The sequence below is a fragment of the Kitasatospora herbaricolor genome (genome assembly GCF_030813695.1).
In the GTDB taxonomy this organism is placed as follows: domain Bacteria; phylum Actinomycetota; class Actinomycetes; order Streptomycetales; family Streptomycetaceae; genus Kitasatospora; species Kitasatospora herbaricolor.
In genome coordinates this window covers 3,251,684-3,367,026 of the sequence record NZ_JAUSVA010000002.1, presented here as the reverse complement: position 1 = coordinate 3,367,026, position 115,343 = coordinate 3,251,684, and the positions used below count along the sequence as shown (strand labels likewise).

85 protein-coding genes, 2 tRNA genes, 3 rRNA genes and 1 pseudogene (2 of these 91 running past the window's edge) are annotated in these 115,343 nt (G+C 73.8%); 58 read left to right on the top strand and 33 right to left on the bottom strand.

Going from position 1 to position 115,343, the window contains the following annotated elements; genetic code table 11:
- Window positions 1-617 carry the 5' portion of an NADP-dependent oxidoreductase gene (locus J2S46_RS15040; RefSeq protein ID WP_191290008.1) on the bottom strand. Its footprint begins 292 nt before the window's first position, so the window shows 617 of its 909 coding nt (coding positions 1-617); the start codon lies at window positions 615-617; the stop codon falls past the left edge of the window.
- A 186-nt stretch (window positions 618-803) separates the two neighbouring features.
- Between J2S46_RS15040 and J2S46_RS15035 the strand changes: the two genes are divergently transcribed.
- From J2S46_RS15035 to J2S46_RS15025, 3 genes are all read left to right on the top strand, one after another.
- Window positions 804-2,387 (top strand): Na+/H+ antiporter, encoded by a 1,584-nt coding sequence (locus J2S46_RS15035; protein WP_191290007.1) that lies wholly within the window; start codon window positions 804-806, stop codon window positions 2,385-2,387.
- Window positions 2,388-2,643: 256 nt separating this feature from the next.
- Window positions 2,644-4,317, top strand: a complete 1,674-nt coding sequence (gene pgi, locus J2S46_RS15030; protein WP_191290006.1) for a glucose-6-phosphate isomerase — start codon at window positions 2,644-2,646, stop codon at window positions 4,315-4,317.
- 332 nt (window positions 4,318-4,649) lie between these two features.
- Window positions 4,650-5,039, top strand: coding sequence for a DUF3291 domain-containing protein (locus tag J2S46_RS15025; RefSeq protein ID WP_191290146.1), 390 nt, complete (start codon window positions 4,650-4,652; stop codon window positions 5,037-5,039).
- A gap of 80 nt (window positions 5,040-5,119) precedes the next feature.
- On the opposite strand, the gene J2S46_RS15020 is transcribed toward J2S46_RS15025, so the two are convergent.
- From J2S46_RS15020 to J2S46_RS14995, 6 genes are all read right to left on the bottom strand, one after another.
- A tRNA-Lys gene (locus tag J2S46_RS15020) sits at window positions 5,120-5,193 on the bottom strand.
- 129 nt (window positions 5,194-5,322) lie between these two features.
- Window positions 5,323-5,964: a bifunctional DNA primase/polymerase gene (locus J2S46_RS15015; protein WP_191290005.1), complete on the bottom strand. Its 642-nt coding sequence runs from the start codon at window positions 5,962-5,964 to the stop codon at window positions 5,323-5,325.
- Window positions 5,965-6,181: 217 nt separating this feature from the next.
- Window positions 6,182-6,592, bottom strand: a complete 411-nt coding sequence (locus J2S46_RS15010) for a DUF8844 domain-containing protein (RefSeq protein ID WP_229912706.1) — start codon at window positions 6,590-6,592, stop codon at window positions 6,182-6,184.
- Between the two features lie 300 nt (window positions 6,593-6,892).
- Entirely contained in the window at window positions 6,893-8,260 is a 1,368-nt protein-coding gene (locus J2S46_RS15005; protein WP_370882311.1) for an AAA family ATPase, read from the bottom strand.
- A gap of 8 nt (window positions 8,261-8,268) precedes the next feature.
- Window positions 8,269-9,957, bottom strand: coding sequence for an amino acid adenylation domain-containing protein (locus J2S46_RS15000; RefSeq protein WP_229912705.1), 1,689 nt, complete (start codon window positions 9,955-9,957; stop codon window positions 8,269-8,271).
- Complete coding sequence (locus J2S46_RS14995; protein WP_191290003.1) at window positions 9,954-11,147, bottom strand: hypothetical protein; 1,194 nt, start codon at window positions 11,145-11,147, stop codon at window positions 9,954-9,956. Before J2S46_RS14995 ends, J2S46_RS15000 begins: the two co-directional genes overlap by 4 nt.
- A gap of 243 nt (window positions 11,148-11,390) precedes the next feature.
- On the opposite strand from J2S46_RS14995, the gene J2S46_RS14990 reads away from it, so the two are divergent.
- Window positions 11,391-12,041 (top strand): histidine phosphatase family protein, encoded by a 651-nt coding sequence (locus J2S46_RS14990; RefSeq protein ID WP_191290002.1) that lies wholly within the window; start codon window positions 11,391-11,393, stop codon window positions 12,039-12,041.
- 81 nt (window positions 12,042-12,122) lie between these two features.
- On the opposite strand, the gene J2S46_RS14985 is transcribed toward J2S46_RS14990, so the two are convergent.
- Window positions 12,123-13,568, bottom strand: a complete 1,446-nt coding sequence (locus J2S46_RS14985; RefSeq protein WP_191290001.1) for an NsdA family TPR-like regulatory protein — start codon at window positions 13,566-13,568, stop codon at window positions 12,123-12,125.
- A 572-nt stretch (window positions 13,569-14,140) separates the two neighbouring features.
- Between J2S46_RS14985 and J2S46_RS14980 the strand changes: the two genes are divergently transcribed.
- Together J2S46_RS14980 and J2S46_RS14975 are read left to right on the top strand one after the other, a co-directional pair.
- Complete coding sequence (locus J2S46_RS14980; RefSeq protein WP_229912704.1) at window positions 14,141-14,632, top strand: hypothetical protein; 492 nt, start codon at window positions 14,141-14,143, stop codon at window positions 14,630-14,632.
- A gap of 197 nt (window positions 14,633-14,829) precedes the next feature.
- Complete coding sequence (locus J2S46_RS14975) at window positions 14,830-15,756, top strand: spermidine synthase (RefSeq protein ID WP_370882191.1); 927 nt, start codon at window positions 14,830-14,832, stop codon at window positions 15,754-15,756.
- Between the two features lie 71 nt (window positions 15,757-15,827).
- Here J2S46_RS14975 and J2S46_RS14970 read toward each other — a convergent pair whose 3' ends face one another.
- Together J2S46_RS14970 and J2S46_RS14965 are read right to left on the bottom strand one after the other, a co-directional pair.
- On the bottom strand, window positions 15,828-16,781 hold the full coding sequence (locus J2S46_RS14970; RefSeq protein ID WP_191289999.1) for a hypothetical protein: 954 nt from the start codon (window positions 16,779-16,781) through the stop codon (window positions 15,828-15,830).
- Between the two features lie 112 nt (window positions 16,782-16,893).
- Entirely contained in the window at window positions 16,894-18,354 is a 1,461-nt protein-coding gene (locus J2S46_RS14965; RefSeq protein WP_191289998.1) for a GH1 family beta-glucosidase, read from the bottom strand.
- Window positions 18,355-18,895: 541 nt separating this feature from the next.
- Here J2S46_RS14965 and J2S46_RS14960 point away from each other — a divergent pair.
- Entirely contained in the window at window positions 18,896-19,963 is a 1,068-nt protein-coding gene (locus J2S46_RS14960) for a LacI family DNA-binding transcriptional regulator (RefSeq protein ID WP_191289997.1), read from the top strand.
- 314 nt (window positions 19,964-20,277) lie between these two features.
- Here the strand turns inward: J2S46_RS14960 and J2S46_RS14955 are convergent, their stop codons facing one another.
- The 4 genes and pseudogenes from J2S46_RS14955 to J2S46_RS41045 all read right to left on the bottom strand — a co-directional run.
- Window positions 20,278-20,724: a DUF4442 domain-containing protein gene (locus J2S46_RS14955; protein WP_191289996.1), complete on the bottom strand. Its 447-nt coding sequence runs from the start codon at window positions 20,722-20,724 to the stop codon at window positions 20,278-20,280.
- A 288-nt stretch (window positions 20,725-21,012) separates the two neighbouring features.
- Window positions 21,013-21,088 (bottom strand) — tRNA-His (locus J2S46_RS14950).
- A gap of 194 nt (window positions 21,089-21,282) precedes the next feature.
- A complete protein-coding gene (gene orn, locus J2S46_RS14945) occupies window positions 21,283-21,885 on the bottom strand; it encodes an oligoribonuclease (protein WP_191289995.1) in 603 nt (200 codons plus the stop codon).
- Between the two features lie 756 nt (window positions 21,886-22,641).
- Window positions 22,642-23,737 (bottom strand): annotated as a pseudogene (locus J2S46_RS41045) (helix-turn-helix domain-containing protein); the annotation flags it as partial.
- 809 nt (window positions 23,738-24,546) lie between these two features.
- On the opposite strand from J2S46_RS41045, the gene J2S46_RS14935 reads away from it, so the two are divergent.
- A complete protein-coding gene (locus J2S46_RS14935) occupies window positions 24,547-25,410 on the top strand; it encodes a GNAT family N-acetyltransferase (RefSeq protein ID WP_191289994.1) in 864 nt (287 codons plus the stop codon).
- Here J2S46_RS14935 and J2S46_RS14930 read toward each other — a convergent pair.
- On the bottom strand, window positions 25,386-26,648 hold the full coding sequence (locus J2S46_RS14930; protein ID WP_191289993.1) for an HAD family hydrolase: 1,263 nt from the start codon (window positions 26,646-26,648) through the stop codon (window positions 25,386-25,388). The two genes, J2S46_RS14935 and J2S46_RS14930, sit on opposite strands and share 25 nt — an antisense overlap.
- A gap of 1,017 nt (window positions 26,649-27,665) precedes the next feature.
- On the opposite strand from J2S46_RS14930, the gene J2S46_RS14925 reads away from it, so the two are divergent.
- On the top strand, window positions 27,666-28,154 hold the full coding sequence (locus J2S46_RS14925; protein ID WP_191290143.1) for a universal stress protein: 489 nt from the start codon (window positions 27,666-27,668) through the stop codon (window positions 28,152-28,154).
- 157 nt (window positions 28,155-28,311) lie between these two features.
- On the opposite strand, the gene J2S46_RS14920 is transcribed toward J2S46_RS14925, so the two are convergent.
- The 4 genes from J2S46_RS14920 to J2S46_RS14905 all read right to left on the bottom strand — a co-directional run bounded on the left by J2S46_RS14920 (window position 28,312) and on the right by J2S46_RS14905 (window position 34,885).
- Window positions 28,312-29,502, bottom strand: a complete 1,191-nt coding sequence (locus tag J2S46_RS14920) for an acyl-CoA dehydrogenase family protein (RefSeq protein ID WP_191289992.1) — start codon at window positions 29,500-29,502, stop codon at window positions 28,312-28,314.
- A 152-nt stretch (window positions 29,503-29,654) separates the two neighbouring features.
- Complete coding sequence (locus tag J2S46_RS14915; protein WP_191290142.1) at window positions 29,655-30,608, bottom strand: hydroxymethylglutaryl-CoA lyase; 954 nt, start codon at window positions 30,606-30,608, stop codon at window positions 29,655-29,657.
- 26 nt (window positions 30,609-30,634) lie between these two features.
- Window positions 30,635-32,986 carry an acetyl/propionyl/methylcrotonyl-CoA carboxylase subunit alpha gene (locus tag J2S46_RS14910; protein WP_191289991.1) on the bottom strand — a complete coding sequence of 784 codons (2,352 nt, stop codon included), beginning with the start codon at window positions 32,984-32,986 and terminating at the stop codon, window positions 30,635-30,637.
- Window positions 32,987-33,103: 117 nt separating this feature from the next.
- Entirely contained in the window at window positions 33,104-34,885 is a 1,782-nt protein-coding gene (locus J2S46_RS14905; RefSeq protein ID WP_229912703.1) for a carboxyl transferase domain-containing protein, read from the bottom strand.
- Between the two features lie 131 nt (window positions 34,886-35,016).
- On the opposite strand from J2S46_RS14905, the gene J2S46_RS14900 reads away from it, so the two are divergent.
- Together J2S46_RS14900 and J2S46_RS14895 are read left to right on the top strand one after the other, a co-directional pair.
- The gene (locus J2S46_RS14900; RefSeq protein ID WP_191289990.1) at window positions 35,017-35,688 is read left to right on the top strand and encodes a TetR/AcrR family transcriptional regulator; all 672 of its coding nucleotides are present in this window, start codon (window positions 35,017-35,019) and stop codon (window positions 35,686-35,688) included.
- Between the two features lie 825 nt (window positions 35,689-36,513).
- Window positions 36,514-40,554, top strand: coding sequence for an ABC transporter ATP-binding protein (locus J2S46_RS14895; RefSeq protein WP_191289989.1), 4,041 nt, complete (start codon window positions 36,514-36,516; stop codon window positions 40,552-40,554).
- A 115-nt stretch (window positions 40,555-40,669) separates the two neighbouring features.
- Here the strand turns inward: J2S46_RS14895 and J2S46_RS14890 are convergent, their stop codons facing one another.
- Window positions 40,670-41,560 carry an ATP-grasp domain-containing protein gene (locus tag J2S46_RS14890; RefSeq protein ID WP_191289988.1) on the bottom strand — a complete coding sequence of 297 codons (891 nt, stop codon included), beginning with the start codon at window positions 41,558-41,560 and terminating at the stop codon, window positions 40,670-40,672.
- A gap of 150 nt (window positions 41,561-41,710) precedes the next feature.
- On the opposite strand from J2S46_RS14890, the gene J2S46_RS14885 reads away from it, so the two are divergent.
- Window positions 41,711-42,340 carry an NUDIX hydrolase gene (locus J2S46_RS14885; protein WP_191289987.1) on the top strand — a complete coding sequence of 210 codons (630 nt, stop codon included), beginning with the start codon at window positions 41,711-41,713 and terminating at the stop codon, window positions 42,338-42,340.
- An 89-nt stretch (window positions 42,341-42,429) separates the two neighbouring features.
- Here the strand turns inward: J2S46_RS14885 and J2S46_RS14880 are convergent, their stop codons facing one another.
- Both J2S46_RS14880 and J2S46_RS14875 read right to left on the bottom strand, forming a co-directional pair.
- Window positions 42,430-43,500, bottom strand: coding sequence for a hypothetical protein (locus J2S46_RS14880; protein ID WP_191289986.1), 1,071 nt, complete (start codon window positions 43,498-43,500; stop codon window positions 42,430-42,432).
- A 203-nt stretch (window positions 43,501-43,703) separates the two neighbouring features.
- A complete protein-coding gene (locus tag J2S46_RS14875) occupies window positions 43,704-44,795 on the bottom strand; it encodes an ABC transporter substrate-binding protein (RefSeq protein WP_229912702.1) in 1,092 nt (363 codons plus the stop codon).
- Between the two features lie 401 nt (window positions 44,796-45,196).
- On the opposite strand from J2S46_RS14875, the gene J2S46_RS14870 reads away from it, so the two are divergent.
- From J2S46_RS14870 to J2S46_RS14790, 17 genes are all read left to right on the top strand, one after another.
- The gene (locus J2S46_RS14870; RefSeq protein ID WP_191290140.1) at window positions 45,197-46,738 is read left to right on the top strand and encodes an APC family permease; all 1,542 of its coding nucleotides are present in this window, start codon (window positions 45,197-45,199) and stop codon (window positions 46,736-46,738) included.
- A 197-nt stretch (window positions 46,739-46,935) separates the two neighbouring features.
- Window positions 46,936-47,988, top strand: coding sequence for a tryptophan--tRNA ligase (gene trpS, locus J2S46_RS14865; protein ID WP_191289985.1), 1,053 nt, complete (start codon window positions 46,936-46,938; stop codon window positions 47,986-47,988).
- Window positions 47,989-48,043: 55 nt separating this feature from the next.
- Window positions 48,044-49,066, top strand: a complete 1,023-nt coding sequence (locus tag J2S46_RS14860) for a S66 peptidase family protein (RefSeq protein WP_191289984.1) — start codon at window positions 48,044-48,046, stop codon at window positions 49,064-49,066.
- A gap of 124 nt (window positions 49,067-49,190) precedes the next feature.
- The gene (locus tag J2S46_RS14855; protein WP_191289983.1) at window positions 49,191-49,943 is read left to right on the top strand and encodes a nucleoside/nucleotide kinase family protein; all 753 of its coding nucleotides are present in this window, start codon (window positions 49,191-49,193) and stop codon (window positions 49,941-49,943) included.
- Window positions 49,944-50,537: 594 nt separating this feature from the next.
- A 16S ribosomal RNA gene (locus J2S46_RS14850) occupies window positions 50,538-52,061 on the top strand.
- Between the two features lie 283 nt (window positions 52,062-52,344).
- Window positions 52,345-55,466, top strand: a 23S ribosomal RNA gene (locus J2S46_RS14845).
- An 82-nt stretch (window positions 55,467-55,548) separates the two neighbouring features.
- Window positions 55,549-55,665: ribosomal RNA gene (gene rrf / locus J2S46_RS14840) — 5S ribosomal RNA — on the top strand.
- The 16S, 23S and 5S rRNA genes sit together here, the layout of an rRNA operon.
- 220 nt (window positions 55,666-55,885) lie before the next feature.
- Complete coding sequence (locus J2S46_RS14835; RefSeq protein WP_229913214.1) at window positions 55,886-57,310, top strand: sensor histidine kinase; 1,425 nt, start codon at window positions 55,886-55,888, stop codon at window positions 57,308-57,310.
- On the top strand, window positions 57,262-57,924 hold the full coding sequence (locus J2S46_RS14830) for a response regulator transcription factor (RefSeq protein WP_191293195.1): 663 nt from the start codon (window positions 57,262-57,264) through the stop codon (window positions 57,922-57,924). The genes J2S46_RS14835 and J2S46_RS14830 overlap by 49 nt, the downstream gene beginning before the upstream one ends.
- 155 nt (window positions 57,925-58,079) lie before the next feature.
- Window positions 58,080-59,690, top strand: coding sequence for a DUF2637 domain-containing protein (locus J2S46_RS14825; RefSeq protein WP_191293194.1), 1,611 nt, complete (start codon window positions 58,080-58,082; stop codon window positions 59,688-59,690).
- A gap of 105 nt (window positions 59,691-59,795) precedes the next feature.
- Window positions 59,796-61,085, top strand: a complete 1,290-nt coding sequence (locus J2S46_RS14820; protein WP_191293193.1) for a DUF6986 family protein — start codon at window positions 59,796-59,798, stop codon at window positions 61,083-61,085.
- 135 nt (window positions 61,086-61,220) lie between these two features.
- Complete coding sequence (locus J2S46_RS14815) at window positions 61,221-61,868, top strand: YigZ family protein (protein WP_191293192.1); 648 nt, start codon at window positions 61,221-61,223, stop codon at window positions 61,866-61,868.
- A gap of 226 nt (window positions 61,869-62,094) precedes the next feature.
- Entirely contained in the window at window positions 62,095-62,385 is a 291-nt protein-coding gene (locus J2S46_RS14810; protein ID WP_191293191.1) for a cupin domain-containing protein, read from the top strand.
- Window positions 62,386-62,661: 276 nt separating this feature from the next.
- Window positions 62,662-64,437 (top strand): hypothetical protein, encoded by a 1,776-nt coding sequence (locus J2S46_RS14805; protein ID WP_191293190.1) that lies wholly within the window; start codon window positions 62,662-62,664, stop codon window positions 64,435-64,437.
- 114 nt (window positions 64,438-64,551) lie between these two features.
- Complete coding sequence (locus tag J2S46_RS14800) at window positions 64,552-66,228, top strand: restriction endonuclease (protein ID WP_191293189.1); 1,677 nt, start codon at window positions 64,552-64,554, stop codon at window positions 66,226-66,228.
- A gap of 99 nt (window positions 66,229-66,327) precedes the next feature.
- Window positions 66,328-66,759 (top strand): DUF6278 family protein, encoded by a 432-nt coding sequence (locus J2S46_RS14795; RefSeq protein WP_191293188.1) that lies wholly within the window; start codon window positions 66,328-66,330, stop codon window positions 66,757-66,759.
- Between the two features lie 139 nt (window positions 66,760-66,898).
- Entirely contained in the window at window positions 66,899-67,660 is a 762-nt protein-coding gene (locus J2S46_RS14790) for a ZIP family metal transporter (RefSeq protein ID WP_190213660.1), read from the top strand.
- A gap of 84 nt (window positions 67,661-67,744) precedes the next feature.
- Here J2S46_RS14790 and J2S46_RS14785 read toward each other — a convergent pair whose 3' ends face one another.
- A complete protein-coding gene (locus tag J2S46_RS14785; RefSeq protein ID WP_191293187.1) occupies window positions 67,745-68,644 on the bottom strand; it encodes a LysR family transcriptional regulator in 900 nt (299 codons plus the stop codon).
- A 94-nt stretch (window positions 68,645-68,738) separates the two neighbouring features.
- Here J2S46_RS14785 and J2S46_RS14780 point away from each other — a divergent pair, with 94 nt between their 5' ends.
- Window positions 68,739-69,677 (top strand): EamA family transporter, encoded by a 939-nt coding sequence (locus J2S46_RS14780; RefSeq protein ID WP_191293201.1) that lies wholly within the window; start codon window positions 68,739-68,741, stop codon window positions 69,675-69,677.
- On the opposite strand, the gene J2S46_RS14775 is transcribed toward J2S46_RS14780, so the two are convergent.
- The gene (locus J2S46_RS14775) at window positions 69,571-70,068 is read right to left on the bottom strand and encodes a MarR family winged helix-turn-helix transcriptional regulator (RefSeq protein WP_229913213.1); all 498 of its coding nucleotides are present in this window, start codon (window positions 70,066-70,068) and stop codon (window positions 69,571-69,573) included. The genes J2S46_RS14780 and J2S46_RS14775 overlap by 107 nt on opposite strands.
- A 152-nt stretch (window positions 70,069-70,220) precedes the next feature.
- On the opposite strand from J2S46_RS14775, the gene J2S46_RS14770 reads away from it, so the two are divergent.
- Entirely contained in the window at window positions 70,221-70,568 is a 348-nt protein-coding gene (locus J2S46_RS14770; protein ID WP_191293186.1) for a DUF2218 domain-containing protein, read from the top strand.
- A 42-nt stretch (window positions 70,569-70,610) separates the two neighbouring features.
- Here the strand turns inward: J2S46_RS14770 and J2S46_RS14765 are convergent, their stop codons facing one another.
- Window positions 70,611-71,228 carry a phosphatase PAP2 family protein gene (locus J2S46_RS14765; RefSeq protein ID WP_229913212.1) on the bottom strand — a complete coding sequence of 206 codons (618 nt, stop codon included), beginning with the start codon at window positions 71,226-71,228 and terminating at the stop codon, window positions 70,611-70,613.
- Between the two features lie 488 nt (window positions 71,229-71,716).
- Window positions 71,717-73,072: a 4-aminobutyrate--2-oxoglutarate transaminase gene (gene gabT / locus J2S46_RS14760; protein ID WP_191293184.1), complete on the bottom strand. Its 1,356-nt coding sequence runs from the start codon at window positions 73,070-73,072 to the stop codon at window positions 71,717-71,719.
- A 296-nt stretch (window positions 73,073-73,368) separates the two neighbouring features.
- Here gabT and J2S46_RS14755 point away from each other — a divergent pair, with 296 nt between their 5' ends.
- From J2S46_RS14755 to J2S46_RS14745, 3 genes are all read left to right on the top strand, one after another.
- A complete protein-coding gene (locus J2S46_RS14755) occupies window positions 73,369-75,387 on the top strand; it encodes a type IV secretory system conjugative DNA transfer family protein (protein WP_229913216.1) in 2,019 nt (672 codons plus the stop codon).
- Window positions 75,388-75,698: 311 nt separating this feature from the next.
- Window positions 75,699-77,264, top strand: a complete 1,566-nt coding sequence (locus J2S46_RS14750; protein WP_073926572.1) for a PucR family transcriptional regulator — start codon at window positions 75,699-75,701, stop codon at window positions 77,262-77,264.
- Between the two features lie 214 nt (window positions 77,265-77,478).
- On the top strand, window positions 77,479-78,921 hold the full coding sequence (locus J2S46_RS14745) for an aldehyde dehydrogenase family protein (RefSeq protein ID WP_191293199.1): 1,443 nt from the start codon (window positions 77,479-77,481) through the stop codon (window positions 78,919-78,921).
- 96 nt (window positions 78,922-79,017) lie between these two features.
- Here the strand turns inward: J2S46_RS14745 and J2S46_RS14740 are convergent, their stop codons facing one another.
- Window positions 79,018-79,674, bottom strand: coding sequence for an NAD(P)H-binding protein (locus J2S46_RS14740; RefSeq protein WP_191293182.1), 657 nt, complete (start codon window positions 79,672-79,674; stop codon window positions 79,018-79,020).
- A gap of 43 nt (window positions 79,675-79,717) precedes the next feature.
- Complete coding sequence (locus J2S46_RS14735; protein ID WP_229913211.1) at window positions 79,718-80,173, bottom strand: MarR family winged helix-turn-helix transcriptional regulator; 456 nt, start codon at window positions 80,171-80,173, stop codon at window positions 79,718-79,720.
- A 117-nt stretch (window positions 80,174-80,290) separates the two neighbouring features.
- On the opposite strand from J2S46_RS14735, the gene J2S46_RS14730 reads away from it, so the two are divergent.
- The 8 genes from J2S46_RS14730 (at window position 80,291) to J2S46_RS14695 (ending at window position 88,810) form a co-directional block, all read left to right on the top strand.
- The gene (locus tag J2S46_RS14730; RefSeq protein ID WP_191293181.1) at window positions 80,291-81,217 is read left to right on the top strand and encodes an NADP-dependent oxidoreductase; all 927 of its coding nucleotides are present in this window, start codon (window positions 80,291-80,293) and stop codon (window positions 81,215-81,217) included.
- 235 nt (window positions 81,218-81,452) lie between these two features.
- Complete coding sequence (locus J2S46_RS14725) at window positions 81,453-81,740, top strand: putative quinol monooxygenase (protein ID WP_191293180.1); 288 nt, start codon at window positions 81,453-81,455, stop codon at window positions 81,738-81,740.
- Between the two features lie 25 nt (window positions 81,741-81,765).
- Entirely contained in the window at window positions 81,766-83,076 is a 1,311-nt protein-coding gene (locus J2S46_RS14720; protein WP_191293179.1) for an aldehyde dehydrogenase family protein, read from the top strand.
- 136 nt (window positions 83,077-83,212) lie between these two features.
- Window positions 83,213-84,442 (top strand): 1-deoxy-D-xylulose-5-phosphate reductoisomerase, encoded by a 1,230-nt coding sequence (gene dxr, locus J2S46_RS14715; RefSeq protein ID WP_191293178.1) that lies wholly within the window; start codon window positions 83,213-83,215, stop codon window positions 84,440-84,442.
- Window positions 84,443-84,512: 70 nt separating this feature from the next.
- Window positions 84,513-85,817, top strand: coding sequence for a M50 family metallopeptidase (locus J2S46_RS14710; protein WP_191293177.1), 1,305 nt, complete (start codon window positions 84,513-84,515; stop codon window positions 85,815-85,817).
- A gap of 139 nt (window positions 85,818-85,956) precedes the next feature.
- Window positions 85,957-87,117: a flavodoxin-dependent (E)-4-hydroxy-3-methylbut-2-enyl-diphosphate synthase gene (gene ispG, locus J2S46_RS14705; RefSeq protein WP_073926564.1), complete on the top strand. Its 1,161-nt coding sequence runs from the start codon at window positions 85,957-85,959 to the stop codon at window positions 87,115-87,117.
- Window positions 87,118-87,247: 130 nt separating this feature from the next.
- On the top strand, window positions 87,248-88,123 hold the full coding sequence (locus tag J2S46_RS14700) for a GNAT family N-acetyltransferase (RefSeq protein ID WP_191293197.1): 876 nt from the start codon (window positions 87,248-87,250) through the stop codon (window positions 88,121-88,123).
- A 111-nt stretch (window positions 88,124-88,234) separates the two neighbouring features.
- Entirely contained in the window at window positions 88,235-88,810 is a 576-nt protein-coding gene (locus J2S46_RS14695) for a GNAT family N-acetyltransferase (protein WP_191293176.1), read from the top strand.
- Here J2S46_RS14695 and J2S46_RS14690 read toward each other — a convergent pair.
- Together J2S46_RS14690 and J2S46_RS14685 are read right to left on the bottom strand one after the other, a co-directional pair.
- Window positions 88,783-89,706, bottom strand: coding sequence for an aminoglycoside phosphotransferase family protein (locus J2S46_RS14690; protein ID WP_191293175.1), 924 nt, complete (start codon window positions 89,704-89,706; stop codon window positions 88,783-88,785). The two genes, J2S46_RS14695 and J2S46_RS14690, sit on opposite strands and share 28 nt — an antisense overlap.
- Before the next feature lie 94 nt (window positions 89,707-89,800).
- Entirely contained in the window at window positions 89,801-90,982 is a 1,182-nt protein-coding gene (locus J2S46_RS14685) for a ferritin-like domain-containing protein (RefSeq protein ID WP_191293174.1), read from the bottom strand.
- A 284-nt stretch (window positions 90,983-91,266) separates the two neighbouring features.
- Between J2S46_RS14685 and rimP the strand changes: the two genes are divergently transcribed.
- The 10 genes from rimP (at window position 91,267) to J2S46_RS14635 (ending at window position 105,177) form a co-directional block, all read left to right on the top strand.
- Window positions 91,267-91,857, top strand: a complete 591-nt coding sequence (rimP, locus tag J2S46_RS14680; protein ID WP_191293173.1) for a ribosome maturation factor RimP — start codon at window positions 91,267-91,269, stop codon at window positions 91,855-91,857.
- Between the two features lie 86 nt (window positions 91,858-91,943).
- Entirely contained in the window at window positions 91,944-92,969 is a 1,026-nt protein-coding gene (nusA, locus tag J2S46_RS14675; protein ID WP_073926559.1) for a transcription termination factor NusA, read from the top strand.
- 129 nt (window positions 92,970-93,098) lie between these two features.
- A complete protein-coding gene (locus tag J2S46_RS14670; RefSeq protein WP_229913210.1) occupies window positions 93,099-93,347 on the top strand; it encodes a YlxR family protein in 249 nt (82 codons plus the stop codon).
- 253 nt (window positions 93,348-93,600) lie between these two features.
- The gene (gene infB / locus J2S46_RS14665) at window positions 93,601-96,804 is read left to right on the top strand and encodes a translation initiation factor IF-2 (protein WP_191293171.1); all 3,204 of its coding nucleotides are present in this window, start codon (window positions 93,601-93,603) and stop codon (window positions 96,802-96,804) included.
- A 136-nt stretch (window positions 96,805-96,940) separates the two neighbouring features.
- On the top strand, window positions 96,941-97,237 hold the full coding sequence (locus tag J2S46_RS14660) for a DUF503 domain-containing protein (protein ID WP_073926556.1): 297 nt from the start codon (window positions 96,941-96,943) through the stop codon (window positions 97,235-97,237).
- Window positions 97,238-97,391: 154 nt separating this feature from the next.
- Window positions 97,392-97,835: a 30S ribosome-binding factor RbfA gene (gene rbfA / locus J2S46_RS14655; RefSeq protein ID WP_073926555.1), complete on the top strand. Its 444-nt coding sequence runs from the start codon at window positions 97,392-97,394 to the stop codon at window positions 97,833-97,835.
- A gap of 2 nt (window positions 97,836-97,837) precedes the next feature.
- Window positions 97,838-98,974 (top strand): DHH family phosphoesterase, encoded by a 1,137-nt coding sequence (locus J2S46_RS14650; RefSeq protein ID WP_191293170.1) that lies wholly within the window; start codon window positions 97,838-97,840, stop codon window positions 98,972-98,974.
- A gap of 93 nt (window positions 98,975-99,067) precedes the next feature.
- The gene (gene truB / locus J2S46_RS14645; RefSeq protein WP_191293169.1) at window positions 99,068-99,997 is read left to right on the top strand and encodes a tRNA pseudouridine(55) synthase TruB; all 930 of its coding nucleotides are present in this window, start codon (window positions 99,068-99,070) and stop codon (window positions 99,995-99,997) included.
- A 330-nt stretch (window positions 99,998-100,327) separates the two neighbouring features.
- The gene (locus J2S46_RS14640; protein ID WP_191293168.1) at window positions 100,328-104,122 is read left to right on the top strand and encodes a serine protease; all 3,795 of its coding nucleotides are present in this window, start codon (window positions 100,328-100,330) and stop codon (window positions 104,120-104,122) included.
- A gap of 65 nt (window positions 104,123-104,187) precedes the next feature.
- On the top strand, window positions 104,188-105,177 hold the full coding sequence (locus J2S46_RS14635; protein ID WP_191293167.1) for a bifunctional riboflavin kinase/FAD synthetase: 990 nt from the start codon (window positions 104,188-104,190) through the stop codon (window positions 105,175-105,177).
- A 94-nt stretch (window positions 105,178-105,271) separates the two neighbouring features.
- On the opposite strand, the gene J2S46_RS14630 is transcribed toward J2S46_RS14635, so the two are convergent.
- The 3 genes from J2S46_RS14630 to eccE all read right to left on the bottom strand — a co-directional run bounded on the left by J2S46_RS14630 (window position 105,272) and on the right by eccE (window position 109,935).
- A complete protein-coding gene (locus J2S46_RS14630; protein WP_229913209.1) occupies window positions 105,272-107,623 on the bottom strand; it encodes a nucleotide-binding protein in 2,352 nt (783 codons plus the stop codon).
- 162 nt (window positions 107,624-107,785) lie between these two features.
- Window positions 107,786-108,556, bottom strand: a complete 771-nt coding sequence (locus J2S46_RS14625) for a hypothetical protein (protein ID WP_191293165.1) — start codon at window positions 108,554-108,556, stop codon at window positions 107,786-107,788.
- Window positions 108,556-109,935, bottom strand: a complete 1,380-nt coding sequence (gene eccE, locus J2S46_RS14620) for a type VII secretion protein EccE (protein WP_191293164.1) — start codon at window positions 109,933-109,935, stop codon at window positions 108,556-108,558. The genes J2S46_RS14625 and eccE overlap by 1 nt, the downstream gene beginning before the upstream one ends.
- A 217-nt stretch (window positions 109,936-110,152) precedes the next feature.
- On the opposite strand from eccE, the gene J2S46_RS14615 reads away from it, so the two are divergent.
- From J2S46_RS14615 to J2S46_RS14590, 6 genes are all read left to right on the top strand, one after another.
- Window positions 110,153-111,811: a type VII secretion protein EccB gene (locus J2S46_RS14615; protein WP_191293163.1), complete on the top strand. Its 1,659-nt coding sequence runs from the start codon at window positions 110,153-110,155 to the stop codon at window positions 111,809-111,811.
- 181 nt (window positions 111,812-111,992) lie between these two features.
- The gene (locus J2S46_RS14610) at window positions 111,993-112,301 is read left to right on the top strand and encodes a WXG100 family type VII secretion target (RefSeq protein ID WP_073926548.1); all 309 of its coding nucleotides are present in this window, start codon (window positions 111,993-111,995) and stop codon (window positions 112,299-112,301) included.
- Window positions 112,302-112,380: 79 nt separating this feature from the next.
- Complete coding sequence (locus J2S46_RS14605) at window positions 112,381-112,671, top strand: WXG100 family type VII secretion target (protein ID WP_073926547.1); 291 nt, start codon at window positions 112,381-112,383, stop codon at window positions 112,669-112,671.
- A 140-nt stretch (window positions 112,672-112,811) separates the two neighbouring features.
- On the top strand, window positions 112,812-114,080 hold the full coding sequence (gene mycP / locus J2S46_RS14600; protein WP_191293162.1) for a type VII secretion-associated serine protease mycosin: 1,269 nt from the start codon (window positions 112,812-112,814) through the stop codon (window positions 114,078-114,080).
- Window positions 114,081-114,191: 111 nt separating this feature from the next.
- On the top strand, window positions 114,192-114,737 hold the full coding sequence (locus J2S46_RS14595) for a SigE family RNA polymerase sigma factor (protein WP_191293161.1): 546 nt from the start codon (window positions 114,192-114,194) through the stop codon (window positions 114,735-114,737).
- An 87-nt stretch (window positions 114,738-114,824) separates the two neighbouring features.
- On the top strand, window positions 114,825-115,343 hold the 5' end (the start) of the coding sequence (locus tag J2S46_RS14590) for a hypothetical protein (RefSeq protein WP_191293160.1). It continues 816 nt past the right edge of the window; 519 of the gene's 1,335 nt are visible here — the first part of the coding sequence; its start codon is at window positions 114,825-114,827; the stop codon falls past the right edge of the window.

Sequence of the window (115,343 nt, the reverse complement as noted above, 5' to 3'; positions counted from 1 at the left end):
ACCCCCTGCGGGGCGAGCGCCCGGACCCGGTCGGCGAGCCCCGGGCCGTACGTCACCGGGACGGCCCCCAGCTCGCGCAGGTAGGCGTGGTTGCGCTCGCTGGCGGTGCCGATCACGGTGGCGCCCCAGGCGCGGGCGAGCTGGACGGCGACGGTGCCGACCCCGCCGGCCGCGCCGTGCACCAGGACGGTGTCGCCGGCGCCGACCTTCAGCCCGCCGAGGGCGACGTGGGCGGTCTGGCCGGAGGCCGAGAGCGAGCCGGCGTGCTCCCAGGGCATCCCGGCCGGCTTGGCGACCAGCTGGGAGCTGTCCACCGTGACGTACTCGGCGTGGCTGCCGAGCAGCCGGAAGCCGAGCACCTCGTCGCCGACCTCCCAGCCGGAGCTGCCCGCCCCGAGCCGGTCGACCACGCCGGCGAACTCGTTGCCGAGGACGACCGGCAGTTCGACCTGGGCGCCGGGCGGGGTCCAGCCGCCGCGCACGGCGAGGTCGGCCGGCTGCAGGCCGGCCGCGTAGACCTGGACCCGCACTTCGCCCGGTCCGGGCACCGGGTCCGGCACCTCGGCGACCCGCAGCACCTCGGGGCCGCCGAACTCGGGGACGGTCACTGCCTTCATGGGGTGCCTCTCCTGTCGTCAGGTCTCGGCACCATCATGGAAGTTGAAGCGCCCTTGAGGTCAAGTGCCCGGCGGCGTGTCGGGCAAGGATTGAACGCATTGTCGGATTTATCCTGACGCGGGGCCGGGGGTCACCCCGCCGGGGCGACGGCTCCCGGCGCCCGGACGCCGAGAGGACACCTCCCCGTGGGCCAGCTGCCCCTGTTCTTCCTGGTGCTGCTCGCCTCGGTGGTCACCATCCCGCTGGCCCGCCGCACCGGGGTCCCGCAGCCCGTCCTGATGACCCTGCTCGGGCTGGGCATGGCGCTGGTGCCGCAGATCCCCGACATCGCCATCGACCCCGAGCTGATCCTGCCGCTGGTCCTGCCGCCGCTGATCTTCGCGGTCGCCCGGCGCTCCTCGGTCCGCTACTTCCGGGCCAACGTCCGCTCGATCCTGCTGCTCGCGGTCGCCCTGGTGGTGGTCACCACCGTCGCCGTCGCCGGCACCGTCCACTGGCTGCTGCCCGCCCTGCCGATGGGCGCCGCCATCGCCGTCGGCGCGCTGGTCAGCCCGCCGGACCCGGTGGCCGCCGTCGCCGTGGCCGGCGCGGTGGGGCTCCCGCGCCGGCTGGTCTCCGTGCTGGAGAGCGAGGGCCTGTTCAACGACGTCACCGCCATCGTGATCTACTCGCTGGCCATCGAGGCGGTGGTCAGCGGCGACTTCTCGGCCGAGCACGCGGTGCTGCGCTTCGTGCTGTCCGCGGTGGTCGCCGTCGTCGTCGGCATCGGCCTCGGCTGGGTCAACAGCAAGCTCGCCGGGATCCTGGAGGACCCGACCCAACAGGTCGCCCTCAACCTGCTGGTGCCCTTCGCCGCGTACGCCCTGGCCGAGGAGATCCACGGCTCCGGCGTGCTCGCCGTCGTGATCTGCGCCCTCTACCTGGCCGAACGCGCCGCCGACGCCGACGAGGTCGCCTACCGGCTGGTCGGCAACGCCTTCTGGGAGATCGTCGAGATCCTGATCACCGGCTTCGCCTTCGGTCTGATCGGCCTGGAACTGGCCACCGTCATGAAGGAGGCCGGCACCGGCTGGACCAGCATGCTCGGCGACGCCGCCACCGTGATCGCCGTGGTCGTCCTGGTCCGGCTGCTCTGGCTGCTCCCGGCCGGCTGGCTCTCCAAGCGGCTGGGCGCAGACGACGGCGAGGACACCCCGATCAGCTGGCAGGAGAGCGTGGTGCTCTGGTGGTCCGGGATGCGGGGCGTGGCGACCGTCGCGCTGGCCCTGGCCGTCCCGCTCACCGTGCACTCCGGCGAGGCCTTCCCCCAGCGCGGCCGGCTGGTCTTCATCGCCTTCGGCGTGGTGCTCTTCACCCTGCTGGTCCAGGGCCTCTCGCTGCCGATGCTGGTCCGGCTGCTGCACCTGGACGCCGACCACGACGCCCACGAGCAGGCCGTCCGCGAACTCTGGTGGCGGGCCGCCAAGGCCGGCCTGGACCGGCTCGTCGAGCTGGAGGAGCAGGAGGACCTCTCGGTCGAACTGGTCGACCGGCTGCGCGACCGCCAGCACTCCCGGCTGGCCCGGCTCTGCCCCGAGAAGTACGCGGCCGAGGAGGCCGCCGAGGCCCGCCAGCGGGCCTCCCAGTGGCGCGAGGCGCACACCGTGGAACAGGAGATGATCGCCGCCTCCCGCCGGGAGATGATCGTCGCCCGCAGCGAGCCCGGCGCCGACCCCGAACTCGTCGACCAGGTGCTGCGCGGGCTGGACCTGCGCTCCGAACGCACCTGACCGCCGGCGGCGGGCCACTTCCCGGCGGCCCGGCGGCGGCCTGGCGGTGACGCGCCGGTGACGTCCCGGTGCGCGGCGGAGACTCGGCGTCCGGGAACGAGGCAATGTACGCGGCGCCCCGTGACGTTGCATAGGCTGTCGCCCGGGCAGCCCGTCAACGGAGTCGGCGCACCACTCGTACCGCCGGACCTCGCGCAACCACCCTCCCGCTGGGCTCTGCCGGTATCTGCACCCAGATCAATCGAGGAGCATTCCGATGTCGGAACTGGACGCCCGCCCGGGGGCCAACGGCCGCACCCCGCTGGACCGCACCCCCGAGTGGGCCGCGCTCGGCAAGCACCGGTCGGAGCTCGGCGAGCTGCACCTGCGCGAACTGTTCGCCGCCGACCCCGAGCGGGGCCGCCGCTACACCCTGCAGGTCGGCGACCTGCATGTCGACTACGCCAAGCACCTGGTGACGGACCGCACGCTCGACCTGCTGCGCGCCCTCGCCGAGGCCACCGACGTGGCCGGTCTGCGCGACGCGATGTTCCGCGGCGAGAAGATCAACACCACCGAGGACCGCGCCGTCCTGCACACCGCGCTGCGCGCCCCGCGCGACGCCGTGATCGAGGTGGACGGCGAGAACGTGGTGCCCGCCGTGCACGCCGTCCTGGACAAGATGGGCGTCTTCGCCGAGAAGGTCCGCTCCGGCGAGTGGACCGGCCACACCGGCAGGCGGATCCGCACCGTCGTCAACATCGGCATCGGCGGCTCCGACCTCGGCCCGGCGATGGCGTACGAGGTGCTGCGCTCCTACACCGCCCGCGACCTGGACGTCCGCTTCGTCTCCAACGTGGACGGCGCCGACCTGCACGAGGCGGTCCGCGACCTGGACGCCGCCGAGACGCTGTTCATCGTCGCCTCCAAGACCTTCACCACCATCGAGACCATCACCAACGCCACCTCCGCGCGGGACTGGCTGCTCACCGAGCTGCGGGCCGGCACCGACGCGGTGGCCAAGCACTTCGTCGCGCTCTCCACCAACGCCGAGGGCGTGGCGGACTTCGGCATCGACGTGGCCAACATGTTCGAGTTCTGGGACTGGGTCGGCGGCCGCTACTCCTACGACTCCGCGATCGGCCTCTCGCTGATGATCGCGATCGGGCCGGAGCAGTTCCGCGAGATGCTCGACGGCTTCCACCTGGTCGACGAGCACTTCCGCACCGCCCCGCCGGAGCAGAACGTCCCGCTGCTGCTCGGCCTGCTCGGTGTCTGGTACGGCGCCTTCTTCGACGCCCAGGCCCACGCGGTGCTGCCGTACTCGCACTACCTGTCGAAGTTCACCGCCTACCTGCAGCAGCTGGACATGGAGTCCAACGGCAAGTCGGTCGACCGGGACGGCAACCCCGTCGGCTGGCAGACCGGCCCGGTGGTCTGGGGCACCCCCGGCACCAACGGCCAGCACGCCTACTACCAGCTGCTGCACCAGGGCACCAAGGTGATCCCGGCCGACTTCATCGGCTTCGCCGAGCCGGTCGCCGACCTGCTGCCGGGCCTGGTCGCCCAGCACGACCTGCTGCTCGCCAACTTCTTCGCGCAGACCCAGGCGCTGGCCTTCGGCAAGACGCCGGAGGAGGTCGCGGCCGAGGGCGTGCCGGCCGAGCTGGTGCCGCACAAGACCTTCAAGGGCAATCACCCGACCACCACCGTCCTGGCCGGCTCGCTGACCCCGTCGGTGCTCGGCCAGCTGGTCGCGCTGTACGAGCACAAGGTGTTCGTCCAGGGCGCGATCTGGAACATCGACTCCTTCGACCAGTGGGGCGTCGAGCTGGGCAAGGTGCTCGCCAAGCGGATCGAGCCGGTGCTGCTCACCGGTGAGGGCACCGAGGCGCTGGACAGCTCCACCGCCGAGCTGGTCGCGCGCTACCGCGCGCTGCGCGGCCGCTGACCCGCAGGGTGGTGCCTCCCGCCGGCGGGCCGACGGGGGCGAGGACGTGAGGAGGGCTCCCGCTTCGGCGGGGGCCCTCCTCGCTGTCCGGGGCTGGGAGACGCTCGCTGTCCGGGGCCGGGAGACGCGGGGGCGCGCGGTGCGCCCGGTGCGCGGGCGGGGCTTTCGGGGGCGTGGCCGGACCCGTGCCGTCGAGGCCGGGGCCGTTGGGGCCGCCGGGGCGGAAAGCGGCGACTGGGGGAGCAGCGTCGAAAAACTATGGATACCGGATAGCATCAGTGTCTATTATTGAGGCAGGTTCCGGCCCCTGCCGGCGAAAGGCTGTGATGACCGTGCCCACCCTCCCCTGGATCACCCCGAACCCGCCCCGGCCCGGCGTGCGGGTGCTGGTGATGGCCTCCCGCCTGGAGGTCCGCACCCTGCGCGACGTGCCCCGGTTCTTCCTGAAGGCGATGTCCGCCTGGCGACAGGTCCGCCGGGCTCCCGGCGCCGTCGGGGCCTCGTTGGTCGCGGAGCCGCTCCGCAGGACCTTCTGGACCCTCTCGGCCTGGGAGGACCGTGACACCCTGAACGCCTACGTCCGGGCCGAACCGCACTACTCGATCATGACCTCGCTGCGGCCGGTCATGAAGGACTCGTCCTTCACCTTCTGGGAGGGGTCGGTCGAGGAGCTCCCGATCAGCTGGGCCGAGGCCAGGCGCCGTCTCGCGGAGCAGGCCTGACGCTCCGGCGGCGGCTCCTCGGAGGGGTCCGGAAGCGCCGAGAGGCCCTTCGCTCTCGCGAAGGGCCTCTCGGCTGTCTGTGCGCCGCCAGGGACTCGAACCCCGGACCCGCTGATTAAGAGTCAGCTGCTCTAACCAACTGAGCTAGCGGCGCCTGCTGACAGGGAAGACTCTAGCAGCGGGCCGGGGCCGCGCCAAAATCGATAAACCGGCCGCCGCGACCGGGCCGCGGGCGGCGTCGCACCGACGGGCTCGCGCCCACGGGAGCGAGCCGGGCCGGGGGTCAGGCGGACGGGATCGGCTGGAGGTGGGCGCCGGGCCGCCGGTCGCTCTGCCGGGGCTCGCGCCGCCGGGTCCGCGGGGATCCCCCGGCCGGGCCGGCCGCCCCGGGGTGGGGCGGCGGCCCGGCGCCGGGCCCCCGCGACACCCGGACGCAGGCCCAGAGCAGCACGGCGGCGCCCGGCAGCCACGGCTCCCGGGTGTCCGGGGCGACGATCCACCGGCCCGCCCCCAGCCCGGGGGAGTCGGGCGTGTTCACCATCCGCTGCACGGGCGGCACGGTCACCGCGTCGCCCTGCCCGTGGCAGAGCAGCGGCGGCACGTCCCTGGCCCACTCCTCCCAGGCCAGCAGGGTGCGCAGGCGCGGGGCGGCGCCCGGCTGCGCGAACAGGAGGATCCGTCCGCGGTGGCTCGCCACCGGGCCGCAGCCGGGGCCGGAGGTCCACAGTTCGTCCAGCACCTTGCGGCCGAACAGCGACGGCATGCTGATCACGTCGAAGGCCCGGCCGCAGGGCAGGACCGAGGGCGCCCAGGGGCGCGACTGCCACAGGGCGCGCATGCTGCGCGGGTACTCACTGGCGGAGGCCAGCCAGGCCTCCCCGGCCACGGTGACGTACTCCACCGATTCATACGTCCAGATGTCCACGGGGAGCAGCCTGCGGTGTCGCGAACGTGACGCGGGGGGAAAGCACGGTTTGCCGGACAGGGTGCGCCGGGTCGGCGTACCCTGCCCTGCGCATATGCCACAGGCGATCGAATTCCGTCCCGTTGTTCGGTCGGACGCAGGCGATCGGTGGGGGTGTGCGGGTGGACACCCCCGGGCGGTCGGGGGCGGGCCGTCAGGTGGGTGGCCGCCGGCGGCCTCAGTCGCCCTGGCGCTGGGGACGCAGCAGGCCGCGGCCGTACTCGACCATCTTCTCCGCGTAGTCCGGGGTCCAGTCCGCGCGGGCCGCTATCTCCACGAAGGAGAGCGCGTCGAACCGCCGGGTGTCGGCCAGCTGGGCGGCCGCCACGGCCTGGAAGTCGGTGGCCCGTTCGGCGGCGGCCCGGAACGCCAGGGCCAGCTCGGTGGAGCGGCGGAGCAGCTCGCCCGGGTCCTCGATCGACTCCAGGTCGAAGAAACGCTCCGGCTCCGGCTCGCCGGCCGGCGGTTCGAACAGCAGTTGGGCCGGGCGCAGCCGGCGGGCGGGCTGTTCGGGACTGCCGGGCCGGCCCGGACCGGCCGGCGCGGGGGAGCCGCTCTGGTCGGACGGCCTCGGGTGGGAGTCGGGCATGGGTGGACACCTCCGGGAGGGTGGGGCGGTGGGCGCCGGCGGCCGTGCCGGGGCCGGGGTGCCGGGCCCGGCCGTCGTCCATTGTCGCAAGGCGGCAGCCGGTAACGGAACGGTGCGATCACGGGCGCTATTCCCGTGCCGCGCGCCGGGGTGGTGCCTCGACCGCCCCGGCCGATCACACCGGCCCGCGCACCCTGACCTGCCCCGGCCCGCTCCGCGACCGTGTGCCGGCCGGGTGATGGCCGGCCGGCGCACGGCGGCGCGTGGGCAGGACGGGGCGCCGGGCGGTGCGGCGCACGGTCAGCGCAGCGCCACCCGGTGGCCGGCCAGGTGGGCGAGGACGGCGTGGTGCGCCTCCCAGCCGTCCGGGAACTTCACGGTGACCCCGAGCTGCACGGGCTCGGTCGCCGGATGCTCGTCCAGCAGTTCGGCGATCCCCGCCCGGGCGACCACGATGCAGGCGTGCCGGTGCCGGGAGGCCAGCACGCACAGCCGGCCGGTCTCCAGGTGGAAGGCGGTCGCGTCGGGGCGCCCGGAGAGCGGGTGCAGCACCACCGTGACGTCGTACTCGCGGCCCTGCAGCCGGTTGGCGGTGTCCACCGAGACGGCCGGCCCGGCCGTCGGGTCGACCGGCACCCCCAGGGCCACCAGCGCGGCCCGGACGGCGGCGGCCTGGTCCCGGTGGGCGGTGCCGACCGCGATCCGGTCGGCGGTCAGCGGCGTCGAGCCCTGCTCGGAGTGCGCTGTCAGACCGCGGTCCAGCAGCCGGCGCACGGTGGCCGCGACCACCGACACGGCCTGCGGGTCCGTCCGGACGGTGTGCCGCGCGGGCAGTTCCAGCAGGGCCCAGCCGTGCTCCGCCGCCTCGTCGACGGCCGCGTCCAGCGCGGAGCCGTCCGGGCGCACGGCGGCGGTCAGGGTGCGGTCGCCCGGCCCGGTGCCCGACCGGAACGGCGTGTACGGGTAGAAGGCGGCCGAGACCAGGGGCGCGGCGGTGGCCGGCAGCCGCCAGGAGACCGGCAGCCGGTGCGGCTCGATCTGCGGGTTGTGCGCGAGCAGGGTCACCACCGCGCTGTTGGACGGGTCGTAGGACAGCCCGGCCCACTGGTCGGTGCCGACCACCGTGAACGGGTCCAGCTGGCCCGGGTCACCCACGAACAGGGCGCGCTCGAACAGGCGGGCGACCGCCAGCAGTGCGTCCGAGCGCATCTGGTAGGCCTCGTCGACGATCGCGTGCCGCCACGGCGCCTCGGCCTTCACCCACTGCCACTTGGCGGAGGTCGAGATCACCACGTCGTGCTCGGCCAGCTCGGCCACCTTGGTGGCCGCGGTGACGTTCGGGTGCCGCAGCGCCTCCGCGGCGGGCCGCCCGTCGGAGGCGTGCAGGCGGCCGATGGTGATGTCCGGCGCCTTCGAGGCCAGCCGGTCGACCAGGTCGTCGACCTGGTTGTTGGTCTGCGCGACGATCATCAGCCGCTCGCCGGCACCGACCAGCTCCCGGGCGGCCCGCACCACCAGGGTGGACTTGCCGGCGCCCGGCGGGGAGTCCACCACCACCCCGCGCGGGGCGCCCACGGCCGGGCGGACGGTCGCGTCGAGGATCCGGTCCACCACCGCGTCGGCGGCGGCGCCCGGGGACTGCTCGGGCTCGGGGTGCGGCGCGGTCACGGGGCTGGTCACTCCCATTCCTCGGAGGCGTCGGACGTACGAGGCGCGGCGGGCGCCGGCGGCCCGCCGGACACCGGGGGCGCGCCGGCGACGGCCCGGGCGTGATCGCCCGAGCCGGGCGGCCCGCCGTGCGTCCACGGGGTGTCGTCCGGCTCCGGCAGCGGCGCGGACTGGCGGGCCGTCAACTCGAAGAGGGTGAACGTCACCCGCTCACCCGGTTCGGGGAGGCTGCCCGGCTCCGGCTCCTTCTTGCGCCCCATGCCCGACATCACCCGCAGGGTGATCGTCCCGGCCTCCTGGTCCACCGCGGCGATCACCGCCTTCTGCGGCGTGGCGGTATGGGTGCGGTGCGCCTCGCGGCCGAGGTCGGCGTGCGGGTGGTCGGCCGTCCGCACCGTCACCAGCGGTCGCGGTTTGGGCGTCCGGCCCGAGGTGTCGTGGTCCGGCACGACCTCGACCACCTCGCCGGTGAAGGCCTCACCGGCCAGCCTGCGCTCGGCCATCGCCAGCGGGTCGTCCAGCGCCTCCTGGACGTCCACCCGGACCTGCTCGCGCTCGCGCTGGGCCAGCTTTCGGGCCGCCGTCACGGCGTCGTCCTGGCGCGGCTGCGGCGGCTCGCCGGCCGCCAGCCTGTCCCGGTGGCCGGTGTACGACCAGCGGTCGCCCTCCCAGCGCTCCGCCAGGTGGGCGGCGGGCGGCAGGGTGCGCAGCAGGTCCAGTCCGTGCCAGACGTCCTGCCAGGTGGGCAGCAGGATGCCCGCCAGCGCGTCGGTCAGCACGTCGACGGCCCGGTCGACGTACCGCTGGGCCCGCTCGCGCTCCCGGGGCCCGGCGTCGCGCAGGGCGGTGACGGCGGCGTCGTAGCGGCCGATCGCCGGGGCGAGCACCAGTTCGTCGAAGCGCGGGTCGGTGGCCGGGCCGGCCGGCGGGTGCAGCAGCTGCCCCTGGCTGTCGCGGGCGCTCTCGGCCAGCTCGGCGGCGGCCGCGCCGGTCGGCCCGTCGCCCGCCTGCCCGGCGCCCGCCGCACCGGCCCGGAGCGCCCCCGGCCGGGGGTGCCAGGCGAGCAGGGCCGCCAGGTGCTGGTCCTCCAACTGGCTCTGGCCGGTCGCCCAGTGCCGGGTCAGCAGGCCGGTCATCGGCAGCAGCAGGCTGGAGCCTGGCACCTGGGCCCGGTCGGTGAGGTGCGTCAGCCAGCGGCCCAGCAGCGGGACCCGGGCCGGCGCGGGGTAGGGCCCCGGGTCGGCGTCCTCCGCCGTGCGGCGGAACCGGGTGGAGCGGCCCAGCAGCGCCAGGTGGTGCACCCCCGCGCCGTTCGGCACGATCACCTGCGGCGCGTCCGCGCAGAGCTCGCGCAGGACCTGGCTCTTCTCGCCGGTCTCCGGGTCCTTCTCGGACCCCTCGACCTGCTCCACCTCCGCGCCGAAGGACTCCAGGTAGGGCAGCAGGTCGGCGGCGAACCCGGCCAGGTGGTCGAAGCGCAGCGTGCGGTTCAGCGGCTGCGGGACGATGTGCAGCCGCGGCGCCAGCCGGTCGGTGCCGAGCATCACCGCCAGCGGCGCGCCCGACTCGCCGGCGGCCGTCAGCGGCACCACCACCATCGGCCGCTCCGAGAGGTGCCGGTGCCGCACCGTGGCCAGCGGCTCGGCCCGGCCGCTGCGGACTGCCTCCAGCCGGGCGAGCGTCCCGAGCAGGCTCATCCGGCGCACCCGCCCAGCGCCTCGGCGCGCAGCGCCGCCGCGTACGACAGCCGGGCGGCGGCCTCGTCCGACTCCGGGTCGCCGGCCGGTGCGGCCGGGCCGGCGGCCGCCAGGGCCCCGGCGACGGTGCGGATGCTGCCCAGCTCGCCCCGGACGCCCCGGCCGAGCTGCTCGACCCGGTCGTCGCAGCGGGCCTGCGCCCGGCAGTGGAAACCCAGCTCGCAGGAGGAGAGGCACTCCGGGCCGTAGGCGGCCGGGACACTCCCGACCGCGTCGGCCAGCTCGGCCGCCGGCCTGGTGGGCAGGCCCGCCTGATCGGGTGCCAGGTCGAAGCTGGTGCCCGGCGGGAGGGCGTCCAGGAGTTGGTCGACGGCGGTCATCCGGGCCAGCTGGCGGCGCGTGGTGGCCAGCTCGCGCCGGATGTCGACGGCGACGGCGGTCGGCCGGTTGCTGAAGTCCTTGGGGCAGACCAGCAGCACGCTCAGCTCCGGACTGCCCGGCAGCGACTGCACCGCGTACGGGCCCGGCGCCACCGCGGCGCCGGCCAGCGCGGCCGCGGTCTCCTGCAGCGCCAGCACGTACACCGCCGCCTGCCGGGCCGCCGCGCCGACCTTGGCCGGATCGGCGGTGCCGTCCAGCACCGGGAAGGACTTGATCTCCACCACCGTGCACCGCCCGCCGTGCACCACCACCGCGTCCGGCTCCAGGTAGGCCGGCGAGCCGGCCACCGTCAGCCGCAGCAGCGGGTGGTCCAGCAGCGTCCAGGCCGTGGGGTCGGCGGCGGCCTCGGCGAGCGCGGCCGCCGTGCGCTCGGCCCGCACCGCCGGACCGGAGCGGCGCAGCAGGTCCGGCACCGCGAGCGGGGCCGCGCCGTCGACGGGCAGCCCGAGGTGGCGCCGCAGCGGCTCCAGCAGCACCGCGTAGTCGTCGGCCTTCAGCCGGGACTCGAACATGGTGCCGCGCGCGATCGCGAACGGTGACTGGCCGAACGGCGCGGGGCGGCCCAACCGCTGGGCGACGGCGCCCTTGTCGACCCCGGCGGCGTCGAGCACGGCGCGGCGGCGGCACCCGGGGTTGGCGGCGAGCGCGGCGAGGGCACGGGCGTTCAGGCTGCGCTGCGGCGCCGGGCCGCGCAGCTCGGCGAGACGCTGCGCGAGCGGCTCGGGGGGCCCGATGTGCGAGACGTTCATGGTGCGGCCAAGTGTTGCATCCGGGTCCGACAACCGGGTGCGGACGGTGGTCGCGGCGCACGGCCTCCGCGCTGCCGGGGGCGGGCTGCGGGCGTGGCGCGCCCCCCGCCGGGCGGCCCCGCGGGCCCCGGCGCCGGTGCGACGGGCCAGGCCGAGAGAGCCGGAGCGGGATGGGGGATCATGGAGACCGGTGCTCGATGGTGAGACCGGCCGCTGTCACCGCCCGTCGCGAGGAGTTCCCCCATGCCCGCCCGAATCGTTCTCGTCCGGCACGGCGAGACCGCCTGGTCGGCCACCGGCCGCCACACCGGCCGCACCGACATCCCCCTCACGGACGAGGGCCGGGCGATGGCCCGCGCCCTCGGCGCGCGGCTCGCCGGGGCACCGTGGAACGGCCTGCCGGACGCCCTCGTCTACACCAGCCCGCTGAGCCGCGCCAAGGAGACCGGTGCGCTGGCCGGGTTCGGCGACCGCGCCGTCGACCGTCCCGAGCTGCTGGAATGGGACTACGGCAGCTACGAGGGCCGGACCGGCCCCGACATCCGCGAGAGCGACCACCCCGGCTGGCTGATCTGGCGGGACGGCGTGCCCGGCGGCGAGAAGCTCTCGGACGTCGCGGCCCGGGTGGACGCCTTCATCGCGGAACTCAACACCCGCCACGGGGTGCCGCACCCCGAGACCACCACCATGCACTGCGCCGACCGCGACGTGGTGCTGTTCGCGCACGGGCACCTGCTGCGCATCCTCACCGCGCGCTGGCTCGGCCTGCCCCCCGAGTACGCGCAGCGCTTCAAGCTGGGCACGGCCGCGCTCTCGGTGCTCTCCTGGGAGTACGGGCTGCCCGCCGTCGAGGTCTGGAACGACGTCAGCCACCTCGAAGGCCTCGGGCACTGACCCGCCGGGACCCGCCGCGCCCGGCGGGTCCCCGCTCCCCGGTCCGGGCCGCTCGGCGCTTCCGCTCCGCCCGGGGGCCGGTCAGGAGGCGCTGGCGCGGTCGTGCACCGCGAGGAACCCGCCGACCTCGGGCACCGCGGAGCACCCGCGCAGCCGGGCGGCCGTGTCCGCGAGCATCGCCGTGATCCGGGCCGAGCGGACCCCGCCGAGCAGCGTCACCGCTGCCGACCCGTGCCGGCCCGCCCCGGCCAGATCGCCCCGGCCCAGCCGGTCGTGGGCCAGCTCCGCGGTGTAGAGGGCCCGGTTGCGGACGAAGTGCGGCTCCTGGAGCGCCACCGCCCGGCCGGCCCGGTCACTGGCGCGGTCCCACTCGCCCAGGGCGGACCAGCACTGCGCCTCCAGGCCGGCGATCTCCGCCTCCCCGTAGAAGGACATCCACTCCGGATCGGCCTCCGACTCGCCCCGGTCGAAGAGGGTGTACGCACGGCCGAGGGCACGTTCGCAGGCCGCCCGGTCACGCATCAGGGCCCACCCGCCGGCCTCGCGCATCGCGAGCAGCGAGAGCAGCCGGTCCGAGTCCAGCTGCCGGGCGGCGCTCTGCCCGGCCTGGGCGGCCCGCAGGGCCTCGCGGGGCCGGCCGGCGTCCCGGGCCAGGAAGGCGCTGTTGCAGAAGACGTGGGCCTCCAGGGCGGCGTCGTCGGCCATCCGGGCGGTTGCCAGCGCCTCGGCGTAGAAGGACCGCGCCTCCGCGAGCCGGTTGGAGTCGTGGGCCAGCCAGCCGACCGAGATCGCCAGCTCGCCGGCCCCGGCCTGCAGCCGGCGCTCGGTGGCATTGCTGTACTCGCCGTCGTTGAGCAGCACGTACGCGGTGCGCAGGGACTGCCCGGCCCGCTCGAAGAGGGTCTCGGCGCCGTGCACGTCGTCCAGCAGCCGGATGTCGCGCACCGCCTGCTCGACCTGCTGCAGCTCGGCGGTGCCGACCCGGCGGGGCGGCGGGACGGCCCCGGCCTGCCGGGGCAGTTGCCAGGTGGGGGCCGCGGCCGGATCCGGCCGGTCAAGGCCGATCACGGTCGCCAGGGCGGTCGGGCCGCCGCTCAGGAACGTACGGCGACGCACGTCGTCGTTCTCCTCGTCCAGATGGTGCGAATCGTCGGGCCACCAGGGCACCTGCGGTGCCTGCGCCCGGTCGGCGAGGTCAGCGTAGCCGTCGTCAACTCTCGTGCTGCGCGCGGCCGTTCCGTTCGCCCGGCGGCGGACGGTGCGGCGCGGCGCGAAGCCGAGATCCTGCAGGCTGCGGTCCGGCCACATGTGGCGGAAGACGCGCTCGTAGGCGTAGTTGGGGCAGCGGATCTCGCCGGCCTCGACCCGTCCGACGTAGCGTGCGTCGCAGGACACGTGCTCGCCGATCTCCCGGGCGGCCCGGCGTACGGCGGTGGCGAACTCACCGGGGGAGAGCGCGCCGCGCAGCTCGCGCATCGCACGGTTGGGCGAGGGGAGGTCCGGCGCGGCCGGTGTGGTGGCTGCCATGCTGCACTCCGTGGTCGTGCGTGGCCGTGCTCGTCGGTGTCGGTGCCCGGCGGGGCTGCCCGGCGCTGGTGGTCCGTCTCGGGGGTGGTCCGTCTCGGGGGTGGGGGTTGGCTGTCGGGGGCCGGTGGGGGATTCGGTGACGGGGCCCGTGGGGCCGGGGGTTCGGGGTGTCGCGAGGTGCTGACCGGCGTCGGGGCCGACGCCGGGCGTGGGGCGGCCGGGGATGCGGATGACGGGGGGTGCCGCGTTGGCGGACGGGCCCCGGTGGGCCCGGCGGGCTGCCGTGGCGCTGCGAAGACAGTACCGGGAGTCACCGCCCGAACACGGCTGGTTCTGGGATGATGTGCTGTCAATTCGGCTCATTTCGGGCATTGTTGCCGAGTTCTGCCATGAAATGCCATGGCTTGCTGTAAGCCGCCCCGTGGCCTGGAGCGCCCTCGTCGCGTTGTCCTGATACGCGGAAGCCAGGCCGACCCCGACCCGCCGCCGACTCGTCCCCGAGCCGGCCGCGGCCCCCCACCCCGCCGGGCGTCGAGGCTTCCGATCTGGACGAGGTGACAGGAGGGCCCGAGATGGCCACCGGAGTACCGCAGTACCACCGCCTGGCCGCCCAAGGAGTCCTGCCGGGCGTGGCCCCGGCCCTGGTGCCCGAAACCACCGACGGCCGCTCCTCCTGGGCGGGCGGCGGCCCGTTGCCCACCCGCCGGCCGTCGGCCGAACAGCCCGCCGCCGCGGTCGGGTACGACACCGTCACCGTCGCGATCCGGCACGGCCTGGAGGCGGTGGACATCCTGCGGCTGCGGCGGGCCTGCGGCGCGGTGCTGCAGAGCGTCACGGGGACGACCGTCTCCTTCCTGGTGCCCGCCGGCACGGTGAGTGGCTGGCACCTGCCCGGCAGCTCGTGTTCGGCCGGCGCCGTGGTCCTGCCGGTGACCGACCCGCGCTGGGTGATGCCCCCGGCCGGGGCCGGGGCCACCGCCCGGCCCACCGACCCCTGGGTGCTGCGCTCCGCACTCTGCGAGGCCGCCTGCACACTCACCGCGGGCGGCCTCGGCCCGTTCTGAGCACATGGGGCCTCCCGAGCACGCCGGGCCTCCCGAGCACGCCGGGCCTCCCGAGCACGCCGGGCACCGCGGCTGACCGTGTCCCCCCTCCGGTCCCTCGCCCCCGCCTCGCTCGCGTTCCCCGGGCCCGCCTGTCCGCCCGCCCCCGGGACGCCTGACCTGCGGATGCTCCCCGAGCGGCGGCGATAATGGCCCGCATGGGACGAAGCAGCAGGGCCGGCAAGAGCTCCGACCGGGGCCGTGGCACGGCGGACGCCACCGCGGTGACCGACCAGGGCGGCCGGACCCACGCACAGGGTCCGCTGGCCCGCCCGGTCGACTCCGGGCTGGCCGAACTCGTCCCGGACCGGGACCGCCCGCAGGCCTGGTCCCTGCTGATCGACGGTGCGCCGCAGTCGATGGTCGACCTCGCCGACCCGGCCCACCTGGGCTTCGAGTACCAGCGCCGGCTGGGCCACCTGATCGACCTGGTGGCCCCCGCGGGCCGACCGCTCACCGTGCTGCACCTCGGCGGCGGCGCGCTCACCCTCGCCCGCTACGTCGCGGCGACCCGCCCCCGCTCCCGCCAGCAGGTGGCCGAGATCGACACCGCGCTCACCGAGCTCGTCCGGGCCGAACTGCCGCTGGAACGCGGCTGGCAGGTGAAGGTCCGGGGCGCCGACGCCCGCGCCGTCCTGGAGCGCACCCCCGAGGCCGCGGTGGACCTGGTCATCGCCGACGTCTTCTCCGGCGCCCGGGTGCCCGCGCACTGCGCCACCGTCGAGTTCGTCACGCTGGCCGCCCGGGCGCTGGCGCCGGGCGGCTGGTACGCGGCGAACATCGCCGACGGCTCGGCCCTGTCCTTCGCCCGTGCCCAGGTCGCCACCCTGCGCGCGGTCTTCCCGGAGACCTGTCTGGTCGCGGACCCGGCCGTGCTGCGCGGCAAGCGCTTCGGCAACCTGATCCTGGCCGGCGCCCACACTCCGCTGCCGATCGCCGACCTGACCCGCAAGGTGGCCGGCGACGCTGCCCTCGGTCGGGTCGAGCACGGCCGGGGCCTGAGCGACTTCACCGCCGGGGCCGTCCCGGCCACCGACGCCACCGGCGGTCCGTCACCGGAACCCCCGCCGGGCGTGTTCCACTAGGCCCGGTCCGGACCGGCCGGTCCGGACCGCGGCGTGCCACGACGGACGCCCGGCCCCGGCCGGCCCCGTTTTCAATGCCCCTTCGGCAGGCCTCGGTGCTTGTACATCGCGGCGCCGGTGAGCAGCAGTCCGGCCGTGATCGGGACCAGCACGGCGGCGCTGGTCCCGGCCGTGCCGACCCCGACCGGGCTGCCCGCGACCGAGTCAGCGCCGAGGTCCGGGCCGAGGTCCGGGCCGAGGTCAGGGTTCAGGCCCGCCACCGGGCGGGGCCGGGCCTGCGCCGGCCGGCCGATGCCGGGCTCCTCGGCCGCGGCCGGCACCCGTTCCGCTGCCGGGACGGCCTTGGCCGCAGCCGCCGGGGCGTCGGGGCGGGCGGGCGGTGCCTCCGGCCCGGCCGAGGCCGCGGGCTCGGCAGTCGGGGCGGCGCCGTCCTCCGCGGCCCCGGCCGGGGCGTCCCGGGAGGCGCGGGGCCCGTCCTGCGCGCGGGGCTCCGAGGGAGCGACCGGCAGCAGGACGGCGGCGATCGCGAAGGCGTCCGGGACGGCCTTGCCCTGACCGGGGAGCGGCAGGTCCCCGGCCCGGATCCGTTCCTGGAGCAACCGGTCGACCGGGGCGGCCTGGTCCTCCAGCGCCGGCACGGCGTCGGTCAGCCGTCCGACCGGATCACCGGAGCGCCCGTCCCCGGACCGGTCGCCCGCTCCGGCCCCCCGCTCCGGCGCGGGACCGGGCAGCGGGGAGGCGTCCTGGTCGGCCGGCCGGTCCGGGGCCTGCTGCGGACGGCGCTGCGACGGGACCTGCGCGGAGTCCGGTCCGGCTGCCCGATGGGCACCGGCGGGAGCGGGCCCCGGGGTGACGGTGGTGGCCTGGGCGCAGCCCGCGCCGAGGCCGACGCCCCAGAGCTGGACGAGCAGCGCCCCGCCCGCCGCGACGGCGCGGGGGCGGGGCAGCCACCCACGTCCGGGGCGGCCGCCGTCGCGACAGGCGGTGGCCGGGGCCTGGGGGTGGGTGGGGTGTTTGGCTCGCACGTGAGGGCCCAACGAGCGGGCGGGGTGTCAGGTCACGCGGGCCGTCACGGACAGTCATCGCCACCGGCGGGCCGCCGGGCACTCCCCGGACGCGGCGACCCCCGGCGGGGCGTCAGCCCAGGCCGCCGCGCCGGATCACCTCGGAGTACCAGGTGGCACTGGCCTTCGGCGTGCGGGCCAGTGTCGTGTAGTCGACGTGCACCGCACCGAACCGCTTGGCGTACCCGTAGGCCCATTCGAAGTTGTCCATCAGCGACCACAGGTAGTAGCCGCGGACGTCGGCGCCCGCCTCGATGGCGCGGGCCACCGCGACGAGGTGGTCGTGCAGATAGGCGATCCGGTCGGCGTCGTGCACGATGCCGTCCGGGCCGGGCACGTCGTCGAAGGCGGCGCCGTTCTCGGTGATCAGCATCGGCAGGCCGGGGTGCGCCCGGTGGACGTCGAGCAGCAGGTCGGTCAGGCCGGTGGCGTCGATCGGCCAGCCCATCGCGGTGACCTCGCCGGGTGCGAGGTGGAAGGCGACGTCGTCCGCCCCGGGCCACGGGGAGTGGGTGCTGGCGCCGTGGATCTCGCTGGCGGCGGCCGGCTCCGCGTTCTCGGCGGCGGAGACCAGGGTGGGGGTGTAGTAGTTGATGCCCAGCAGGTCGATGGGGCGGGAGATTTCCTCCAGGTCGCCGGGGCGGACCAGGGCGTCCCAGTCGACGATCCGGCCGGTGTCGGCCAGCAGGTCGGCCGGGTAGGCGCCGTGCAGCACGGGGCCGGTGAAGATGCGGTTGCCGACGGCGTCGATCCGGCGGGCGGCCTCGGTGTCGGCCGGGTGGTCGCTGAGCGGCCGCACCTGGTGGAGGTTGAGCGAGATCGCGATCTGCGCGCTCGCCGGGAGGGCGGCGCGCAGCGCGCCGACGGCCAGGCCGTGCCCGAGGTTCAGGTGGTGGGCGGCCTTGAGCGCCTCGGCGGGGGAGGTGCGCCCGGGGGCGTGCACGCCGGAGCCGTAGCCGAGGAAGGCGCTGCACCAGGGCTCGTTGAGGGTCGTCCAGGTGGTGACGCGGTCGCCGAGCGCCTCGGCGGCCAGTGCGGCGTAGTCGGCGAACCGGGCGGAGGTGTCACGGACGGTCCAGCCGCCGAGGTCCTCCAGGTGCTGCGGCAGGTCCCAGTGGTAGAGGGTGGCGACGGGCGTGATGCCGTACGAGAGCAGCTCGTCCGTCAGTGCGCGGTAGAAGTCCAGGCCCCGTTCGACGGCGGGGCCCCGGCCGGTGGGCTGGATCCGGGGCCAGGAGAGCGAGAAGCGGTAGGAGGTGAGCCCGAGGTCGGCCATCATCCGGACGTCCTCGCGGAACCGGTGGAAGTGGTCGACCGCGATGTCGCCGGTGTCGCCGTTGGCGGTCCGCCCCGGGGTGTGGCTGAAGACGTCCCAGATGGACGGGGTCCGTCCGCCTTCGGCGGCCGCGCCCTCGATCTGGTAGGCGGCGGTGGCGGCACCCCAGGCGAAGCCCGCCGGGAAGGTGCGGCCCGGCAGGGCGGCCCGGGGCGCCGGGGCGACGTCCTGGGTGGTCTGTTCCGATACGGCTGTCATGCGGGAGCGCTCCCATGAGAGATTCGAGAGGACGGTACGGAAGGTGCTGCGGGCGCCCGGGCGGGGGCACCTGGACCGCCGCCCGGCAGGTGCCCAGGAGGCATGCCGTTCACCGCGCCGGCCAGGACTGCGCAGTCGGCGCGCTTGGTGCTGTTCCTTGGCGGGATTGCCCACTAGAGTGTGGGAGCGCTCCCATCGTGCATGTCGAAAGGTTCCTTTGTCCCGGGGGCGAGTGTCAAGACACCGGATCGGATCCGCGGTGCCGAGCCCCGGGCCCCGCCCTGCCCCGCCCCGCCGGCCCGACCGGTGCCCCGCCCTGCCCCACGGGCCGCGGACGGCGACTGCCGCCCGGGTGGCTCTCCGGGCGCGGGAACCGGCCACAATGAACAGCACCACAATGAACAGCAGCGAATGAGGAGCAGCGCGACCCGCAGGGCGATCGACGGACCGATCGGCAGTGCGGACGAGCGTTGCCACCGACAGCACCGACCAGCAACCGGGCGACAGCCCGGCCGAGGATGATCTCTCCACGAGGTGAGCGATGAGCCAGACCGCACAGCGCCCCACCGGGCCGAGCGACTCCGGGGCGAATGCGCGGGGCTCGGCACGCCCGACCCTGGAGGAGGTGGCCGCGCTCGCCGGCGTCGGCCGCGGCACCGTCTCGCGCGTGATCAACGGCTCGCCCCGGGTCAGCGACCGGGCCCGCGAGGCCGTCCAGGCGGCCATCACCGAACTCGGCTACGTCCCCAACCGGGCCGCCCGCACCCTCGTCACGTCGAGGACCGACTCCGTCGCGCTGATCGTCCCCGAGGCCGAGACCCGGCTCTTCTCCGAGCCCTACTTCTCCGACATCATCAGCGGCGTCGCGGCGGAACTCTCCGAGACCGACATGCAGCTGCTGCTCATCCTGGTCCGCAACCGGCGCGAGCGGGATCGACTTTCGGCCTATCTGACGGCGGGCCGGGTCGACGGCGTCCTGCTCGTCGCCGTGCACCAGGACGACCCGCTGCCGGCCCTGCTGGAGAGCCTGGAGATCCCCTCCGTGCTGGCCGGGCGGCGAGGCGACCAGGAACCGCTCAGCTACGTCCACGCCGACAACGCCGGCGGGGCGCGGATGGCCGTCCGGCACCTGCTGCGCCGGGGCTGCGAGCAGGTCGCCACCATCACCGGACCGCTCGACATGGAGGTCGCCCGGGCCCGGCTCGGCGGCTACCGGACCGCCCTGGAGGAGGCCGGGCGCCCGTACGACGAGGAGCTGGTGATGCTCGCCGACTTCACCGAGGAGGGCGGCCGGCTGGCGATGCGTGGACTGCTCGAACGCCGGCCCGACCTGGACGCCGTGTTCTGCGCCTCCGACGTGATGGCGGCCGGCGCCATGCAGGAACTCCGGGCCGCCGGGCGGCGGGTGCCCGACCAGGTGGCGGTGATCGGCTTCGACGACTCGATCGTGGCCCGGCACACCGACCCGCCGATGACCAGCGTGCGCCAGCCGATCGAGGAGATGGGCCGGACCCTGGCCCGGGTGCTGCTGGACGAGATCACCGAACGCGGGCGGGCCCGCCGCCAGGTGGTGCTGGCCACCGAACTGGTGGTGCGGGACTCGGCCTGACGGGCGGGCGAGGGGCTGCTCGTCGCCCGGGTCGCCGAGGCTCGTTCAGGAGCGGTTCGGCGGGCCGGGCGACGGGGCCGGAGCCGGGCCGCCGGACGGCAGGCCGGCGGCTTCGGGCCCGGGCAGGTGGGGCTGCCGGGCCGTGCGAAGGCTGCCTGCCGGCAGCTGCCGGCCGGTTGGCCGGGCTCGTGGGTGGACACGTGGTCGACTCCGGCCGGACGGACCGAGCTGTGCGGAGGCCCGTCCGGGGGCCTCGTCCGGCGGGTGCCGGTGGGTGCGCCTGGTGCTGTGCGACCCCGGCCCCGGGCTGTCCGTCAGGAGTTCGGGCGCAGCGTCCAGATGACGGTCATGACGCCGGTGACGGCGCCGTCCGCGCGGGTGATCTCGATGGTGACCGGGAACTCCGGGCGCTCGCCCTTGTCCAGCTCGGCCACGATCTCCTCGGCCGGGCGGCCGAGCACGGCGGTGGCGGTGACCGCGCCCATCGCCAGCTTCTTGTACGAGATCTCGGCGCTCACGGCGAGCGGCACGGCGCGCGACAGCTGGTCGGCGAAGGCGCCCAGCACGATGCAGCCGCTGGCCGACTCGGCGAGGGTGAACATCGCGCCGGCGTGCGGGCCGCCGACGTGGTTGTGGTAGTCGGGCTGGTCGGGGAGCCGCAGGACGGCGCGTTCCGGGGTGGTCTCCAGGTATTCGAGCTTCAGGGTGCGCGCCATGGGCACGGTCGAGTCGAGCAGCTGGCCGATCGAGGCAGTGGTCATGGGGTCATGTTACTAGTCGGTAGCTTTGAGGGGCAGGGGCGGCCCGGCGAAATTTCCGACCTCGCCCCCGAGGTGTGGGGGAGGAGCTCGGACGGGCCGGCGGGAACGGTCGCGGGGTGCCGGGATCTCGGGGGCCGGCGTCCGTGTGATCCCCGCCGCACACCGGCCGTCGGCCCGGCGGGAGTGGATACCCGCCCGCGACCCGGCGGGAGTGGGTACCCGTCCGGTGCCGGAACGACAAAAACGCCTGAGGGCCTGATCTCCAGAAGAGATCAGGCCCTCAGGCTCTGGGGTGAGTGACGGGACTCGAACCCGCGGCCACCTGGACCACAACCAGGTGCTCTACCAACTGAGCTACACCCACCATCTGTCCGGGGCGTTCCCGCTCCGACAGGAAGAACTCTACAGGATCCGGAAGGGTGCTCGCGCCAGGGTTTCCGGCAGGCGAGGTCGCCCCCTCGGGCGGCCGCTCCGAACCGGCGCGCCCCGCCCGGGCCGGCCCGGGAGAGCCGCGCGAGCGCCCTCGGCCGGCCCGGGCCGGCCGAGGGCGCTCGCGGGTCAGTCGGAGGGCAGCTGGTACTTCGCCGCGATGGCGCGCGCGGTGTCGGTGTCGGGACCGGGCTGCTCGACGAACACCGCCTCGCGGTAGTACCGCAGTTCGGCGATGCTCTCGCGGATGTCGGCCAGCGCCCGGTGGTTGCCGCCCTTCTGCGGGCTGTTGTAGTACGCCCGGGGGAACCAGCGGCGGGACAGCTCCTTGATCGAGGAGACGTCCACGATCCGGTAGTGGAGGTGCCCCTCCAGCGCGGGCATGTCGCGGGCGAGGAAGCCACGGTCGGTGGCCACCGAGTTCCCGCAGAGCGGGGTCTTCCCGGCCTCCGGCACGTGCTCGCGGATGTACGCCAGCACGAGGGTCTCGGCCTCCGCCAGCGTCAGACCGTTCTCCAGTTCGTCGAGCAGGCCGGAGGAAGTGTGCATGGTGCGCACCACCTCGGGCATGTTCGCCACAGCCTCGGCGGGCGGGCGGATGATGACGTCCACACCGTCGCCGAGGATGTTCAGCTCGGAGTCGGTCACCAGTGCCGCGACCTCGACCAGTGCGTCCCGGTCGAGGTCGAGCCCCGTCATTTCACAGTCGATCCATACCAAACGGTCATTCACGCCACTCACCCTACGGCGCGATCCCGCGCCGCGGGCACCGCAAGGCCCTCACGGGACGTGGAGCCGCCCATACCGTCGTCCGCGGGCGCGGCCGGCGCGGGAACGCGGTCCGCCGCCGGGACGTGGTTCGCGGACCCGTTCGGGGCCCCGCGGTCCGTGGTCGTACGGCCCTCGGCCACGCCGTCGTCCGGCGAGTGCCCGGACGCCGTGTACCCGGACCCGGCGGGTCCGTGACCGTCCTGATCCGCGCTGGTGTGCTCGGCGCTGCCGCGGCCGGTCGCGGTCCGGTCCGCGGCGGGCCCGGAGGCGCGGTCCGCGGCGCCCCGGTCGGGCCCGGGCCGGTCCATGGCGGGTCGATCGTCGCGGCCCGCTCGGCGGACGCCCGCCCGGCCCGGTGGCCCTGGCCCTGACCGCGTGCTCCCGGCTGAGGCTGGCCGTCCTCGGCCGGGGCATGCTCCACGGTGCGTGGCGGCCGGGGCGAGCCGGGGCCCGCCTGGGCCGGGACGAGCGCCCGGCCACCGTTGCGGCCGCCCGCCGGCTGGCCGGCGTGGTTCTGGTACGGCTGACGGGCGTGCTGGCCCTGGTGCGGGACGCCGCCCGGGGCCCCCGGCCCGGACGGGAGCGCGGTGCCGTGCCCGGAGTGCCCCGGAGCACCCGCCCCAGGGGCATGGCCCGCCCCGGCCGCGGCGGCTCCCGCAGCCGGATGGGCATGACCGGGGTGACCGTACGGCCCGGACTGGCCGGCGCCCTGACCGGGGAGGCCGGAGTGCCCGGCCTGGCCCGACTGCGGGCCGCCCGACCCGCCGGCGAAGCGCTCGGACGTGCCGGGAGCCTGCCCCGGTCCCTGCGGACCGGGTCGGCGGGCCCGGTAACTCGTCCGGTACGCGGCCGGCGAGACACCCAGCTGACGGCGGAAGTGCCCGCGCAGCGCCACCGGCGAGCGGAACCCGCAGCGGCGCGCGACGTCGTCCACCGACAGTTCCGAGGTCTCCAGCAGGCGTTGGGCCTGCAGCACCCGCTGGGTGATCAGCCACTGCAGCGGCGCGCTCCCGGTGAGCGTGCGGAACCGGCGGTCGAAGGTGCGGCGGCTCATGTAGGCGCGGGCGGCCAGCACCTCGACGTCGAACTGCTGGTTGAGGTTCTCCAGCGCCCAGGTCACGACCTCGGCCAGCGGGTCGTTGCCGATCTCCTCAGGTAAAGACTGATCGATGTACTGGGCCTGTCCGCCGCCGCTGCGGCGGCTCGGCACCACCAGCCGGCGGGCCAGCGCGTTGGCCGCCTCCGCGCCGTGGTCGCTGCGGACCACGTGCAGGCAGAGGTCGATCCCGGCCGCGGTACCGGCCGAGGTGAGCACATCGCCGTCGTCGACGAAGAGTTCGCGCGGGTCGACGTGGACCCGGGGGTAGCGCTTGGCCAGCGTCGGCGCGTACATCCAGTGGGTGGTCGCGGGACGCCCGTCCAGCAGGCCTGCGGCGGCGAGGACGAACGCGCCGGTGCACAGGCCGATGATCCGCGCGCCCTCGTGGTGCGCCTTGCGCAGGGCCGCGATGGCCTCCACCGGCGGGGGCTGCGAGATGGAGCGCCAGGCGGGCACGACGATGGTGCCGGCGCGGGCCAGCGCCTCCAGGCCGTACGGGGCGGTGAGGGTCAGTCCGCCGGTGGTGGCCAGCGGGCCCTCCTCCCCGGCGCAGACCAGCAGACGGTAACGGGGCACGCCGGCGTCCTGGCGGTCGACGCCGAAGACGGAGAGCGGGATCGAGCTCTCGAAGATCGGGGCGCCACCGAAGATCAGTACGGCCACCGTCTCGCGGCGCCGCCGCCCGGAGAGCTTGCGGGGCGGCGAGGAGGTCAGCGGGCCGGCCGTGGCCGTCCCGGTGGCCGGCGGCCCGGCGGGGGTCACGCCCGACGGACCGCCGAGAACGGCGGAGCCGGACGCGGCGCTTGCCCCGTGGGCGGATACGGTGGCGTGCGCCAGGGTCTGGAAGGGCTGGCCCGAGGAGCCCATGGCGGACTGCCCTGCCGTCAGGGACGCTCCACCGAAGCCGGTCTGGCCCGGCAGGCCCTGGGAGGCGCCGAACGAGGGGCGGCCGAGCGGAGCCCGGGTGACGGTGCGTCCGACGGCGTCCGGGGTGGCGGAGGCGCCGGCCGAGGTGTCGGAATCTCTCGACACCTGGTCCGTGAGACCGGCCACGGCCTGGCCGTTGTCAGGACCCGCGTCGCTCCTGCTCACCCTGCTCAAGGCGCTCAAGCCCCCTCGGTGGTGTGGTGTGGTGGTGCGGTACTGCTAGCCAAGATCGAATCTACTGGGTGGACCGTTGCTGTTGTGACAAGTTCACCATCCGACGCTATGTCGACATGGCAATTTGGCGTGAAGCATTCGATCACGAAGCGTGGCACCCGTCGAGCCTTCTGGGAAGGGGGCGGGTGCAGCGGTGGCTTGTTGTCGCACGACCTTTCCAGGGGTGCCGGACCCTGCCGGACCCGGCCGGCCGCCGTGGGCTGCGACTTTGCCCAAGAGGGGTCGACCGGCCCGAGATTGACCGAAAATAGGCGGTGCACACGAGGGGCGCGCACAGTAGAAGTGTGCGCCCGTCCGGCCCTCTCGGGACAGTGCCGAAGGGGGTGAGGCGCCTGTTGCGGCCTCCCGGCTATGGTCCAGCGGTGGAGAAGGACAGCCGCCTCGAACAGGCCAACGACAACGCCGCCGACTTCTGGCTCGCCCAGGCCCGGGTGCACGGCTGGGAACACCTCGACCGAACCGGCTGGACCGCCGTCCGGTGTGCCCGGACCACCACCGATGCCCACCGCCTGGTGGTGACCCGGCCCTACGGCGAACCGGCCGCACTGGAGGAGGAGTTGGCGGGAGTGTTGCGAGCCTGGGGCACGACCCGGCTCTGCCTGGAGGATCCGTACGGGAGGCTGGACCTCTCCCGCTTCGGGTGCGTGCACGGCCTCGGCATGGCGGTGATGACCCGCGAGCCGGCCCCCGTCCCGAGTCGGGCCGGCGGTACGCCCGGGGCTGCTGGTGTCGCTGGTGCCGTTGGTATCGGTGGTGTGGAAGTCGGTGCGGCGCCGGGCTGGGGTGCCCGGCGACGGTACGGCAGCGAACTGACGGTCGATGAGGCGCGCGACGAGGACGCCCTGGCGGCGGTGGAGCGGACGGTGGTCGAGGGCTTCCCCGTCCCCGCGCACCAGCCCGTGACCCGGGGCGGGATGCTGCCCCGGGACCTGCTCGGCGAACCGGGCATCCGGGCCTGGCGGGCCCGGGTGCAGGGGCAGGACGCCGGCGCCTGCCTGACGTACGACAACGGCAGGACGGTGGGGGTGTACTGGGCGGCCACCCTCCCCGCCCATCGCTCCCAGGGCGTGGCTCGCACGCTCCTGGAGACGGCGCTGGCGGCGCACCCGGACCGGCCGGCCACCCTGGTCGCCACCCTGCTCGCCGAGCCCCTCTACCGGAAGCTCGGCTTCGTGGAGCACGGCGTCACCCGGTGGTGGGGCTACCCGGCGGCCTCCGAGGCGTAGTTCGCGGACGGCTCGAAGCGAAGCGGGCCCGGGTCGGCACGACCGGCCACCGGCCGGTCGGTCCTGGACGGCCGAGCCCCGGGGGACACGGGCTGGGCGGTGGCGGTGGCGGTGGCGGTGGCCGTGACAGGGGCGGGTGAGCCGGCCGCGTAACCCACGGAAGCAGCTGGTACGGGCGCCGCGCCGCCGGGTGGGGGCGCAGCAGTGGTCGGCACAGTCGTGGTCGGCACAGCGGCGGTCGCGCCGCCGCTGCCGAGGAGGGCCGCACCGTTGAGAACGGCCGCACTGCCGAGAACGGCCGCGCCGGCCGCCGGGACGGCGAATCGGGTCCGGGGCCTCGGCGCTGCCGCGGGTTCGGCGTTCGGAGTACGGCTGGTCCCGGCCGCGACACCGACCGCCGCAGCCGGCTGGTTTCGGACAGCGGCGGGCCCGGGGGCGCTCGGGGCGTCGGTTGCCTCCATTTCCTCGGTCAACGGAGCCAGCCGTCCGTCCACGGCAGCCCGGGCGGCCGCAGAGGCCTTCCGTCGGGTGTCGGGTCGGCCGACCGGGCGGCTGCCCACCCGGGGGCTCGGGGCGTTGGCGGCGCTCAGGACCAGCCCGACGGCCTCCGGGAGGCCCCGTGCGCTGAGGGTCGGCCGGTACCCGGGCTCCGACCAGGGCCGATCGTGGTGCAGCCACACACTGCGCAGACCGGCCAGCTCGGCTCCCGCGATGTCGGCGGGCGCATGGTCGCCGATCATCCAGGTCTCCGAGGCCCAGTTCCCGGTGGGCGCCACGCCGCAGCGGTGGGCGGCGATCTCGAAGATCAGCGGATCCGGCTTGAGGCACTGGGCCTCCTCGGAGATGACCCAGCCGTCCACCAGCGGGCCGAGTCCGGTGTTGCGGATCTTCTCCAGCTGGGGGCGGGTGCCGCCGTTGCTGACGATCCCGAGTGTCCAGCCCGCGGCGCGGGCCGCGCGCAGGGCATCCATGTGCCGGGTGGGGCAGTGGATGTGGGAGTTGATGCCGCGTCGGTAGTGGGCGAGCAGGAAGTCGATGGAGTGGTCCAGCCCGTAGCGACGCCGGGCCGCTGACAGTACGGTGCTCCGCGGCACGTACCCGCCACCGTCGATGGTCGCGAGCCAGTCGAGTTCGGCGGGGGGCAGCCCCAGTTCGGTCAGGAAGTCGTGGGCCCAGGCCCGGAAGGCCGCGTCCCGCGGCAGCAGGGTGTTGTCGAGGTCGAACAGGAGCAGCGGCATGTCCTGCATGCTGCCAGTGCAGCTGGGTATGCACGTGGCAATTGCCAACTGCCGTCGCGAACTGGTGTGAATTGGCCGAAACAGGAACATTCGCCCCTGTGGCGTGTGGGACTCGGGCGGCCAGGAGCATCCGGCCTGGAGTGGACGCCCATGCGGGCCTCGGGCGGTTGCGGGCCTCGGGCGGGGTCGCGGGCCGGTGGGGCTGGTGGGGTTCGGGCAGGTTCGGTGGGACGGCTTCGCCGGATGTCGGGCCGCTCGAAGGCGGGTGGCTGCTGCCGGGTGTCGACGGCCGGGCATCCGGTACGGGCCGGGAGGCGCCTGCCACGGGGCGTCGGACCGGCCGGAGTGTTCCGGTCCGTCGGAAGGCTCTGGCCGCGCCCTGGGACGCATGGGGGTGCGAGCGGGCTGGGCGTGCCGGCCGGGAGTGCCGGTGCGGGTTGAGAGCGTTCCTCTCTATGACAGTCCGGTCACGGTGTGTGCCCGGCCTGTTGCGTAGCCGGGAGTCCTCAGTCAAGCTCCAGGGAACCTCTTTCCGTACGAGGGTGCGAACGCCTGCGCAAAGGGGCGCTGGGCGGTGCTGGTGCGCCCCCTCCATTAGCGGGAACGGTGTCGTTCAGGAGCTCTGCCGCTGGGCCGGACTCCTCGACCGTCGTACTCTGAAAGGAACAGGTCACATACGGTGGTGCTCGGCACAGTCCGATGTCGTGCCGTGGGCGGGCCTGCTGCCTGGGCAGCGTTGTCCTCCCTTGTCGGCCCATCTCATGCGAAGAGCTTTGAGCCATGGCTGGTTATGACACTTCCCGACCCGTCGAGGCGGATGACGCCGCGCGCCCGGTCGGCGGCTCCAGCGACTCCGGCAGCTCCGGTGGCCCGGAGGGCGGGTACTTTCCCCCCGCTCGGCCGCTGGACATCGTGCGCCGTGGTTGGCCGCGGCCCCGCCAGCGGCGCGAGGACACCCGGGACCGTGCGGAGCGAGCCGTGACCGAACGCATCGGGCCGGACGCCGATCGTTCGGGCATGTCGGACACGGCCGGCAGCTCGGGCCTGCCGCTGTCCCAGGACGAGGCCGTACGCCCCTGTGACCCTGTGTTCCAGCACGGTGTGGTGGTGGGCTTCGACGGGTCGCTGTCGAGCGAGCGTGCGCTCGCCTACGCGGTCGGGATGGCCCGCCGCTCGCAGTGCGGCCTGGTGATCGTCCATGTTGCGAACCGGTTGCCGGCCACGGTCTGGGCCGGATGCGAGCCTCCCGTCTTCGTCGACCTGCCGGACCACCGGACGGAGGTCATCGGCCTGGAACTGGCGTGCGCGGACTTCCTTTCCGGTGTGCCGTGGATCCTGGTGGAGCGCGGAGGCGACATCTGTCACGAGATCGAGGAGGTCGGCCGGGAGTACGCTGCCGACGCGATTGTCGTCGGCAGCACGCACGGCCTCCTGGGAAAGATCTTCGGTTCGGTGTCGGGCAGGCTGGCACGTCGGGCCAACCGCCCTGTCATTGTCATTCCGTGACGTTGCGTCAGTGTCGGGCGGTGGCCGACCTGAGGGGGTCGGCCACCAGTCCTGTGGCGCTACGGTGCTCCGACGGCCGGAGTTGACGCCGCCGAGGCGGCCCGAAGAGGTCGGCCCCGGTACCAGGAAGCTTCGGTGGGGCGGATGATGAGCCGCGTCAGGGTGTCATGCCGAGCTCACGGGCGATGAGCATGCGCTGGACCTCCGAGGTGCCTTCGCCGATTTCGAGGATCTTGCAGTCGCGCCAGAACCGGGCGACCGGGAATTCGTTCATGAAGCCGTAGCCGCCGTGGATCTGGGTGGCTTCCCGGGCGTTGTCGACGGCGGCCTCCGAGGAGTACAGCTTCGCGATGGCCGCCTCCTTCTTGAAGGGTTCGGAGTGCAGCAGCCGGGAGGCGGCGTCCCGCCAGGCCAGGCGGGAGGTGTGGGCGCGCATCTCCATGTCGGCGAGCTTGAACTGGATGACCTGGTTGGCTCCGATCGGGCGGCCGAAGGCCCGACGGGTGGCGGCGTAGGTGAGCGACTGGTCGACGCATCCCTGGGCCAGGCCGGTGGCCAGGGCGGCGATGGCGATGCGGCCCTCGTCGAGGATCCGCAGGAACTGGGCGTAGCCGCGGCCGCGCTCGCCCAGCAGGTTGGCCGCGGGGACGCGGCAGTCGGTGAAGGACAGTTCACGGGTGTCGGACGCGTTCCATCCGACCTTGGAGTACTTCTTCGACACCTGGAAGCCCGGCGTTCCAGTGGGCACGATGATGGAGGAGATCTCCCGCTGTGGCGAGAGCTTTCCACCCTCTTCACTCGAACGAGTGATCGGTTCGGTGAGTGCGGTGACCGTGACCAGGCCGGTGATCTCGGTGCCGGAGTTGGTGATGAAGCACTTGGTGCCGTTGATCACCCACTCGTCGGTGGCGTCGTCGTAGCGGGCCGTGGTGCGGGTGGCTCCGGCGTCGGAGCCACCCTCGGGCTCGGTCAGACCGAAGGCGCCGAGGAGTTCGCCGGAGGTCAGCCGGGGCAGCCACTCGCGCTTCTGCTCCTCGGTGCCGTACCGGTAGATCGGCATCGCGCCCAGCGACACGGCCGCCTCCAGCGTGATCGCCACCGAGGAGTCGACCCGGGCGAGCTCCTCCAGGGCGAGGCCGAGCGCGAAGTAGTCGCCGCCCATGCCGCCGTACTCCTCGGGGAAGGGCAGGCCGAACAGGCCGAGCCGCCCCATCTCCTTGACGATCTCGTACGGGAACTCGCCCTGCTCGTAGAACTCCCCGATCTTCGGGGCGACCACGTCCTGGGCGAATTCGGCGACGGTGCGGCGCAGTTCCTCGTACTCGGAATCCAGCCGGTGATCGAGCATGGTGATCCTCCTGGGGCCCGGCCGGGGTGGCCGCGGGCGTGAGTGGATGGCCGGCGCCGGTCCGACGGTGTGACCGGTGCGCCGGGTCGGGCGGGGGCCGAGCGGCCGAGCGGCCGGGTCGGCCCCGGGGGTTGCCGGGGGCGGGGCCGGGGTCAGGCCCGGCCCCCGGCGAGTGCCTGGACGGTGCGGGAGGGGCTGGGGCGGCCGAGCCGGTCGGCCATCCAGGCGCTGGCCCCGACCAGTGCGCGGAGGTCGACGCCGGTCCGGATGCCGAGGCCGTGCAGCATCCAGACCAGGTCCTCGGTGGCGAGGTTGCCGGTCGCGCTCTTCGCGTAGGGGCAGCCGCCCAGGCCGCCGGCCGAGGCGTCCACCGTGGTGATCCCGGCGCGCAGCGCGGCCAGCGTGTTGCTGAGCGCCTGGCCGTAGGTGTCGTGGAAGTGCACGGCGAGCCGGCCGGACGGCACGCCTGCCCGGGCGAACCCGTCCAGCAGGGCGCCGACCTGGCCCGGGGTGGCGACGCCGATGGTGTCGCCGAGGCTCAGCTCCTCGCAGCCCATCTCCAGCAGCCGGACCCCGAAACCGATCACCTGCTCGGGCGGGACCGGCCCCTCCCACGGGTCGCCGAAGCACATCGACAGGTAGCCGCGGACCCGCAGCCCGGCCTCGGTGGCCCGTCGGACCACCGGCTCGAACATCGCCATCGCCTCGTCGGCGGACCGGTTGAGGTTGCGCCGGGCGAAGGTCTCGGTGGCGCTGGCGAACACCGCGATGTCGCCCACGCCGTGGACCAGCGCGCGGTCGAGCCCGCGTTCGTTGGGGACCAGGACGGGCAGCCGGAGGCCCGGGTGACGGGCCGGCAGGTCGGCGAGCCGGGGCACCAGGTCCTCCGCGTCCGCGAGCTGCGGCACCCACTTCGGGTGGACGAAGCTGCTGGCCTCGACGGTCCGCAGACCGGCCGCGGCCAGCCGGGCGATGAACTCGGCCTTCACCTCGACCGGGACGAGACCGCTCTCGTTCTGCAGGCCGTCGCGCGGACCCACCTCGTGGATGCGGACCTCGGCGGGCAGGTCCGGGGCCGGCACCGGGGCGGGCAGGCCGAGGTCCAGCGCGTCGGGCTCGCGCGCGGGGGCGGTCACGAGGTCACCCCGGCGGGGGCGGGCGCCGGCTCGTCGGCCGGCGTGACGACGACGAGGACCTCCTCCATCGCCACCGTCGCGCCGGCGACGGCGCGCAGTTCGCTCACCGTGCCGTCGTGCGGCGCGGCGATCACGTGCTCCATCTTCATCGCCTCCAGGACGAGCAGGGGCTGGCCCCGGCGGACCTGCTCGCCGGCCGAGGTCTTGACCACGGTGACGGTGCCGGGCATCGGGGCGGTCAGGGCGCCGTGGTGCGCGCCGCCGGCGGCCGCCCGGTCCCCGACCGGGTCGTAGGGGTGCAGGGCCCAGGCGTCGCCGTCGATCCCGAGCCAGGTCACCGGTCCGGCGGCGGGCTGGCCCGACGGGTTGTCAGTGGCGTGTGCGAACGTCGTCTGCAGGCCGTCGACCGTGAGGTGCAGTCGCCGGCCGGACCGTCCGGCCCGAGCCCGGTGGACGGGCCCGTCGCCGATACGGATGTGCAGGTCGGGGGTACTGCCTGAAGGATTGTCAGTGGCCTCGGCTACGTTGCGGGCAGTGACGGGGCGCACGCTCACCGACACGGGGTCCTGGCCGGGGGCCCGCAGCCGGTGGGTGGTCCAGGCGGGTTCGCCGCCGAGGCGCCAGCCGGACGGAAGGGAGAAGGGGTCGGTCCAGTCGTCCTGGGCCGTCGGCGGCGTGAGTTCCAGTTGCCGGGTCAGGGCGGCCGCGTAGTAGAGGAGGTGCGTCGGCGGTACGGGGGGCGTGGCACCCGGGTGGGCACCCGTCCCGAGGTCCGTACCGGTCCCGGTGCCGGCCGCGTCGGCCGAGGAGGCAGTGCCGGAGGGGGGCACTGCGTCCGCGGTGGCGGCCGGGGCCTGGGCGTTGTCGGCCACGGCGGGTTCGCCCGCGGCGCCGGCCGGGGAGTACGGAGAGGCCAGCAGTACGGGGTTCTGCTGGGCGGTCTGTTCGACCAGGCCGGTGTCGAGGCGGCCCGCGACGACATCGGGGTGCGCGAGCAGCCGGCGCAGGAAGCCGGTGTTGGTGGTGACGCCGAGGATCCGGGTGTCCGCGAGCGCGCCGCGAAGACGGCGCAGGGCGGTCGCCCGGTCGGGCCCGTAGGCGATCACCTTGGCCAGCATGGGGTCGTAGGCGCTGGCGATCTCGGTGCCGACGGCGACGCCCGAGTCGACGCGGACGCCCTCGCCCTGCGGCTCCTCCAGCAGCAGGATGCGGCCGCCGGTGGGCAGGAAGTCCCGCTCCGGGTCCTCCGCGCAGATCCGGGCCTCGATGGCGTGGCCCAGGAAGGAGATGTCCGACTGGTCGAACGGCAGGGTCTCGCCGGCGGCGATCCGCAGCTGCCACTCGACCAGGTCCAGGCGCCGCGGGTCCGCGGTGTCGCGGCCCACGACGATCGCGAGTTCGGTGACGGGGTGTTCCACCTGGAGCCGGGTGTTCATCTCCATGAAGAAGAAGTCCAGGACGCCGGCGGGCGGCTCGTCGGCCGTCGGGTCCAGGCCGGGAACGATGAATTCGACGGTGCCGGCCCCGGTGTATCCGCAGGCCTCGGCGGCCCGGACGGCCGCCGCGCCCATCGCGGCGCGGGTCTCGGGGTTGAGCAGGACGGAGGGTGCCTCTTCGATCAGCTTCTGGTGGCGGCGCTGCAGGCTGCACTCGCGCTCGCCGAGGTGGACGGTGCGGCCGTGGGCGTCGGCCAGCACCTGCACCTCGATGTGCCGCGGCCGGTCGATCCAGCGTTCCAGCAGCAGGGTGTCGTCGCCGAAGGCGGTGCGGGCGACCCGGCGGGCGGCCTCGATCTCGGCCGGGAGGTCGGCCGGGTCGCGGACCAGCCGCATGCCCTTGCCGCCGCCGCCGGCGGAGGGCTTGAGCAGCACGGGGTAGCCGATCGCGTCCGCGGCCGCGGTGAGCTCGGCGTCGGTGGGAGAGGTGTCCTGGCTGCCGGGTACCACCGGCACGCCGGCGGCGCGGACCGCCTCCTTGGCGTTGATCTTGTCGCCCATCAGCTCGACGGCCGTGGGAGGCGGGCCGATGAAGGCCAGACCGGCATCGGCGCAGGCCCGCGCGAAGGAGGCGTTCTCGGCGAGGAAGCCGTAGCCGGGGTGGACGGCCTGGGCACCGGTGCGACGGGCCGCCGCCAGGATCTGGTCCGTCCGGAGGTAGGTCTCGGCGGCCGAGCTGTCACTGCGGTCGGGGGGCCCCAGCCGCACGGCGACATCGGCCTCACGGACGTGCGGTGCGTCGGCGTCCGCGTCGCTGAACACGGCGACCGAGCGTACGCCGAGCCGCCTGAGGGTGCGGATCACCCGGACGGCGATCTCGCCACGGTTGGCGACCAGAACTGTGTCGAACATGGGAGGGGTTCCTCCGGTCGAGGGAGCCGTACGAGGGAGTGGAGGTGCGGGACGGGGCGGCCGACGACGGAGCGCGGGCCGACCGCCGGCCGGGGGCCCGGCCGGCTCGTGTCCGGCTCACATCCGGAAGACGCCGTACGGTCCGGGGGCGGGCAGCGGCGCGTTGGAGCAGGCGGTCAGTGCGAGGCCGAGCACGGTCCGGGTGTCCATCGGGTCGATGACTCCGTCGTCCCAGAGCCGGGCGGTCGCGTAGTACGCGTTGCCCTGCCGCTCGTACTGTTCGCGGACGGGCCGCTTGAACTCCTCCTCGGCCTCGGCGGCCCACGGCTCGCCGCCCTGCGCCTCCACCTGGTCGCGGCGCACCGTGGCCAGCACCGAGGCGGCCTGCTCGCCGCCCATCACCGAGATCTTGGCCCCGGGCCACATCCAGAGGAAGCGGGGTGAGTACGCCCGGCCGCACATGGAGTAGTTGCCGGCTCCGTACGAGCCGCCGATGACCACCGTCAGCTTGGGTACCCGGGTGCAGGCGACGGCGTTGACCATCTTGGCGCCGTGCTTGGCGATGCCGCCGGCCTCGTACTGCCGGCCGACCATGAAGCCGGTGATGTTCTGCAGGAAGAGGAGGGGGATGCCGCGCTGGTCGCACAGTTCGATGAAGTGGGCGCCCTTGAGGGCCGACTCGGCGAACAGCACGCCGTTGTTGGCGACGATGCCGACCGGGTGGCCGTGGATCCGGGCGAAGCCGGTCACCAGGGTGGCACCGTACTCGGCCTTGAACTCGGCGAAACGGCTCCCGTCGACCAGCCGGGCGATCACCTCGCGCACGTCGTACGGCGTGCGCGGGTCCACCGGCACGGCTCCGTAGAGTCCGGCCGGGTCCACCGCGGGGGGTTCGGCGGGGGAGAGCGGCCAGGGCCTGGCGGCCCGGGGGCCGAGGCCGGCCACGATGGTCCGGACGATGGACAGCGCGTGGGCGTCGTCCTCGGCCAGGTGGTCCGTCACGCCGGAGGTGCGGGAGTGCAGGTCGCCGCCGCCCAGTTCCTCGGCGGTGACCACCTCACCGGTCGCCGCCTTCACCAGCGGCGGGCCGCCCAGGAAGATGGTGCCCTGCTCGCGGACGATCACCGCCTGGTCGCTCATCGCCGGGACGTACGCGCCGCCCGCGGTGCACGAGCCGAGCACGGCGGCGATCTGCGGGATCCCGGCGGCGGAGAGCCGCGCCTGGTTGTAGAAGATCCGACCGAAGTGGTCCCGGTCCGGGAAGACCTCGTCCTGCATCGGGAGGAAGGCGCCGCCGGAGTCCACCAGGTAGATGCAGGGCAGCCGGTTCTCCAGCGCCACCTCCTGGGCCCGCAGGTGCTTCTTCACCGTCATCGGGTAGTACGTGCCGCCCTTGACGGTGGCGTCGTTGGCCACCACGACGACCTCGCGCCCGGCGACCCGGCCGATCCCCGCGATGACGCCGGCGGCCGGCGCGGCCCCGTCGTACATCCCGTCGGCGGCCAGCGGGGCGAGCTCCAGGAAGGGCGAGCCCGGGTCGAGCAGGGTGTCCACCCGGTCGCGGGGGAGCAGCTTGCCCCGCGCGGTGTGGCGGGCGCGGGCCTTGGCCCCGCCGCCGAGCGCCGCCGTGGCGAGCTTGGCGCGCAGTTCCGTGACCAGCGCCTGATGGGCCGCGGTGTTGGACCGGAAGGCGTCCGAACCGGGGTCGGCGGCGCTGGCGAGCCGGGGGGCCGGAGCCGAGGCCGCGCCTGCTCCGCCGGTGCCTCCGAAGGCACCGGCACCTCCCGGGCCGCCCGCGCCGCCGTGTCCGCCCGACGGCGCCGTGGATGGGCGCGACGCCGGGCCGACGTTCGGGCTGCCGAATACGCCGGTCGATGCACCGACGGTTGAGAAGACCATCCCAAGAGCTCCCTTGCCCCCGGAACCAGGTGGGCGGCGGGCCGGGTGAGCCGCGCAACCCCCAAGTTAATGAGCGTTAACTCCAGCAGCCAGGTTAACGCTCGATAACCCGACTGTCTACGATGGGCAGCATGTCGAACGTCCCAGCCACCGCCGCGCTCCCACGCCGTGACCAGATCCGAAAGGAAGCGGCACGGCTGTTCGCCGCCCGGGGATTCCTCGGGGTGGGCGTCGACGAGATCGGCAAGGCGGTCGGGATCAGCGGCCCCGGCCTCTACCGCCACTTCGCCGGCAAGGACGCGATGCTCGCCGACCTGCTGGTCGGCATCAGTGAGCGACTCCTGGAGGAGGGCCGCCGCCGGGTGGGTGACAACGTGGGTGGCCCGGCGGGTGACGACGGTGCCGCCCAGGGTGTCCTGGATGCCCTGATCAGCGGACACGTCGATTTCGCGCTCGACGACCGGGACCTGATCACGCTCCATGACCGTGAACTGCTGCACCTCAAGGAGGAGGACCGCCGCCGGGTCCGGCGGCTGCAGCGCGGCTACCTCGAACTCTGGGTGGACGTCGTCCGGCAGGCCTTCCCGGCGCTGGCCGGCCCCGACGAGGAACCGGTCGCCAGGGCGGCCGTGCACGCGGTCTTCGGGCTGCTCAACTCCACACCTCACAGCCTCGGTCCGAACGTGGCCCAGGGCGAATGGGCGGGTCTGCCCCGCGACAGCATGGCGGCGCTGCTGCACAGCCTCGCCCAGGGTGCCTTCGCGGCTGCCGCCCGATCGGCGGGCAGGCCCGGCGGGGCCTGAGGCCCCGGGCGGTTGGCCGGAGGCACGGGACGGTCCGGCGGAGCCGCCGGAGTCGTACGACTGCCCCCTCCCATGCCCCCTCCCGCGCCGCCTCCCTGGCGCCTCCCTGGCGCCCCCGTCTGCGCCGCCCACTGATCCGGCAGCCACTGCCGCCGCCCCCACCGCCCCCGCCGCAGGCTCGGCCCGGTTCCCTCGGCCGCGCCTTCCTCGGGCGCGGGTCCCTTTGCCGCACTGTCGTTCGGCCGGCCCTGCCCGGCGCCGGTGTTCTCACGACCTGGCATCGCCCTGCGTACTGTGGGATGCGCGGTCGGCCCTTGCGCGGCAAGGTGGCACGGGGCCGCGGCGCCGTGCGGGGCCCGCCCCACCGGTCGGGAGTCCTAGGACCATGGGCCGCCGGGTCGGGGTCGCCGGGCCGGTGTGCGTCCCGGCGCGCATCGTTCAGGCTGGTGGGAAAGCCGGTGAAGGAATCACCGGAGCCCGGTGGCTGTTGGTGCGTCCGTCGGCCCGACGGGCCTGGTCGGCCTGCCGGGACTCCGGACCGGCCGAATCTGCTTGGACGGCCACGCGACGGAATGGTTAGTATCCCTAAATATGTCTGACACTCACGGTTCTACGGCGGAGCTACCCCGGGGCGGCAGCATGCGAGGCGGCCGTTCCGCCGATTCGGCGGCCCGGACGTCGGCGGCCCGGACGTCCGGAGCCCAGGCTCCGGAGGCACCCGCTTCGGCGGCGCCGTCGCCGGACGCGTCGCCGGCGGCCCTGTCGTCGGCCGGCTCCACGCGTGGGCCCGAGGGCTCCGGGCCCGGCTCGGCGGCGTCCGGTTCGATGACGTCGGACGAGGCCGGTCAGGGCTGGTTGCGGCGGCTCGTCGGCTACTGCTGGCGGTTCCGGCGCAGCGTGCTGCTGTCCTTCGGCGCCTCACTGGTCGGCATGGCCGTGACGGCCCTCGTCCCGCTGATCACCAAGCTGATCATCGACGATGTGATCACCTCCCACACCCGCTCGCTGGCCCCGTGGGCCGTGGCTCTGCTGGGGGCGGCGGCGCTGGTCTTCGTCTGCACCCAGATCCGTCGCTACTACGGCGGCCAGCTCGCCCTCGACGTGCAGCACGACCTGCGCAGCGACCTGTTCCGCTCGCTGGGCCGGCTCGACGGCCACCGGCAGGACCGCCTGGACACCGGCCAGGTGGTCGGCCGGGCCACCTCCGACCTGCAGTTGATCAACGGCTTGCTCTCCATGCTGCCGATGATGACCGGCTACGTCGTCATGTTCGTGATGTCCCTCGCGGTGATGCTCTGGCTCTCGCTCCCGCTCACCCTGATCGCCCTGGTGATGGGCCCCGCCCTCTGGTGGGTGTCGGTGCTCAGCCGCAAGCGGCTGTTCCCGGCGACCTGGGCCGCGCAGCAGGAGGCCGCGGCCGTCGCGGGCGTGGTCGACGAGGCCGTCGGCGGGGTCCGGGTGGTGAAGGGCTTCGGCCAGGAGGCGCAGGAGCTCGGCAAGCTGGAGGCCGCCTCGCGCGACCTGTTCGCGGCCCGGCTGCGTTCGATCCGGCTGACCAGCCGGTACAACCCCGCGATGCAGGCCATTCCGGCGCTCGCGCAGGTCGCCGTGCTGGCCCTCGGCGGCTGGCTGGCGGTCGAGGGCAAGGTCTCGCTCGGCACCTTCGTGGCCTTCTCCACCTATGTCGCGCAGATGACCGGCCCGGTCCGGATGCTCACCATGGTCATCACCGTCGGCCAGCAGGCCCGGGCCGGTGTCGAGCGGGTGCTCCAGCTGATCGACGAGCGTCCGCTGGTCCAGGAGCGGCCGGACGCCATCACGCTGGACCTCACCCACCCTGCGGCACCGGTCGCCGGCAGCGGGGGCGACCCCGCAACCGTGGACGGCCGGGGCGCCGCCGAAGGCCGCCCTGGCCCGGACGGCGACCCGGCCACCGGCGCCGCGCCGGCCGTCGCGGCCGGGCAGTCCGCCGCGCTCGCCCTGGAGTTCGACGAGGTCGAATTCCGCTACGACCCCGAGCATCCGACCCCGGTCCTGCACCGGCTCAGCCTGCGGCTCGCCCCCGGCGAGACCCTGGCGCTGGTCGGGTCCTCCGGGTCCGGCAAGTCCACCGTGGCGCAGCTCGTCCCCCGGTTCTACGACCCGTCGGCGGGTTCGGTGCGCCTGTACGGGCACGACCTGCGCGACCTGACCCTCGACTCGGTGCGCGCGGCCGTCGGCATCGTGCCGGAGGAGAGCTTCCTGTTCTCCGAGAGCGTCCGGACCAACATCGCGTACGGGCGGCCGGAGGCGACCGACGAGCAGGTCGAGGCCGCCGCGCGGATCGCCCAGGCGGACGAGTTCGTCCGGGAGCTTCCCGCCGGCTACGAGACCAAGGTCGGCGAGCAGGGCCTGACCCTCTCCGGGGGCCAGCGCCAGCGCATCGCGCTCGCCCGGGCGATCCTCACCGACCCGCGGATCCTGCTGCTCGACGACGCCACCTCGGCCGTCGACCCGCAGATCGAGGCGGAGATCCACGACGCGCTGCGCTCGGTGATGGCCGGCCGGACGACGCTGCTGATCGCCCATCGCCGCTCCACGCTGCAGCTGGCCGACCGGATCGCCGTCCTCGACCAGGGCCGGCTGGTCGACATCGGTACGCATCAGGAACTCGACCAGCGATGTCCCCAGTACCGGGCCCTGATCTCCGACCCGGAGGCCGGTCGTTCCCCGGCGCCCACCACCGGTGACGCCGTCGCCCCGCCCGTCGGTACCGCCCTTGCCGAGCCGTCGCCCACCGGGCCGTCACCGGTCGGCGCGCTCGCGACCACCCCGGCGGACACCGCCTCCGCCCCCGCCGGCACCACTGCCCCCGCCGGCACCACTGCCCCCGCCGCCACCACCGGCACCACCGGCACCACCGGCACCTCCACCGCCTCCGCAGGCGGGACGGGGACGGCGTCCGACGCGTCACCCTTCACCCGGACGCCGCCCACGAAGGCCCTCGCCAAGGCCGCCCGGACGGCGAGCCCCGAGCTGCTCGGCAAGGTGGCCGAACTGCCGCCCGCCACCGACACGCCGGCCGTCGCTCTCGCCGAGGCCGAGGCCGGCGACCCGGACTTCAGCCTCCGCCGGATGCTGGCGCCCTTCCGCCGTCCGCTCACCCTGGCCCTGCTGCTGGTGGCGCTGGACGCCGGTGCGGGCCTGGTGCTGCCGATCCTGATCAGGCACGGGATCGACGACGGGGTCAGCAAGGCCGCGATGACGGGTGTCGCGGTCGCCTCGCTGGCGGCGCTGCTGGTGGTCCTCCTGGACTGGCTGGTCCAGGCCGGCGAGAGCCGGGTCAGCGGCCGCACCGGCGAGCGGGTGCTCTACACCCTCCGGATCAAGATCTTCGCGCACCTCAACCGGCTCGGCCTGGACTACTACGAGCGCGAGCTGTCCGGCCGCATCCTGACCCGGATGACCACCGACCTCGACTCGCTGACCAGCTTCCTGCAGACCGGTGTGGTGACCGCCGTGGTCAGCCTGCTCACCTTCTTCGGGATCTTCGCCGCCCTCCTGATCATCGACGCCGGGCTGGCCCTGGTGGTCTTCGCGGTGCTGCCGTTCCTGATCGTGGCGACCCTGGTCTTCCGCCGGAAGTCGACCGCCCAGTACGAGATCTCCCGCGACCTGATCAGCACGGTCAACGCCGATCTGCAGGAGAACGTCGCGGGCATGCGGATCGTCCAGGCGTTCCGCCGCCAGGACACCAACACCACCCGCTTCGTCGCCCGGGGCATCGCCTACCGGGACGCCCGGGTGCGGGCCCAGTTCTACATCTCGCTCTACTTCCCGTTCGTGCAGTTCCTCTCCAGCGTGGCGGCCGCACTGGTGCTAATCGCCGGCGCCTCGCGGGTCGAGGCCGGCACGCTCACGGTCGGTGCGCTGGTCGCCTACCTGCTGTACATCGACCTGTTCTTCGCGCCGGTCAACCAGCTCTCGCAGGTCTTCGACGGGTACCAGCAGGCGGCGGTCGGCCTGGGCCGGATCCGCGAGCTGCTGCGCACCCCCACCAACACCGCGGCCGCCGAGCACCCGGTGCCGGTCACCGACCTGCGCGGCGAGATCGACTTCGACGGGGTGGGATTCGCCTACAACGGGGGCGGCACGGGCAACCCGGAGGTGCTCTCCGACGTCACCCTGCACATCCCGGCGGGGCAGACGGTGGCACTGGTCGGCGAGACCGGGGCCGGCAAGTCGACGCTGGTCAAGCTGGTCGCCCGGTTCTACGACGCCACCAGTGGCACCGTCCGGGTCGACGGCGTCGACATCACCCGCTACGACCTGGCCGAGTACCGGCACCGGCTCGGGGTGGTCCCCCAGGAGGCCTACCTCTTCGCCGGCACGGTGCGCGAGGCCATCGCGTACGGGCGCCCGTCCGCGAGCGACGCCGAGGTGCGGGCGGCCGCCAAGGCGGTGGGCGCGCACGACATGATCTCCGGGTTGCGCGGCGGCTACGACCACGAGGTCTCCGGCCGCGGCCGTAACCTCTCGGCCGGGCAGCGCCAGCTGATCGCCCTGGCCCGGGCCGAGCTGGTCGACCCGGACGTGCTGCTGCTGGACGAGGCCACGGCCGCGCTCGACCTGGCCACCGAGGCCGCCGTGAACCACGCCGCCGACCGGCTCAGCGGCGGCCGGACCACCCTGGTCATCGCCCACCGCCTGACCACCGCCGAGCGGGCCGACCGGGTGATCGTCCTCGACCACGGCCGGATCGTCGAGGACGGCGCGCACGCGGAACTGCTGGCCAAGGGTGGTACCTACACGGCGCTCTGGCAGGCGTTCGTCGCGGACGCGCACTCGGCCCCCGCCCCGGCCCCGGAGCCGGTCGGCGGACGCTGACGGCCGGTACGGCCGGTCGGGCCCCTCCGCACCCGCACCCGCACCCGAAGCCGCCGGACGCCCGGCACCGGCTCTCCCGTCCCGGCCTGGGCAGGGGAGCCGGTGCCTGCGTCGTTCAGGCCGTGATCAGCGAGGACAGCAGCGCGGCGGCGTCCACGCCCGGCGGCAGATCGCTGACCTGGCCGTCCCCGACCTCCACCACCCGCCATTCGGCGCCGTCCGCCCGCTGGGCCAGATCGGTCGTGACGAAGCGGCAGCCCAGGGCGCGGACCAGGGGGCGGACGTCCGTGAGGTCCGGGGCGGGGGTGTGCCCGGGCGTGTCCGGATGCGGGCCGACCAGCACCGGCTCGCCGTCCAGCCACCAGACCCGGGCCTCCGCCGCCCGGCCGTCCGCCGTCCGGGCGAAGTCCTCGAAGCGTCGCAGCACCACGCCGCCGGCCAGGAAGCCGTCCTGCAGTTCGACGAACCGGGACACCACCCGCTCCAGCGCGGCCAGGTCGGCGAGCTCCGGGATGTAACAGGCCTCCGCCCATTCGTGCTTGCGGGACTTCACGTAGTCCTTGACGATCGCCGCCCCCGTCCCGCCGAGCCGCGCGGCGGCCGCCGCCAGCTGCTCGGGCCGCGGCGCACGGCCCGGCGCGGCCAGCGGGATCCAGACGCTGGCCGGTGTCGCGCCTTCGAAGACCCGGTACCAGCCGGGGAGTTCATGGGCGGAGGTGTACCCGGCCGGACTGGTGAGCAGGGCGCCGCCGCGGGCGTCGAGGGCGTCCGCGAAGCGGGCGTACAGCGCACCGGGAATCATCCAGCCGCGGTACCAGAGCGGGCCGATCCCGGCCGGCACCCTCCGGACGGCCGCCTCGGCGTCCCCGGCGAGCAGCGCGTCGTGGTCCACCAGGGCGTGGTCGCCGCCCAACTCCCTGAGCAGCCGGGCCTCCCAGGCGAAGTGCGGGTCCGGCCGCCGCGGCGCGAGCGGATCGGCGGGGAAGAGGATCACGGGTACGGCCATGGTGTTCAGCCTACGGACCGGGCCCGCGCCCGGGCGTCATTTTCACCGGCCCGCCGGAGCGGACCGGCCGGGCCCTCATCGCGCCCGCGGCGCCGCCGGCGGGGCCCGAATCCGCTCGACGGCGCCGACGGCCTCTGCGAGGGTGACCCGATGCGAAACCCGATGCGGATCCTGAGGCGTGAGCGGCAGCGGACTCCCCGACAGGCAGCTCGAACGGTGGTGCTGGACCAGGACGGCTCGGTCTTCCTGCTCCGCTCCGACAACGTCGAGGTCGGCGTGCACTGGACGTCGCCCGGCGGCGGCATCGAGCCCGGCGAGAGCCCGGTCGAGGGCGCGCGGCGGGAGCTGTGGGAGGAGACCGGCTGGACGGACCTCGCGCCCGGCCCGTTGCTCTGCACCTGGGAGCACGACTTCACCTGGCACGGCATCCCGGTCCGCCAGTACGAGCACATCTTCCTGACGGTGGGTCCGCACCGCGGACCGGTCGGCGACGTCAGCTCCGTCCACGCCACCGACGGCATCCTCGACTGGCGCTGGTGGACCACGGCGGATCTCGCCGACGAGCGGGCCGACGCCCTCTGGCCGCCCCAACTGCCCTCCCTGCTGGCCGGAGTACGGGCGAAGGGGTGGCCCGGGGACGGATCGCCCGGGTCGCTCCCGGCGTTCGAGCCGGTCGATCTGGGCTACATCGCCAACGGGACAGGCACCGGCGGCGGCGCGAACGCCGCGACGGGTACGACGGCGACGGCCGGCAGCGCACGGGAGGCCACGGACACCTGATCGGGCAGGCGCCCGAACCGGCCCGACCTCCTCCAGGCCACGCCGGGTCACGCCGGGTCACGCCGGTGGGGCGTGGCCCGGCCGGTGGCTCAGGCGGGCCGGTTCCGGGCGCCGCCGCGCCGGGCCGGCCGGACGCGCCAGCCGTGCAGCCCCAGCTCGCGGTCGTGCAGGGCCTCCGGATTGATGAACACCGACAGTACGGCGCAGGGCAGTTGCCCGTACTCGAGTCCGGTCGCGGCGAGCAGCTGTTCGGTCGGTACGGAGACGGCGATCGCGGGCCGCCACGACGGGAGGACGACCAGGGAGGTCCCGCGACCGGGGCGGATCATCCGGGCCTCGGCCAGGACGTACCGGCGCTCCTGCGGGCGGTTCTCGGGCTCGGGCAGGTTCGGGGTCCCGCCGATCAGGATGCCGAGCGGGGTCTCGGAGACCGGCTCGGGCCGGACGGTCGCGGGCCCGCCGCGCTCCGCCGGCGCCGGTGGGGTGGCGGCGTCGCCCTGCGGACGCGGGTGGAGCCGGCTCAGCCGGCGGGCGGGGGAGGGGCGCTTCGCGGGCGCCGGTTCCACCTTGGGGGTGGCCGTCGCGGACAGCACGGCGGGCGCCCAGCGGTTCGCCGACCGCGCTCCCCGCCCGGGCCGGCCGGTTGCCGGCGCCCGCTCGTCCCGTTCGGCCGGCTGCGCCCCGGACCGGTCCGAGCGCTGCTCCGAGGGCTGGCCCGGCCGCTGAGCCGAGCCCTGCCGGACCGGGCGCTGCTCGGACTGTTGCTCCGCCACCCGGCCGGGCCGCGCGTCCGGGTCGCCCGGCGCGGGCAGCCGCACCCGGTGGGAGAGGTCGGTTCCGGCGGCCAGCAGCAGGTCCCGGGTCTCGGCCGCGGTCCGGCGGCAGGCCGCCGCCAGTTCGGCGACGGTCGCGCCGCGCTCGTAGGCCGTTCGGAGCCGGGCGCCCAGCCCGGCCCGCAGGTTGTCCGCGGTGGTGTCCGGCGTCCCGCCGGCCGGCCGGGGCTGCGGCACGGTGTCGGCCGGTGCCGGGCCCGCGGGCCGGTGGCCTGCGGTCGGGTCGGCGGCTCCGGCTCCGGCTGCGACGGAGCACTCGGCGCCGGGCCCGTGACCGGCGGGCGCGGGCAGGGGACGGTCGGCTGCGGTCTGGTCGAGCGGGATCATCGGCGCGGGCCCTCCGAGGTGCGGTCCGGATGATCCTGCCGCACCCCGGGATCAAGCTCCAAGAGGACCGGGGGATCAAGCTCCAAGAGGACCGGCTGACGGAACCCCGAGGAGTCGGGCCGTGATGACCGTCCGTACCCCGGTCCGGCCCTCCTCCTGCCCGGCTCCCCGGGGTGGGCCCTCCAGCGCGGGGCCCCGGGACCTCAGGCGCCGGGGGCGACGAAGCCCTTGAGGTCGGTCAGGACCGCGTCGGCGGCCAGCACGCCGAGGCCCAGGAACCAGGTCTCGTCCGAGACCGGCCTGGCCTGGCCCGACTTCACGGCGCCGAGGGTCTTCCACAGTGCGCCGCCGAGCACGGCGTCCTGGTTGGTGGAGCTGGGTGTGCCGTACACGCCGTAGAAGACCCAGTCCGCGTCGGCCTTGTCGATCTGCTCGGGGCTGATCTCGACCGCGAGCTCCTTGACCTGTTCGATCTTCGGCTGCGGGATCGGGATGTCGGTGAGGATGGTGCCGATGAAGGAGAGGCCGGCGTAGAGCCGGGTCTTGCCGGGCATGAAGCGCAGCGGGCTGACCGTGGGCTTCCTGTCGCCGAGCCGGGCGCCCACCGCGGTGGCGGCGGCCTGGTAGGCGGCGAGCAGCGCCTTGGCCTCCCGCTGGAGGCCGAAGGGGCTGGCGTTCAGCAGGAAGTTCTCCTTCCAGGGGTAGCCGGGGCGGATCGAGAAGACGGTCGGCGCGATCTTCGACAGCGAGGCGTACTGATCCTGGGCGCGCAGCTGGCTGCCGAGGATGAGGTCCGGCTTGAGCGCGGCGATGGCCTCCAGGTTGAGGCTGTTGATGGTGCCGACGTCGGCCGGGCTGCCGACCTTGTCCTTGAGGTAGGACGGCATGGTCTTGGAACCGTCGGTGTGGACCACGCCGACGGGCTGGATGCCGAGCGCGACCACGTTGTCGAGTTCGCCGGTGTCCAGGACGACGACCCGGACCGGCCTGGCCGGGATCACGGTCTCGCCGAGCGCGTGCTTGACGGTGCGGGGGTAGACGCCGGGGGCGGCGTCGGTGCCGAAGGCCTTCATCTGCTCGATCACGGTGGCGTAGTCGTCGCCGCCCTGCTTGACCGACTTCTGGTCCGGGGAGGCCCCGCCGGCGGGGGCGGCCGCGTCCGTCGCGCCGGTGGAGCTGCCGCAGGCGGCGAGGAGCCCGCCGAGACCGAGGACGGCCCCGCCGGTCAGGCCGGCGGCGAGGAAGCTCCGCCGGGTGGTGGGGGAGGTGGTCCGGTCGGCGGGGGTGGGGGCCACGCGAGCGCTCCTACTGCGACGGCCGGCGGCGATCGGGCAGGGGGGTGCCCGGGGTCCATCGGCGGGTTTATTAGGTGAGGCAAACCTATCCGACGGTGGTCGGCGGCCGACCGGCGGCCTCCTGCACAGGGGAGAAATCGCCTCAAACCCGTACGTAACAGGAAAATCAAAGCCGCCCTGCCCCTTCGAAACCAAGGGCTCTTCGTCAATGATCCATGGATATGTCACTCAAAGTCCAATCTGATCACTTGAATCGAAGACAGTGCTTCAGATCACGCAGGTCAGGCCTACACAGAACCGGACCTCGTACTTAGGGTGCCGGGGTGGTTGATCAGCAGCTCTCGGAGCACGGAAGCAGCGGACGGGCAACGACGCCCGTCCTCCCGACAGGCGTCCCGGCCATCGGCACCACCGGCGACCTCCCCGGCCCGGGGCCCGCCCCCGGCGAGGCCGGGGACAAGGGCCTACGCGGCAACTCCGTCGGGCTGCTGAGCAGCGTGGTCCTCGGCGTCTCCACGGTCGCCCCGGTCTACTGCCTCACCGCGACCCTCGGGCCCACCGTCACCGCCGTCGGCGTCCGGATGCCCGCGGTGTTCCTGGCCGGCTTCCTGCCGATGCTGCTCGTCGCCTTCGCGTACAAGGAGCTCAACAAGGCCTTCCCCGACTGCGGCACCTCCTTCACCTGGACGGTGAAGGCCTTCGGCCCGCGGATCGGCTGGATGGCCGGCTGGGGCCTGACCGTCGCGACCATCATCGTGCTGTCCAACCTGGCCGGCGTCGCCACCGATTTCCTCTACCTGATGCTCGGCGAGATGACCGGCAGCGACACCGTCGCCGGCCTCGGCGACAACACCGCCGTCCACCTGCTCACCGTGGTCGCCCTGATCGCCGCGGCCACCGCGATGAGCTACCGGGGCATGACCGCCACCAAGTGGTTCCAGTACAGCCTGGTCGGCCTGCAACTGGCCGTCCTGCTGCTGTTCGCCGGCATCGCCATCGGCAAGGCGGCGGCCGGCGACCTGCCGCACTCGGTGGGCTTCTCCCCGGGCTGGCTCAACCCGCTGGAGGTCGGCTCGTTCAGCGCCTTCACGGCCGGGCTGTCCCTGTCCATCTTCATGTACTGGGGCTGGGACACCTGCCTCACCATGAACGAGGAGACCCTCGGCAGCGCCAGGACCCCCGGCCGGGCCGCGATGATCTCGATGGTCACCCTGGTCACCTCCTACCTCCTGGTCGCCGTCGCCGCGCAGATGTTCGCCGGAGTCGGCACCACCGGCACCGGGCTCGGCAACCCCGAGACCGCCGACAACGTCTTCGCGGCCCTGGCCCGGCCGGTCCTCGGCACCCCCTGGAGCATCCTGCTCTTCCTCGCCGTCGTCGCCAGCGCGGCCGCGAGCCTGCAGACCACCTTCATCCCGGTCGCCCGTACGCTGCTCGCGATGAGCGCCTACAAGGCCGTCCCGCCGCGCTTCGGCAGCGTCCACCCCAAGCACCGCACCCCCGGCTACGCCACCGTCGCGGCCGGCGTCGCCACCGCCGGCTTCTACGTCGGCATGACGCTGATCAGCGACCACGTCGTCGAGGACACCATCAAGGCCCTCGGTCTGATGATCTGCTTCTACTACGCGCTGACGGCCTTCGCCTGCGTCTGGTACTTCCGCCGCGAGCTCCGCCGCAGCGCTCGCGACCTGCTGCTCAAGGGCCTCGCCCCGCTCCTCGGCGGACTGCTGCTCGCGGGCGTCTTCCTCAAGACCCTCACCGACGCCTGGGACACCGGGTACGGCGGCGGCGCGGTGCTCGGCATGGGCTCCGTCTTCGTCATCGGCGTCGGCATCCTGCTGCTCGGCGCCGTCCTGATGGTCTGGTACGGCGTGTACCGGCCGGAGTTCTTCCGCGGCGAGACGCTCCGCAAGGACACCCCGGCCCTCGTCGTGGAGGACTGACCGCTCCGGCCCACCCCGCCACGCCCCGCCGTCCCCTATGCTCGACATCATGAAGCGCTTCGCATGCCTGGGCTGGTGGCCGTCCTAGGACGGCCACCCCAGACATGACCAGGGCCGTCCGTTACGGACGGCCCTGCCGCGTTTCCTCCCGTGTGCAGCGGCCGCCCGGACGGCGGCGACCACCGGAGGAGACCCCCATGACCATCACCACCACCCGGCCCGAGCCCGCCTCCGCCGACCTGGGCACCGACCCGGAGGGACCGGCCGGCCGCCGCGTCCTCACCGGCGACCGCCCGACCGGCCCGCTGCACCTGGGCCACTACTTCGGCACCCTGCGCAACCGCGTCCGCCTCCAGCGGCAGGGCGCCGAACTCTTCGTCGTCGTCGCTGACTACCAGGTCATCACCGACCGCGACATCGCCGACCGGCTCGCGGAGCACAGCGAGAACCTGGTGATCGACTACCTCGCCACCGGACTCGACCCCGAATCCGCCACGATCTTCGCCCACAGCGCCGTACCGGCCCTCAACCAGCTGCTGCTGCCCTTCCTCAGCCTGGTCAGCGTCGCCGAACTCGGCCGCAACCCCACCGTCAAGGACGAGATCGCGCACTCCCGGCAGTCCGCCGTCAGCGGCCTGATGTTCACCTACCCCGTGCACCAGGCCGCCGACATCCTCTTCTGCAAGGCCGACCTGGTACCCGTCGGCCAGGACCAGCTCCCGCACCTGGAGGTCGCCCGCACCGTCGCCCGCCGCTTCAACGAGCGCTACGGCGCCGGCATCTTCCCGCGCCCACGGGCGCTGCTCTCCGAAGCGCCCCTGCTGCCCGGCACCGACGGCGGCAAGATGAGCAAGAGCCGCGGCAACGCCATCGTGCTCGCCGCCGACGAGGACGAGACCGCCCGCCTGGTGCGCGGGGCCAGGACGGACGCCGAACGCCGGATCAGCTACGACCCGGCCGGGCGGCCCGGGGTCGCCGGCCTGCTCCAGCTCGCCGCCCTCTGCCAGGACCGCACGCCCGGAGAACTGGCCGAGGAGATCGGCGACGGCGGCGCGGCCGCCCTCAAACGCACCGTCACCGAGGCCGTCAACGAGCACCTGCGACCGATCCGGGCGCGCCGCGCGGAACTCGCCGCCGACCGCGCCCACATCCGCCAGGTCCTGCGCACCGGCGCCGAACGTGCGAACGCCGTCGCCGACGCGACCCTGGCCGAGGTGCGGGCCGCGATGGGGGCGGTGGGATCGGCCTGAGCCGGGCCGGGCATACCTTGGTCAGTCGGACATCACCAACGGGGAGGACCAGGCGATGGCTCAGCACCCGCCCGAGCAGGCGGCCGGACCGGTCCGGCCGGCACCCCCGCACTACCCGCCGCCCCCGCGGACCGGACGGCTGCGAGCACTCACCCGCCCCCCGCACCTGCGCCCCGGGGACCGCGTCGCGGTGGTCGCCCCCAGCAGCCCGGTCGACCCGGACCGGCTCACCGCCGGCTGCGCCGTCCTGCGTTCCTGGGGGCTTGAGGTCGAGGTCGCACCCCACGTCCTCGACACCCACCCCGCCCTCGGCCACCTGGCCGGCCGGGACGCGGACCGCGCCGCCGACCTCCGGGCGGCCTGGCTCGACCCCACGATCGCCGCGGTCGTCTGCGCCCGCGGCGGGTACGGCGTGCACCGCATGGTGGACCTGCTCGACTGGGACGCCCTGCGGACGGCACCCCCCAAGGTGCTGGTCGGCTACAGCGACGTGACCTCCCTGCACGAGGCCTTCGCCCAGCGCCTCGGACTGGCCACCCTCTACGGGCCGATGGTCTCCGCCCAGACCTTCCTGACCGACGGGCCGACCGCCGAGCACCTGCGCCGCACGCTCTTCCAGCCGGCCGCCACGACCGTGCTGAACTCGGCCACCGCCGGCACCCTGGTACCCGGGCGGGCCCGGGGGATCACGGCGGGCGGCTGCGCCTCCGTCCTGGCCGCCGAGCGGGGCACGCCGGGAGCCCGGCCGTCCTTCGAGGGCGCGGTGCTCGTCCTGGAGGACGTCAACGAGCAGCCCTACCAGCTCGACCGGATCCTCACCCAGCTCCTGCGCTCGGGAGCACTGGACGGCGTGGCGGGCGTGGCCCTCGGCTCCTGGTCGGGCTGCGGCCGGCCGGAACGGGTGCGGGAGGTCATGCTCGACCGCCTCGGGCCGCTCGGCGTCCCGGTCCTCTGGGAGCTCGGCTTCGGCCACGGCCCCTCCAGCCTCACCGTCCCGCTCGGGGTGCCGGCCCTGCTCGACGCGGACGCCGGTGCGCTGACCCTCGAAGTGCCGGCCCTGGCGGAACGCGGGCACTGACCGGTCCGGGCGACGGCGCTCCAGGCGCGGGAGGTGCTCCCAGGCGCACCGCCGCCGCCTGCACCTCCGGGGGCGAGCGCCGGGTGGGCTGAGTACCGCCGGGTGCGCTGAGTAGGGTGCGCCCATGCACGACGACACGCTGAACACCGAAACGGCAGCGCCGCCGGCCGGTCCGGCGACGGACGGCCGCCGGCAGGCCCTCGACGATCCGCTCGATCTGACGGAGCCGGCCGTCGGCCTGCTGCGCGGGCGGGGCAGCGGCAGCCGCGTGATCCTCGGCCTCACCGGTCCACCCGCGGCGGGCAAGTCCACGCTCGCCCGGTACCTGGTCGCCAAGGTCTGCCGGTCCGAGGGCCCCGACGCCGCGGCCTACCTCCCGCTGGACGGCTTCCACCTCTCCAACACCCAGCTGGACCGCCTCGGCCTGCGAGCCCGCAAGGGTGCCCCGAGCACCTTCGACGCCCACGGGTACGTCGCCCTGCTCCGCCGCGTCGCCGAGGACCGCTTCCACGACATCTACGTCCCCGACTTCGACCGCGAGCTGGACGAGCCGGTGGCCGCCCGCCACCTCGTCACCCCGCGCACCCGGCTGGTCATCACCGAGGGCAACTACCTCGCCTCGGCGGAGACCCCCTGGCCCGAGGCCCGAACCCTGCTCCGCGAACTCTGGTACGTCGACGCCGAGGACAGCGTCCGGGAGGAGCGACTCCTGCGCCGGCACATGGCGGGCGGACAGCCCGAACCCGAGGCCCGACAGCGGGTCAGCTCGAACGACCACCCGAACGGTGAGTACGTGAAGGCGGCGCGCGCGGCCTGCAGCCGGATCGTCCGGCCGGGCCGTTTGCCTCGGACGCCCGGTGCGCGTAGTGTTGACTAGTCGCTCGGCAGGGAGCACCGGACACGCAGTCAGCGCGGACGGTCCCGGGGCGGCCACTCCATGAACCACCTTCCATCGCATCGTCATGGGTTTTTCGCTTCGGCCTATTCCTGTGCGGTTAATTGGCATGTGTGTGTTTAGCGGATTGGCTTGGATTCGCCTTTCGGGGCGGGGCTGGGCTAGAGTTTGAGTCGTCGGACGGACCGTCAGGTCGGGCCGGCGAAAGCCTCCTGAAGGCCGGGAAGCACGAAAGGCTCTGGTAGAGTCTGGGAGTGCCGAAAGGCCAAAGGAAAGCAAGGCAGGGAAGCGAAACTCCGGAAAACGGAGCGGGAAACATCTGCTAAGCTGGAAACACGAACGAAGCGCCCGGAGAGTTCACGAGAGTGGCTCGAAGGAAGTGTCCGTTCCTTGAGAACTCAACAGCGTGCCAAAAGTCAACGCCAGATATGTTGACATCCCCGGCCTCGATCTCTGATCGGGGTTGGAGATTCCTTTAGTAACAAAACACTAGCGAGGACGCAGTGCGCGGGGCCGCCCTATTCCGGTGGTTGCCGTGCCGCTCAACGCGAGTGGCCGCTCGATTACGAGCAGACATTCACGGAGAGTTTGATCCTGGCTCAGGACGAACGCTGGCGGCGTGCTTAACACATGCAAGTCGAACGGTGAAGCCCTTCGGGGTGGATCAGTGGCGAACGGGTGAGTAACACGTGGGCAATCTGCCCTGCACTCTGGGACAAGCCCTGGAAACGGGGTCTAATACCGGATATGACCTTCCTCCGCATGGGGGTTGGTGTAAAGCTCCGGCGGTGCAGGATGAGCCCGCGGCCTATCAGCTTGTTGGTGGGGTAATGGCCTACCAAGGCGACGACGGGTAGCCGGCCTGAGAGGGCGACCGGCCACACTGGGACTGAGACACGGCCCAGACTCCTACGGGAGGCAGCAGTGGGGAATATTGCACAATGGGCGAAAGCCTGATGCAGCGACGCCGCGTGAGGGATGACGGCCTTCGGGTTGTAAACCTCTTTCAGCAGGGAAGAAGCGCAAGTGACGGTACCTGCAGAAGAAGCACCGGCTAACTACGTGCCAGCAGCCGCGGTAATACGTAGGGTGCGAGCGTTGTCCGGAATTATTGGGCGTAAAGAGCTCGTAGGCGGCCTGTCGCGTCGGATGTGAAAGCCCGGGGCTTAACCCCGGGTCTGCATTCGATACGGGCAGGCTAGAGTGTGGTAGGGGAGATCGGAATTCCTGGTGTAGCGGTGAAATGCGCAGATATCAGGAGGAACACCGGTGGCGAAGGCGGATCTCTGGGCCATTACTGACGCTGAGGAGCGAAAGCGTGGGGAGCGAACAGGATTAGATACCCTGGTAGTCCACGCCGTAAACGTTGGGAACTAGGTGTTGGCGACATTCCACGTCGTCGGTGCCGCAGCTAACGCATTAAGTTCCCCGCCTGGGGAGTACGGCCGCAAGGCTAAAACTCAAAGGAATTGACGGGGGCCCGCACAAGCAGCGGAGCATGTGGCTTAATTCGACGCAACGCGAAGAACCTTACCAAGGCTTGACATATACCGGAAACGGCCAGAGATGGTCGCCCCCTTGTGGTCGGTATACAGGTGGTGCATGGTTGTCGTCAGCTCGTGTCGTGAGATGTTGGGTTAAGTCCCGCAACGAGCGCAACCCTTGTTCTGTGTTGCCAGCATGCCTTTCGGGGTGATGGGGACTCACAGGAGACTGCCGGGGTCAACTCGGAGGAAGGTGGGGACGACGTCAAATCATCATGCCCCTTATGTCTTGGGCTGCACACGTGCTACAATGGTCGGTACAAAGGGCTGCGATGCCGCGAGGCGGAGCGAATCCCAAAAAGCCGGCCTCAGTTCGGATTGGGGTCTGCAACTCGACCCCATGAAGTTGGAGTTGCTAGTAATCGCAGATCAGCATGCTGCGGTGAATACGTTCCCGGGCCTTGTACACACCGCCCGTCACGTCACGAAAGTCGGTAACACCCGAAGCCGGTGGCCTAACCCGTAAGGGGAGGAGCCGTCGAAGGTGGGACCAGCGATTGGGACGAAGTCGTAACAAGGTAGCCGTACCGGAAGGTGCGGCTGGATCACCTCCTTTCTAAGGAGCACATGGCCAGACTTGAGCGAATGCCTCAAGTTGGTTGCTCATGGGTGGAACGTTGACTATTCGGCACACGAGGTCCAAGGGCTTCACGAGTACTGCTTCGGCGTGGAAAGTGTTTCTGAGGGTCTGGTGTGTCGGGCACGTTGTTGGGTCCTGAGGGAACGGCCGTATGGTCGTTGCTTCAGTGCCGGTCCTACTTGATGATCCTCGTTTCGGGGGTTTGATGGTGGGTGACTGGTCGTTGTTTGAGAACTGCACAGTGGACGCGAGCATCTGTGGCCAAGTTTTTAAGGGCGCACGGTGGATGCCTTGGCACCAGGAACCGATGAAGGACGTGGGAGGCCACGATAGTCCCCGGGGAGCCGTCAACCAGGCTTTGATCCGGGGGTTTCCGAATGGGGAAACCCGGCAGTCGTCATGGGCTGTCACCCATACCTGAACACATAGGGTATGTGGAGGGAACGCGGGGAAGTGAAACATCTCAGTACCCGCAGGAAGAGAAAACAACCGTGATTCCGGGAGTAGTGGCGAGCGAAACCGGATGAGGCTAAACCTGATACGTGTGATACCCGGCAGGGGTTGCGTATGAGGGGTCGTGGGAAAGTTCTTCAGTCGTCTGCCGGCGGCTGGGTGAGTCAGAAACCGTTGGTGTAGTCGAAGGACATGCGAAAGGTCCGGCGTAGAGGGTAAGACCCCCGTAGACGAAACATCAGCGGCTCACTTGAGCTTCTCCCAAGTAGCACGGAGCCCGAGAAATTCCGTGTGAATCTGGCGGGACCACCCGCTAAGCCTAAATATTCCCTGGTGACCGATAGCGGATAGTACCGTGAGGGAATGGTGAAAAGTACCGCGGGAGCGGAGTGAAATAGTACCTGAAACCGTGTGCCTACAAGCCGTGGGAGCGTCGGACATGCAGCTTGCTGTGTGTCTCGTGACTGCGTGCCTTTTGAAGAATGAGCCTGCGAGTTTGCGGTGTGTAGCGAGGTTAACCCGTGTGGGGTAGCCGTAGCGAAAGCGAGTCCGAATAGGGCGTTTCAGTTGCATGCCCAAGACCCGAAGCGGAGTGATCTAGCCATGGGCAGGTTGAAGCGGAGGTAAGACTTCGTGGAGGACCGAACCCACCAGGGTTGAAAACCTGGGGGATGACCTGTGGTTAGGGGTGAAAGGCCAATCAAACTCCGTGATAGCTGGTTCTCCCCGAAATGCATTTAGGTGCAGCGTCACGTGTTTCTTGCCGGAGGTAGAGCACTGGATAGGCGATGGGCCTCACCGGGTTACTGACCTTAGCCAAACTCCGAATGCCGGTAAGTGAGAGCGTGGCAGTGAGACTGTGGGGGATAAGCTCCATGGTCGAGAGGGAAACAGCCCAGAACACCGACTAAGGTCCCTAAGCGTGTGCTAAGTGGGAAAGGATGTGGAGTCGCAGAGACAACCAGGAGGTTGGCTTAGAAGCAGCCACCCTTGAAAGAGTGCGTAATAGCTCACTGGTCAAGTGATTCCGCGCCGACAATGTAGCGGGGCTCAAGCACACCACCGAAGTCGTGTCATTGCAGCAACAGGGCCAACGCCTGCTGTGATGGGTAGGGGAGCGTCGTGTTCCGGGTGAAGCAGCGGAGGAATCCAGTTGTGGACGGGACACGAGTGAGAATGCAGGCATGAGTAGCGATACAAGAGTGAGAAACTCTTGCGCCGATTGACCAAGGGTTCCTGGGTCAAGCTGATCTGCCCAGGGTAAGTCGGGACCTAAGGCGAGGCCGACAGGCGTAGTCGATGGACAACGGGTTGATATTCCCGTACCCGCTTTGAAGCGCCAACGTCGAACCTCTGAATGCTAAAGCCGCGAAGCCGGCCCGGAGTCTTCGGACAATGGGACGTGGTGGAGCCGCTGACCCGACAGGGTAGTAGGTGAGCGATGGGGTGACGCAGGAAGGTAGTCCAGCCCGGGCGGTGGTTGTCCCGGGGTAAGGGTGTAGGCCGAGTGATAGGCAAATCCGTCACTCATTAAGGCTGAGACCTGATGCCGAGCCGATTGTGGTGAAGTGGATGATCCTATGCTGTCGAGAAAAGCCTCTAGCGAGTTTCATGGCGGCCCGTACCCCAAACCGACTCAGGTGGTCAGGTAGAGAATACCGAGGCGTTCGGGTGAACTATGGTTAAGGAACTCGGCAAAATGCCCCCGTAACTTCGGGAGAAGGGGGGCCGGAACTGGTGATCGGATTTACTCCGTGAGCTGGGGCCGGCCGCAGAGACCAGCGAGAAGCGACTGTTTACTAAAAACACAGGTCCGTGCGAAGCCGTAAGGCGATGTATACGGACTGACGCCTGCCCGGTGCTGGAACGTTAAGGGGACCGGTTAGTCGAGATTCGTCTCGGCGAAGCTGAGAACTTAAGCGCCAGTAAACGGCGGTGGTAACTATAACCATCCTAAGGTAGCGAAATTCCTTGTCGGGTAAGTTCCGACCTGCACGAATGGCGTAACGACTTCTCGACTGTCTCAACCATAGGCCCGGTGAAATTGCATTACGAGTAAAGATGCTCGTTTCGCGCAGCAGGACGGAAAGACCCCGGGACCTTTACTATAGCTTGATATTGGTGTTCGGTTCGGCTTGTGTAGGATAGGTGGGAGACTTTGAAGCAGCCACGCCAGTGGTTGTGGAGTCGACGTTGAAATACCACTCTGGTCGTGCTGGATGTCTAACCTGGGTCCGTGATCCGGATCAGGGACAGTGTCTGGTGGGTAGTTTAACTGGGGCGGTTGCCTCCTAAAGAGTAACGGAGGCGCCCAAAGGTTCCCTCAGCCTGGTTGGCAATCAGGTGTTGAGTGTAAGTGCACAAGGGAGCTTGACTGTGAGACCGACGGGTCGAGCAGGTGCGAAAGCAGGGACTAGTGATCCGGCGGTGGCTTGTGGAAGCGCCGTCGCTCAACGGATAAAAGGTACCCCGGGGATAACAGGCTGATCTTCCCCAAGAGTCCATATCGACGGGATGGTTTGGCACCTCGATGTCGGCTCGTCGCATCCTGGGGCTGGAGTAGGTCCCAAGGGTTGGGCTGTTCGCCCATTAAAGCGGTACGCGAGCTGGGTTTAGAACGTCGTGAGACAGTTCGGTCCCTATCCGCTGTGCGCGTAGGAATATTGAGAAGGGCTGTCCCTAGTACGAGAGGACCGGGACGGACGAACCTCTGGTGTGCCAGTTGTCCTGCCAAGGGCATGGCTGGTTGGCTACGTTCGGGAGGGATAACCGCTGAAAGCATCTAAGCGGGAAGCCTGCTTCGAGATGAGTATTCCCACCTCCTTGAGAGGGTAAGGCTCCCAGTAGACGACTGGGTTGATAGGCCGGATGTGGAAGCCCTGTAAGGGGTGGAGCTGACCGGTACTAATAGGCCGAGGGCTTGTCCTCAGTTGCTCGCGTCCACTGTGTTGTTCTGAAACAACGACCCCACATCAGGTCACGATGTGGTGCGGTGACAGTTTCATAGTGTTTCGGTGGTCATAGCGTGAGGGAAACGCCCGGTTACATTCCGAACCCGGAAGCTAAGCCTTACAGCGCCGATGGTACTGCAGGGGGGACCCTGTGGGAGAGTAGGACGCCGCCGAACAATCATTGTGGAGAAGCCCTGCCGGGTAACCGGCAGGGCTTTTCTGCGTTTCCCGGCCGTCTTTGCACGGTCCGGAAAGGGCCCGGCCGGCAGGGGTGCTAGGTCCACCCCAGGTGGAGTTCAAGGGCCAGTGCACCGGGACAGCCCGGCGGGACAGACTGGTACCGAGGGACGGGCTGGTGCCCTCCGACTTCGAGGACGCCGGGGAGAAGAGATGGCCGTGAGTGGTCCGACCACGACAACTGGTGGCGCGCAGGAGCGCATCGAGGATGCCCGGCGGTTCGTACGGGGAGGCATCAAGGCCCAACTGCGCTGCCTCCAGCTGGTGTTCCAGGCGGCGCTGGGGCCGGCCGTACTCTTCTTCGTCGGGCTGGTCCCCATCCTCGCGTTGAACGTGGGCAGCCAGCACGGGCTCGGGAGCCTGCTCGTGGTCGCCGCGGGAGTGGTGGCCTTCCCGGCGGCCTGCTTCTGGCTGGGTCGGCGGTACGCGCGAAGGTCCCGCGACCTGGTCGAGGCCTGGTTCGGGGTGCGGATCCCCGTCGCGTACCGGCCGGCCGCGGCGCCGCAGCAGGACGAGCGCGGGCACTGGTGGACCGGCCACTCCTACCACTCACGGCGCTCGACGGCCCGCGCGGAGCTGACCGTCCGGTCGGTCCTGGGGGACCCGGCGAGCTGGCGGGACGTGCTGTGGCTGGCCGCCGGCGCGGGTGCGGCCGGCGTGCTGGCCGTCCCGTGCCTGCTGCTGACCGCGGTCGGCGCCGGGGCCGCGGTCGGGCTGCTGGAGCAGATCGTCGACAACTCCAGCTACTACAGCGCCGGTGATCCGCGGGAACTGCTCCTGCAGCTCGGCCTCTGCCTGGCCGCCGTGGCGGCGGGCCTCGCCCTCGCGCCGCGGGCGGTCCGGCTGCACGCGGACTGGACCCGCCGGGCCCTGGACCCCGACCGTGCGGGCGGCCAGAGCAAGGCCCGGCTGACCGAGCGGGTGCAGCAGCTCACCGAGACCCGGGCCGACGCGGTGGGCGACCAGGCCGCCGAGCTCCGCCGGATCGAGCGGGACCTGCACGACGGCGCCCAGGCCCGGCTGGTGGCGATCGGTATGACCCTCGGCACGATCGAGCACCTGATGGACAGCGACCCGCCGGCCGCGCGCGCCCTGCTGTCGGAGGCCCGGCAGTCCTCGGCGAAGGCGCTCCAGGAGCTGCGGGACCTCGTCCGGGGCATCCACCCGCCGGTGCTGGCCGAGCGCGGACTCGGGGACGCCGTCCGGGCGTTGGCGATGGACAGTGCCCTGCCCGTCGACGTGTGCGTCAGCCTGCCGGACCGGCCGGCGGCGCCGGTGGAGGCGGCGGTGTACTTCAGCGTCTGCGAGCTGTTGGCGAACGCGGCCAAGCACTCGGGCGCGGACCAGGTCTGGGTGGACATCCTGCACCGGGCTGGGACCCTGCGGGTGACCGTCACCGACGACGGCCACGGGGTGGCGGACCCGACCAGGGGGAGCGGGCTTCGCGGGATCGAGCGCCGGTTGGGTACCTTCGACGGTGTCCTCGCCATCGACAGCACGTCGGGCGGACCGACCACGATCACCCTGGAGCTGCCGTGCGAGTTGTCCTCGCCGAGGACCTCTACCTCCTTCGCGAAGGCCTGATCCGGCTGCTGGAAGCCCACGGCTTCACCATCGCGGCAGCGGTGGAGACCGGTCCGGAGCTGCTGGAAGCGCTGCTGACCCACCGTCCGGACGTCGCCGTCGTGGACGTCCGGCTGCCGCCGACGCTGACCGACGAGGGGCTGCAGGCCGCGCTGAGCGCGCGCCGGCAGATCCCCGGTCTGCCGGTGCTGGTGCTGTCGCAGCACGTCCAGCAGCTCTACGCGCGGGAGTTGCTGGCGGACGGCTCCGGCGGCATCGGATACCTGCTCAAGGACCGGGTCTTCAACGCCGACCAGTTCATCGACGCGGTGCGCCGGGTGGCCGCGGGCGGCACCGCGATGGACCCGGACGTGATCGCCAAGCTGCTGCAGAGCAACGCGCGTTCGGGCCCCCTGCAGCGGCTGTCGCCCCGCGAGCGGGAGGTGCTGGAGCTGATGGCGGAGGGCTGCTCCAACTCCGCGATCGCCGCCCGCCTGGTGGTCAGCGACGGCGCGGTGGCCAAGCACATCGCCAACATCTTCACCAAGCTCGGGCTGGCGCCGGCCGACGACGCCAACCGCCGGGTGCTGGCCGTCCTGGCCCACCTCAACGGGACGGCCGAGCAGACAGGGTGACAATCCGGCCTGGAAGCACGCTGAAACAGGTGTACGAGTAGTATCCGGTGGGCCGAGACGTCGGTGGCCGGGTTCGCCGACCACCCGACAGGGGGGAGTCCGGCGGGCCGACGCTCACGTACGGCAGCAGCCGACATCCAGGGGTTGATAGACGCATGGCACGCCCATCCCTCACCCGTGCCCACCGGGCCCTGCTCGGGCTGGTCGCGGCCGGCGCCTTCCTGATCTCGGGCATCGGCTTCGCGGGTTCCTACAGCGCGGTCCGCGACCTGGCGACGGAGAAGGGGTTCGGCGCCTTCGCGTACGCGTTCCCGATCGGCGTGGACGCCGGGATCGTCGTCCTGCTGGCCCTGGACCTCGTGCTGACCTGGCTGCGGATCCCCTTCCCGCTGCTGCGACAGACCGCCTGGCTGCTGACCGTCGCCACCATCGCCTTCAACGCGGCGGCCTCCTGGGGCGATCCGCTCGGGATGGGCATGCACGCCGTCATCCCGGTCCTCTTCGTGGTGGTGGTCGAGGCCTCCCGGCACGCGGTCGGACGTATCGCGGCGATCACCGCGGACCGGCACATGGAGTCCGTTCGGCTGATGCGCTGGATGCTCTCGCCGATTCCGACCTTCCGCCTCTGGCGGCGGATGAAGCTGTGGGAGCTGCGCTCCTACGACGAGGTCGTCCGGCTGGAGCAGAACCGGCTGGTGTACCGGGCGCAGCTGCGCTTCCGCTACGGGCGCGGCTGGCGGCGCGCGGCGCCGATCCAGGCGCTGCTGCCGCTGAAGCTCGCAAAGTACGGCGTCCCGTTGGACCTGGAGGTGCTGGACCGGCTGGAGGAGGAGGCCGAGCAGGCCGCGCACGCCCGGGAGAGCAGGACGGTGGCGGCCGCGTCCGTGGCGCAGGCCGCGATATCCGCCCCCGCGCCGGCCGCGGCCCAGGCTTCGCCGCCGGCCGCCCGCCAGGTGCCGGTGCAGCAGATGCCCGGGCAGCAGCTCCCGCCGCAGCAGGCCCAGGCCCCCGCCGAGGGCGGGCCGGCCGGTCCCGCGGCGGCCCCCGCGTCCGTGGTGTCCGCGGAGCTGGCGGTGCCGACGCTGGCCAAGCTGGCGGCCGTCCGGCTGCGGGACGCCCAGGAGCCGGCCCAGGCCGAGGAGCAGGCCCCGGCGCGCGACGAGCTGAACGTCTGGACCGAGCGTGCCGTCCGCACCCACGCGCCGCAGGGCGGCATGGACGCGACCGGCCGGGTGCCCGGACAGGCGTCGCCGTGGTTCAAGCCGCCGCGTCCCTCGGCCCAGCCGGGCCCCGAGGTCCGGGTCGCCGCGCCGGCCGCCGAGCGCGGGCCGGTGCCCGCCTTCATGTACCGGCAGAGCGGTCCCGGCGGGCGCGACGTCGCTCCGGGACAGGCGGTCGGGGGACAGCCCGAGCAGGGCGTGCCGCTGCACCAGGGGGAGAGCGGCCCCGGGCCGGGGCAGCGCGATGCCGTCCGGCAGGAGCAGGGCGTGCGCGAGCAGGCCGTGCGGGAGCACGCCGTCCGGGAGAACGCGGGGAGCGAGCCCATCCCGCAGCCGGACCGGCTCGACCCGGAGCAGTGCTTCGAGGCGCTGGTCTCCTACATCGACACCTACGGTCAGCAGCCCGACCAGCGGCGCCTGGCGGAGTACCTCACCGTGGAGTACCACGTGGTGGGCAACCGCCCGGACGGATCGGTGAGCCCGTCGCAGTTGGACAAGATCTGGCCCGACCTGCACGCCCGCTACGCGTCGGCGGGGCGCGACTGACCCGGGGCGTCCGCCGGTCGGGCGGCCATTGACTGCCCGGCGCCGCCGGAGCTACCTTCACATCAACAAATTGTTGAAGTGCTGGTTCGGCGTGGAGGAGTACGGATGTCGCAGGTCGAGGTGGACGGTAGCAAGCCGGGGAGCGGGGCCTCGTTCTCCAGTGCCGCCCGGGCCGCCGTGGACGCGCTGCTCGGGCCGGTCGACGCCGAACTGGCCCGCCGCTACCCGGGTGACTCCGGCACCCGCCAGCCGGTCCACACCGTCTACGTGCCGGCCGACGCCTTCGCCGCCGACACCGTGAGCAGCTGGGGCCGGCAGGCCCTGGAGGCCTTCGACACCCACGCCGGGACCCCCGCCGAGCTGGCCCGTGCGCTCGGCGTGCCGGACGACGCGCTGCTGGCCGACGTGCACGCCCGGGTCCGGGCCAAGCTGGAGCGCGAGCCCGTCGAGGACCTCCGGATCGACTTCGAGGACGGCTACGGGCCGCGTCCCGACGCCGAGGAGGACGCCGCCGCCGTCCGCGCCGCCGAACTGATCACCGCGGCCGTGGCCGACGGCAGCGCGCCGCCGTACATCGGCATCCGGATCAAGTGCATGGAGGCGGCCGTCCGCAGCCGCGGCATCCGCACCCTGGAGCTCTTCCTCGCCACCCTGATCGCCGGCGGCGGCCTGCCCGAGGGCCTGGTCCTGACCCTGCCGAAGGTGACCTACGCCGAGCAGGTCACCGCGCTGGTCCGGCTGCTGGAGGACTTCGAGCAGCGGGCCGGACTGCCGGCCGGCCGGATCGGCTTCGAGATCCAGATCGAGACCACCCAGGCGATCCTCGGCGCCGACGGCCGGGCGACCGTGGCCCGCATGATCGAGGCCGCCGAGGGCCGGGCCACCGGCCTGCACTACGGCACCTTCGACTACAGCGCCTCCTGCGGGGTGAGCGCCGCCTACCAGAGCATGGACCACCCGGTGGCGGACCACGCCAAGGCCGTCATGCAGGTGGCCGCCGCCGGGACGGGCGTCCGGCTCTCCGACGGCTCCACCAACGTCATCCCCACCGGTCCGACCGAGCAGGTGCACGCGGCCTGGAAGCTGCACCACGACCTGGTCCGCCGTTCGCTGGCCCGCGCCTACTACCAGGGGTGGGACATGCACCCGGCGCACCTGCCGACCCGGTACGTGGCCGTCTACAGCTTCTACCGCGAGGGCCTGGCGGCCGCCGCGGCCCGGCTCTCGGCCTACGTGGCCAAGGCCGGTGGCGACGTGATGGACGAGCCGGCCACCGCCAAGGCGCTGAGCGGCTACCTGCTGCGCGGCCTGGACTGCGGCGCCGTGGACCCGGCCGAGGTCACCCGGCTGACCGGCCTGGACCGCGAGCAGTTGGACACCCTCGCCGGCCGCTGACCTGCCCGGGCCCGGCACCGCCGGCCCGGGCCGGTCGGCCCGGGCCCGGCGAAGGGGACACGGCCTAAGCTGACGGGACCGCCCGCACCGGGCGGTCCCGTCAGCCTTCCCCGTTCCTTGGAGACCCGCCGCGCCATGCCGGAGCCGACCCCCAGGCCGTACCTGACGATCCGGCGCGGCGGCAGCCACGAGATCGAGATCAAGAAGTCCCGCTTCATCTGCCATCTCGCCCGGGTCGGCGACGAGGACGAGGCGCAGGCCTTCATCGCGGGCATCCGCAAGGAGTACTGGGACGCCCGGCACAACTGCACGGCCTTCGTGGTCGGCGACGAGCAGCGCCGCGAGCGCTCCAGCGACGACGGCGAGCCGGGCGGGACGGCCGGGGTGCCGATGCTGGAGGTGCTGCGCCGGCGCGGACTGACCGACACCGTCGCGGTGGTGACCAGGTACTTCGGCGGGATCAAGCTCGGCGCCGGCGGCCTGGTGCGGGCGTACGGCGGCGCGGTGTCCGAGGCGGTGGACGAGATCGGCCTGGTGGAGCGGCGGCCGGTCGCGCTGCTGGCGGTGACCGCCGACCACACCAGGGCCGGCCGGGTGGAGAACGACCTGCGGGCGGCCGGGTACGCGGTCAGCGACCTGGCGTACCGGGCGGCGGGGGTGCGGATCGAGGTCGGGGTGCCCGAGCCGGAGGTGCTGGCCTTCCACGCCTGGCTGGCCGAGGCGACGGCGGGCACGGCGGTCGCGGTCGAGGCCGGGCGGACCTTCGTCGAGGTCCCGGTCTGAGCCGTCGGCCCGGGGGGGAGCCCGCGCCCGGCGGCGGACCACCGGCCGGGCGCAGCGGTCGGAACGTGACACCGGGCCGGGCCGCGGTGATCGCGGAACGCCCCTTTTCGGACAGAGGACGACAGTCGGACGAGCTTTCGGACAGAGAACGTCCGGGCGGTTTCGAGGGCCGGAGCGGCTGCCTAGCCTGAGGCGGTAGCCGACCCCCGAGTGGAGCCGAACAGCGATGCCCGTCGTCCAGACCATCACCCTCGCGCCGGGGGCCAGCACCGGCTGGCACTACCACCCGGGCCGGGTCGACGTGGTGGTCCTCTCGGGCACCCTCACCCGTACCCTGCACGACGGCCGGGTCGAGGTCAGCGAGGCCGGAGACCGGCTGGTCGAGCTGCCGGGGCCGGTGCACGTGCACGTCGGGCGCAACCACGGCGAGCAGCCGGTGGTGCTGGTGGCGACCTACGACATACCCGACGGCTGTCCGACCGCCGTCGCCGTGGCCGCCCCCGAGTGGAGCCACTGACCGCCCACCCGCCGTCCCCGCCGCCGGGCCTTCGCCGCCGCCCTCGATCGGCCGGCCGGAGCCCGGGCCGCCGGCGTCACGGGCGGGCCCGGGAGCGGGAACTTTCACTCGAACGGATTGACGTGGCCCGACGCTGGAACTTCCGCTCCGGGTCACCGCGTTTTCACCTACAAGGATCCGGCCGAACCGGACGACCGACCCTCCCCCGCCTCGCGTGCGGGGGGACCCCTATGGAGGACGACACACCCCACCACCGCACCACGGGAGGTACCGCGCATGACCTCAGACCGCTCCCCGTCGCCGGCCCAGCCCGATCTGCCCGGCCCCCGGAGCCCCGCGACGCCCTACCGGATGACCGTCACCACCGCGCTGACGCACTCCGACGCCGTCGCCCTGGCCGACCAACGACTCGGCGCCTGGCTGAAACAGGAGGGCTGCGACGAGCCCCCGCCGGCCGGGCCCGCCCCCGGCAGCCCCGAGGCCCCGGCCGAGCGACTACGCCTCGGCGACCGGATCCTGCTGGACCGGGACGACGGCCCGCTGCGCGCCGCCACCGCCACACCGGGCCGCTACACCCGCCGCCGCCTGCGCACCCCGGCCCCGCACGGCACCCACCAGCTCACCCTCACCCTCGCGACCGACCCCGGCGGCCCCACCTGGGTCCGGCTGGAGGCCGAGCACCAGGCGGCGGGCACCGGCGTACGGACGCCCAGCAAGGTCCCGGTCCCTGAACTCGCCCGCACACTGCTGCCCCTGCTGGACGCCAGCGACGGCCCCGCCGCGGTGCACCACAACCCCCGGGTGGTCACCGCGGCCGACGTGGACGCCCTGATCGACGAGCTCTGCGACCCCGAGCGCCGGCTGCCCACCGTGGTCGCCAGCGTCCCCGCCAACCTGGGGCTGGACGAATGGCTCACCGGGACGGTCCGCCCGCTCTGTCATCAGCTGCCCGGGCTCGCCACGCTCTACGTCCTCGACCCGGCCGCCCGGACGGGCTTCAACGTCGCCCTGGAGTACCACTCGGTGTACGGCGGCGCGGTCCGCACCTACCTGCCGGAGGTCGATCCGGCCTCCCGCCACGACGGGGCCAGGCACCCGGTGATGCCGCGCCACCGGATAGAGGAGGACCTGCGCCGGGCCGCCGGCCTGCTCGCCCGCGAGCCCCGCCGGCTGGCCGCCGAACTCCCGCTCCCGGCCCCGCTCGCCGCCGTGCCCGTCCTGCGGGTGCCGCCCGCCGCCCGGCGTCCCGAGCCCGACCGGTCCGAGCAGGCGGCCCAAGAGCAACTGGCCCACGAGCAACTGGCCCACGAGCACGAGCTGGACAGCCAGGAGCAGCAGGCCAGGGCGGACGAGCTGGAGCGGGTCCGGCACAGCCTGCGGCACTCCCGGCGGCGCGAGCACCACCTGCGGAGCGAGGCGGAGGAGCAGTACACGGCGCTGCGGCACGTCGGCGCGCAGGTCCGGGTGCTGGCCGGCCGGATCTGCCCGGGCGCCGCGCCGGGCCAGGCCCAGTCGCCCGCCGTCCGCGGCCTGCCGGTCGGGGGCGGTCCGGCCCGGGCGGACGAGGCCCCCGGCAGTTTCGCCGAACTGATGGACCGGCTGCCCGAGTTCCCGCTGCTGACCTTCACCGGTGACCAGAAGCCGGCCCTGGCCCTGGACGGCCTGGGCACCTGCGCCGGCTGGGCCCGGCTGACCTGGGAGGGCCTGACGGCGCTGCAGGAGTACGCGGTGGCCGCCGTCCGCGGCGAGGCGGGCGGCGACTTCAAGCAGTGGTGCGAGCACACCCCGGACGGCTGCCACCACTTCCCGCCGCGCAAGGCGGTCCGCGGCGAGTCCCAGACGGTGTTCAGCCACACCAAGTGGAAGCGCGAACGGATGCTGCCGGTGCCCGAGTGCGTCGACACCTCCCGGCGCGCGTTCATGGGCGCGCACCTGCGGATCGGCGGCGGCCGGACGGCGCCCCGGCTGCACTACCTGGACGACTGCTCCGGCAGTGGCCGGATCTACGTGGGCTACATCGGCCTGCACCTGACCAACACCCGTACCAACTGAGAGGCTTGGCTGACCGGCGGCGTCCGGACGGTGGACAATGTCCGGCAGGGGCCGGCCTCGGGGCCGCGGTCCGCCCCGGGGAAGCGCCGGACGAGCATGGGGGAACGACCGCCGATGCAGTACACACCAGACGGCCGTCACCCGTCGGACGGGCCTGCCGTGGCCGAGGGGATGCCGGGCGGCGGGTCCGACGGCACCGCCACGGCCCTCCAACCCGGCTTCCTGGCCTCGGTCTTCCGTGACCTGGGCGCCGCGCCCGGCCCGGGGGAGCCCGGCCAGGACGCCGACGGCGGCCGGGCGGCGGGCCGCCCGGAGGAGGACGTCGACGAGGCCGTCGCCGCGCACGGGCGCGCCGCCGCGCTGACCCACCACCGCACGCTCACCGTCCGGGCCGAGCACGACCGGCTCGCCGACCTGCTGCGGCGGGCCGCGCTGCCGGTCTCGCCGATGGACTTCGAGAGCCAGCTGCGCACCTACGAGCCGCGCCCGTTCCCGGCCGGGGAGGCCGGGCCCGACGGGACGGGGCCCGAGCCGCGCTGGGAGGACTACGTCCCGCCGCGTGCGGCCGACGCCGACCCCGACGAGGGCCCGTCCCGCCGACTGCTGGACTCCGGCTACCAGCGGGAGCTGGCCCAGGCCCGGCTCACCCACCAACGGGCCCTGCGCGAGTGGCGGACCCGGCGGGCCGAGGCGGCCGACTCCGGCGAGGCGGAGTCGCGGCGGGCCCACCAGGAGGCCGAACAGGCCAGGGCGCGGGCCGTCCGCGAGTACAACGACAGCCTGGAAGAGTGCCGCCGGGCCTACCGCCTGGCCGAGCCGGCCGCCGTCGAGTCGCTGATCGAGCGGGCCCTGGCCGCCTCCGAGACCGCCACCCAGGACCTCCCGGCGCCCTGCCGTGCCGTCTTCCGCCCGCTCACCTCCACCGCCGTCCTCGACCTCGACCTCCCGCCGCTGGACCTCGTCCCCTCGCTCACCGGCTACCGGCTGACGCCCGAGGGCGAGATCGAGCCGGTGCCGCGCCCGGCGCCCGACCGGGCCACCGACTACCTGCGCCTGGTCGCCCGCCTCGCCCTGCGCGCGCTGCAGGCGGCCGACGCCGTCGACACCGACGAGATACTCGCCGGCGTGGTGCTCAACGGCTGGCTCCGCGAGCCCGGTTCGCCGGAGGCGGTCTGCCTGGTGAGCGTGGACGCGGACCGCGACGCGCTGGCCCGCACCCGGCTGCTCCCCGCCGGAGCCCCCTACGAGGAGGGGCAGGACGGGGACGGCGTCTACGCGGACGCCGAACGGGACGAGGCACTGGTACGGCTGCGTCAGCTCGGCGCGGCGGTGACCCCGGACCCGTACGCCCGCGCGGGCGTCGAGCCGGCCGCGGCGGCCGGGGCGACCGTCCCGTCCGCGGCCGACCTGTCCGCCAACGAGTTCGCCGAGCTGGTCCGGGAGCTGCTCACCCGGGGCGGCCTGGACGGCTGGAGCGTCCGGTTGCGGGGACCGGCCGGGCTGGTCGCCACCGGCGAGGGCGAGGCCGGCAGCGCGTTGCCCGGCCGCTGGGTGGTGTGGGCCTCCCGAGCCGCGGCCCCGGTGGCCGAGGAGGAGATCCGGACCTTGGCGGAAGCCGTCCGCGAGGAGGCCGCCGACCGGGGGCTGCGGCTCACCACCGGCCGCTTCAGCGACGCCGCGCTCGACCTGACCGGGGACGAGAGCCACCAGCACATCCACCTGGTCGACGGCGACGGGGTCCGCGAGCTGGCCCGCACCCATCTCGGGCTGCCGCTCGGCGCGGGGGTCTGAACCGGCGGTGGGCCGCGGCGGGAGCCGGGCCCTGGGGAAACGAGGGAGGGGCAGCGGGTCGGGGGTGCGAAAGGACGACGCGAGCGGGAGGCTGGGCCGATGGGAATGGGATTCATCGAACGATGGCGGGACCGGCACGGCGAGGCCGCGGCCGGCCCGTCGCCCGAGCAGGACCAGGACTCGATGGCCGAACTGCTGTCCGAGTGCGAGCTGCTGCGTGAGTTCGCCGACGAGGCCGGGCTCCGGCTCGCGGACGACGTGCCCTCCCTTACCGCCCTCGACCAGTTGCTCCCCACCTGGCGGGACAGCCCCGGTACCGCCGAGTGGCTCGGCAACGACGCCGGCCTCTACCTCGGCACCGTGGTCTTCCGCACCGTCCCCGGGACCCGCTGGCGCCTGGCGCAGGACGGCACCCCGGTGATCGCGCTGCCGGACGGCCGGGAACTGGACGTCACGGCCTTCGGCCGGTCCTGGGCCGAGCAGGGCTACCCGCAGCTCGCGGCCGTCTACCTGGAGGCCCTCGACAGCTGACCCGCCGGCGCGCGGGGGCTCACCCCGACGGGCCGTCCGGCGGGCGGGGCCGGGCCGCCGGACGCAGGCTGGGGGCGGGTCCTGGCAGCGGCCCGCGAGACGGCGCCCGACGGGGCCCGGGGGAGGGAAGGGCACCTCGATGACCGCGATCCTGGTCGCCGCCGGCGCGTTCCTGATGACGCTGATCGGCGGCTACGTCGCGCAGCGGACCGGGGACCGCCGCCACCTCGTCCTCGGCCTCGCCGCCGGGCTGATGCTCGGCGTGGTCGCCTTCGACCTGCTGCCCGAGGCGATGCGGGCGGCTCCGGACGAGATCCACGGCGTGCCGCAGGCCCTGCTGATGTTCGCGGTGGGCTTCCTGGTCATCCACATCGTCGAGCGCGCCGTGGCCATCCACCGCGGCCACGAGGGCGAGTACGCCGAGCACACCCACGGCCACCGGCACTCCCACCACGGGCCGCAGGCCCAGGGCATCGGACTGACCGCCGCCGGCGCCCTGGTCGGGCACAGCCTGATGGACGGCTTCGCGATCGGCGCCGCGTTCCAGGCGGGCAGCACCGTCGGTACGGTGGTGGCGATCGCGGTCGTGGCCCACGACTTCGCCGACGGCTTCAACACGTACACGATCACCCGGCTGTACGGGAACAACCGGCGCCGGGCGCTGACCCTGCTGGGCGCCGACGCGCTGGCGCCGGTGACCGGCGCCGCCATCACGCTGCTGTTCACCATCCCCGAGCAGCTGCTCGGCCTCTACCTGGGGTTCTTCGCCGGGTTCCTGCTCTACCTGGCGACCTCGGACATCCTCCCCGAGGCGCACAGCCCGCACCCCTCGCGGACCACCCTGCTCTGCACCCTGGCCGGGGTGGCCTTCATGTGGCTGGTCATCGGCCTGGCGAGCTGAGCCGGAGCCCGTGCCCCGTCGGTCCTTGCGGGGTGCCCGCACCCGTCCCGCAGTGCCGGACCAGGCCGGCGCGGCCCACCGTTCCTACAGCGCGGCCCACCGGCCCCGCATCGCGGCCAGCGCCTCGGTGATCGCCGGGCGGCGGGAGGTCTGGGTGCGCCAGAGCGCGAACACCCGCCGGCTCGGCTCCGGCACCACCGGGCGGGTGACCACCCCGGGCGGCAGGGCCCCGCGCCCGAGCCGCGGCACCAGTCCCACCCCGAGCCCGGCCGCCACCAGCGCGATCTGGGTCTCGAACTCGCCGACCTGGTAGACCACGTCCGGCTCCTCGCCGGCCTCGCGCAAGGTCCGGACCAGCCAGTCGTGGCAGATGTTGCCAGGCGGGACGCTGATCCAGCGCTGCCCGCAGAGGCGCCCGACCGGGACCACGGCCAGCTCCGCCAGCGGGTGCTCCTCCCGCAGCAGCAGGTCGACCGGATCCTCGCCGAGGTCCAGCCTGGACAGCCCGTCCTGCACCGGGAGCGGCACCGTCGGCCAGTCCTGGACCAGCGCCAGGTCCACCTCTCCACGGGCCACCAGCTCGGCCGCCGGGTACGGGTCGCTCTCCAGCAGCCGGACGTCGAGGTCCGGGCAGCGGGTGCGCAGGTCGGCCAGCGCGCCCGGCAGCAGCCCGCGCGCGCCGGTGGCGAAGGCGGCCACCATCAGCCGGCCCACCGCCCGGCCGCGCTGCTCCTCCAGGGTCACCTCGGCCCGCTCGACCAGGGCCAGCACCTGCTGGGCGGTGGCGGCCAGCTCGCGTGCGGCGTCGGTCAGCACCACGCCCCGCCCCTGACGCTCCAGCAGGACGGTGCGGGTCTCCCGCTCCAGCTTGGCGATCTGCTGCGACACCGCCGAGGGGGTGAAGCCGAGCGAGGCGGCCGCGCCGCCGACCGAACCGTGCACCGCCACCGCGTGCAGCGCCCGCAGCCGTCCCAGATCCATCATGCAGCAATGCTAAACCGTGAGCTTCAGCAATCATCGCTGGTGCTACACGATGGTGGGCGGCCATGCTCGGGGCATGCCCGCATCGAGCACCGCCATGAGTCCACGTCACATCGCCCTGGCCGTCCTGGTCGCGGCCGTCTGGGGGCTCAACTTCGTCCTCATCCACGTCGGCCTGGAGAACTTCCCGCCGCTGCTGTTCTGCGCCCTGCGGTTCGCCGTCGTGGCCCTGCCGGCCGTCCTCCTGGTCGGCCCGCCGAAGGTGGCCGCACGATGGATCCTCGCGGTCGGCCTGGTCCTCGGCGTGGTCAAGTTCGGGCTGCTCTTCCTCGGCATGCACGCCGGGATGCCGGCCGGCCTCTCCTCCCTGGTGCTGCAGAGCCAGGCCGTCTTCACCGCGCTCTTCGCCGCGGCGCTGCTGCGCGAGCGCCCGTCCCGGCAGCGGCTGGTGGGCCTGACGGTCGCCCTGGCGGGCATCGGGGTGGCCGCCGCCGACCAGGGGGCCGGCGGCCCGGTCGGGGCCTTCGTCCTGGTGATCGCGGCAGCCGTCGCCTGGGGGCTGTCCAACGTGCTGACCCGCCGGGCCGCGCCGCCGGACGCCCTGCGGTGGATGGTCTGGGTCAGCGCCGTCCCGCCGCTGCCGCTGCTCGGACTCTCGCTGCTGGTCGAGGGGCCGGCCGCCGACCTGCGGGCGCTGCGCCAGATCACGCCGGCCGGGATCCTCGCCATCGCGTACGTCGGCCTGGTCTCGACCCTGTTCGGCTTCGTCGCCTGGAGCTACCTGCTGCGCCGCTACGACGCCACCGCGGTGGCGCCGTACTCGCTGCTCGTCCCGGTCTTCGGGATGTCCTCGGCCTGGCTGCTGCTCGGCGAGTCGGTCAGCGCGGCCGCGGGCTGCGCCGCGCTGCTGGTGATCGTCGGCATCGGGCTCACCGCGGTGCGTCCCGGGGCGCTCTCCGCTCCCCGGCGCTCGCTCCGTAGGCGCGGTCGGCCACCCGTAGTGCCCGCAGCAGCGCGTCCTGGTCCGACGGGCTGACCGGGCCGAAGTACTCCTGGGCCACCTCGTGGCGGACCTGCCCGATCCGCTCCACCGCAGACCAGCCGGCCGCCGTCAGCACGATCCGCACGGCGCGCCGGTCGGCCGGGTCCGGGGTCCGCTCGACCAGGCCGGCCTCCTCCAGGGCGTCCACCACGGTGGTGGCCGAGCGGGGTGCGATGTGCAGCCGGTCGGCGAGGTCGCCGAGCCGCATCGTCTCGCCGGGGCTCTCGCAGCCGGGGGCGTGCGCGAGGGTGCGCAGCGCGCGGCCCTGGCCGGGGGTGATGCCGAAGGGTTCGAGCCGGTCCATGGTCTGCCGCCGGATCCGCTTGATCGCCCTGGTCATCTCGTCGGCGAGTTCGGCCGCGGTCTCGGACGGCGTGGTGGTCATCGGCGGGGTCTCCTCGGCAGTGGTTCGCCCCAGGGTATCGGCCGGTCGGAGCCCCGCCGCAGAGGTGTTGAGCCAAGCTCACTATGTGCGCTACTCTGCATCGGAGTGAGGGTACCCTAAGTGCCCTCTCGGTCATCACCCCTGGAGTGAACGTGCCCCGATCCGTCGCCCGCGTCACCACCGACCGCCCGGCCCGCTACGCCAAGCAGCTCGCCGCCCACCTCGGCCGCCGGATCGAGGCCCGCTGGTCCGAGGAGACCGGCCGCGGCGAACTGACCTTCGGCGCCGGTACCGGCACCCTGGAGGCCGCGCCCGACGCCCTGCTGCTCACCGTCGAGGGCGAGGCCGATCAGCTGGCCGTGCTGGAGGACGTGGTCGGCCGCCACCTGGTGCGCTTCGGCACCCGCGACGAACTCGTCGTGGAATGGCGCCGCGACAACGGAGAGCCCGGCCTCGTCCACCGCAACGACGAGCCCGGCCCGGAGGGCGCGCAGGGCTGACGCCCGCGCCGGCGCCCGCACCCGAGGCCGGGCGCCGGCGGATCAGCGCCCGGCCGGCGGGCGCGGCGGACGACGCGTCGACAGCAGGGCCACCAGCGGCAGCAGCAGCCCGGCCAGGCACCAGCTGGCCACCACGTCCAGCAGCCAGTGGTAGTCGCTCCACACCAGCCCCGCCCCGACCCCGGCGGACAGCAGCCCGGCGCCCGCGTACAGCCGGCGGCGGTGCCGGACCCCGACGGTGCGGCCCAGCAACAGCGCCGCCGCCCCGTACGCGATGCTCGCGGTCGCCGTGTGCCCGGACGGGTACCAGCCCCACTGCTCCGGCGTCAGCGGCAGCCCGAGCGGGCCGGGTCGGGCGAACGACGCCTTGGCGGGGACGATCAGCAGCGGGATCGCACCCGCCGTCAGCACCGCCACCGGCAGCGGGAGCCACCAGCGCCGGGCCCCCTCCCGCCGGGCCCGCCAGGCCGCCAGCGCACCCCCGCCGAGCAGCACCGGCACCGCCGGGACCGAACCGCCGAGATCCGACAACGCGGCGCCGAGATGGTCGAGCAGGGGGCTGGACAGTCCGTCGCGCAGCCCCGCGACGGTGTGCCGCGCCCGGCGGTCCAGTCCCAGCAGCGGGCCGTCCACGGCCACCTGCCAGGAGATCAGCCCCAACGCGACGGCCTGCCCGGCCAGCAGCGCGGCGCGTCCGCGGGGGCCGCCCGCCGAGGCGCGAAGCCCCCGGGCACGGACCCGGGCACGAAGAAGCCGCCCCGGAGCGGGGGGGAGAGCCCCGGGGCGGCCGTGTTGATCGCCGCTCCGCACGCCCCGGGGGGTGTGGGCCGGGCGGTCGGTCGATCGGTCTTCGGTTGTCGCCGCCTGCGCCGGGGCGGTCCGGTCGCCCGCGCGGGCCGTCCTCGGAACCTCCGCGCGGGGCGGAGTCGTCGGCGGATCCGCCAAGGGCTGGGGCTCGCTGTCCATCTGTGATGACACTACGTCAACCGATTTGCCGGGGCGTGCGGCTCCCGCGATTCCCCACAGCATCTTCACCCGGTGGAGTACAACCCCCTGGCGCATGCCCGAAGGCCCGGTCCACGGGGGACCGGGCCTTCGGGGCGCCGCACGAGCACGGCAGGCCGGGGCGCAAGGCCCCGGGCCCGGGGTCAGACGCGCGAGAAGGCGCCCTCGATGATGTCCAGGCCCTCGTTGAGCAGGTGCTCCGGCATCACCAGCGGCGGCAGGAAGCGCAGCACGTTGCCGTAGGTGCCGGCGGTCAGCACGACCAGGCCCTCGGTGTGGCAGGCCTTCGCGATCGCGGCGGTGATCTCGGCGGCGGGCTCCTTGCCGCCCGGTTTCACCAGCTCGACCGCGATCATCGCGCCGCGGCCGCGGACCTCGCCGATGTTCACCCGGTCCGAACCGGCGAACTTCTCCTGCAGGGCGCGCAGACGGGTCAGCATGATCTCGCCGATCCGCTGCGCCTTGCCGTTGAGGTCCTGCGACCTCATGGTCTCGATCGCGCCCAGCGCACCGGCGCAGGCAACCGGGTTGCCGCCGTAGGTGCCGCCCAGGCCGCCGCCGTGGGTGGCGTCCATGATCTCGGCGCGGCCGGTCACGGCGGCCAGCGGCAGGCCGCCGGCGATGCCCTTGGCGGTGGTGATGAGGTCCGGGACGATGCCCTCGTCGTCGCAGGCGAACCACTGGCCGGTCCGGCAGAAGCCGGTCTGGATCTCGTCCGCGACGAAGACGATGCCGTTCGCCTTCGCGTACTCGACGATCGCGGGCAGGAAGCCCTTGGCCGGCTCGATGAAGCCGCCCTCGCCCTGGATCGGCTCGATGATGATCGCCGCGACGTTCTCCGCGCCGATCTGCTTGTTGATCATGTCGATCGCCTGCGCGGCGGCCTCGGCGGCGCAGTTCTCCGAGCCCGTCAGCCAGCGGTACGGGTAGGCGACCGGAACGCGGTAGATCTCCGGGGCGAACGGCCCGAAGCCCTGCTTGTAGGGCATGTTCTTGGCCGTCAGGCCCATGGTGAGGTTGGTCCGGCCGTGGTACCCGTGGTCGAAGACCACGACGGCGGTGCGCCTGGTGTACACGCGGGCGATCTTCACCGCGTTCTCCACCGCCTCGGCACCCGAGTTGAACAGCGCGGTGCGCTTCTCGTGGTCACCCGGGGTCAGCTCGTTGAGCTGCTCGGCCACCTCCACGTACCCCTCGTACGGGGTCACCATGAAACAGGTGTGCGTGAAGGCCGCGAGCTGCTCGGTGGCCTTCGCCACGACGGCCTCGGCGCTGTTGCCGACACTGGTCACGGCGATGCCGGAGCCGAAGTCGATCAGCGAGTTGCCGTCCACGTCCTCCAGCACGCCGCCGTTGGCGCGGGACACGTACACCGGCAGGGTGGTGCCGACCCCGGCCGCCACCGCGCCGAGCTTGCGTGCCTGCAGCTCCTGCGACTTCGGACCGGGGATCGCGGTGACCAGGCGGCGCTCCTGCGGGAGCGGCGTTGCGGCGCTCATGGTGTTCTCCAGACTTATCGGCTCGGTCTTCGCAGGCTACGGCCGCCGCGAGCACGCAGGCATGCGCCACTCGGTACCACTGGGCCGTCCGACTTGTCCTGTGCGGCCAGCGTGCCGCCGGCCGCTACCGGCAGGCCCCGCTCCACTACATTGAGCGCGGGCGTGTCGCCGGTACGGCGGCATGGGTATGGCTGCATGGGCCGGAACGGGCCTACGGGGCGGGCGAGGGAGCGGGGCCGTAAATGGAGCTGGACGGCACACACGGGCACGGACGGCGGACCACGGTGACGCCCCCCATGCCCCAGCAGGCGGCCCGCGGCCTGCCGCGACCGCCGGCCCCGTCCTTCGACCTGGCCGGCTGGGTCGCCGAACCCCGCCCCGAGGCCGACCCCGGCGTCTACCGCTACGGCCACCGCCCGATCGACCTCGAGCGGGCCGAACAGGCGAAGGTGCCGGCGGGGCCGCTGCTGCTGCGGGCGGGGCTGAACGCGGTGGTGGGGTGGTTCGCCTTTCTCTACGGGACCCAGCTGGTACTGCGGCTGATCGTGCTGACCGTCTGGGTGGAACACCCCTCGGCCCTCGCCGTCACGGTTGTCGGGTTGCTGGTCAACGGCGTGGTTGCCGTTGCCGTCCTCCTGGTCTTCGGCCGGATGGGCCGCTGGCCCGAGGTCTGGCGCCGCTACGTCGCACCCCTGCTCTCCCGCACGGTCACCCAGGAGGAGCCGGCCGCCGCCAAGGGCGGCGCCGAGCCCGCGGGCCCGGTCGACCCGTGGGCGGAGCTGCGCCACGCCGGGGCCGAGGCCGCCGCGCAGCGGCTGGACCGGGAGGCGGTCGGGGACGTCGACTACGTGCGGATCCGGCGGGCCTGGGAGGTGGTGCTGCGGGACCCCGAGATCCTGCCCGCCTTCGGCGAGCAGGTGGCGGCCCGGGGCGGGGCGGCCTGTGCGCACCCGTCCGAACTGCGGGACCTGCCGGGGCGTTCGGGGCGGCACGACCTGCTGACCCGTCAGGTGCGGCTGGGGGCGGCCCAGGACGTGCCGAAGAATCCGCCGGCGCACCGCGGGTCGGGCTTCGCCCTGGACCCGGCGGTGCTCGGCACCTCGCTGCTGGCCGTCGGCCCGGCGGGGACCGGGAAGACGTCGGGGCTGGCCCGTCCGGTGGCCGAGGCGCTCTGCCTGCAGGCGCTGGCGGGGACGGCGTGCGCGGTGGTGATCGGGGCGGCCGACGCCGATCTCGGCCCGGACGCCTGGTACGACGTGGTGATCGCGCCAGGCGACCCGGGTTCGGTGTACGGGCTGGACCTGTACGGCGCGGGGCAGGACCCGGACGAGGCGGCCGCCCGGCTCGCCGACGCGCTGCTGCCGGACGAGCTGGTGCTGCGGGCGGAGAGCGCCCGGACGGCGTTGCAGCAGGTGGTCGGCCCGTTCCAGGCGGCTTTCCGGCGCTACCCGGGGGTGCGGGAGCTGCGTGAGCTGCTCGCGGGCGAGCCGGCGGCGGTGGAGGCGCTGACCGCGGAGCTGCGGGCCGGCGGGCTGCTGGAGCGGTACGAGCGGGAGTTGCAGCACCGGGAGCGTCAGCGTGGCCGGGCGGACGACCCGGGCATGCTGCTCGCGGACCGGCTGGGCCTGCTGGACCGGCCGGCCTTCGAGGGCTGCTTCGCCACCGACGGCGGGGGGCGCCCGCCGTTCGCGATGCGGGTGCTGGACCACCCGCTGCGGGTCCGGGTGAAGCTGCCCGAGCTGAGCCACCCGGAGGCCGCCCGGATGCTGTACCGGCTGGTGGTGGGCCAGTTCGTGCAGGCGGCGGTGGCGCGCGAGGACCGTTCGCTGTTCGCGGGCCTGGTGGTGGACGACGCGTCGGCGGCGCTGGACGCGCACGTCGTCCGGGGGCTGCAGCGGATGCGCGGGACGAACGCCGGCGCGGTGCTGCTGCTGCGGACGCTGGTCGATCTGCCGGAGGCCCTGCGGGCCCCGCTGTTCGGCGCGGTCGGCTGCCGGATGGCGTTCCCGGGGATCGCGCCGTGGGACGGGCGGCTGTTCTCCGAGGCCTGGGGCACCCACCTGGTCCGGGAGACGGCGATCACGCACGCCCCCGACACCTCGGGCGGGATGCTGCGCCGTGCGGGCCGGCTCGGCCGCAAGGCGCTGTCGGGGACGACGGCGCAGACCGAGAGCGTCACGACCCGTGAGGTCGAGCGGCAGCGCTGGTCGCCCTCGGACCTGGCGCACGCGCTGCCGGCCGGGCACGCGGTGATCTCCCTGACGTCGGTGAGCGGCGCCCAGGTGCCCCCGCTGCTGATCGACCTCCGGGCCTGAGCCTCCGCCTAGCGGCGCCCGCATCCCGCCGAGCCTCCGCCTAGCGGCGCCCGCATCCCGCCGAGCCTCCGCCTAGCGGCGCCCGCATCCCGCCGAGCCCCCGCCTAGCGGCGCCCGTGCCCGCCGCCCGGCTTCCCGGCTCGCCTGCCCCCAGCCCTCTGGCGCCCCGCGCAGCGTCCCCGCCCCCGCTCCCTATCGCCGTCAAGGTGGATTCGGCAGTGCGGGTTGTCCGGGGCGTCCATAATGAGGAGTAGCGACTCCCTCCTCGCCCGGCCGCAACGGCGCAGCCTGGTCGTCCCACCGAAGGTGCCATGCCTCCCACACTCGCCTCCGTCGTCCGCAACACCTCGCTCCACCTGACGGTCATCGCCGGGGCGGACCACCTGGAGCGCCCGGTCCGCTGGGTGCACACCAGCGAGCTGGACGACCCCACGCCCTTCCTGGAGGGTGGTGAGCTGCTGCTCACCACCGGCATCAAGCTCGGCCGGACGGCCTCCCAACTGCAGGCGTACGTGCACCGGCTGGCGGACGCGGGGGTGGTCGGGCTCGGCCTGGGGGTGGGACTGTCGCACTCCGAGGTGCCCAAGCCGCTGGTGGAGGCGGCCGCCCAGCGCGGGCTGCCGCTGCTGCGGGTGCCGGAGCCGACGCCGTTCATCGCGATCAGCAAGGTGGTGTCGGCGGCGATCGCCGCCGAGCAGTACGAGGCGGTGACCACGAGCTTCGAGGCCCAGGAGGAGCTGACCCGGGCCGCGCTGGGCAAGGACGGCACGACGGCCGTGGTGCGCCGGCTGGCGGCCCGGCTGGGCGGCTGGGCCGCGCTGTACGACGGTTCGGGAGCGCTCTCCGTGGTCGCCCCGGACTGGGCGGCCCGCCGGGCCGGCCGGCTGGCCGCCGAGGTGGACCGGCTGCGCCGGCGGCCGGCGCCGTCCAGCGCCGCGCTGCAGGGGCGCTCCCCGGGGATCGACACGGCGGACGAGGACTACGTGGTGGTCCAGTCGCTGGGCGCGGACCGCCGGGCGCGCGGCTTCCTCGCGGTGGGTACCGAGGACCGGATCACGCCGACCGAGCGCTACGTGCTCAACGCGGCGGTGGCGCTGCTGACGCTGACCCTGGAGCGTTCGCGCGAGCTGCGCCAGGCGGAGGAGCGGATGGGCGCCGCCCTGCTGCGGATGGTGCTGGCGGGTGAGGTGGCGACCGCCCGGCAGGTCGCGCTCGGGCTGTTCGGCGGTCTGCCGGAGGGGACGATAAGAGTCCTGGTCGCGGGCACGGCCCAGGGGGCCGACGCGTCGGAGGCGCTCAGCGAGCTGGCCGAGCGCGCCGAGCAGGCCGGCGGCCGGGTGGGGGAGCGGCTGCTGGTGGCGCGGGAGGACGGCGACGCGGGCTCGCGGCTGATGGTGCTTGCCCTGGACAACGGGGCGGTGCACCGGGCCTGCCTGGGCGTGGTCGAGGAGCACGAGGGCGTGTCGCTGGGGGTCTCGGCGCCGGCCGCGCTGGACGAGGCGGGGGTGGCCTTCGCGCAGGCCGAGCGGGCGCTGGCGGTGGCGCTGCGCGGCGGGCGGCGCTCGGTCGACCACGAGGAGGTCGGCGCGGGGTCGCTGCTGCCGCTGCTGGGGGAGGAGGCCGTGACGGCCTTCGCGGAGGGGCTGCTGCGGCCGCTGCGCGAGCACGACCGTACGGCGCGCGGTGACCTGGTGCGGTCGCTGCGGGCCTGGCTGTCGCGGCACGGCCAGTGGGACGCGGCGGCGGCGGACCTCGGTGTGCACCGGCACACCCTGCGGTACCGGATGCGCCGGGTGGAGGAACTGCTGGGTCGTTCGCTGGACGACACCGACGTCCGGATGGAGCTGTGGCTGGCGCTCCGCTCGGGCGAGGAGTGACGGGCCGCCCCGGTCCGCCGGCGGCCGCTCCCCGGCGCGCGTCGCACCCGTCCAGGACGGAGCAAGAGCACCGCTCGCATCTGTCCGGGATGGAGCAAGAGCGCCGCTGAGCGCTACGGGTCGGCCAATCCGGATCGGTCGCGTGGCCGCCTACCGTGGGGTTCAGGCTCCACGTCGGTGGGGCGTGGACGACGAGGAGAGGGCCGGTACCACCGTGACCACCACCCATGAGTTCTGGCTGGCCGGCCGCCGGGCGAGCGGCGACGGCGACTTCGAGGTGCGCAACCCGTGGGACGGGCGCCTGGTAGGCAAGGTCGCGGCGCCGACCGAGGCGCAGGTCGAGGAGGCGCTGGCCGCCGCCGTGGAGGCGCTCCCGGTGTTCGCCGCCACCCCCGCGCACGTGCGCACCGCCGCCCTGGACCACGTGGCCAAGCGGCTCGCCGAGCGCTCGGAGGAGATCGCCCGGCTGATCACCGCCGAGAACGGCAAGCCGATCAAGTGGGCCCGTGGCGAGGTCGGCCGGGCCGTGTCGGTGTTCCGCTGGGCGGCCGAGGAGGCCCGCCGCACCAACGGCGAGACCATGCGGCTGGACACCGACCCGGGCGGCACCGGCCGCTTCGCGGTGGTGCGCCGCTTCCCGCGCGGCGTGGTGCTGGGCATCGCCCCGTTCAACTTCCCGCTGAACCTGGTGGCGCACAAGGTCGCCCCGGCTATCGCGGTCGGCGCCCCGATCGTCCTCAAGCCGGCTCCGGCGACCCCGCTGTCCGCCCTGGTGCTCGGCGAGATCCTGGCCGAGACCGACCTGCCGGCCGGCGCCTGGAGCGTCCTGCCGGTGCCGAACGACCGGATGCCCGCGCTGGTTCAGGACAAGCGCCTGCCGGTGATCTCGTTCACCGGTTCGGACAAGGTCGGCTACCAGATCATGGACTCGGTGCCGCGCAAGCACGTCACCCTGGAGCTCGGCGGCAACGCCGCCGCCGTGGTGCTCGCCGACTGGTCCTCGGACGCCGATCTGGAGTGGGCGGCCGCGCGCATCGCGACCTTCGCCAACTACCAGGGCGGCCAGTCCTGCATCTCGGTGCAGCGGGTGATCGCGGATGCGACCGTCTACGACGCGCTGGTCGAGAAGGTCGTGGCCAAGGTGCAGGCGCAGGTCACCGGTGACCCGGAGGACGAGGCGACCGAGGTGGGTCCGCTGGTCGACGAGAACGCGGCCAAGCGGGTGGAGTCCTGGGTGGACGACGCCGTGGCCAAGGGCGCGAAGCTGCTCACCGGCGGGACCCGCGAGGGTGCCTCGTTCGCTCCGACGGTGCTCGCCGAGCTGCCCTCGGACGCGATCCTGGCCACCGCCGAGGTGTTCGGACCGGTGCTGTCGCTGCAGAAGGTGGACGGCACCGACGAGGCGTTCGCGGCCGTCAACGACTCGCTCTTCGGCCTGCAGGCGGGCGTCTTCACGCACGACGTGCAGACCGCCTTCCGGGCGCACCGCGAGCTGGAGGTGGGCGGCGTGATCATCGGCGACGCCCCCTCGTACCGGGCCGACCAGATGCCGTACGGCGGTGTCAAGGACTCCGGCGTCGGCCGCGAGGGCGTCCGGTACGCGATGGACGACTACACGCAGGAGAAGGTGCTGGTGCTCACCGGCCTGGACCTCTGATCGGCCCGGCTGCCCGCAGGTCGAGGGGCCCCCTGGACACCGCCCGGTGTCCAGGGGGCCCCTCGCGTTCGGGCGTGCCTCGCGCTCGGGCGTGCTTCAGTGCAGGGCGGCGACGGCCTCGGCGACCGGCGTGTCCCCGGCGGTCAGTTCCAGGGTGAGGCCGGCCGTGGCCGGCGCGGTGAGCAGCGCGGCGAGGACGGCCGCGACGTCGGCGCGGTCCACGTCGCCGCGGCCGGTGGAGGGGGCGAGGCGGACGCGTCCGGTGCCGGGGCCGTCGGTGAGCCGGCCGGGCCGCAGGATCGTCCAGTCGAGCGCGTCCTGGGCCCGGACGGCGTCGTCGGCCGCGCCCTTGGCCCGGAGGTAGGTCTCGAACACCGGGTCGGCGGGGTACTCGGCGGCGGCGTCGGCGCCCATCGAGGAGACCATCAGGTAGCGGCGGACGCCGGCCAGTTCGGCGGCGTCGGCGAGCAGGACGGCGGCGTCGCGGTCGACGGTGAGCTTGCGTTCGGCGCCGCTGCCGGGGCCGGCGCCGGCGGCGAACACCACCGCGTCGGCGCCTTCGAGCAGGGCGGCGAGTTCGGTGGGGGTGGTCGCCTCCAGGTCGAGCAGCAGCGGTTCGGCGCCGATCCGCTGCAGGTCCTGGGCGTGTTCGGGGCGGCGGACGATCCCGGCGGGCCGGTCGCCGCGTTCGGCGAGCAGCCGCTCCAGGCGCAGCGCGATCTGACCGTGGCCACCTGCGATGACGGTACGCATGGTGCCGACGGTAGCCGGTGCTGGCGCGCGGGGCGCGCAGGGCTCAGCCGGCGGTGTGCGGGAAGGCCCGGTCGAGCAGGTCCTGAAGGGTGCGGCGGTCGTGGTCGTCGAGCTGTTCGAGGCCGGGCAGGCCGGCGACGATGTCGGCGCGGATCCGCCGGACGGCCTCCTCGCCCTCGGGGGTGAGCACCACGGTCTTGACCCTGCGGTCGGCCGGGGCGGCCTCGCGGCGTACCAGGCCGCGGGCTTCGAGCCGGTCGACGATGCCGGTGACGTTGGAGGCGTCGCAGCCGAGCGTCTCGGCGAGGGCGCGCATCGGCAGCGGCCGTCCGAGCAGGCTGAGCATCTTGCCCTGGATGAGGGTGAGGCCCTGGCCGGCGGCGACGACGGCGAAGCTGCGGTAGTAGCAGGCGGCGGCGTGGGCGAGGTGTTCCATGAGCCGGTCCGTGCCGGGCGCGGACGGGGCTGCGGGCGCTGGTGGGGGTGTGGTCCGGGTCATGGGTCCAGTCTAGGCCCGATTACTTGACATCTTCAATCATCGAGATCTACCTTCGATTTATTGCTTGATGACCTCAACCATCGAGCCCATCAAATCTTTCTGTTCAGGAGCACCACCATGAAGGCCATCACCTACCGCACCTACGGCAGCCCCGACGTCCTCGAGTACGGCGACGTCCCGGAGCCGAAGCTCGGCGCCGACGCCGTTCTGGTCAAGGTGCGGGCCGCCTCGGTGAACCCGGTCGACTGGAAGATCCAGGCCGGCTACCTCGACGGCGTGATGGACGCCGTCTTCCCGGTCATCCCGGGCTGGGACGTGGCCGGCGTGGTCGAGAAGGTGGGCGTCGGCGTCACCGAGTACGCCCCGGGCGACGAGGTGATCGGCTACGTCCGCGAGGACCTGGTCGGCCGCGGCACCTTCGCCGAGTACGTCGCCGCCCCGGTGCGCACCCTCGCCCGCAAGCCCGCCGCGCTCGGGTTCGAGCAGGCCGCCGGCCTCCCGCTGGCCGGCCTCACGGCCTATCAGGCGCTGACCCGCGCGCTGGAGGTCAAGCCCGGCGAGACCGTCCTGGTGCACGCCGCGGCCGGCGGCGTCGGTTCGCTCGCCGTCCAGATCGCCGTCGCCCTCGGCGCCCGGGTGATCGGCACCGCCGGGGAGCACAACCACGCGTACCTGCGCGGGCTGGGCGCCGAGCCGGTCACCTACGGCGAGGGCCTGGCCGAGCGGGTCCGCGCGCTGGCCCCCGAGGGCGTGGACGCCGTCCTGGACCTGATCGGCGGCGAGGCCCTGCAGCTCTCGCCCGGGCTGCTCGCCGAGGGCGGCCGGCTCGCCTCGGTCGCGGACGGCGCCGTGCTGGCCCTGGGCGGCCGCTACGTCTTCGTCCGCCCCGACACCGCCGACCTCACGGCGCTGGCGGACCTCGCCGACAGTGGCCGGCTGAGCGTCGAGGTCGCCGCGACCTTCCCGCTGGAGCGGGCCGCCGACGCCCAGCGCCTGAACGCCGGGGGTCACACCCGCGGCAAGGTCGTCGTCACCGTCGCCTGACGGCCCGCGGCCCCGGGCGCCGTGCATCCCCGCGGCCCGGGCGCCGTGCAGCCCGGACGCCCGGCCGGCCGGACATCCACGCGCCGGCCACCGCGTCGGCCCACCGCCGGGCCCGCCGGTCGCCGGGCCCGCCGGTCACCGGGCCCGCCACCCGGACGGCCGTACCGCCCCCACCGGATCCGCCCGGGCGCCCGGAGCGCCCCGGCCCTCGCCCGGAGATCCTCGGAGCACCCCCATGCCCATCGTCCTCGTCGCCGACTGGCTCGCCGCCCCGGGCCAGGAGCAGCGGGTCGCCGACCTGCTGGCCACCCTGGCCCGGGCCGCCCTCGCAGAGCCCGGCGTCACCGCCTTCCGCTCGCTCAGGTCGCTGCGCGACCCGGCCGCGTTCGTCGTCCTCGTCGAGTACACGGACCGGCGGGCCGCCGAGGCGCACCGCGCCGGTGACCGCTACCGCGAGCTGGTCCAGGACACCGTCGCACCCTTGCTCATCGACCGTCAGACCGAGTTCCACACCGACCTCTGACCCCGGAACCCACGGAGCACCCACCATGACCACGAACTCGCCCGCCGACGTGGTGGCCGGGCTGCGCGCCACCTTCGCCACCGGCCGCACCCGTCCCCTGGACTGGCGGCTCGGCCAGCTCGAAGCCCTGCGCACCCTGCTCACCGAGCAGCGGGAGGCGCTCCAGCAGGCCCTCCGCGAGGACCTCGGCAAGGGCCCCGCCGAGGCCTACCGCACCGAGATCGGCTTCACCCTGAACGAGCTCGACCACACCGTGCGGCACCTGGCCGAGTGGCTGCGCCCCCGGCCCGCCGCCGTCCCGGAGGCCTTCCTGCCGGCCGAGGCCCGGGCCGTCCGCGAGCCGCTCGGCGTGGTGCTGGTGATCGCGCCGTGGAACTACCCGCTGCAGCTGGCCCTCGCCCCGCTGGTGGGCGCGCTGGCGGCCGGCAACACCGTGCTGGTCAAGCCGAGCGAACTGGCGCCCGCCACCTCCGCGGCGATCGCCCGGCTGCTGCCGCGCTACCTGGACCCGCAGGCGGTCGCCGTGGTCGAGGGCGCGGTGCCGGAGACCACCGCGCTGCTGGAGCAGCGCTTCGACCACATCTTCTACACCGGGAACGGCGCGGTGGGCCGGATCGTGATGACGGCCGCCGCCCGGCACCTCACCCCCGTCACCCTGGAGCTGGGCGGCAAGAGCCCGGTGGTGGTGGACAGCGGGACGGACCTCGCGGTGACCGCCCGCCGGATCGTCCGCGGCAAGTTCCTGAACGCCGGGCAGACCTGCGTGGCACCCGACTACGTGCTCGCCGTGGGGGACACCGCTCCCGCGCTGGAGGCCGAGCTGGCCGAGGCCGTCCGCGAGGCCTACGGCGAGGACGCGGCCGCCGATCCCGAGTACGGGCGGATCGTGAACACCCGGCACTTCGACCGGCTCACCGCGCTGCTCGGCGACGGCCGCACCGTCACCGGCGGCGGGTACGACCGGGAGAGCCGCTACCTGGCGCCGACCGTGCTGGCCGACGTCCGGCCGCAGGCGCCGGTGATGCAGGCCGAGATCTTCGGCCCGGTCCTGCCGGTGCTGGCCGTCCCCGACCTGGACGCGGCGATCGCCTTCATCAACGACCGCGACAAGCCGCTGGCCCTGTACGCCTTCACCGAGTCGGCGGAGACGAAGGAGCGGCTGGCCGCGGAGACCTCCTCCGGCGCGCTGGTCTTCGGGCTGCCGGTGTCCCATCTGGCGGTGCCCGAGCTGCCGTTCGGCGGGGTCGGCGAGAGCGGCATGGGCCGCTACCACGGCGAGTACTCGGTGGACACCTTCAGCCACACCAAGGCCGTGCTGGACAAGCCGCTGCACTGATCCGGTGCGCCCGGCCCGCCCGGCCCGCCCGGCCCGCCCCGCCCGCCCGGCCGCCCCGGCCCCGGCGCAGGTGAAGATCTGCGCCCGATCCCGCCCGCCGCGCCACCCGGCGCGGCGGGCAGGACACAATGGGCGCATGAACTCGCTCGCCCACCCGACGCTGCGCTTCACCCCCACGGTGAAGGACCCCTCCGGCCCCCGGGAGCTGGTGATCCTCGGCTCCACCGGTTCGATCGGCACCCAGGCGATCGACGTGGTGCTGCGCAACCCCGGCCGCTTCAAGGTGGTGGCCCTCTCGGCGGCCGGCGGCCGGGTCGCCCTGCTCGCCGAGCAGGCGCTGCGGCTGGGCGCGCACACCGTGGCGATCGCCGATCCGGCGGCCGAGCCCGCGCTGCGCGAGGCGCTGGCCGCGAAGGCGGCCGGCCGGCCGCTGCCGGCGATCCTGACCGGCCCGGACGCGGCCACCGAGCTGGCCGGGCTGGAGTGCCACTCCGTGCTGAACGGCATCACCGGGTCGATCGGCCTGCGCCCGACACTGGCGGCGCTGCGGGCCGGGCGGGTGCTGGTGCTGGCCAACAAGGAGTCGCTGATCGTCGGCGGCCCGCTGGTGAAGGCGCTGGCGAAGCCGGGTCAGATCGTCCCGGTGGACTCCGAGCACACCGCGATCTTCCAGGCGCTGGCCGGCGGCACCCGCGCCGAGGTCCGCAAGCTGGTGGTGACCGCGAGCGGCGGCCCGTTCCGCGGCCGCAGCCGTGAGCAGCTGGCCGCCGTCACGCCCGACGACGCGCTGGCCCACCCGACCTGGGCGATGGGCCCGGTCATCACGATCAACTCGGCGACCCTGGTCAACAAGGGCCTGGAGGTCATCGAGGCGCACCTGCTGTACGACGTGCCGTTCGACCGGATCGAGGTCGTGGTCCATCCGCAGTCGGTGGTCCACTCGATGGTGGAGTTCTCGGACGGCTCCACGCTGGCCCAGGCCAGCCCGCCGGACATGCGGATGCCGATCGCGCTGGGCCTCGGCTGGCCCGACCGGGTGCCGGACGCGGCCCCGGCCTGCGACTGGACGAAGGCCGCCACCTGGGAGTTCTTCCCGCTCGACGACGAGGCCTTCCCCGCGGTGGAGCTGGCCCGTGAGGTCGGCAGGCTCGGCGGCACCTCCCCGGCCGTCTTCAACGCGGCGAACGAGGAGTGCGTGGAGGCCTTCCTCAAGGGCCGCCTCGCCTTCACCGGGATCGTGGACACTGTTGCCAAGGTGGTCGCCGAGCACGGGACCCCGGCGCGGGGAACTTCTCCCACCGTCGAGGACGTCCTGCACGCGGAGGACTGGGCCCGCGCCCGGGCCCGCGAGCTGGCGGCCGGCTGAGGCGCCGTAGGGACGACATGGACGGTACGGACCCGATGGGTGGACTGAGCGGCATGACGGAGGACCAGCGGTGACGGCAGTGATGTGGGGAATCGGCCTGGTGGTCTTCGCGGTCGGGCTGCTGTTCTCGATCGCCTGGCACGAGCTCGGGCACCTGTCCTGGGCCAAGGTCTTCGGCATCCGGGTGCCCCAGTACATGGTCGGCTTCGGCCCGACGGTCTGGTCCCGCAGGAAGGGCGAGACCGAGTACGGCATCAAGGCGGTCCCGCTCGGCGGGTACATCCGCATGATCGGGATGTTCCCGCCCGGCAAGGACGGCCGGATCACCCGGCGCAGCAGCTCGCCCTGGCGCTCCATGATCGAGGACGCCCGCGAGGCCTCCTACGAGGAGCTGCAGGACGGCGACGAGCAGCGGCTGTTCTACACCCGCAAGCCGTGGAAGCGCGTCATCGTGATGTTCGCCGGCCCGTTCATGAACCTGATCCTGGCGATCGGGCTGTTCCTGACCGTGATGATGGGCTTCGGCGTCCAGATGTCCGTCCCGACGGTCAAGTCGGTGTCCCAGTGCGTGGTGCCGGCCAGCCAGCCCACGGACACCTGCCCGGACGGCGCGGCCGCCTCCCCGGCGGCCGCCGCCGGGCTGCGGGCCGGCGACACCGTGCTGTCCTTCGGCGGGGACCGGATCCACGACTACGACGAGCTCCAGGCGGACATCCGCAAGTCCGCCGGCCGCACGGTGCCGGTGGTGGTGGAGCGCGACGGGCAGCAGGTCACCCTCACCCCGACCATCGGCGTCAACCAGGTCCAGAAGTACGACGGCAGCGGCCTGCCGCTCAAGGGGCAGACGGTGGAGGCGGGCTTCCTCGGGTTCGTCCCGGCGAGCGGGGTGGTCCAGCTGGGCTTCACCGACAGCATCGACCGGATGTACACCAACGCCGAGACCGGGGTGAAGTCGCTGGTGGCCCTGCCGGGCAAGATCCCGGGCCTGTGGCACTCGATCGTCGACGGCACCCCGCGGGACGCCGACTCGCCGATCGGCATGGTCGGCGCGGCCCGGATCGGCGGCGACGTGTTCGCCCTGGAGATCCCGGCCTCCCAGCGGATCGCCTTCATGGTGAACCTGCTGGCAGGCATCAACCTGTCGCTCTTCCTGTTCAACATGCTGCCGCTGCTCCCACTGGACGGCGGCCACATCGCCGGCGCGCTGTGGGAGTCGCTCCGACGCCGGATCGCGAAGCTGATGCGGCGGGCCGACCCCGGCCCGTTCGACGTGGCCAAGCTGATGCCGGCCGCGTACGTGGTGGCGAGCATCTTCATCGGCTTCACGCTGCTCGTCCTGGTAGCCGACCTCGTCAACCCTGTCAAGATCACCTGACGCGGCCCGGCGGGCGGGTGTGCTCCCCCGCCCGCAGGTGCCGTACCGTTGGACGCCGGGTGCGCGTACGTCTGCACACCCGGCCCGGCCACCGCAAGCGGCCGGACCACCCACCTCAACCCCGGGGAACCCTGCGCACATGACCGCGATCTCGCTCGGTATTCCGTCCCTGCCGCTCAAGCCGCTGGCCACCCGCCGCGTCTCGCGGCAGATCATGGTCGGCAACGTTCCGGTGGGTGGCGACGCCCCGATCTCCGTCCAGTCGATGACGACCACGGTCACCGCCGACATCAACGCCACGCTGCAGCAGATCGCCCAGCTGACGGCCTCCGGCTGCCAGATCGTCCGGGTGGCCGTGCCCACCCAGGACGACGCCGACGCGCTGCCGATCATCGCCAAGAAGTCCGGCATCCCGGTGATCGCGGACATCCACTTCCAGCCCAAGTACGTCTTCGCCGCGATCGAGGCCGGCTGCGCCGCGGTCCGGGTGAACCCGGGCAACATCAAGCAGTTCGACGACAAGGTCGGCGAGATCGCCAAGGCGGCCAAGGACGCCGGCGTCCCGATCCGGATCGGCGTCAACGCCGGCTCGCTGGACAAGCGCCTGCTGGAGAAGTACGGCCGGGCCACGCCGGAGGCGCTGGTCGAGTCCGCGCTCTGGGAGTGCTCGCTGTTCGAGGAGCACGACTTCCGCGACATCAAGATCTCGGTCAAGCACAACGACCCGGTCGTGATGATCAACGCCTACCGCCAGCTCGCGGCCGCCTGCGACTACCCGCTGCACCTGGGCGTCACCGAGGCCGGCCCCGCCTTCCAGGGCACCATCAAGTCCGCGGTCGCCTTCGGCGCGCTGCTGTCCGAGGGCATCGGCGACACCATCCGGGTCTCCCTGTCGGCCCCGCCGGCCGAGGAAGTCAAGGTGGGCAACCAGATCCTGGAGTCGCTGAACCTGCGCCAGCGCGGCCTGGAGATCGTCTCCTGCCCCTCCTGCGGCCGCGCCCAGGTGGACGTCTACAAGCTCGCCGAGGAGGTCACCGCCGGCCTGGAGGGCATGGAGGTGCCGCTGCGCGTCGCGGTCATGGGCTGCGTCGTCAACGGTCCGGGCGAGGCCCGCGAGGCCGACCTCGGTGTCGCCTCCGGCAACGGCAAGGGACAGATCTTCGTGAAGGGCGAGGTCATCAAGACCGTCCCGGAGTCGAAGATCGTCGAGACCCTGATCGAAGAGGCCCTGAAGCTCGCCGAGCTGATGCAGGCCGAGGGTGTCGAGGCGGGCGCGCCCACCGTGGTCGCCGCCGACTGACCCCCGACGTGTCCACTGCGGGGTCGTCCGTCGACGGACGACCCCGCGGCCGTATCCGGGTGGGGCCACGGAGTAGGGTGCGGCAAGAGTCTTTCAGTGAGGTGCTGTCTCGATGCTCGATCGAGGTGTGATGCTCCCCAGCGCGTTCCAGGCCGCACGCGCCCTGGCGACCACCCGCGTCCTCGACGCCCCGGATCTCCCGGAGACCCTCGGGGTGCTCCACCGGGACCCGGTCGCCAACGCCTTCGTCGCCACCCGGGTGGAGTCCGTCGGGCTTGACCCGTGGCGCCTGGGCGGCGAGATGTGGGGCTGGTACGACGAGAACGGCAGCCTGGAGTCGCTCTGCTACGCCGGGGCCAACCTGGTGCTGGTCAACGCCGGGCCGGAGGCCGTCCGGGCCTTCGCCGAACGGGCCCGCCGCCAGGGCCGCCGCTGCTCCTCGATCGTGGGCCCGGCCGGGCCCACCGCGGCCCTCTGGGCGCTGCTGGAGCGCAGCTGGGGCCCGGCCCGCGAGGTCCGCGCCCACCAGCCGCTGATGGCCGCCACCACCCCCGCCGTCGGTGTCACGCCGGACCCGCTGGTGCGCCGGGTGCGCAAGAACGAGGTCGAGGCGGTCATGCCGGCCTGCGTGGCGATGTTCACCGAGGAGGTCGGGATCTCCCCGCTGGCCGGTGACGGCGGCCTGCTCTACCAGGCCCGGGTGGCCGAACTGGTGGGCGCCGGGCGCTCCTTCGCCCGGTTCACCGCCGACGGCCAGGTGGTCTTCAAGGCCGAGATCGGCGCCGTCACCCAGGGCGCCTGCCAGATCCAGGGCGTCTGGGTCGCCCCCGAGCACCGCGGCCAGGGCCTGTCGGTCACCGGGATGGCGGCCGTGCTGGACCTCGCGCTGCGGGAGGTCGCGCCGGTGGTCTCGCTCTACGTGAACGACTACAACCTGCGGGCCCGCGCCGCGTACCGGCGGGTCGGCTTCCACGAGGTCGGCGCCTTCATGAGCGTGCTGTTCTGAGGGCCCTGCCGTACCGAGGCGGCTCGGGGGGCGCCGAGCGGGCCGTCCGGACGCCGTGAGCCGGCTGTTCCGAGGTCCGCCGGGGCGCGCCAGGTAGTAACGTCCCGGGGCATGGAGCAGCTCACCGAGGTGATCATCGAGCCCATCGACCTGGCGGCCTGGGCGCCGTACGCGCTGGAGGTCCAGGCGCAGGCCTTCGGGCTGACGGCCGAGGAGGTCGCGGTCCGCCTGCAGATCGTCGGTCGGCACGCCCTGCAGCCCGGCGTGATCGCGCTCGGCGCGATGAGCGGCGGCCGGCTGGTCGGCTTCGGCTACGGGATGCCCAACCACCGCGAGCACTGGTGGAGCACGGTGATCCAGCCGCACCTGGAGGCCCGGGGGCACGGCGACTGGCTGGACGAGGTCTTCGCCGTCACCGAACTGCACGTGCTGCCCGGGTTCCAGGGGCAGGGCGTCGGCAGCGGGCTGATCAGGCGGCTGTGCGAGGGCTCCGGACTGCCCCGCAGCATCCTGTCGGCGATCGACGCGGAGACCCCGGCCCGGCGGCTGTACCGTTCGCTGGGCTACCGCGACCTGGCCCGTGCCGTGCACTTCCCGAACACCGACCGGCCGTACGCCGTGATGGGCGCGACGCTGCCGTTGCGCCCCGGGCGGGCCGCTCAGAGCCAGTCCGCGAACTCCAGGTAGAGCTGGGCGGTCCCGGCGTCGCCGGCGTCCAGGCTGTGCAGCCCGGCGGCGACGCTGCGGAAGAGGGTCCAGCCGCGCAGCCGGTCGTGGTCCACCTCGACCGCCTCGGCGAGCTGGTGCAGCCGGCGGCGGGCCGCACCGCGCGGGCCCGGGGAGCCGATCAGGGTGTCCAGCCGGTCCTGGGCGAGTCGGGCCAGGTCGTAGGCGCGTTCGCCGACCAGCGGCGTGGGGTCGATCACCAGCCAGGGCGAGCGGTCGGCGGCCAGCACGTTGCCGTGGTGGAAGTCCCCGTGCAGCAGGAACCGCTCGGTGGCCGAGGCGAGCAGGCCCTCGGCGGTGCTCAGCGCCTCGTCGGCCAGCGGCCGGGTGTCGGCGGCGCCGGGCAGGTCGCGGTGGCGGCGGATGCCCTCGGCCAGCGCGTGCACCCGGTCGGCGACGGCGGTGAACGGGTGGTCGTCGGCCGGCGGCACCCACAGGCGCTGGAGCAGGCTGGTGGCCTCCAGCATGGCTTTGGCCTCGGCGAGCGAGCGCAGCGGGATCTCGCCGTGCAGCCGCTCCAGCAGCAGCATGCCCTCGGCGGGTTCGGCGGCCAGCAGCAGGACGGCGCCCCGGCCGGCCCAGTGGGTGAGGGCGGCGTGTTCCTGGGCGGTCTCGGGGGTGATCAGCCCGGCCTTGAGCACGGCCGGGCTGAGGTCGTCCCGGTGGACGTACCCGATCAGGCTGAGCCGGCCGCCCGGGTCCAGGACCCGCTCCAGCGTGAGGTCCCAGCGGTCGAGGTAGCCGGCGACGCGCTCCGGCAGGCGCTCCAGCCAGGCCCGGCCGCTCTCGCCGTACCGGGCGCCGACGCTCCGCGCCAAGTGCTGCGGGACGGTGATCCCCGCTGGTGCTGCCGACATGCTGGCCTTCCGGTCGAACGCTTCCCCCGTGGTACTACCCGTCCATTGTCGGCCATGAACGGGAAGCCGCAGGTCAGCGAAGCGCCCGGGTGGCTCAGCCGGTGGGGGTGGGCGCGGTGGAGCCGCCGGGGGAGGCGGCGGCCGGCTCGGGCAGGCCGGGGAAGGCGGTGACGGCGGAGCCCCAGCGGCGGGCCTGCAGGGCGGTGCCGCGCAGCGCGTCGGCGGCGGCGACCCGCCGGTCGGCGGGCAGGGCGGCCACCAGCTCCCCGTAGACGTCGGTCAGCCGGGCCTCGATGTGGGCGGCCAGCCGGGTGGCGCCGGCCGCGTCGGCCACCGCGAAGGGCAGCTGGTAGCCGGCGGCGGCCGCGCCGGGGGTGGCGCCCGCGCCGGCCAGCAGCCGGCGCCAGGTGTCGCGCCGGGCCTCGTGGGTGGCGTAGGCGGCCCGGGCGTCGGTGCGCTGCGCCTCGTCGGGGAGCTTGGCGCCGACCACCCCGTAGCCGTAGACGGCGGCGTGCTCGGCGGCCAGCGCGCTCTGCAGGGCGGTGGCCGTGCCGTCGGGCAGCGGCGCGGCGCCGGCGGCCGGTGAGCCCGGGCCGGTGCCGGTGGCCGGGGCGGCGCTGGGGGAGGTGGCGGAAGGGGAGGTGGCGGAGGCGCTCGCGCCGGCCGGCCCGCTCGCGGAGGCGGAGGCGGTCGGGGTGGGCGCCGGGGCGGTCACCGGGGTGGTGTCGCCGAGCGCGACCGCGTGCAGCGCGTCCGAGGCGGAGACCGCGGCGAGCAGCCGGGCGAGGTCCGCTGAGGCGGCGGGCAGGTCCGCGAGCCTGGCCTCGGCGGTGCGCCGCTCGGCCGCGCCGAGCTCGGCCACGGTGGTGACGGCGGCGGTCGGTTCGCCCGGGGCGGTGGCGGTGGCGCCGGGGGTGCCGGTGGCCGTGCCGGAGCCACCGGGGGAGGCGGCGCCGCCGGAGGGGCCGGTGCCGGCGCCGGGGGTGGGCGCCGCGCTCGGCAGCCCCTCGGCGAAGGCGGCCCGGTGCCGGAGCAGTTCCGCGCGCAGCGGCTGGAGCTCCCCGGCCCGGCCCGCGCCCGGCCCGGCGATGACGGTGTCGTAGGCGGCCAGCAGGGCGTCGGTGGCCGCCACCGCGCGGGTGCGGACCGGCAGGTCGGGGTCGGCCTGCCGCTGTTCGTCCCCGTCCTTGTGGTGGGAGCCGGTGCAGGCGGTCAGCACCGCGGCGGCGGCGAGCAGCCCGAGGGCCAGGGTGGTCCGTCGGCGGCGGCGCTGCATCGGTGTGTCTCCCGGCTCGTGGGGGAGCGTTCCACTCCCGATGGCGTGAATGATTACAGAATCCACACGCCCCCGGACACGCTTCGAGGACCGGGCGCGGGGTGTGACCTTGCTCGCAGTGGGCCCGCGGGGCCTGGGCGGCGGGCCGTCCGGAATCGGTGGTTCGGGGGTTGACCGGATAGGCTTTGGCCCGAGTTGCTGCGATGCGCCCTGTGGGGGAACACCCCGGAGGCGATGCAGTATGACCTTCTGACAACAGCAGACGCGGCCGAGGAGTCACCCGGATGAGCACCACCCAGATCGACCGGCTGCGTGCGTTGCTGGAGCCGCTGGCCGCAAGCTCCGGGCTGGACCTGGAAGAGGTCAAGGTCACCCAGGCCGGCAGCCGCCGCCAGGTGCAGGTCGACGTGGACGCCGACGGCGGCGTGGACCTCGACACCATCGCCGAGTTCAGCCGCGTGGTCGGCGAGGCGCTGGACGGGTCCGACGTGATGGGCAGCGGCGCGTACGTGCTGGAGGTCGGTTCCCCGGGTGCCGAGCGCACCCTCACCGAGCCCCGCCACTGGCGCCGGGCCGAGGGCCGGCTGGTCAAGGCGCAGCTGGCGGACGGCACCGAGATCGTCGCCCGGGTGCTGTCGGCCGACGAGGACGGCGCGCTGGTCGAGGTGCAGCCGGTGAAGGGCCGCGGCAAGGCCAAGGAGCGCCGTCTGGAGTACACCGAGGTGGCCAAGGCGCGCGTCCAGGTGGAGTTCAACCGCAAGGACGAGAAGCTCCTGGACGAGGCCCCCGACTTCGACGACACCGACGAGGCCGAGGACGCCGAGGACGGCACCGAGGACGGCAGCGACTCCGAGGACGCCTCCGACGAGGAGTAGGACGACGCCCCGGCGACGGGGACGCGGAGTGACGACCTCCGCACCATCCGCACCATGAACGTGAAGAAGGACGAGGAGGCGTAGCCGTGGACATCGACATGAGCGCCCTGCGTGGGCTGGTTACCGAGAAGAACATCCCCTTCGACCTGCTGGTCGAGTCGATCGAGTCGGCCCTCCTCATCGCGTACCACCGCACCGAGGGCTCGCGCCGCCGGGCGCGCGTCGAGCTGGACCGCAAGAGCGGCCACGTGACGGTGTGGGCGCTGGAGGACGCGACCGAGCTGGACGAGGGCGTCGAGCCCAAGGAGTTCGACGACACCCCGAGCGGCTTCGGCCGGATCGCCGCCAGCACCGCCAAGCAGGTCATCCTGCAGCGGCTGCGCGACGCCGCCGACGACCAGACCTTCGGCGAGTACGCGGGCAAGGAGGGCGACATCGTCACTGGTGTCGTCCAGCAGGGCAACGACCCCAAGAACATCCTGGTCGACATCGGCAAGCTGGAGGCCATCCTGCCTCCGCAGGAGCAGGTGCCGGGCGAGGACTACAAGCACGGCACCCGTCTGAAGTGCTACGTGGTGGCCGTGCGCCGCGGTGTCCGCGGCGCGTCGGTGACGCTCTCGCGCACCCACCCCAACCTGGTGCGCAAGCTGTTCGCGCTGGAGGTCCCGGAGATCGCCGACGGCAGCGTCGAGATCGCCGCGATCGCCCGCGAGGCCGGCCACCGCACCAAGATCGCCGTCTGGTCGCGCCGCCAGGGCCTGAACGCCAAGGGCGCCTGCATCGGCCCGGTCGGCAGCCGGGTGCGCAACGTGATGGCCGAGCTGCACGGCGAGAAGATCGACATCGTCGACTGGTCCGAGGACCCGGCGGAGATGGTCGCCGCGGCGCTGTCCCCCGCACGGGTGACGAAGGTCGAGATCGTCGACTACAACCAGCGCTCCGCACGGGTGATCGTGCCGGACTACCAGTTGTCGCTGGCGATCGGCAAGGAGGGGCAGAACGCCCGTCTGGCCGCCCGCCTCACAGGCTGGCGGATCGACATCCGGCCGGACACCGAGGGCCAGCCCGAGGGCCGGCCCGAGAACGACGGCCGGGAGCCCGCGGGCGAGTAGGGTCCGCACCGATCCGAGTCACCGTGCCGTCCCGCCCGGATCGGCGGGGCGGCACCATGTCCCTTCGGAGGGGTAGACTTGCCTTCGTCTGGCCGGACGCATGTCCGAGCACGCCCGGAGCGCACCTGCGTGGGCTGCCGCAAGCGAGCGGCCAAGCACCAGCTGTTGCGTGTCACGGCGATCGAGGGCGTCTGCGTCCCCGATCCCCGCGGCGCACTGCCGGGTAGGGGTGCGCACCTGCACCTCGACCCGACCTGCCTCGACCTCGCGGTCCGCCGCCGGGCGTTCCCCAGGGCCTTCCGGCTCCAGGGCTCGCTCGACACGGAGCGGCTCCGCGAGTACGTCGAGGAGCGGGCCGGCGGCACCCCGGCGTCCTGAGGCTTCCCTCAGGAGCGCCTGGAGGGGGACACCGCCCGTTACGGCCGTCGCTCGTGCGACGGAGAACCACCGCAACAAGCACAGTGCGCGTGTATCCGCGCGCCGTGCGATCCAGTCAGGTACCTCGCGATGTGGAAGTAGGTCGAGATTGCGATGAGCACTCGATGAGTACGCGATGAGTACGCGATGGGTACGCCCATGAAGTAGCGACAGTCCGGCGGACGATCACCCCGGACTCATAGACAGGAGTGAAGTGGCTAAGGTCCGGGTTTATGAACTCGCCAAGGAGCTTGGCTTGGAGAGCAAGGCCGTCATGGCCAAGCTCACCGAGCTCGGCGAGTTCGTCCGTTCGGCGTCCTCGACCATCGAGGCACCGGTCGTACGCAAGTTGACTGACGCGCTTGGAGTGGCCCCCACGGGTGGTTCCGCTGCCAAGCCTGGCCCGCGCAAGCCCGCGGCGCCCCAGCCCGCCGGCGGTTCCGCCACCGGTTCGGCCGCACCCCGCCCGGGTGCCCCCACGCCGGGTCCGCGCCCTGCCGCGACCCCGGGTCCCCGTCCCACCCCGGCTGCCGCCGCGGCTCCCGCCGCCCCGGCCGCCCCCGCCCCGGCGAAGCCGGCCGCCGCTGCTCCGGGCCCGCGCCCGGCGGCGCGTCCCGCCGCCCCGGCGGCCCCGGCCGCGCCCGCGGCCGAGTTCTCCTCGCCGGCTCCCGCCGGTGACGCGGCGCCCGCCGCCCCCGAGCGTCCGGCCGCCCAGGCCGCCCGCCCGGCCGCGCAGGCTCCCGCTGCCGCCGGCGGTGCCGGTGCCCGTCCGGGCCCGCGCCCGGCCGGCCCGCGCCCCGGCAACAACCCGTTCACCTCGGGCAGTGCCACCGGCATGGCCCGTCCCGGTGACCGTCGCCCGGCCGCGCCGGGTGCCGCCCGTCCGGGTGCCGGTGCCCCCGGTGGCGACCGTGGCGCCCCGCGCCCCGGTGGCGACCGCGGCCCCCGTCCCGACGGCCTGGCCGGTGCCCGTCCGGGTGCCGACCGTGGCGCCCCGCGTCCCGGTGGCGACCGTCCGCGTCCCGCGGGTGCGCCGGGTGCCGACCGTGGCGCCCCGCGTCCCGGTGGCGACCGTCCGCGTCCCGCCGGTGCGCCCGGTGCCGACCGTGGCGCCCCGCGCCCCGGTGGTGCCCCGCGCCCCGACGGCATGCCGCGTCCGGCCGGTCCGCGTCCGGGTGGGCCCAGCCCGTCCGGCATGCCGCGTCCGAACCCGGGCATGATGCCGCAGCGTCCGGCCGGTCCGGGCCCGCGTCCGGGCCCCGGTGGCCGTGGTCCCGGTGGCCCCGGCGGCCGTCCGGGTGGTCCGGGTGCCGGCGCCGGTGGCGCCCGTCCCGGCTTCGCCGGCCGTCCGGCCGGTCCGGGTTCGCGCCCGGCCGGTGGCGGCTTCGGCGGCCCGCGTCCCGGTGGCGCTCCCGGCGGTGGCGGTGGCTTCGGCCCGCGTCCCGGCGGCTTCGGCGGCCGTCCCGGTGGCCCGGGTGCCCGTGGTGGCACGCAGGGTGCCTTCGGTCGTGGCCCGGGCGGTCGCCCGGCCCGTGCCCGCAAGTCGAAGCGCGCGCGTCGCCAGGAGTACGAGGCCATGCAGGCCCCGTCCGTCGGCGGTGTGATGCTGCCCCGCGGCAACGGCCAGACCGTTCGCCTGTCGAGCGGCGCCTCGCTGATGGACTTCGCGGAGAAGATCAACGCCAACCCGGCCGCGCTCGTCTCGGTGATGTTCAACCTCGGTGAGATGGTCACCGCGACCCAGTCGGTCTCCGACGCCACGCTGCAGCTGCTGGCGGACGAGATGGGCTTCGTCCTGGAGATCGTCAGCCGTGACGACGAGGACCGTGAGCTGCTGGAGTCGTTCGACATCGACTTCGGTGCGAACGAGGGCGACGAGGACATGCTGGTGGCCCGCCCGCCGGTCGTCACCGTCATGGGTCACGTCGACCACGGTAAGACCCGCCTGCTGGACGCCATCCGCAAGACCAACGTGGTGGCTGGCGAGGCCGGTGGCATCACCCAGCACATCGGTGCCTACCAGGTGTCGGCGACGGTGAACGGCGAAGAGCGTCCGATCACCTTCCTCGACACCCCGGGTCACGAGGCGTTCTCCGCCATGCGTGCCCGTGGTGCCAAGTCCACCGACATCGCGATCCTGGTGGTCGCGGCCAACGACGGTGTCATGCCGCAGACGGTCGAGGCGTTGAACCACGCCAAGGCCGCCGGTGTGCCGATCGTGGTCGCGGTCAACAAGATCGACGTCGAGGGCGCCGACCCGACCAAGGTCCGCGGTCAGCTGACCGAGTTCGGCCTGGTGGCCGAGGAGTACGGCGGCGACACCATGTTCGTCGACATCTCCGCGCGCCAGGGTCTGAACATCGACCAGCTGCTGGAGGCGGTCGTCCTGACCGCCGACGCCTCGCTCGACCTGCGGGCCAACCCGGAGCAGGACGCGCAGGGCATCGCGATCGAGGCCCACCTCGACAAGGGCCGCGGCGCCATGGCGACCGTCCTGGTCCAGCGCGGCACGCTGCGCGTCGGTGACTCGATCGTGGTCGGCGACGCCTACGGCCGCGTCCGCGCCATGCTGGACGAGAACGGCAACAGCCTCGCCGAGGCCGGCCCGTCCCGTCCGGTTCTGCTCCTCGGTCTCACCTCGGTGCCCCGCGCCGGCGACAGCTTCATCGTCGTCGACGAGGACCGCACCGCGCGTCAGATCGCCGAGAAGCGCTCGGCCCGTGACCGCAACGCCGCGTTCGCGCAGCGCCGGGTCCGGGTGTCGCTGGAGGACCTCGACAAGGCCATCGCGGCCGGCGAGATCGAGCAGCTCAACCTCATCATCAAGGGTGACGTCTCCGGTTCCGTGGAGGCCCTGGAGGACGCCCTCGTCAAGCTCGACGTGGGCGAGGAGGTCGAGCTCCGCATCCTGCACCGCGGTGTGGGTGCGATCACCGAGTCCGACGTCAACCTGGCGATGGGCTCCGACGCCATCATCATCGGCTTCAACGTGCGCGCCGAAGGCCGTGCCCGTACCGCGGCCGACAAGGAAGGCGTGGACGTCCGGTACTACTCGGTCATCTACCAGGCGATCGAGGAGATCGAGTCGGCCCTCAAGGGCATGCTCAAGCCGGAGTACGAGGAGGTGCGCCTCGGTTCCGCGGAGATCCGCGAGGTGTTCCGCTCCTCCAAGTTCGGCAACATCGCGGGTGTCATCGTCCGCGAGGGCCTGCTGCGCCGCAACGCCAAGGCACGCCTCATCCGCGACGGCAAGGTCATCACGGAGAACCTCACCATCGAGGGCCTGCGTCGTTTCAAGGACGACGCGACCGAGGTCCGCGAGGGCTTCGAGGCCGGTGTGACCCTCGGGTCGTTCAACGACATCAAGGTCGAGGACGTCATCGAGACCTACGAGATGCGCGAGAAGCCGCGCGCGTAAGCGAATAGTCGGTCCGGGGCCGGTCGGCGGGAAATTTCCCGTCGACCGGCCCCGGTCCACTGTGTAGGGTCCTCGTACACCAGCCCGGTCACCGGGCTGCTCCCCGAGGCCTCCAGGTCGGCTTGACCTGTCACACATGTTCGTAGGAACACTCACGTTCGACCTTCTGCTCGGCGACGTCCACTCGCTGAAGGAGAAACGCTCGGTCGTGCGGCCCATCGTGGCCGAGCTGCAGCGCAAGTACAGCGTGTGCGCGGCGGAAGTAGGGAACCAGGATCTGCACCGCAGGGCCGAGATCGGCGTCGCGGTGGTGTCCGGCGAAGCCGGGTTCGTCACCGAGATCCTGGACAGCTGCGAGCGGCTGGTCGCCGGCCGCCCCGAGGTCCAGCTGCTCTCCGCGAGGAGGCGCTACCACGGTGACGACGACGACTGAGATCCGCAGTGAGGCCGGCGGAAGTCGCCACTCTCACACAGATCAGGACCGAGAGCGCCCACAAGGCTGGGCGCGGGCCGGTACGTTGGGGCGTGGGCCCCTGAGGGTGAGCTGTCGACCCCCGCGTACCGGGCCCACTGCACGAGGAGGCAACGTGACCGACAAGGCAAGGGCGCGCAAGCTCGCCGACCGCATCCAGGTGGTGGTCGCCGAGACCCTGCAGCGGCGGGTCAAGGACCCGCGACTGGGCTTCGTGACCATCACCGACACCCGGGTGACCGGGGACCTGCGTGAGGCCACCATCTTCTACACGGTCTACGGCGACGAGACCGAGCGCCAGGCCGCGGCCGCCGGGCTGGAGAGTGCCAAGGGCATCCTCCGCAGCACCGTCGGCAAGGAGACCGGGGTGCGCCACACCCCGTCGCTGACCTTCGTCGCGGACGCTCTGCCGGACAACGCCCGCAACATCGACGACCTGCTCGACCGGGCCCGGCAGATCGACGCCGAGGTGCGCACCACGGCGACCGGGAAGACGTACGCCGGAGAGGCGGACCCGTACAAGGTCCCCGCCTCCGAGCGTGACGACGAGGACGAGTAGTCATGGCCGGCGAGCCGGCGGTGGCCGGCTCCGTGGTGAGCACAGATGCAGTGAGCGCGGCGCAGGCCGCGGGGACCTCGGGGGCGTCCTCCACCAGCACGGTGGAGGGTGCCCTCGCGGTGCTTCCGGGCCCGCGTGCCGAGGTGCCGGGCTTCGAGCTGGTCTGGCAGCAGGTGGTCGCCGAGATCGGGCGCGCCCGCTCCATCGACCTGATCTGCCACATCTGCCCCGACGGTGACGCGCTGGGCTCGGCCCTCGCGGCCGGCCTCGCGCTGCGCTCGCTCGGCCACGACGTGCGGGTCTCCTTCGGCGACGACCCGCAGGTCGTCCCCGAGTCACTGGCCTTCCTGCCCGGGCAGGAACTGATCGTCCCGGCCGCCGACGTCCCCGACGTCCCCGACCTGGTGCTCTGCTTCGACGTGGCCTCCGAGGGGCGGCTCGGCCTGCTGCACGCCAAGGCCTTCGCCGCCCCGGTGCTGGCCGTCATCGACCACCACGCCTCCAACCCGGGCTTCGGCACCCACCAGCTGATCGACCCGACGGCGCCCGCCACCGCCGTCCTGGTGGACGAGCTGCTGCGGCGCCTGGGCGTCCCGCTGGACCAGGACCTGGCGACCTGCCTCTACACGGGCGTGGCCACCGACACCGGCTCCTTCAAGTACGCCGCCACCACCCCCGCCACCCACGAACTCGCCGGCCGGCTGCTGGCCACCGGCATCAGGCACGACCTGATCTCCCGGCAGCTGTGGGACACCTCCTCCTTCGGCTACCTCAAGGTCCTCGCCGGCGCGCTGCAGCGCGCGGTCTACGAGCCCGACGCGGCCGGCGGCCTCGGCCTGGTGTGGACCTGGGTCCCGTACGAGGACCTGGCGTTGTTCAGCGTCACCGTGGAGGAGATCGAGGGCCTGATCGACATCCTCCGCCGCCCGGCCGAGGCCGAGGTCGCGCTCGTCCTCAAGCAGGACCCGGACGGCACCCTGCGCGGCTCCTCGCGCTCCAAGGGCGCGGTGGACGTCGCCCGCGCCTGCGGCGAGCTGGGCGGCGGCGGGCACACCTACGCGGCCGGTTTCTCCACCCGGGAGGACGTCGACGGCGTGGTGGCCCGGTTCCGGGCGGCCCTGCGCCCGGCCGGCGGGTGAGCGGCCGGACGCCACGCCCGCTGCCGGGACGCCCGGCGCCGAACACCTGTTGTCGCAAGTCCGCTGTTGCACGCCCGCTGGAGAGATGAACCGATGAAGCGCAAGGGAACCGGCCCCGACGGCCTGGTCATCGTCGACAAGCCGGAGGGCATCACCTCGCACGGGGTGGTGGCCAAGATGCGGTGGCTCGCCGGCACCCGCAAGGTCGGGCACGCCGGGACCCTCGACCCGATGGCCACCGGCGTGCTGGTGATCGGCGTCGAGCGGGCCACCCGGCTGCTGGGGCACCTGATGCTCACCGCCAAGACCTACGAGGCGACGGTGCGGCTCGGGCAGAACACCGTCACCGACGACCGCGAGGGCGAGGTCACCTCCTCGACCCCCGCCACCGGGGTGACCCGGGAGGCGGTGGACGCCGGCGTCGCCAAGCTGACCGGCGAGATCATGCAGGTGCCGTCCAAGGTCAGCGCCATCAAGATCGACGGCAAGCGCTCGTACACCCGGGTCCGCGAGGGCGAGGACTTCGAGATCCCGGCCCGCGCCACCACCATCCACTCGTTCACCGTGCACGGGCTGCGTGCGGCGCTCGCCGAGGACGGGACGCCGGTGGTCGACCTCGACGTCACCGTGGAGTGCTCCTCCGGCACCTACATCCGGGCCCTGGCCCGTGACCTCGGCGCGGACCTCGGCGTCGGCGGGCACCTGACCGCGCTGCGCCGCACCCGGGTCGGCCCCTACTCGGTGGAGTCCGCCCGCACCCTGGAGCAGCTGGAGGAGGCGGCCAAGGGCGAGGCGGCCACCGGCCTTCCGGTGCTGCCGATCGGCGAGGCCGCCGCGGCGACCTTCCCGCGCTGGGACATCGACGCCGACCAGGCCAAGCTGCTCGCCAACGGCATGAAGCTGAAGGCGCCGGGGCTCGGGGTGGAGGGCCCGGTCGCGGTCTTCGGCCCGGAGGAGCGCTTCCTGGCGCTGGTGGAGGAGAAGGGCGGCTACGCCCGCCCGGTGGCCGTCTTCGTCGGCTGACGAGGGGCCGGGCAGGCCGGTCGGCCGCCCGCCCGTTCACCCGGGGAAGCCCGGGGAAGCCCGGGGAAGCCCGGGGAAGCCCGGGGAAGCCCGTACGCGTGTCCCGTCCGCGTACGGGCTTCCGGCATTTCCGGGGCCGGTCCGCCGCTGCCGAGGGGCCGGCCGCGGCGCACTCACCCGGACGGGCGAGCGCGCGAGGTGAATCGGGGTGGTGAACGGCGCGTGCGGGGTCGCGCGGGCACGGCGGCGGGCAGGCTCCGGGCGGCCGGGCACGACGGCCGGGACGGGCCCCTCCGGGGCCCGCACGGCCCAGCGGGAAGGGCGGCGCGCATGACGGGTGGCCGGGGCGGCGGAGCGGCCGGGGAGCCGGGAGGGGCCCTGCTGCGGATCCACGACCTGAACGGCGGCCTGCGCGGCCTCGGCTTCGTCGCCGACCCGCAGGGCACCGTCCTCACCGCGCACGAGGTGGTGGCCGGCCTCGACCGGGTGGTCCTGCACCTCCCCGGCGGCCAGACCCGGGTGCTCGGGGCGGACGGCGTCCTGCCGCTGCCCGGCTCCGGACTCGCGCTGCTGAGCACCGCTGCGGTCGGCGGGCTGCCGCTGCCCGCGCTGCCGATCGCCGCCCCCGAGGCCGGCCGCCCGGGCTTCGTGCCTGGCGGGTCCGGCGCCGCGCCGGCGCCACCCGGCCGGCCGGTCACCGTGCTGTCGCTCACCGGCGGGCAGCAGCGGCCCGCCCCGCTCCCCGGCGGGGTGCTCGGCAGTACCGCCGCGATGTACGCCTGGAGCGGCGGCTTCCAGGTGATCGGGGGAGCCCTGCTGCTCGATCTGCCGCAGCCGGACGGCCCGCCGACGGCCGGCGCCCCGGTGCTGGACGCGGGCAGCGGCGCCGTCCTCGGCCTCCTCGCCCCCGCGCTGCGGGGCCCCTACCCGCCCGAGGAGCATCCCGGGACGGTCCTCGCCGTCGTCCCGGACGCCTCCGACCCCGCGCTGGCCGCCCTGCTCGCCCGCAACGCGGCCGGGGTGCCCGGCTACGGGCGGGCGCTCAACCTGGGCGGAGTGCTCCGGCTGGCCGCCGCCCAGCTGGCCGCGGCGAGCGCCGGCCCGGGCGCCGTCGCGGGCCTGGCCGCCGACCGGATCGACCGGCCGGACGGACTGGTCGGGGAGGAACCGCAGGCCACCGTCACCGTGCTGGTCGGCGCGCCGGGCAGCGGACGCACCACCGAACTCGCCGCGCTGGCCGTCCGGCGGGCCGGCGGCGTCCGGCCGCTGCCCACGCTCTGGCTGCGGGGCGCCGATCTGCGGCCCGCCGACCGCACCCTCGCCGAGCCGCTCGGCCGGGCTCTGGAGCGCGCCACCCGGCTGCTGGCCGCCCACCTGCCGGGCGTCGAGCACGGGCCAGACCCCGGCGAGGTGGCCCGGCTCTGCTCGGCGGCGCACCGGCCGCTGCTGGTGGTGCTGGACGGCCCCGAGGAGGCCCCCGTACCGCTCGACGCGGCCTGGCTCCGGGCCGCCACCGGATGGCTGGAGGACTGCGGGGCCCGGCTGCTCACGGCCTGCGGCGCGGACGCCTGGGAGCAGCTGGAGCCGGGCCCGGCGCGGGCCGGCGGCGGGTCCGGCGGCGGGTCCGGTGGTCCGGGAACGGAGGCCGGCGAGCCGGCCGACCCGCCCCGGGTGCACCGGCTCGGCCCGCTGCCGGCCGAGGCGGCCGACCGGGCCCGCCGCCGCTACGGCCTGCCCGCCGGGCGGGGCGGCGCCGACGCCCGGCACCCGCTGGCGCTGCGGCTTGCGGGGGAGCTGCGGTCGGCCGGTGTGCAGGGGGAGGCCGGTTCGCGCGGCGACCTGTTCGCAGGGCATCTCGACCTGCGCTGCCTGGCGGTGGCCCGCCGGATCGCGGACGCCTCGGCGCCCCGCCGTGCGGGCGCGCACCGCCGGGGCGGGCCGCCGCCGGCCGGCGAGGAGAGCGGGCGGCTGCGCCGACTCGCCTCGGCGGTGGCGGGTCGGGTGCACGAGGCCGCCCGGCGGATGCTCGGCCCGGGGCACGGCGGGCTCGACCGGGAGGCCTTCGAGGAGCTGTTCCCGGTGGCCGGCGGGTGGGCCGCGGCGGTGCTGGCCGAGCGACTGTTCGTGCCGGCCGGCCGGGGCTACCGGCCGGCGCACGAGGAGTTCTCGGACTGGCTGCAGGGGCTGCACCTGGACCTGGACGCGGCCCTGCGGCTGCTGCTGGCCGAGCAGACGGGGCCGCCGGGGTCGTTCGAGGGGCCGGGCGTTCTGGAGGGGCCGGGTGACGTCGAGGGGCCGGGCGCCTTCGACGGGGAGGAGTGGATCTCGGCGTGGGAGGCGTTCGGGCCGGGCGGGGCGCCGCCCGCCGGGCCCGGAACGGACGAGGGGCCGGCCGAGGGGCCTGCCGAGCGCCCTGCGGACGGGTCGTCGCACGGCCACGGCCCGGTTCTGGTCGCCCGGCACCGGGCCGGGCCGGTGGCGGCCGCCCTGCGCACCCTCGCGCAGGAGCGCGGGCCCTCCGCGCTGGACCCGTGGCTGCACCGGCTGTGCCGGGCGCTGGAACTCGGGCCGCCCGGCGGGGAGTCCTCCTGGTGGGCCGGGCGGCTGCTGGCCGCCGCGCTGGCCGGCCCGGAGCCCGCCGCCCACGGCCCCCTGCTGGCCGAACTGGCCGACCGGATCGCCGAACGGGCCTGCGCCGGCGGTGTACCCGACCTGGCGGCCGCCGGGTACGGCCGGTTCGGGCCGGAGTTCTGGCTCGGCCTCGGGCTGCCGATCGGGACCGAACTGGACCTGCTGCGCCGCCTGGTGCGCGCCGACGGCCCCGGGCAGCCCTTCCTGGCCGCCGCCGCGCGGCGGCTGCGCGCCGACCCGGCCGGGGTGATCCCGCTGCTCTGCGCCTGGTTCGACGACCCCGGGGGCCTGCCGGCCCGGCCCGGGAGCACCGTCGCCGACCTCGCCCACGACCTGCTGCACACCCATCGCAGCCTCGCCCTGGACGACCTGACGGACCGTCTCGCCGACGCCGCCCACCCGCGCGCCGACGCCCTGCTGCTGGTGCTCGCCGCGGACGAGCCCTCCGCCCTGTGCCGGGCCGTCGACCGCTGGAGCCACGACCCCCGCCCCGAGCGCCACGTGGCGGCCGCCGTGCACGCCCTGCGGGCCGCCCCGCACGCCCACGGCGCCGGCGCCGAGCTGCTGCGCCACACCGCGCTGGCGCTGCTGGCCCGGGAGGACGAACCGGCCCTGCACGGGGCCGCGCTGGCGCTGCTGGTCCGCGCGCCGGGGACCCGTGACGCCCACCTGCCGCGCGCCCTGGCCGCCTACGTCGCCGGGGACCCGTTCGTCACGGCGGACGTCCTCGGGCCGGCGCTGGAGAGCCACCCCCGCCAGGTGCTGGCCGCCTTCGCGGAGCGCCTCGCGCGGCCCGGCGCCGCGGTGGCCGAAGGGCTGCGGGTGCTGGCGGGGGCGGCCGCGCCGCAGGTGCTCCGCGCGGGCGCCGAACTGGCCGGGGCGCTGCTGAGGGAGCGTCCGGAGCGGGCCGGCCTGGTCGCGGGCGAGTATCTGGAGGGCAGGCTGCGCGGGCTCCCCGGCCCGCTGGGGGCGCCGGCGGACCTGCGGGCGCTGCTGGACGGCGTGCTGACGGCCCGCCCGGTCGTGCGGCGGGTGTTCGCCGAGGTGCTGGCCGCCGCGGGCGGCCCCGCGCGGGCGGAACTGCTGGCCGCACTGCTGGCGGCCGAGAGCGATCCGGCGGTGCTGACGGCGGCGTTGGAGCGCCTGGCCGAGCACTGTGCCGGCCACGACGAGGACCGGGCCCGCGAGGTGGTCGCCGGGGCCTGCGCCGCGCTGCTGGAGGCGGACGAGGTGCTGGTGCGCTGTGCCGGGAGCTCGGCGGCCTTCGCCCTGCTGCTCGCCCGGTGGCCGGACGAACACGCACCACCGCTGCCGGACGGGCCCCGGCTGGCCCGGATGCGGGCTCTGGTGGCGGCCGGGCGCGACCCCCAGTACGCCGCCGCCGAGGCGGAGCGGGAGGCCGGGCCGGGCGGGCAGCCGACCGGCGTGCGGCCGCCGCGGCGGCGAACCGGCCTTCCGGTGCCGGAGCAGGGCCGGGCGCATGGCACGCTATAGGGGTTCGGATGTGAGCGTTTGAGCGTACAGAAGGTACGCGTCGTACGGAACAAGGAGCGGTCAGGGTGCAGCGCTGGCGTGGCCTGGAGGAGATCCCCGGCGACTGGGGACGCAGCGTCGTCACCATCGGCTCGTTCGACGGAGTGCACCGCGGGCATCAACTGATCATCAACCGGGCGGTGGAGCGGGCCCGTGAGCTGGGCGCCAAGGCGGTCGTGGTGACCTTCGACCCGCACCCCAGCGAGGTGGTCCGGCCCGGCAGCCACCCGCCGCTGCTCGCCCCGCAGCCGCGTCGCGCGGAGCTGATCGCCGAGCTGGGGGTGGACGCGGTGCTGGTGCTGCCGTTCACCTTCGAGCTGTCGCAGGAGTCCCCGGAGACCTTCGTCCAGCAGGTGCTGGTGGACGCGCTGCACGCGCGGACGGTCATCGAGGGGCCCAACTTCCGGTTCGGGCACAAGGCCGCGGGCAACGTCGAGCTGCTCGCCAAGCTCGGCCGGGGCGCGGACTTCGACGTCGAGGTGGTGGACCTGCAGGTGTGCGGCGAGGCCGGCGGCGGCGAGCCGTTCTCCTCGACCCTCACCCGGCGGCTGGTCGCCACCGGGGACCTGGCGGGCGCCAACGAGGTGCTCGGCCGTCCGCACCGGGTCGAGGGCGTGGTGGTGCGCGGCGCGCAGCGCGGCCGTGAGCTGGGGTACCCGACCGCCAACGTGGAGACCGTGCCGCACAGCGCGATCCCGGCCGACGGCGTCTACGCGGGCTGGCTGACCGCCCCGACGGAGGGCTCCCTGGTGCCCGGGGGCGGCACCGGCGAGCGGATGCCGGCCGCGATCTCGGTCGGCACCAACCCGACCTTCGACGGCACCACCCGGACGGTGGAGGCCTACGCCATCGACCGGGTCGGCCTGGACCTGTACGGCATGCACGTCGCCGTCGACTTCCTGGCGTACCTGCGCGGCATGGAGAAGTTCGACTCGATCGACGCGCTGCTGGTGCGGATGGCCGACGACGTCGAGCGGGCCCGGGTCCTCACCGGGGCGGGCCCGGCGGCCGGCTGACGGCCCGCGGCCGCCCGGGCGGCCGTGGACGCGAGGACCCGCCGGCCTCGGGCCGGCGGGTCCTCGCGTTCGTGCGGCGGGCGCGGGGGCGCCGCTACCCCTGCTGCTGCGGCGGCTGGCCCTGCGGAGGGTAGCCGTAGCCGCCCTGCGGGGGCTGTTGCTGCTGCTGGGCCCATTCCTGCGGCAGCGGCTGCTGCCCGCCGGGGGCGCCCTGCTGGGGCGGGTAGCCGTACCCCGGGGGCGGCGGCGGGGCCTGGCCCGGCTGCGGCGCCCACGGGGCGCCGGGCGCGGGCTGGCCGGGCTGCTGCTGGGGGTGGCCGGCCTGGCCGCCCTCGGGGCCGCCGGCGGGCGGGTACTGCTGCTGCTGGCCCCACTCGCCGGGCTGGGCCTGCTGCTGCGGGTAGGGCTGGCCCTGGTACTGCGGCGCGGCGGCCTGCTGCCAGCCGCCCGCCTGCTGCCCGGCGGCCTGCTGGGCCCGGACGATGTCCTCGCCGACCAGGGTGGCCAGCTCGAAGTAGGCCTCCCGGACCTTGGGGCGCATCATGTCGAGGTTGACCTCGGCGCCGGCGGCCAGGCTCTCGTCGAAGGGCACCACCACGACGCCGCGGCAGCGGGTCTGGAAGTGCGCGACGATGTCCTCGACCTTGATCATCTTGCTGGTCTCGCGCACCCCGGAGACCACCGTGATGGAGCGCTGGACGAGGTCCGCGTACCCGTGCGCGGACAGCCAGTCCAGCGTGGTGGAGGCGCTGCTCGCACCGTCCACGCTGGGGGTGGAGACGATGATCAGCTGGTCGGCGAGGTCCAGCACCCCGCGCATCGCGCTGTACAGCAGCCCGGTGCCGGAGTCGGTCAGGATGATCGGGTACTGCCGGCCCAGCACGTCGATGACCTGGCGGTAGTCCGAGTCGTTGAACGTGGTCGAGACGGCCGGGTCGACGTCGTTCGCCAGGATCTCCAGGCCCGAGTGCAGGTCCTGCGAGGTGAACTGGCGGATGTCCATGTAGCTGCGCAGGTGCGGGATGGCCGTCACCAGGTCGCGGATGGTCGCGCCGGTCTGCCGCTTCACCCGGCGCCCGAGGGTGCCGGCGTCCGGGTTGGCGTCGATCGCGATCACCTTGTCCTGGCGCTCACTGGCCAGGGTGGCCCCGAGCGAGGTGGTGGTCGTGGTCTTGCCGACGCCGCCCTTGAGGCTGATCACCGCGATCCGGTAGCAGCTCATCACCGGGGTACGGATGATCTCCAGCTTGCGGGCCCGGTCGGCGGCCGCCGCCTTGCCGCCGAACTGGAAGCGCGACTGCTGGCGCTGCTGCTTCGGCTGGCTGCGCAGCAGGCGGTCGGAGGACAGCTCGACGGCGGCCGTGTAGCCGAGCGGCGCGCCGTGCGCGGTCTGCTGCGGGGGGCCGCCCTGCTGGAACGCGGCGGGCGCCTGCGGGACGCCGCCCTGCTGCGGCCAGCCCGGCTGGCCGCCCTGCTGGGGCGGCTGGGGCTGCTGCGGCGGCTGGTAGGCGTTCGGCTGGGGCCAGCCGCCCTGGCGCGGGTCGACCGGCGGGCCGGGCGCCGGCTGCTGCGGCGGGGCCTGCTGCTGCGGGGCCTGCGGGGGGTACGGCTGCTGGGCCTGCGGCGGGTAGCCGTAGCCGCCCTGCTGCTGGACCTGGGCCTGCTGCTGCGCCTGCTGCTGGGCCCACTGGGCGGCCTGCTGCTCCTGGCCGGGGTACTGCGGCTGCTGCGGGGCCTGCTGCTGGACCTGCGGGGGGTACGGCTGCTGCTGCGCCTGCGGCGGGTAGGGCTGCTGGGCCTGCTGCTGCGGGGCCTGCGGGGGGTACGGCTGCTGCTGGGCCTGCGGGGGGTAGGGCTGCTGGGCCTGCTGCTGGGCGAGCGCCGCCTGGTACTGCTGGGCCTCCGGGCCGACCGCCCACGGGGGCTGCTGCTCGGGCGCCGGGGCCGCGGCGGCGGCCTGCTGCCCCTGCACCGGCACGGCCGGCTGCACCGGCGGCGCGGCCCGGACGGCCTCCGCGGGGGCGGGCGCGGGCGGCACCGCGGCGACCGGAGGCTGCTCGGCGGCCTGCGGCTGCACGGGAGCGGGAGCGGGGACGGGGACCGGCGCGGGCGCGGCCACCACCGGCTCGGGCGCCGGCGCCGCTTCGGCGACCGGCGCCACGGGGACGGCCTGGGCGACCGGGGCCGGAGCGGGCGCCGCGACCTCGACCGGCGCCGGGGCGAGGGGCGCGGCCTGGGCCGGGACGCCCTGCGGCGGAGCCCCCTGCACGGGGACGGCCGGGGGCTGGGTCGCCGGAGGCGCCTCGGGCGCCTGGGCGGCCGCCGGCGCCGCCGGCTCGCTCTGGGTGTACCAGGACGGGGGAGTGTAGTCGGGCGCGTCGGACCAGTCGTCGTCGTCCTCCGCCGCGTTGTCGCCGACGTAGACGCCGTCCCGATCGCTGCTCACTTGGGCTCCCTCGTGTTCGCCGCCGCTGTTCGCGGTGCCGTTGCGCATCAAGATTAGGACGTGAATCGGCCCGCGCTGAAGGCGGTGCCTCATCTTGTCCGGGGAACGCCCTCCGCCGGGTGACTCCCGGGGCTCCGGCCCGCGCCGCCCTCCCCGCCCGGGTCAGTCCATCCGGCGCGGGGCGCCCAGCACCTGGGTCTCGGCCTGGCCGGCGACGGTCCGGACGTACTGGCGCCGCATCCGGGTCGCCCAGAGCGTGATGTCCTCGCCCAGGGTGGGAAGCGAGGCCACGTCCTGGTCGCCGAGCGAGAGCACCCGGCCGACCAGCTCGGCCTCCTGAGGGGAGATCCGCTGCAGTCCGACCAGGTCGGCGGCGTTCAGCACCCGCGCCGCGTTCGGCCCGAGGTACGGCAGCAGGGTCAGGGTGGTCTGCCAGGGGGCGGCCGAGAGCCGGCTGCGCGGCGGACGGGCACCGAGGTCCCGGACCACCAGCACCGGCGAGGCGACCGAGGCGCCCTGCGGCCCGAGCCGGCCCACCTGGTGGACGGTGACGCACGGCTGGCCGCCGCCGGCCGCCTGCGCCATCGGGGCCCACAGCTGCGGGCGGGCGGTCTCGACGGCGATCCGGGCACCGGTGGCGGCCGCCCGCAGCGCGATGATCTGGGCCGTCCAGACCCCGCCGACCAGCACCAGGTCGTACGAGGTGGGCCGGAACAGGCCCAGCACGGCGGGCTGCTGCTGCGGGTCGACGCCGATCACCACGCCGTCGTCACCGACCGGGAAGGCCATCGCGCCGAGGTCCTCGGGATTGAGGACGTGCTTCTCGCGCTTGGGCCCGCGCAGGCCGAAGCCGGGCAGGATCCGCGGCCGGGCACGGGTCTGCTCGGCGCCCGGGGCGGGGGCCGGAGCGGTGGGGTAGGTCTGGTACGCCATCAGGAAGTCCCTCCCAGGGGCAGCGTGGCGAGCAGGCCGGGGGCCTGCTCCAGGTCGAGCCGGCTCAGGCCGAGGCCGGCGCTCTGGGCCCGGGCCTCCACCAGCCGCCCGACCTGGGCGACCTCGCTCTCGCTGCGTCCGGTCACCCGGACGTGTCCGCTGATCGCCACCGAGCCGCCGGTGCCGCGGCCGGCCGTCAGACTGAAGGTGCTGGCCAGCGCCGGGGTGCCGGTGACCAGGTTGACCAGGTCGGGGGCCGCGATCCGGCCGGGCGCCCCGCCCGGGCGGCTGAGCTGCGGCCACTTCGAGATCCAGTAGGTGCTGTGCCAGCGGTCGTCGATCCGCCAGAACTTGGCGCTCTCCTGGGTGCGGCGGGCGTTCGCGCCGCCGCCGCCGGTGCCCTGACGGCCCGCCACGGCGATCGGGTTGGCGCAGGTGGAGATGGCCAGGGCGGCGATCAGCTCCCGCTCGTCCAGCGCGGTGGCGGTGAAGCCGGCGCCGTTGAGCCGCCCGGCCAGCTGGTCGGTGACGCGCTGCAGGGCCTTGCGGGCGCCCTCCTCGCCGCCGCCGCGGGCCAGCACGGCGGTGGCGGCCTGCTCCGGGTCGAGCTTGAGGGCGACCCAGGTGAGCCGCAGGCCGGGGGTGGCGATGCCGTCGGGCAGCTGCTGGTAGGCGCGGGCGGCGAGCGACTGGTCCGGCAGGTGCGGGGCTGGCGCGGGCTGGGTGTGCTGGACCAGCTGCACCGACTCCAGGGCGATGTCGTCCACCTGGAGGGCCGAGCAGATGACGTCCAGCGGCAGCGGCAGCGCGGTGCGCACCGGGCGCAGCGGCTGGTCCTTCGCCTGGACGAGCAGGACCGAGCTGAGGAAGGTGCCGTCGCCGACCATGCCGGTCTCCCGGCGAACCGGCCGGCCGCCGAAGTCGGCCTCGGTGGCGTGGGTGCAGGTGCGCAGCGCCGGTTCGAGCTCCAGCGCGGGCGCCAGGGCCGGGTCGGTGCCGGCCGGCGGGATGTTCTCCGCGGCCTTCCTCCGACGGGCCTTCAGCGCGGAACGGACCCGCAGCGCCTCGGGGATGGTGCGTCCGCGCAGCGGGATCAGGGCCACCACCACGAGCGCGGCGGCGACCACCGCGAAGGCGCCGGCGGCGGCCTTGCCGATCGTCCAGCCGACGGCGACCAGCGCCACCGCCACCTCGATCAGGACGAGTTGCTGCAGCCTCAGCCGGCTGCCGAGCAGCCCTGGCCGCGGGTGGACCCGGACCGGGACCGCCGAGGCCGGGGTGCCCGGCGCGGCCTCGGCGGGGCGGCCCCGCCGGCTCGCGCGGCTCCCGTCCCGGCTCTGCGATGTACTGCTTCGCCCTGGAGCGGTCTGGCTTGGCATCCCCCGGATGACCCTCTCTGATCAGATATCGCGGCCCGGTTGGCTGGTTCGCGAACCGTACCCGTACCGTACTCACCGTCTGCTGCCGCATCGTAGAGGGTTTGCTGTGGCCCTCGCCCGGCGGGTGGCAGACTCGCGGACGGTCCGGCCGACGGACGCCGCGCCATGACTGCAGGTCACACAGCAGATGTCGGTCATACAGGGGAGACGACGAGCAATGGCATCACGCCGGGACGAGCTGAACGCCTACACCTTCGCCCGCAAGCGCACGGTCGGGGCCTTCCTGCTGCCGGGCGGCGGCGGCAACGACGAGGACGCCCCGCGGCCGGTCAAGGCGGTACTGCCCAGCGTCATCGTCGGGACGCTGATCGTGGGCGGTTTCGGCCTCTGGGGGGCGTTCAAGCCCAGTGCGCCACTGAACTGGGACAGCACCAAGAACATCATCCAGGGGAAGACGTCGTACACCCGGTACGTGGTGCTGCTCGACGACGACAAGAAGACCAAGCGGCTGCACCAGGTGCTGAACATGTCCTCGGCCCGGCTGGTGGTGCCGGCGGACGCCAAGGTGGTGGTGGTCGCGGACAAGGTGCTCGACGCCTACCCCAACCACGGTGCGACCATCGGCATCCCGTACGCGCCGGACAAGCTGCCGACCAAGGCGGTGGCCGGCCAGCCGATGAAGTGGTCGGTGTGCGACAAGCCCGGCCCCGACGACAAGCGCGAGACGGTCAACCAGGCGGTGTTCGTCGCGGGCGGCGCGGACGCCAAGGACCTGGCGGCCAAGAACAAGGTCCTGGACACCGACCAGTCGCTGCTCGTCCAGGAGGTGGACGAGGCGCAGGTCAACGGCCAGCAGGGCGCCCCGACCACCCAGAGCGGGCTGGAGCTCTACCTGGTCGACTCGCAGGGTCGCAAGCACGCGATCGGCGGCACCCAGACCTCCGACCAGGAGAAGAAGGCGCTGGTCACCGCGATCTTCGGGGAGAGCGCCGTCCCGCAGCGGGTGAAGAAGGAGTGGCTGGCCACGCTGCAGCGCGGGGTGGCGATCAGCTTCCCGCAGGTGCCCGGGATGAACCCGGCGGTGAAGACGGCCAATTCCAAGGTCGCGCTGCACACCGTCGAGGACCGGAAGATCGGCCGGCTGGTCAAGTACGGCGAGAAGTACTACGTCGTCGGCGAGAACGAGCTGTTCCCGATCACGCAGTTCCAGAGCATGCTGCTGCTGCGCAACCCGGCCCTGCAGGGCCTGTACAACCAGGACAAGGACACCCACCCGAGGATCGACGAGCTGACCCCGGAGGAGCAGTCGAACTTCGGCCAGGGCCTGTTGACGGACAACAAGCTGAAGCTGCCCGACGACTGGCCGGCCAAGGCGGGCGAGCCGGTGAACAACTGGACCGCCGCCAAGGACCGCAAGGAGGTCGTCTGCAGCACCTTCGAGGGTGTCGCGGAGGACGGCAAGACGCCCAGGCGCAGCGTCTGGGTCGGCACGGAGTACCCCGGGAAGTACACCGGCATCACCGCCTCGGCCCGGGTGACGGCCGGGTTCGGCCTGTTCTACCGGGCGCTGGACAACGAGGCGGGCGGCTCCGGAAGCAGCTACCTGATCACCGAGACCGGGCTGCGCTACGCGGTGCAGGCCAACGGTGACGGCGGCCGCAAGAAGGCGGCCACCCCGCAGCCGGGGCAGTCGTCCCCGCCGGCGGCCGCCGACCAGCAGCCCGCGCAGCAGGGCCAGCCGGAGGCCGGCAATGCGCAGGCCAGGCTGGGCTACAACGAGCTCCAGCCCGCGCTGGTGCCGCGGGAGTGGTCCGACCTGGTGCCCAACGGCCCCACGCTCAGCGAGGAGGCGGCGTCCCAGGAGCAGGATTCCTGACAATCGCTCAGGTAACAGACCTGGCACCACTGTCATGGTCTGGTAACTTCCGGGATCCCGGTGTTGGGAGTCGCGCTGACGCCTACTAAAGTGCTGGGAGGCGCCGCACGGGTGGTGCCGACGGGTGGGCCTTGCAAGGACATCCGGACATCAATGTCTGTCTCATGGGGGACGGTAGATCATGGCTGGTCAGTTCAGGACGACCGCTGAAGAGATGGATGCTTTCGCCAAGCACATGGGCGAGGTCAGCGACCAGGTGCAGGGCGAGCTGAAGAAGCTCGACGGCGTCGTGTCGCAGATCGCCTCGGGCTGGCAGGGCCAGGCCGCGACGGCCTACCAGAACCTTCAGAACCGCTTCAACGAGGACGCGAAGGGGCTGAACGAGGCGCTGCGCGCGATCCAGAACGCGATCGAGCTCACCACCAAGGCCTACGCCGCCACCGAGGCCGCGCAGCAGTCCGCGCTCGGCCAGGTCGCCGGCCAGATCTGATCCGGTCGCCGCGAGGCAACCGCGTCACTCGTTCCTCGGTCCTCACGGGGACCGAAACCGATCTCGACAGGGAGACAGCATGTCCGGGCAGATTCTCGTCAATTTCGCCACCATCTCGGGCGCCGGCGCCGAGGTCCGGGCCACCGCGGCCCGTATCCAGTCCCAGCTCGACGAGCTGAAGGCCGGCGTCACCAAGATCGCCGCCTCCTGGGAGGGCGCCGCCCAGCAGGGCTACCAGGCCCACCAGAAGAAGTGGGACGACAAGGCCGCCGACCTGCAGCAGGTCCTCAGCCAGATCGGTTCCTCGCTCGACCAGGCGGCGTCCAGCTACCAGGAGACCGAGAACAAGAACAAGAACATCTGGGCCTGACGGCTCGTCACCTCGGCCGAGGTGAGATCGTTTCCGCGGTACGGGGCGGGCGTCCGAGAGGGCGCCCGCCCCTCGCGCGCACGGGAGCCGCGCCGTCCGGCCGGGCCGGAACGCTCCCGATCACGACCACGGGTGGACATATGAGGGGTGGCACGGTGTCGGTGGGTACGTACCGGAAGGCAGCCGCGTTGGCGGCTTCGCTCGTGGTGGCCGGCAGCATCGCCGCGACCCCCGCGTACGCCGCGCCCGGCGATCCGGGCACCGTCTGGTCACCGATCGGCATCGCCGCGGCCGGGGACTGCCCGAGCCCCGCCAAGGACGTCCCGGTCACCCCGTGGTCCCTGCAGCGGGTGCTGCTCGACCAGCTCTGGCAGGACGACAAGGTGACCGGCGCCGGGGTGACCGTCGCCGTGATCGACACCGGGGTGGACGACGCCAACCCGCAGCTGGCGGGCAAGGTCTTGGACGGCACCTCGCTGCTCAAGGACAAGGACAAGAACGTCGTCCCCGGCGGCGGCAAGGACGACCTGGTCGGCCACGGGACGAAGGTGGCCGGCATCATCGCCGCCTCGAAGCGGGACACCACCGGATTCGTCGGGCTCGCCAAGGGCGCCAACATCCTGGCCATCCGGCAGAACGACAACGAGGGCAACGGCGACGTCGGCACCCTGGTCACGGCGATCCGGTTGGCGGTCGACAGGGGTGCCCGGGTGATCAACATCTCCCAGGACGTCCGCAGCAGCGACGACAGCGGCCGGTTCCCGGGCTACGACGCGCTCAAGGACGCCGTGGACTACGCCGAGTCCAAGAGGGTCGTGGTGGTGGCCTCCTCCGGCAACGACGGCCGCGAGGGCCCGACGTACCCGGCGGCCTACCCGACCGTGCTGGCGGTCGGCGCCTCCGACCGCAACAACGAGCGCGCGTCCTTCTCCCAGTACGGGGATTTCGTGGACGTGGCGGCCCCCGGCGTCGACATGCTCTCCACCGTCCCCAAGCAGGGCCAGTGCGTGGACAACGGCACCAGCTTCGCCGCCCCCTACGTGGCGGGCGTGGCGGCCCTGCTGGTGGGCGCGCACCCGGACTGGACGCCGGCGCAGGTCCGGGCCCGGATCGAGCAGACCGCCCAGCGCACCGAGCACGCGCAGAACCGGTTCATCGGCTGGGGCGTGGTCGACCCGGTCAAGGCGGTCACGAGCACCGCGCCGGCCGCCGACGCGGCTGTGCCCGACAAGCCCCGAGCGCTGTCGGCCGGGGGAGTCGTCCCGATGCCGGTCGGCCTCGCCGAGACCCAGGCGGACCGCGACGCCCGCACCGCCACCTACGTCATCGGCATCGGCGCCCTGCTGGTGGCCCTGCTGGGCGGCGGCGCCGTCGTGGTCCGCGACCACCGCAGGCGCGTGCGGGCCTGATCCGCCGGGCTTTCCGGGCCTGCCGGGCCGGGCCGGTGTAACGTCCCGGCCCGCCCACCGCATCTATCCAGTAGTCAGGGAGAACGAGCGGGCGGCAACGGGGGTTGGCGGATGGGCCGGGCCAGTACAGCGAGGGACGCCAGGGACGGGGAGTTCCTGGAACTCGTCTCCGGCCGAGCGGGCCACCTCTACCGATCCGCCTCTCTGCTCACCAGCGGCGACACCCATCTCGCCGAGGATCTCGTCCAGGAGACCCTCGGCCGGATGTACGTCCTCTGGCGCCGGTCCGCCTGGCGCTCCGGCCGGTCCGCCGGGATCGACAACCCGGGGGCCTACGCGCACACGGTGATGGTGCGCACCTTCCTCGCCCAGCAGCGCCGCCGCTCCAGCACCGAGCGTCCCACCGGGGACGTGCCCGAACCCGCCGGCCACGAGTCCGACAGCACGCTGCGCCTGACCCTGCTTGACGCACTGGGCAGGATGCCGGCCCGTGACCGGGCGGTGCTGGTGCTGCGCTACTGGGAGGACCGCAGCGTCGAGGAGACGGCCGAGGTGATGCGGTCCAGCGCCGGGGCGGTCCGCACCCGCAGCAGCCGGGCGCTGGCCCGGCTGCGGACGCTGCTCGGCGATTCGCTCGCGGAGCTGGCCGCCCGCTGACCCGGCCGTCCGCCGGCCCCGCCACGGCGGGGCGCCGCGCTCGTCGTACCCCTGCACCTTCTGCGACCACGGAAACGGTGATCACGCATGTCCACGGACGAAAAGTTCGAAGACGATCTCATCTTTGCCATCTCCCGCACGGGCGACGCCTTCCAGGCCGAGGGGACGGCCCTGCTCTCCGGCGGCCTGCGCCGCGGGCGCCGTCGCTGGCGCCGCGGCTCGGCGGCCGCGATCGCGGGGAGCGTCACGACGCTGGCGCTGGTCGCCACCGGCGGGGTGTACCTGGCCGGGGCCGACGGGCCGCGCGGCGACGGCGGGCGGGCGGTGACCGTCGCGGCGGCGGACGCCTCCGGGGCGGCGTCCTCCGGTAGCGGTTCGCCGGACCCGGCCGCCTCCGCGCCGGTCTCCGCGGCCGCCGCCGGAGCGGCCGCGGTGACCGGCGAGCAGATGGTCGGCCTGCTGAAGGCACTGCTGCCGCCGGGCACGGTGACGGTGGCCGGCAGCCGGGGCAGCGCGGGCACCGGGAACCAGCCGCCCGGCGCGCCCTACGCGAGTCTGGTCCTCGACGACGGCCACGGAGCGGCCGCGGTCGAGATCGGGATCCAG

Coding starts and splice junctions, on each gene's coding strand:
- pgi (WP_191290006.1), top strand. CDS start 2,644: ATGTCGGAACTGGACGCCCGCCCGGGGGCCAACGGCCGCACCCCGCTG.
- J2S46_RS15010 (WP_229912706.1), bottom strand. CDS start 6,592: ATGCCCGACTCCCACCCGAGGCCGTCCGACCAGAGCGGCTCCCCCGCG.
- J2S46_RS15000 (WP_229912705.1), bottom strand. CDS start 9,957: ATGAGCCTGCTCGGGACGCTCGCCCGGCTGGAGGCAGTCCGCAGCGGC.
- J2S46_RS14995 (WP_191290003.1), bottom strand. CDS start 11,147: ATGAACGTCTCGCACATCGGGCCCCCCGAGCCGCTCGCGCAGCGTCTC.
- J2S46_RS14990 (WP_191290002.1), top strand. CDS start 11,391: ATGCCCGCCCGAATCGTTCTCGTCCGGCACGGCGAGACCGCCTGGTCG.
- J2S46_RS14985 (WP_191290001.1), bottom strand. CDS start 13,568: ATGGCAGCCACCACACCGGCCGCGCCGGACCTCCCCTCGCCCAACCGT.
- J2S46_RS14980 (WP_229912704.1), top strand. CDS start 14,141: ATGGCCACCGGAGTACCGCAGTACCACCGCCTGGCCGCCCAAGGAGTC.
- J2S46_RS14975 (WP_370882191.1), top strand. CDS start 14,830: ATGGGACGAAGCAGCAGGGCCGGCAAGAGCTCCGACCGGGGCCGTGGC.
- J2S46_RS14965 (WP_191289998.1), bottom strand. CDS start 18,354: ATGACAGCCGTATCGGAACAGACCACCCAGGACGTCGCCCCGGCGCCC.
- J2S46_RS14960 (WP_191289997.1), top strand. CDS start 18,896: ATGAGCCAGACCGCACAGCGCCCCACCGGGCCGAGCGACTCCGGGGCG.
- J2S46_RS14955 (WP_191289996.1), bottom strand. CDS start 20,724: ATGACCACTGCCTCGATCGGCCAGCTGCTCGACTCGACCGTGCCCATG.
- J2S46_RS14930 (WP_191289993.1), bottom strand. CDS start 26,648: ATGCCGCTGCTCCTGTTCGACCTCGACAACACCCTGCTGCCGCGGGAC.
- J2S46_RS14925 (WP_191290143.1), top strand. CDS start 27,666: ATGTCGGACACGGCCGGCAGCTCGGGCCTGCCGCTGTCCCAGGACGAG.
- J2S46_RS14920 (WP_191289992.1), bottom strand. CDS start 29,502: ATGCTCGATCACCGGCTGGATTCCGAGTACGAGGAACTGCGCCGCACC.
- J2S46_RS14910 (WP_191289991.1), bottom strand. CDS start 32,986: ATGTTCGACACAGTTCTGGTCGCCAACCGTGGCGAGATCGCCGTCCGG.
- J2S46_RS14905 (WP_229912703.1), bottom strand. CDS start 34,885: ATGGTCTTCTCAACCGTCGGTGCATCGACCGGCGTATTCGGCAGCCCG.
- J2S46_RS14900 (WP_191289990.1), top strand. CDS start 35,017: ATGTCGAACGTCCCAGCCACCGCCGCGCTCCCACGCCGTGACCAGATC.
- J2S46_RS14895 (WP_191289989.1), top strand. CDS start 36,514: ATGACGTCGGACGAGGCCGGTCAGGGCTGGTTGCGGCGGCTCGTCGGC.
- J2S46_RS14890 (WP_191289988.1), bottom strand. CDS start 41,560: ATGGCCGTACCCGTGATCCTCTTCCCCGCCGATCCGCTCGCGCCGCGG.
- J2S46_RS14885 (WP_191289987.1), top strand. CDS start 41,711: ATGCGAAACCCGATGCGGATCCTGAGGCGTGAGCGGCAGCGGACTCCC.
- J2S46_RS14880 (WP_191289986.1), bottom strand. CDS start 43,500: ATGATCCCGCTCGACCAGACCGCAGCCGACCGTCCCCTGCCCGCGCCC.
- trpS (WP_191289985.1), top strand. CDS start 46,936: ATGACCATCACCACCACCCGGCCCGAGCCCGCCTCCGCCGACCTGGGC.
- J2S46_RS14860 (WP_191289984.1), top strand. CDS start 48,044: ATGGCTCAGCACCCGCCCGAGCAGGCGGCCGGACCGGTCCGGCCGGCA.
- J2S46_RS14855 (WP_191289983.1), top strand. CDS start 49,191: ATGCACGACGACACGCTGAACACCGAAACGGCAGCGCCGCCGGCCGGT.
- J2S46_RS14825 (WP_191293194.1), top strand. CDS start 58,080: ATGGCACGCCCATCCCTCACCCGTGCCCACCGGGCCCTGCTCGGGCTG.
- J2S46_RS14820 (WP_191293193.1), top strand. CDS start 59,796: ATGTCGCAGGTCGAGGTGGACGGTAGCAAGCCGGGGAGCGGGGCCTCG.
- J2S46_RS14815 (WP_191293192.1), top strand. CDS start 61,221: ATGCCGGAGCCGACCCCCAGGCCGTACCTGACGATCCGGCGCGGCGGC.
- J2S46_RS14810 (WP_191293191.1), top strand. CDS start 62,095: ATGCCCGTCGTCCAGACCATCACCCTCGCGCCGGGGGCCAGCACCGGC.
- J2S46_RS14805 (WP_191293190.1), top strand. CDS start 62,662: ATGACCTCAGACCGCTCCCCGTCGCCGGCCCAGCCCGATCTGCCCGGC.
- J2S46_RS14800 (WP_191293189.1), top strand. CDS start 64,552: ATGCAGTACACACCAGACGGCCGTCACCCGTCGGACGGGCCTGCCGTG.
- J2S46_RS14795 (WP_191293188.1), top strand. CDS start 66,328: ATGGGAATGGGATTCATCGAACGATGGCGGGACCGGCACGGCGAGGCC.
- J2S46_RS14790 (WP_190213660.1), top strand. CDS start 66,899: ATGACCGCGATCCTGGTCGCCGCCGGCGCGTTCCTGATGACGCTGATC.
- J2S46_RS14785 (WP_191293187.1), bottom strand. CDS start 68,644: ATGATGGATCTGGGACGGCTGCGGGCGCTGCACGCGGTGGCGGTGCAC.
- J2S46_RS14780 (WP_191293201.1), top strand. CDS start 68,739: ATGAGTCCACGTCACATCGCCCTGGCCGTCCTGGTCGCGGCCGTCTGG.
- J2S46_RS14775 (WP_229913213.1), bottom strand. CDS start 70,068: ATGACCACCACGCCGTCCGAGACCGCGGCCGAACTCGCCGACGAGATG.
- gabT (WP_191293184.1), bottom strand. CDS start 73,072: ATGAGCGCCGCAACGCCGCTCCCGCAGGAGCGCCGCCTGGTCACCGCG.
- J2S46_RS14755 (WP_229913216.1), top strand. CDS start 73,369: ATGCCCCAGCAGGCGGCCCGCGGCCTGCCGCGACCGCCGGCCCCGTCC.
- J2S46_RS14750 (WP_073926572.1), top strand. CDS start 75,699: ATGCCTCCCACACTCGCCTCCGTCGTCCGCAACACCTCGCTCCACCTG.
- J2S46_RS14740 (WP_191293182.1), bottom strand. CDS start 79,674: ATGCGTACCGTCATCGCAGGTGGCCACGGTCAGATCGCGCTGCGCCTG.
- J2S46_RS14735 (WP_229913211.1), bottom strand. CDS start 80,173: ATGACCCGGACCACACCCCCACCAGCGCCCGCAGCCCCGTCCGCGCCC.
- J2S46_RS14730 (WP_191293181.1), top strand. CDS start 80,291: ATGAAGGCCATCACCTACCGCACCTACGGCAGCCCCGACGTCCTCGAG.
- J2S46_RS14725 (WP_191293180.1), top strand. CDS start 81,453: ATGCCCATCGTCCTCGTCGCCGACTGGCTCGCCGCCCCGGGCCAGGAG.
- J2S46_RS14720 (WP_191293179.1), top strand. CDS start 81,766: ATGACCACGAACTCGCCCGCCGACGTGGTGGCCGGGCTGCGCGCCACC.
- dxr (WP_191293178.1), top strand. CDS start 83,213: ATGAACTCGCTCGCCCACCCGACGCTGCGCTTCACCCCCACGGTGAAG.
- ispG (WP_073926564.1), top strand. CDS start 85,957: ATGACCGCGATCTCGCTCGGTATTCCGTCCCTGCCGCTCAAGCCGCTG.
- J2S46_RS14700 (WP_191293197.1), top strand. CDS start 87,248: ATGCTCCCCAGCGCGTTCCAGGCCGCACGCGCCCTGGCGACCACCCGC.
- J2S46_RS14695 (WP_191293176.1), top strand. CDS start 88,235: ATGGAGCAGCTCACCGAGGTGATCATCGAGCCCATCGACCTGGCGGCC.
- J2S46_RS14690 (WP_191293175.1), bottom strand. CDS start 89,706: ATGTCGGCAGCACCAGCGGGGATCACCGTCCCGCAGCACTTGGCGCGG.
- J2S46_RS14685 (WP_191293174.1), bottom strand. CDS start 90,982: ATGCAGCGCCGCCGCCGACGGACCACCCTGGCCCTCGGGCTGCTCGCC.
- rimP (WP_191293173.1), top strand. CDS start 91,267: ATGAGCACCACCCAGATCGACCGGCTGCGTGCGTTGCTGGAGCCGCTG.
- J2S46_RS14660 (WP_073926556.1), top strand. CDS start 96,941: ATGTTCGTAGGAACACTCACGTTCGACCTTCTGCTCGGCGACGTCCAC.
- J2S46_RS14650 (WP_191293170.1), top strand. CDS start 97,838: ATGGCCGGCGAGCCGGCGGTGGCCGGCTCCGTGGTGAGCACAGATGCA.
- truB (WP_191293169.1), top strand. CDS start 99,068: ATGAAGCGCAAGGGAACCGGCCCCGACGGCCTGGTCATCGTCGACAAG.
- J2S46_RS14640 (WP_191293168.1), top strand. CDS start 100,328: ATGACGGGTGGCCGGGGCGGCGGAGCGGCCGGGGAGCCGGGAGGGGCC.
- J2S46_RS14625 (WP_191293165.1), bottom strand. CDS start 108,556: ATGGCGTACCAGACCTACCCCACCGCTCCGGCCCCCGCCCCGGGCGCC.
- eccE (WP_191293164.1), bottom strand. CDS start 109,935: ATGCCAAGCCAGACCGCTCCAGGGCGAAGCAGTACATCGCAGAGCCGG.
- J2S46_RS14615 (WP_191293163.1), top strand. CDS start 110,153: ATGGCATCACGCCGGGACGAGCTGAACGCCTACACCTTCGCCCGCAAG.
- J2S46_RS14610 (WP_073926548.1), top strand. CDS start 111,993: ATGGCTGGTCAGTTCAGGACGACCGCTGAAGAGATGGATGCTTTCGCC.
- J2S46_RS14605 (WP_073926547.1), top strand. CDS start 112,381: ATGTCCGGGCAGATTCTCGTCAATTTCGCCACCATCTCGGGCGCCGGC.
- mycP (WP_191293162.1), top strand. CDS start 112,812: ATGAGGGGTGGCACGGTGTCGGTGGGTACGTACCGGAAGGCAGCCGCG.
- J2S46_RS14595 (WP_191293161.1), top strand. CDS start 114,192: ATGGGCCGGGCCAGTACAGCGAGGGACGCCAGGGACGGGGAGTTCCTG.